Source organism: Nocardia sp. NPDC127606, assembly GCF_042671725.1.
Classification (GTDB): domain Bacteria; phylum Actinomycetota; class Actinomycetes; order Mycobacteriales; family Mycobacteriaceae; genus Nocardia.
Genome location: NZ_JBHXWQ010000004.1, coordinates 1 through 115,343, shown reverse-complemented (window position 1 = coordinate 115,343; position 115,343 = coordinate 1). Strand labels below are relative to the sequence as shown.

Annotated in this window: 97 protein-coding genes and 2 tRNA genes (1 of these 99 running past the window's edge); 47 read left to right on the top strand and 52 right to left on the bottom strand. The window is 67.3% G+C overall.

Features of this window, described 5'->3' with window-relative positions; all coding sequences use genetic code 11:
* From ACFVJ5_RS20205 to ACFVJ5_RS20185, 5 genes are all read left to right on the top strand, one after another.
* Positions 1-948: the end of a protein kinase gene (locus ACFVJ5_RS20205; RefSeq protein ID WP_379222109.1), read on the top strand. The gene continues 948 nt to the left of window position 1, outside the view; only the last 948 of its 1,896 coding nucleotides appear in the window; its start codon lies off the left edge, out of view; the stop codon is at positions 946-948.
* A gap of 80 nt (positions 949-1,028) precedes the next feature.
* Complete coding sequence (locus ACFVJ5_RS20200; protein WP_379222107.1) at positions 1,029-2,195, top strand: hypothetical protein; 1,167 nt, start codon at positions 1,029-1,031, stop codon at positions 2,193-2,195.
* On the top strand, positions 2,189-4,078 hold the full coding sequence (locus ACFVJ5_RS20195) for a serine/threonine-protein kinase (protein ID WP_379222105.1): 1,890 nt from the start codon (positions 2,189-2,191) through the stop codon (positions 4,076-4,078). Before ACFVJ5_RS20200 ends, ACFVJ5_RS20195 begins: the two co-directional genes overlap by 7 nt.
* Positions 4,075-5,991 carry a protein kinase gene (locus tag ACFVJ5_RS20190; protein ID WP_379222104.1) on the top strand — a complete coding sequence of 639 codons (1,917 nt, stop codon included), beginning with the start codon at positions 4,075-4,077 and terminating at the stop codon, positions 5,989-5,991. The genes ACFVJ5_RS20195 and ACFVJ5_RS20190 overlap by 4 nt, the downstream gene beginning before the upstream one ends.
* A 56-nt stretch (positions 5,992-6,047) precedes the next feature.
* Positions 6,048-7,097, top strand: coding sequence for a Gfo/Idh/MocA family oxidoreductase (locus ACFVJ5_RS20185; RefSeq protein ID WP_379222102.1), 1,050 nt, complete (start codon positions 6,048-6,050; stop codon positions 7,095-7,097).
* A gap of 99 nt (positions 7,098-7,196) precedes the next feature.
* On the opposite strand, the gene ACFVJ5_RS20180 is transcribed toward ACFVJ5_RS20185, so the two are convergent.
* From ACFVJ5_RS20180 to ACFVJ5_RS20170, 3 genes are all read right to left on the bottom strand, one after another.
* Positions 7,197-8,573, bottom strand: a complete 1,377-nt coding sequence (locus tag ACFVJ5_RS20180; protein WP_379222100.1) for an FAD-binding oxidoreductase — start codon at positions 8,571-8,573, stop codon at positions 7,197-7,199.
* 134 nt (positions 8,574-8,707) lie between these two features.
* Positions 8,708-10,243 carry a Rieske 2Fe-2S domain-containing protein gene (locus ACFVJ5_RS20175; RefSeq protein ID WP_379222098.1) on the bottom strand — a complete coding sequence of 512 codons (1,536 nt, stop codon included), beginning with the start codon at positions 10,241-10,243 and terminating at the stop codon, positions 8,708-8,710.
* A 102-nt stretch (positions 10,244-10,345) separates the two neighbouring features.
* The gene (locus tag ACFVJ5_RS20170) at positions 10,346-11,239 is read right to left on the bottom strand and encodes a hypothetical protein (protein WP_379222096.1); all 894 of its coding nucleotides are present in this window, start codon (positions 11,237-11,239) and stop codon (positions 10,346-10,348) included.
* Between the two features lie 205 nt (positions 11,240-11,444).
* Here ACFVJ5_RS20170 and ACFVJ5_RS20165 point away from each other — a divergent pair, with 205 nt between their 5' ends.
* Genes ACFVJ5_RS20165 through ACFVJ5_RS20155 form a run of 3 tightly spaced genes read left to right on the top strand, consistent with a single transcriptional unit; the run spans position 11,445 to position 12,760 of the window.
* Positions 11,445-12,206 (top strand): lysophospholipid acyltransferase family protein, encoded by a 762-nt coding sequence (locus tag ACFVJ5_RS20165; protein WP_379222095.1) that lies wholly within the window; start codon positions 11,445-11,447, stop codon positions 12,204-12,206.
* A 33-nt stretch (positions 12,207-12,239) separates the two neighbouring features.
* On the top strand, positions 12,240-12,620 hold the full coding sequence (locus ACFVJ5_RS20160; protein ID WP_379222707.1) for a hypothetical protein: 381 nt from the start codon (positions 12,240-12,242) through the stop codon (positions 12,618-12,620).
* Positions 12,509-12,760, top strand: coding sequence for an OsmC family protein (locus tag ACFVJ5_RS20155; protein ID WP_379222093.1), 252 nt, complete (start codon positions 12,509-12,511; stop codon positions 12,758-12,760). Before ACFVJ5_RS20160 ends, ACFVJ5_RS20155 begins: the two co-directional genes overlap by 112 nt.
* Before the next feature lie 50 nt (positions 12,761-12,810).
* On the opposite strand, the gene ACFVJ5_RS20150 is transcribed toward ACFVJ5_RS20155, so the two are convergent.
* Positions 12,811-13,602 (bottom strand): helix-turn-helix domain-containing protein, encoded by a 792-nt coding sequence (locus ACFVJ5_RS20150; protein ID WP_379222091.1) that lies wholly within the window; start codon positions 13,600-13,602, stop codon positions 12,811-12,813.
* An 85-nt stretch (positions 13,603-13,687) separates the two neighbouring features.
* On the opposite strand from ACFVJ5_RS20150, the gene ACFVJ5_RS20145 reads away from it, so the two are divergent.
* Positions 13,688-14,569 (top strand): SDR family oxidoreductase, encoded by an 882-nt coding sequence (locus tag ACFVJ5_RS20145; protein WP_379222089.1) that lies wholly within the window; start codon positions 13,688-13,690, stop codon positions 14,567-14,569.
* 43 nt (positions 14,570-14,612) lie between these two features.
* Here the strand turns inward: ACFVJ5_RS20145 and ACFVJ5_RS20140 are convergent, their stop codons facing one another.
* Positions 14,613-15,035: a hypothetical protein gene (locus ACFVJ5_RS20140; RefSeq protein ID WP_379222087.1), complete on the bottom strand. Its 423-nt coding sequence runs from the start codon at positions 15,033-15,035 to the stop codon at positions 14,613-14,615.
* A gap of 227 nt (positions 15,036-15,262) precedes the next feature.
* Here ACFVJ5_RS20140 and ACFVJ5_RS20135 point away from each other — a divergent pair.
* Positions 15,263-15,334: transfer RNA gene (locus ACFVJ5_RS20135), tRNA-Gly, on the top strand.
* Positions 15,335-15,368: 34 nt separating this feature from the next.
* On the opposite strand, the gene ACFVJ5_RS20130 is transcribed toward ACFVJ5_RS20135, so the two are convergent.
* Genes ACFVJ5_RS20130 through ACFVJ5_RS20115 form a run of 4 tightly spaced genes read right to left on the bottom strand, consistent with a single transcriptional unit; the run spans position 15,369 to position 19,454 of the window.
* Positions 15,369-16,799: a lipase maturation factor family protein gene (locus ACFVJ5_RS20130; protein WP_379222085.1), complete on the bottom strand. Its 1,431-nt coding sequence runs from the start codon at positions 16,797-16,799 to the stop codon at positions 15,369-15,371.
* A 53-nt stretch (positions 16,800-16,852) separates the two neighbouring features.
* Positions 16,853-17,530: a histone deacetylase gene (locus ACFVJ5_RS20125; RefSeq protein ID WP_379222084.1), complete on the bottom strand. Its 678-nt coding sequence runs from the start codon at positions 17,528-17,530 to the stop codon at positions 16,853-16,855.
* A 21-nt stretch (positions 17,531-17,551) separates the two neighbouring features.
* Positions 17,552-18,331, bottom strand: a complete 780-nt coding sequence (locus ACFVJ5_RS20120) for a MerR family transcriptional regulator (RefSeq protein WP_379222082.1) — start codon at positions 18,329-18,331, stop codon at positions 17,552-17,554.
* Between the two features lie 31 nt (positions 18,332-18,362).
* Positions 18,363-19,454 carry a serine hydrolase domain-containing protein gene (locus ACFVJ5_RS20115; protein WP_379222080.1) on the bottom strand — a complete coding sequence of 364 codons (1,092 nt, stop codon included), beginning with the start codon at positions 19,452-19,454 and terminating at the stop codon, positions 18,363-18,365.
* A 243-nt stretch (positions 19,455-19,697) separates the two neighbouring features.
* Here ACFVJ5_RS20115 and ACFVJ5_RS20110 point away from each other — a divergent pair, with 243 nt between their 5' ends.
* Positions 19,698-20,312, top strand: coding sequence for a DUF6636 domain-containing protein (locus ACFVJ5_RS20110; RefSeq protein WP_379222664.1), 615 nt, complete (start codon positions 19,698-19,700; stop codon positions 20,310-20,312).
* Between the two features lie 57 nt (positions 20,313-20,369).
* On the opposite strand, the gene ACFVJ5_RS20105 is transcribed toward ACFVJ5_RS20110, so the two are convergent.
* The 13 genes from ACFVJ5_RS20105 to ACFVJ5_RS20045 form a co-directional block, all read right to left on the bottom strand.
* The gene (locus ACFVJ5_RS20105; RefSeq protein WP_379222078.1) at positions 20,370-22,625 is read right to left on the bottom strand and encodes a heavy metal translocating P-type ATPase; all 2,256 of its coding nucleotides are present in this window, start codon (positions 22,623-22,625) and stop codon (positions 20,370-20,372) included.
* Positions 22,626-22,687: 62 nt separating this feature from the next.
* Positions 22,688-23,626, bottom strand: coding sequence for a hypothetical protein (locus tag ACFVJ5_RS20100; RefSeq protein ID WP_379222076.1), 939 nt, complete (start codon positions 23,624-23,626; stop codon positions 22,688-22,690).
* 19 nt (positions 23,627-23,645) lie between these two features.
* Entirely contained in the window at positions 23,646-23,849 is a 204-nt protein-coding gene (locus ACFVJ5_RS20095) for a heavy-metal-associated domain-containing protein (RefSeq protein ID WP_379222074.1), read from the bottom strand.
* Positions 23,850-23,903: 54 nt separating this feature from the next.
* The gene (locus ACFVJ5_RS20090; RefSeq protein WP_379222072.1) at positions 23,904-25,319 is read right to left on the bottom strand and encodes an MFS transporter; all 1,416 of its coding nucleotides are present in this window, start codon (positions 25,317-25,319) and stop codon (positions 23,904-23,906) included.
* Between the two features lie 138 nt (positions 25,320-25,457).
* On the bottom strand, positions 25,458-26,084 hold the full coding sequence (locus ACFVJ5_RS20085) for a sterol desaturase family protein (protein ID WP_379222662.1): 627 nt from the start codon (positions 26,082-26,084) through the stop codon (positions 25,458-25,460).
* 125 nt (positions 26,085-26,209) lie between these two features.
* Positions 26,210-26,947, bottom strand: coding sequence for a FadR/GntR family transcriptional regulator (locus tag ACFVJ5_RS20080; RefSeq protein ID WP_379222070.1), 738 nt, complete (start codon positions 26,945-26,947; stop codon positions 26,210-26,212).
* Between the two features lie 87 nt (positions 26,948-27,034).
* Positions 27,035-27,676, bottom strand: a complete 642-nt coding sequence (locus tag ACFVJ5_RS20075; protein WP_379222068.1) for a hypothetical protein — start codon at positions 27,674-27,676, stop codon at positions 27,035-27,037.
* Positions 27,673-29,343: an ABC transporter family substrate-binding protein gene (locus tag ACFVJ5_RS20070; protein ID WP_379222066.1), complete on the bottom strand. Its 1,671-nt coding sequence runs from the start codon at positions 29,341-29,343 to the stop codon at positions 27,673-27,675. The genes ACFVJ5_RS20075 and ACFVJ5_RS20070 overlap by 4 nt, the downstream gene beginning before the upstream one ends.
* A 32-nt stretch (positions 29,344-29,375) precedes the next feature.
* Positions 29,376-31,064, bottom strand: a complete 1,689-nt coding sequence (locus ACFVJ5_RS20065) for an ABC transporter family substrate-binding protein (RefSeq protein WP_379222064.1) — start codon at positions 31,062-31,064, stop codon at positions 29,376-29,378.
* On the bottom strand, positions 31,061-32,755 hold the full coding sequence (locus tag ACFVJ5_RS20060; protein WP_379222062.1) for an ABC transporter family substrate-binding protein: 1,695 nt from the start codon (positions 32,753-32,755) through the stop codon (positions 31,061-31,063). The genes ACFVJ5_RS20065 and ACFVJ5_RS20060 overlap by 4 nt, the downstream gene beginning before the upstream one ends.
* A gap of 31 nt (positions 32,756-32,786) precedes the next feature.
* A complete protein-coding gene (locus ACFVJ5_RS20055; protein WP_379222061.1) occupies positions 32,787-34,631 on the bottom strand; it encodes an ABC transporter ATP-binding protein in 1,845 nt (614 codons plus the stop codon).
* Positions 34,628-35,596, bottom strand: a complete 969-nt coding sequence (locus ACFVJ5_RS20050) for an ABC transporter permease (RefSeq protein ID WP_379222059.1) — start codon at positions 35,594-35,596, stop codon at positions 34,628-34,630. The genes ACFVJ5_RS20055 and ACFVJ5_RS20050 overlap by 4 nt, the downstream gene beginning before the upstream one ends.
* Positions 35,593-36,570 carry an ABC transporter permease gene (locus ACFVJ5_RS20045; RefSeq protein WP_379222057.1) on the bottom strand — a complete coding sequence of 326 codons (978 nt, stop codon included), beginning with the start codon at positions 36,568-36,570 and terminating at the stop codon, positions 35,593-35,595. Before ACFVJ5_RS20045 ends, ACFVJ5_RS20050 begins: the two co-directional genes overlap by 4 nt.
* 86 nt (positions 36,571-36,656) lie before the next feature.
* Here ACFVJ5_RS20045 and ACFVJ5_RS20040 point away from each other — a divergent pair, with 86 nt between their 5' ends.
* On the top strand, positions 36,657-37,484 hold the full coding sequence (locus tag ACFVJ5_RS20040) for an HAD family hydrolase (RefSeq protein ID WP_379222055.1): 828 nt from the start codon (positions 36,657-36,659) through the stop codon (positions 37,482-37,484).
* A gap of 124 nt (positions 37,485-37,608) precedes the next feature.
* Here the strand turns inward: ACFVJ5_RS20040 and ACFVJ5_RS20035 are convergent, their stop codons facing one another.
* Positions 37,609-39,945, bottom strand: coding sequence for an N-acetylmuramoyl-L-alanine amidase (locus ACFVJ5_RS20035; RefSeq protein ID WP_379222053.1), 2,337 nt, complete (start codon positions 39,943-39,945; stop codon positions 37,609-37,611).
* Positions 39,946-40,161: 216 nt separating this feature from the next.
* Between ACFVJ5_RS20035 and ACFVJ5_RS20030 the strand changes: the two genes are divergently transcribed.
* Complete coding sequence (locus tag ACFVJ5_RS20030; RefSeq protein ID WP_379222051.1) at positions 40,162-41,625, top strand: SpoIID/LytB domain-containing protein; 1,464 nt, start codon at positions 40,162-40,164, stop codon at positions 41,623-41,625.
* A 26-nt stretch (positions 41,626-41,651) separates the two neighbouring features.
* Here the strand turns inward: ACFVJ5_RS20030 and ACFVJ5_RS20025 are convergent, their stop codons facing one another.
* On the bottom strand, positions 41,652-42,152 hold the full coding sequence (locus tag ACFVJ5_RS20025; RefSeq protein WP_379222049.1) for a MarR family winged helix-turn-helix transcriptional regulator: 501 nt from the start codon (positions 42,150-42,152) through the stop codon (positions 41,652-41,654).
* A 104-nt stretch (positions 42,153-42,256) separates the two neighbouring features.
* On the opposite strand from ACFVJ5_RS20025, the gene ACFVJ5_RS20020 reads away from it, so the two are divergent.
* Positions 42,257-43,264, top strand: a complete 1,008-nt coding sequence (locus tag ACFVJ5_RS20020) for an EamA family transporter (protein ID WP_379222047.1) — start codon at positions 42,257-42,259, stop codon at positions 43,262-43,264.
* 12 nt (positions 43,265-43,276) lie between these two features.
* Here ACFVJ5_RS20020 and ACFVJ5_RS20015 read toward each other — a convergent pair whose 3' ends face one another.
* Complete coding sequence (locus ACFVJ5_RS20015; protein ID WP_379222045.1) at positions 43,277-43,903, bottom strand: TetR/AcrR family transcriptional regulator; 627 nt, start codon at positions 43,901-43,903, stop codon at positions 43,277-43,279.
* Positions 43,904-44,006: 103 nt separating this feature from the next.
* Between ACFVJ5_RS20015 and ACFVJ5_RS20010 the strand changes: the two genes are divergently transcribed.
* The 20 genes from ACFVJ5_RS20010 (at position 44,007) to ACFVJ5_RS19915 (ending at position 71,908) form a co-directional block, all read left to right on the top strand.
* A complete protein-coding gene (locus ACFVJ5_RS20010; RefSeq protein ID WP_379222043.1) occupies positions 44,007-44,717 on the top strand; it encodes an SDR family oxidoreductase in 711 nt (236 codons plus the stop codon).
* Between the two features lie 55 nt (positions 44,718-44,772).
* Positions 44,773-45,531: a MerR family transcriptional regulator gene (locus ACFVJ5_RS20005; RefSeq protein ID WP_379222041.1), complete on the top strand. Its 759-nt coding sequence runs from the start codon at positions 44,773-44,775 to the stop codon at positions 45,529-45,531.
* Between the two features lie 111 nt (positions 45,532-45,642).
* Positions 45,643-46,053 carry a hypothetical protein gene (locus tag ACFVJ5_RS20000; protein WP_379222040.1) on the top strand — a complete coding sequence of 137 codons (411 nt, stop codon included), beginning with the start codon at positions 45,643-45,645 and terminating at the stop codon, positions 46,051-46,053.
* Between the two features lie 79 nt (positions 46,054-46,132).
* Positions 46,133-46,678 carry a hypothetical protein gene (locus ACFVJ5_RS19995; RefSeq protein ID WP_379222038.1) on the top strand — a complete coding sequence of 182 codons (546 nt, stop codon included), beginning with the start codon at positions 46,133-46,135 and terminating at the stop codon, positions 46,676-46,678.
* 91 nt (positions 46,679-46,769) lie between these two features.
* Positions 46,770-47,420, top strand: coding sequence for a hypothetical protein (locus ACFVJ5_RS19990; RefSeq protein WP_379222036.1), 651 nt, complete (start codon positions 46,770-46,772; stop codon positions 47,418-47,420).
* A gap of 108 nt (positions 47,421-47,528) precedes the next feature.
* Complete coding sequence (glf, locus tag ACFVJ5_RS19985; RefSeq protein WP_379222034.1) at positions 47,529-48,767, top strand: UDP-galactopyranose mutase; 1,239 nt, start codon at positions 47,529-47,531, stop codon at positions 48,765-48,767.
* Positions 48,764-50,686: a glycosyltransferase gene (locus ACFVJ5_RS19980; protein ID WP_379222032.1), complete on the top strand. Its 1,923-nt coding sequence runs from the start codon at positions 48,764-48,766 to the stop codon at positions 50,684-50,686. Before glf ends, ACFVJ5_RS19980 begins: the two co-directional genes overlap by 4 nt.
* 98 nt (positions 50,687-50,784) lie before the next feature.
* Entirely contained in the window at positions 50,785-51,273 is a 489-nt protein-coding gene (locus ACFVJ5_RS19975; protein ID WP_101468312.1) for a phosphatase PAP2 family protein, read from the top strand.
* Positions 51,274-51,299: 26 nt separating this feature from the next.
* Positions 51,300-52,232 (top strand): decaprenyl-phosphate phosphoribosyltransferase, encoded by a 933-nt coding sequence (locus ACFVJ5_RS19970; protein WP_378989492.1) that lies wholly within the window; start codon positions 51,300-51,302, stop codon positions 52,230-52,232.
* A gap of 4 nt (positions 52,233-52,236) precedes the next feature.
* Positions 52,237-54,132 carry a flagellar motor control protein ZomB gene (gene zomB, locus ACFVJ5_RS19965; RefSeq protein ID WP_379222030.1) on the top strand — a complete coding sequence of 632 codons (1,896 nt, stop codon included), beginning with the start codon at positions 52,237-52,239 and terminating at the stop codon, positions 54,130-54,132.
* Between the two features lie 233 nt (positions 54,133-54,365).
* Complete coding sequence (locus tag ACFVJ5_RS19960) at positions 54,366-55,436, top strand: alpha/beta hydrolase (RefSeq protein WP_378637999.1); 1,071 nt, start codon at positions 54,366-54,368, stop codon at positions 55,434-55,436.
* A gap of 301 nt (positions 55,437-55,737) precedes the next feature.
* Positions 55,738-56,799: an alpha/beta hydrolase gene (locus ACFVJ5_RS19955; protein WP_379222028.1), complete on the top strand. Its 1,062-nt coding sequence runs from the start codon at positions 55,738-55,740 to the stop codon at positions 56,797-56,799.
* A 303-nt stretch (positions 56,800-57,102) separates the two neighbouring features.
* Positions 57,103-58,107, top strand: coding sequence for an alpha/beta hydrolase (locus tag ACFVJ5_RS19950; RefSeq protein ID WP_379222026.1), 1,005 nt, complete (start codon positions 57,103-57,105; stop codon positions 58,105-58,107).
* Between the two features lie 203 nt (positions 58,108-58,310).
* Positions 58,311-60,110: an alpha/beta hydrolase-fold protein gene (locus ACFVJ5_RS19945; RefSeq protein ID WP_379222025.1), complete on the top strand. Its 1,800-nt coding sequence runs from the start codon at positions 58,311-58,313 to the stop codon at positions 60,108-60,110.
* A gap of 113 nt (positions 60,111-60,223) precedes the next feature.
* Complete coding sequence (locus ACFVJ5_RS19940) at positions 60,224-60,727, top strand: DUF732 domain-containing protein (RefSeq protein ID WP_379222023.1); 504 nt, start codon at positions 60,224-60,226, stop codon at positions 60,725-60,727.
* Positions 60,721-61,713, top strand: coding sequence for a cutinase family protein (locus ACFVJ5_RS19935; protein WP_379222660.1), 993 nt, complete (start codon positions 60,721-60,723; stop codon positions 61,711-61,713). Before ACFVJ5_RS19940 ends, ACFVJ5_RS19935 begins: the two co-directional genes overlap by 7 nt.
* 140 nt (positions 61,714-61,853) lie before the next feature.
* A complete protein-coding gene (locus ACFVJ5_RS19930; protein WP_378638012.1) occupies positions 61,854-62,873 on the top strand; it encodes an LLM class F420-dependent oxidoreductase in 1,020 nt (339 codons plus the stop codon).
* Between the two features lie 181 nt (positions 62,874-63,054).
* Entirely contained in the window at positions 63,055-64,965 is a 1,911-nt protein-coding gene (fadD32, locus tag ACFVJ5_RS19925; protein ID WP_379222021.1) for a long-chain-fatty-acid--AMP ligase FadD32, read from the top strand.
* 186 nt (positions 64,966-65,151) lie between these two features.
* Complete coding sequence (gene pks13 / locus ACFVJ5_RS19920; RefSeq protein ID WP_379222019.1) at positions 65,152-70,359, top strand: polyketide synthase Pks13; 5,208 nt, start codon at positions 65,152-65,154, stop codon at positions 70,357-70,359.
* A gap of 4 nt (positions 70,360-70,363) precedes the next feature.
* Positions 70,364-71,908, top strand: coding sequence for an acyl-CoA carboxylase subunit beta (locus tag ACFVJ5_RS19915; protein WP_379222017.1), 1,545 nt, complete (start codon positions 70,364-70,366; stop codon positions 71,906-71,908).
* A 61-nt stretch (positions 71,909-71,969) separates the two neighbouring features.
* Here ACFVJ5_RS19915 and ACFVJ5_RS19910 read toward each other — a convergent pair whose 3' ends face one another.
* From ACFVJ5_RS19910 to ACFVJ5_RS19900, 3 genes are all read right to left on the bottom strand, one after another.
* A complete protein-coding gene (locus ACFVJ5_RS19910) occupies positions 71,970-72,527 on the bottom strand; it encodes a Uma2 family endonuclease (protein ID WP_379222015.1) in 558 nt (185 codons plus the stop codon).
* Positions 72,528-72,594: 67 nt separating this feature from the next.
* Entirely contained in the window at positions 72,595-72,927 is a 333-nt protein-coding gene (locus ACFVJ5_RS19905) for a hypothetical protein (protein WP_379222014.1), read from the bottom strand.
* Between the two features lie 87 nt (positions 72,928-73,014).
* Complete coding sequence (locus tag ACFVJ5_RS19900; RefSeq protein WP_379222012.1) at positions 73,015-73,512, bottom strand: peptidylprolyl isomerase; 498 nt, start codon at positions 73,510-73,512, stop codon at positions 73,015-73,017.
* Positions 73,513-73,590: 78 nt separating this feature from the next.
* Between ACFVJ5_RS19900 and ACFVJ5_RS19895 the strand changes: the two genes are divergently transcribed.
* The gene (locus ACFVJ5_RS19895) at positions 73,591-76,923 is read left to right on the top strand and encodes an arabinosyltransferase domain-containing protein (RefSeq protein WP_379222010.1); all 3,333 of its coding nucleotides are present in this window, start codon (positions 73,591-73,593) and stop codon (positions 76,921-76,923) included.
* A 72-nt stretch (positions 76,924-76,995) separates the two neighbouring features.
* On the opposite strand, the gene ACFVJ5_RS19890 is transcribed toward ACFVJ5_RS19895, so the two are convergent.
* From ACFVJ5_RS19890 to ACFVJ5_RS19870, 5 genes are all read right to left on the bottom strand, one after another.
* On the bottom strand, positions 76,996-77,157 hold the full coding sequence (locus tag ACFVJ5_RS19890) for a hypothetical protein (RefSeq protein ID WP_156677619.1): 162 nt from the start codon (positions 77,155-77,157) through the stop codon (positions 76,996-76,998).
* Positions 77,158-77,319: 162 nt separating this feature from the next.
* Positions 77,320-80,718, bottom strand: a complete 3,399-nt coding sequence (locus tag ACFVJ5_RS19885; RefSeq protein ID WP_379222008.1) for an arabinosyltransferase domain-containing protein — start codon at positions 80,716-80,718, stop codon at positions 77,320-77,322.
* A gap of 82 nt (positions 80,719-80,800) precedes the next feature.
* Positions 80,801-81,313: a hypothetical protein gene (locus tag ACFVJ5_RS19880; RefSeq protein WP_379222006.1), complete on the bottom strand. Its 513-nt coding sequence runs from the start codon at positions 81,311-81,313 to the stop codon at positions 80,801-80,803.
* Between the two features lie 213 nt (positions 81,314-81,526).
* A complete protein-coding gene (locus ACFVJ5_RS19875; protein WP_379222004.1) occupies positions 81,527-82,069 on the bottom strand; it encodes a hypothetical protein in 543 nt (180 codons plus the stop codon).
* 176 nt (positions 82,070-82,245) lie between these two features.
* The gene (locus ACFVJ5_RS19870; RefSeq protein WP_379222002.1) at positions 82,246-83,208 is read right to left on the bottom strand and encodes a helix-turn-helix transcriptional regulator; all 963 of its coding nucleotides are present in this window, start codon (positions 83,206-83,208) and stop codon (positions 82,246-82,248) included.
* An 83-nt stretch (positions 83,209-83,291) separates the two neighbouring features.
* Here ACFVJ5_RS19870 and ACFVJ5_RS19865 point away from each other — a divergent pair, with 83 nt between their 5' ends.
* Positions 83,292-83,921, top strand: coding sequence for a TIGR03086 family metal-binding protein (locus tag ACFVJ5_RS19865; RefSeq protein WP_379222000.1), 630 nt, complete (start codon positions 83,292-83,294; stop codon positions 83,919-83,921).
* Positions 83,922-83,972: 51 nt separating this feature from the next.
* Here ACFVJ5_RS19865 and ACFVJ5_RS19860 read toward each other — a convergent pair whose 3' ends face one another.
* From ACFVJ5_RS19860 to ACFVJ5_RS19850, 3 genes are all read right to left on the bottom strand, one after another.
* Positions 83,973-85,943, bottom strand: a complete 1,971-nt coding sequence (locus ACFVJ5_RS19860) for an arabinofuranosyltransferase (RefSeq protein ID WP_379221998.1) — start codon at positions 85,941-85,943, stop codon at positions 83,973-83,975.
* A gap of 115 nt (positions 85,944-86,058) precedes the next feature.
* Entirely contained in the window at positions 86,059-86,838 is a 780-nt protein-coding gene (locus ACFVJ5_RS19855; protein ID WP_379221996.1) for a decaprenylphospho-beta-D-erythro-pentofuranosid-2-ulose 2-reductase, read from the bottom strand.
* Entirely contained in the window at positions 86,835-88,250 is a 1,416-nt protein-coding gene (locus tag ACFVJ5_RS19850; RefSeq protein ID WP_379222659.1) for an FAD-binding protein, read from the bottom strand. The genes ACFVJ5_RS19855 and ACFVJ5_RS19850 overlap by 4 nt, the downstream gene beginning before the upstream one ends.
* 27 nt (positions 88,251-88,277) lie before the next feature.
* Between ACFVJ5_RS19850 and ACFVJ5_RS19845 the strand changes: the two genes are divergently transcribed.
* Positions 88,278-88,775 carry a GtrA family protein gene (locus tag ACFVJ5_RS19845; RefSeq protein WP_379221994.1) on the top strand — a complete coding sequence of 166 codons (498 nt, stop codon included), beginning with the start codon at positions 88,278-88,280 and terminating at the stop codon, positions 88,773-88,775.
* Positions 88,776-88,779: 4 nt separating this feature from the next.
* Here the strand turns inward: ACFVJ5_RS19845 and ACFVJ5_RS19840 are convergent, their stop codons facing one another.
* The 3 genes from ACFVJ5_RS19840 to ACFVJ5_RS19830 form a co-directional block, all read right to left on the bottom strand.
* Positions 88,780-89,406, bottom strand: a complete 627-nt coding sequence (locus ACFVJ5_RS19840; RefSeq protein WP_379221992.1) for a pyridoxamine 5'-phosphate oxidase family protein — start codon at positions 89,404-89,406, stop codon at positions 88,780-88,782.
* 168 nt (positions 89,407-89,574) lie between these two features.
* Positions 89,575-91,734 (bottom strand): molybdopterin oxidoreductase family protein, encoded by a 2,160-nt coding sequence (locus tag ACFVJ5_RS19835; protein ID WP_379221990.1) that lies wholly within the window; start codon positions 91,732-91,734, stop codon positions 89,575-89,577.
* 107 nt (positions 91,735-91,841) lie between these two features.
* Entirely contained in the window at positions 91,842-92,345 is a 504-nt protein-coding gene (locus ACFVJ5_RS19830; protein WP_379221988.1) for a hypothetical protein, read from the bottom strand.
* A 192-nt stretch (positions 92,346-92,537) separates the two neighbouring features.
* Between ACFVJ5_RS19830 and ACFVJ5_RS19825 the strand changes: the two genes are divergently transcribed.
* Both ACFVJ5_RS19825 and ACFVJ5_RS19820 read left to right on the top strand, forming a co-directional pair.
* Positions 92,538-93,122, top strand: a complete 585-nt coding sequence (locus ACFVJ5_RS19825; protein ID WP_378638068.1) for a DUF4282 domain-containing protein — start codon at positions 92,538-92,540, stop codon at positions 93,120-93,122.
* A 121-nt stretch (positions 93,123-93,243) separates the two neighbouring features.
* A complete protein-coding gene (locus ACFVJ5_RS19820) occupies positions 93,244-94,089 on the top strand; it encodes a helix-turn-helix domain-containing protein (protein ID WP_379221986.1) in 846 nt (281 codons plus the stop codon).
* Here ACFVJ5_RS19820 and ACFVJ5_RS19815 read toward each other — a convergent pair.
* Positions 94,073-94,492, bottom strand: coding sequence for a MarR family winged helix-turn-helix transcriptional regulator (locus ACFVJ5_RS19815; protein ID WP_379221984.1), 420 nt, complete (start codon positions 94,490-94,492; stop codon positions 94,073-94,075). The two genes, ACFVJ5_RS19820 and ACFVJ5_RS19815, sit on opposite strands and share 17 nt — an antisense overlap.
* Before the next feature lie 85 nt (positions 94,493-94,577).
* On the opposite strand from ACFVJ5_RS19815, the gene ACFVJ5_RS19810 reads away from it, so the two are divergent.
* On the top strand, positions 94,578-96,056 hold the full coding sequence (locus tag ACFVJ5_RS19810) for an MFS transporter (protein WP_379221982.1): 1,479 nt from the start codon (positions 94,578-94,580) through the stop codon (positions 96,054-96,056).
* A gap of 60 nt (positions 96,057-96,116) precedes the next feature.
* Here the strand turns inward: ACFVJ5_RS19810 and ACFVJ5_RS19805 are convergent, their stop codons facing one another.
* A complete protein-coding gene (locus tag ACFVJ5_RS19805) occupies positions 96,117-96,668 on the bottom strand; it encodes a dTDP-4-dehydrorhamnose 3,5-epimerase family protein (RefSeq protein WP_379221980.1) in 552 nt (183 codons plus the stop codon).
* A gap of 3 nt (positions 96,669-96,671) precedes the next feature.
* The gene (rfbA, locus tag ACFVJ5_RS19800; RefSeq protein WP_378638078.1) at positions 96,672-97,544 is read right to left on the bottom strand and encodes a glucose-1-phosphate thymidylyltransferase RfbA; all 873 of its coding nucleotides are present in this window, start codon (positions 97,542-97,544) and stop codon (positions 96,672-96,674) included.
* A 244-nt stretch (positions 97,545-97,788) separates the two neighbouring features.
* Between rfbA and ACFVJ5_RS19795 the strand changes: the two genes are divergently transcribed.
* A complete protein-coding gene (locus ACFVJ5_RS19795; RefSeq protein ID WP_379221978.1) occupies positions 97,789-98,835 on the top strand; it encodes an alpha/beta hydrolase in 1,047 nt (348 codons plus the stop codon).
* Positions 98,836-98,954: 119 nt separating this feature from the next.
* Here ACFVJ5_RS19795 and ACFVJ5_RS19790 read toward each other — a convergent pair whose 3' ends face one another.
* Positions 98,955-99,653, bottom strand: coding sequence for a hypothetical protein (locus ACFVJ5_RS19790; protein WP_379221976.1), 699 nt, complete (start codon positions 99,651-99,653; stop codon positions 98,955-98,957).
* A 326-nt stretch (positions 99,654-99,979) separates the two neighbouring features.
* On the opposite strand from ACFVJ5_RS19790, the gene rfbB reads away from it, so the two are divergent.
* Entirely contained in the window at positions 99,980-100,981 is a 1,002-nt protein-coding gene (gene rfbB, locus ACFVJ5_RS19785; RefSeq protein ID WP_379221974.1) for a dTDP-glucose 4,6-dehydratase, read from the top strand.
* Positions 100,982-101,002: 21 nt separating this feature from the next.
* Here the strand turns inward: rfbB and ACFVJ5_RS19780 are convergent, their stop codons facing one another.
* Positions 101,003-102,526, bottom strand: coding sequence for a DUF2142 domain-containing protein (locus ACFVJ5_RS19780; protein ID WP_379221972.1), 1,524 nt, complete (start codon positions 102,524-102,526; stop codon positions 101,003-101,005).
* Positions 102,523-103,491 (bottom strand): glycosyltransferase family 2 protein, encoded by a 969-nt coding sequence (locus ACFVJ5_RS19775; RefSeq protein ID WP_378638091.1) that lies wholly within the window; start codon positions 103,489-103,491, stop codon positions 102,523-102,525. The genes ACFVJ5_RS19780 and ACFVJ5_RS19775 overlap by 4 nt, the downstream gene beginning before the upstream one ends.
* Before the next feature lie 204 nt (positions 103,492-103,695).
* Between ACFVJ5_RS19775 and ACFVJ5_RS19770 the strand changes: the two genes are divergently transcribed.
* From ACFVJ5_RS19770 to ACFVJ5_RS19760, 3 genes are all read left to right on the top strand, one after another.
* Positions 103,696-104,244 (top strand): GtrA family protein, encoded by a 549-nt coding sequence (locus tag ACFVJ5_RS19770; protein ID WP_379221970.1) that lies wholly within the window; start codon positions 103,696-103,698, stop codon positions 104,242-104,244.
* A 109-nt stretch (positions 104,245-104,353) separates the two neighbouring features.
* The gene (locus ACFVJ5_RS19765) at positions 104,354-106,252 is read left to right on the top strand and encodes a glycosyltransferase (protein WP_379221968.1); all 1,899 of its coding nucleotides are present in this window, start codon (positions 104,354-104,356) and stop codon (positions 106,250-106,252) included.
* Between the two features lie 3 nt (positions 106,253-106,255).
* On the top strand, positions 106,256-107,170 hold the full coding sequence (locus ACFVJ5_RS19760) for a hypothetical protein (protein WP_379221967.1): 915 nt from the start codon (positions 106,256-106,258) through the stop codon (positions 107,168-107,170).
* Positions 107,171-107,246: 76 nt separating this feature from the next.
* On the opposite strand, the gene rsgA is transcribed toward ACFVJ5_RS19760, so the two are convergent.
* The 6 genes from rsgA to ACFVJ5_RS19730 all read right to left on the bottom strand — a co-directional run bounded on the left by rsgA (position 107,247) and on the right by ACFVJ5_RS19730 (position 112,792).
* Complete coding sequence (rsgA, locus tag ACFVJ5_RS19755; RefSeq protein ID WP_379221965.1) at positions 107,247-108,278, bottom strand: ribosome small subunit-dependent GTPase A; 1,032 nt, start codon at positions 108,276-108,278, stop codon at positions 107,247-107,249.
* A gap of 254 nt (positions 108,279-108,532) precedes the next feature.
* Positions 108,533-109,069: a hypothetical protein gene (locus tag ACFVJ5_RS19750; protein ID WP_379221963.1), complete on the bottom strand. Its 537-nt coding sequence runs from the start codon at positions 109,067-109,069 to the stop codon at positions 108,533-108,535.
* 65 nt (positions 109,070-109,134) lie between these two features.
* On the bottom strand, positions 109,135-110,223 hold the full coding sequence (locus tag ACFVJ5_RS19745) for a glycosyltransferase (protein ID WP_379221961.1): 1,089 nt from the start codon (positions 110,221-110,223) through the stop codon (positions 109,135-109,137).
* Complete coding sequence (locus ACFVJ5_RS19740) at positions 110,220-111,062, bottom strand: ABC transporter ATP-binding protein (protein ID WP_378638478.1); 843 nt, start codon at positions 111,060-111,062, stop codon at positions 110,220-110,222. The genes ACFVJ5_RS19745 and ACFVJ5_RS19740 overlap by 4 nt, the downstream gene beginning before the upstream one ends.
* A gap of 12 nt (positions 111,063-111,074) precedes the next feature.
* Positions 111,075-111,902, bottom strand: coding sequence for an ABC transporter permease (locus ACFVJ5_RS19735; protein WP_379222657.1), 828 nt, complete (start codon positions 111,900-111,902; stop codon positions 111,075-111,077).
* A gap of 311 nt (positions 111,903-112,213) precedes the next feature.
* Entirely contained in the window at positions 112,214-112,792 is a 579-nt protein-coding gene (locus ACFVJ5_RS19730) for a bacterial proteasome activator family protein (protein WP_379221959.1), read from the bottom strand.
* An 86-nt stretch (positions 112,793-112,878) separates the two neighbouring features.
* Here ACFVJ5_RS19730 and ACFVJ5_RS19725 point away from each other — a divergent pair, with 86 nt between their 5' ends.
* Positions 112,879-114,081, top strand: a complete 1,203-nt coding sequence (locus ACFVJ5_RS19725) for a cysteine desulfurase-like protein (RefSeq protein WP_101468303.1) — start codon at positions 112,879-112,881, stop codon at positions 114,079-114,081.
* Positions 114,082-114,087: 6 nt separating this feature from the next.
* On the opposite strand, the gene ACFVJ5_RS19720 is transcribed toward ACFVJ5_RS19725, so the two are convergent.
* Complete coding sequence (locus ACFVJ5_RS19720; RefSeq protein WP_379221957.1) at positions 114,088-115,071, bottom strand: NAD(P)H-quinone oxidoreductase; 984 nt, start codon at positions 115,069-115,071, stop codon at positions 114,088-114,090.
* A gap of 145 nt (positions 115,072-115,216) precedes the next feature.
* On the opposite strand from ACFVJ5_RS19720, the gene ACFVJ5_RS19715 reads away from it, so the two are divergent.
* Positions 115,217-115,304: transfer RNA gene (locus ACFVJ5_RS19715), tRNA-Ser, on the top strand.
* Positions 115,305-115,343 lie beyond the last annotated feature (39 nt).

The following is a 115,343-nucleotide window of genomic DNA, read 5'->3' as shown; positions in this document are numbered from 1 at the left end:
CCTGCCGAGAAGCGCCGGACCGCACTTCGGCTGGGAATCGTCGCGGCGACCGCGGTGGTGATCGCCGGTGCGATCACCGCTGTTGTGCTGCGCGGCAACGAGTCCGCGCCAACGCCTCAGGACACACCGCAGGCGATACCGACCGCTACTCTGCCCGGCTTGGACCAGCTGCGTGGCACCGATGCGTGCACCTGGGTGCCGCAGGCTCTCGGAAAGACCCTGCCCACCGAGGTCGCCGCGAAGGCATCGCCGGATGTCTCGTCCTGGCGCTGGCAGGCGACATCGAGTTGGGGATGTGACGGCAACTCGGGTGGCGCGCGCATCGCCGTCGAGATCGGTGCCGCGCTGGACGGATTCGAAGCCGGCGAGCAGGTGGTCAACGGTTACGCGATTGCCCGCCGCGGCGACGACTGCGCGTTCGCCATCGAGGGCGGCGGGCAAGCCGCGCGCTGGGGGATCATCGTCGACACCTTCGCGCGCAGCGAATGCCGCCTCGCCGACCACGTCCTCGAGCGGCTCACCGCCTCGCTCGGTGAACTGCGGCCCGACACCGCCGCGCAGAAATCGCTGTCATCGGTAGACCCCTGTGCCCTGGTGGACAACTCGGCCTTCGCTGCCCTCGGCCCCGCCGTCGCGAAATCCGCGCACTCCTGCGAGTGGTCGGGTGACTCCACCGTGCGGATCACGTTGTCGCAGCCACGGCGGCGAGCGACCTCCATGGAGGAGAAGGTGATCGATATCGGCGACGGTGTGCTGGTCGAGGATCTCGGCAGCGTCATGCTGGGGTTGAACGAATGCCGCCGGGTGTATCAGTTCCGCAAGGTCGGCGAGACCTTTCGTGAGGATGTCGAAGTGTCTGTCAGCAACCCGAACCAGCGTGAAGGGCAACTCTGCGCGATCGCCGATCCGCTCGTGAAGCAGGCGGTCGGCCGGTTACCCGCGCGGTAGCGGCGCCGAACTCGCAGGTGATAGTTTCACGGCAGAGTTCGGGAGGGGCCTGGCGTTTCGACGCTGCGGTCGGAGGGGAAATGTACGTGCGTAATCGGTTGCGTTGGCTGGCGCCGTTGTTGTCGCTCACCCTGCTCGCCGCGGCATGCGGTGACAACGCCGCACCCGATCACGGTGACTATGCCCTCGAACCGGTGGCGGGCGACTACGACGACGCGCCGAACACGGTGCGCGGAACGCTGGTGGAATCCGTGCGCATCGGCGAGCGGTTGCTGTTCGCCGACCGTGTCGACCCGCAGCTGACCTACGGCAACGGTGGCGGCCTGATCGTCGGGGTACACGGCGTCGACAATCTGCTCTCGGGCGTACAGCGAACCGCACTCGGGCCGTTCGACGTGCTGGCCGGCTACGGCGCGATCGCGAGCAACGGCCAGTCCGACAACGAGTCGAAGCACAAGCTGCTGTCGATCGCGATCCTGTCCCTCCCCGATGAGGCCCAGGCGATGGCGGCCGCGCAGGCGATGGCGGCCGCGGATTTCACCGCGAACACCGAGAACGCTCCGCTGCCTCTCCCGGAATATCCTGCCGCACTGTCACATTGGCGACCCGGTGTGCCGACGGTCGGGAGCTGGCTGGTGTGGAAGAACCTGGTGATCAGGGTGTACGCCAAGATCATCGAGCCCAGCCCCGAACTGTTGACCGATCTGCTCTCGCGGACTTACCGCGCACAGCTGGCCGAGCTCGGCACCTTCGTTCCGACGCCTGCCGCCGACGTGCCGAAGCTGAAACTCGACAGCGACAAGTTGCTCACCCATGTGGTGAAGACCGGCGACTACTGGCCCGACAAGTGGGATTTCATGGTCTACGGGCCTCGTTCCTATGCCCTGTTGCGCGACGATCCGTCGGTCAACCTGCGTGAGTTCGAACAGAGCTCGATCGACGCGATCGCGGTGTCGTACAACAAATTCCTGTACCGCACCCGCGACAGCGAAGCCGCGAAGACCTACGCCGACACCGAGGAAAAGCATTCGCTGGCAGCCGATTACACGCCGATTGCGGGGCCGCCGGGACTCTCGGGTGTTTCCTGCTACCGCGCGGCGAGGCCGGACAACAGGTCGGTTCCCGCCCGGCGGTTCTCCTGCCTGGTGCGCCACAACCAGTTCGTGGTCCGCCTCTACAGCAACCAGGAAACCGATATTCGACAGCAGGCGGTGGCGCAGCACGCGCTACTGAGCGGGTCGTGGTGAACACGGGAGGCGCGGCGATGAAACCGCTGGGTTCGCAGGATCCCGAACAGCTGGGCCGCTATCGCCTGCTGGCCGTGATCGGCCGGGGCGGCATGGGACAGGTGCTGCTCGGCCAGGGCCAGGACGGCCGGTTGGTCGCGGTGAAGCAGATCCACCGCCAGTTCACCGGCAATCCGGAGTTCCGTGCCAGGTTCCGGCGGGAGGTGCTGGCGTCGCAGCAGGTCACCGGTGCCTATACCGCCGGCGTGGTCGACCACGACGCGGAATCCGAAACGCCATGGCTGGCTTCGGAATACATCGCGGGTCCCGGCTTGCAGGACATGATCGGCGAGTTCGGCCGCCTCAACCTGAACGGGCTGAAACTCCTGGCCACCGGCTTGGCGATGGCACTGCTCGAGATCCACCGCACCGGCCTGGTGCACCGCGATCTCAAGCCGAGCAACATCCTGCTCACCAACGACGGTCCACGCGTGATCGACTTCGGCATCGCCAGGGCGCTCGAGGACGACGTCAACCTCACCGCCACCGGTGCGGTGATCGGCTCGCCCGCGTACATGTCACCCGAGCAGGCCGAGTGTCGGCCGCTCACACCGGCTTCCGATGTCTTCGCCGTCGGTGCGGTCCTCGCGATGGCGGCCACCGGCGCGAGCCCGTTCGACGCGGCCTCCACCCCGCAGGTCCTCTACAACGTGCTCTACAGCTCCCCGGACACCACCGGAATTCCGGAACCGATCCGCGCGCTGGTCGATGCCTGCCTCGCCAAGGACCCGTCGGCGCGACCTACTCCCGAGCAGTTGCTCGACGCGGCGAGCCGGATCGACGCCGAACCCGTCTGGCCGGTCCGGATTCGCCGACGCATCGCCGACTGCCAGGCCGAGGCGGGTCGCTGGGCTGACGGAACCGCTGCTGCCGCGGCGTCGATCGCGCCCGAACAGCCGAAACCGAAGTGGGCGCGACTGGTTCCCGCCGCTGCGACGGTATCGGCACTGGTACTGGCCGCCATCGCGTTCTGGGGCGTCGGCGTCGAGGGCAACGCGGTGGCGATGGACGATCCGCCACTGGCGCTGACCCACGACGAATCCCGCCGGCTCGACATCTGCGCGCTGCTGGATCCGTCGGTGCTCGGTGAACTGGGCACGGCGACAAGTGAGGTAGTCCCGAACACCTTCGGCGGCTGCACTGTCGGGTATCGCGATCAGGCCGGTCGCAAGATGTCCTTCGGCCTGGATACCAGCGAGAGTGTCGCCGACGTGCGTGATGACGAAGAGCCGATGGGTAGCACCATCAATTGGATGCCGGTGCTCGGACGCTACAAGGAGTCCGCCTCCTGTGACCGCATGGTGGTGACGCAGAGCGGTTTGCCGATGGTGCTGAAGATGAGTGCGAGCACCTATCCGCCCGCGGGCGACCTCTGCCCGGAGTCCGAACGCGCACTCGCGGCGGTGGTCCGGCGACTGTCGGTCAATCCGCCGCTGCGGACCTACCCGCAGGGCTCGCTGCTGCCGCTCGACCCGTGCTCGCTGGTCGACCTCGCGGCAACTCGTTCGTCGCTCGGTGACCTCGTTCGCTCATCGACTTCCCACGGCTGCGCGTTGACCGGCGCAAACGGCCTTTTCACGGTCGACGTCGTCGAGAGCGTCCGGCCGGACAATGTCACGGGCGGAAGGGTCCGGCCAACACGCACGATCGGGAAGCACACCGTCTATCTCGACGGCAGCGGTCCCACATACTGCACTTTCATCTTCATGGTGATGCCGACCAAGGACGATCAGGCCGAGCAACTGCGGGCCTCGTACTACCCGAACACCCTGCAGGCCGATGGTAACTGCGAGACCGTCGCCGATCTGTTCGAACCCGTACTCGAGAAGTTGCCCCCATCATGACGATCCATCCGCCCGGTCCCAGCGATCCACCCACCATCGGCCGCTACCGAGTGCTCGGCACGCTCGAGTCCGCGGCCGGATTCCGGTCCGTGCTCGCCACCGGCCCCGATGACTCGTTGGTCGTCGTGCGCCAGGCGCTACCGGAACTTCTCGACGAGCCGGAGTTCCGGATCAGAATGCGGCACAGCGCGATTGCCGCGATGCGTGTCTCCGGATCCGCCAACACCACGGTGATCGATGTCGACGCCGACGCTGAGAAGCCCTGGGTGGCCACGGTATTCGTACCGGGCATGCGTCTCGACACGGCCGTAGCCGAGCACGGACCACTGCCGGTGGCCGCCGTCCGTATCCTTGCCGCCGCCCTCGCCTCGGCGCTGCGGACCGTGCATTCCGCAGGCCTCGTCCATCAGCGCATCCGTGCCGACACGGTGCTGTTGGCAAGGGACAGTGGTCGTCTCGGTGAAGTCGGTATCGCCCCGGCCGCCGGGACCGCCACCGCGACGGCCATGGGCACGCCGGACTTCCTGTCACCGGAACAGTCGCTCGGGTATGAGCTGACGCCGGCTTCGGACGTGTTCTCCCTCGGTTCCGTCCTAGCTTTCGCCGCCTCCGGCATCGCACCGTTCGCCGCACCATCGGTGCCGTACACGCTGTTCAACATCGCCCAGCGTGAACCCGATCTGAGCCGCGTGCCAGAGCCGCTGTTCGAGATGCTGGCCGCGTGCCTGCGCAAGGATCCGGCAGCCCGCCCCACTCCGGGGCAGATCCTCGACTATCTCGGTGCCCAGCCGAGCGGTCCGCCACCATGGCCCCCCGCTGTGCTCGATGACATCGGCCGCCAGCAGCACGAGATCTCGGCGCTGCTCGCCGCTCTGCCCGCGATCGCCGCGCCGGAACCCGTACCTGGACGGCCCTTTTCGGTGGTCCTGGCCGAGTCGGGTCGTGCGAGCGTCGAATACGCCAGGCGTGCACTGGAATCCGGGCGTCGTCGCTGGGGTTCGGCGAGTCCGAGGGTCCGGAGCGGCCTGGCAGGTGGACTGGCAGCACTGCTCGTGGCGCTCGTCGGGATCACCTACTTCGCGACCCGCGAAGAGAGTGAGCCGGGGCCGGTGACCGGTCTGACCCTGGCGCAGTTGCGGCAGATCGATGCCTGCCCCTGGCTGACCTCGGCCCTCGGCGACTCGGTGCCGGTCGCGCCGACGCCACTGGCCGCGGAAACATGGGAGCTGAGTCCGTCGCCGAGCTGGGGGTGTACCGCCAGTTCCAACCGCTACTCCCTCTACCTGTATCTGGGGCGGGAGGACGAATACCTGACGCCCAATAAGACGGTGGTAGAAGGTGTTCCGATCATCGACGGCAGCGCGGCAGCCTGTACGCGGGCGATCGCGAGCCCCGGCGCCGAGAGCGATTCCGGCATCGTCATCTTCCTCAACAACCCGTCCGGGGTGAAGGAATGCGCGGGTCTGGACTACATCGCGGCCAACCTCGCCCGTTCACTGACGACCGCGCCGCGCGCCGAGGGCCGGGAGGCCTCGCTGGCCCTGCTGGAACCGTGCGCGCTGCTCGACCGCGACGCTGTCGCCGAGAAGATCGGCGTCCTGCCGCCCGAGCCCACGATCGCCGACGCGCACACCTGCCGGTGGGACGGGCGCGTGCGAGTCACCCTGGAGCTCGTCAGCACCAGTACGAGCACTACGGGCAAGGACCTGGAGCTCGTCACGGTCGACGGGGTCCAGATCCATCTCGGCAAGGGCGGTTCGAAGGCCATCTGCTCCCGCGCCTACCTGATGCCGGATGCCGGGGAGGAGACCATCGAGGTCTCGGTACACGGGACCGAGGGATTCCGCGACGACTATTGCGCGATCGCCTCGTCTCTCCTGCGACAGGCGGTCGGGAAACTGCCCGAGCGCTGAGGCAGGCCCGGCTACGGTGAATACTCGATTCCGTCGACCACCACGAAAGGGCAACGATGGACCAGCTCGGAGTAGCGGTAGTCGGATACGGCCTGGCCGGGTCGGTGTTCCACGCGCCGCTCATCGCCGCCGATCCGCGGATGCGAGTGGCCGCGGTGGTGACCTCATCGCAGGAGCGCGCCGCGCAGGCGCGGGCCGAGCATCCGGGGGTGCGGGTGTGGGCGTCGGCGCAGGAGATGTTCGTCGAGGACGAGGATGTCGATCTCGCGGTGATCGCCACGCCGAATCGCTCGCACGCGCCGCTGGCGTTGCAGGCGCTGGCCGCCGGGTTGCCCGTGGTGGTGGACAAGCCGTTCGCGGTGACGGCGGCCGATGCCGAGGAAGTGGTCGAGGCTGCCGCGCGGGCCGATCTGCCGTTGAGTGTTTTCCAGAATCGTCGCTGGGACAACGACTTTCTGACCGTACGTGCGTTGATGGATGCGGGTGAGCTGGGTGAGGTCCGGCGGTTCGAGTCCAGGTTCGAGCGGTGGCGGCCGGTTCCCAAGGGCGGTTGGCGCGAAGTGGGCGATGCCGAGGACGGTGCCGGCATCCTGTTCGATCTGGGCAGTCACCTGGTCGACCAGGCGCTGACGCTGTTCGGCCCGGTCACCGAGGTGTACGCCGAACTCGACCGCCGCCGCCCTGATGTCAAAGCCGACGACGACGCCTTCATCGCCCTCACCCACGCCAACGGCACCCGGTCGCAGTTGTGGATGAGTGCCGTTGCGCCGCAACTGGGTCCGCGTCTGCGCGTGCTCGGATCCGCCAACGGCTACACCGTGTCCGGCCTCGACCCCCAGGAAAACGAACTGCGCGCAGGCCGCCGCCCGGACGACGGGAAACCTTGGGGCACAGTCCCACCCGAAAAGTGGGGCACCTTCGGCGCAGGCGAGGATCTACGCCCGATCCCCACCCTCCCCGGCGACTACCCCGCCTTCTACGCGGGAATGGCTGCCGCCCTGCTCGACGGAGCTCCGGTCCCGGTCGACCCCCGCGATGCCGTGGAAACCCTGCGAATCCTCGAATACGCCCGCCACGTAGCCGAACCCGCCGATCTCACTTCTTGACCACCGGCACCGAGTCGAGCCGAAGGTGTGATCCGACGGCTCCGTCGAGCGCATCCGTGCACAGACGCAGCACGATGGTGCGGAACGGCCGCTAGCCGACTACTGCGCCGGTGCGATGTTCTGGTTGAAGTGGAACAGGTTGGCCGGGTCGTAGGTCTTCTTGACGGCGGCCAGGCGGTCGAAGTTCGGGCCGTAGTTGGCGCGGATGCGGCCCTGGTCGTCGGAGGCCATGAAGTTGATGTAGCCGCCGTCGGCGGTGTGCGGCTCCAGCGCGGCGTGGTAGTCGCGCACCCACTTGATGTTGGCGTCGTTGTCGCTCGCGTCGGGCCACATCCCGGCGATCACGGGGGCGAAATTCGCGGTGCGGTAGGCGAACGCGGTGTCGTCCACCGCGACGTCCTGCACGGCGCCGTCGATCGGGTAGAGGTGCATGGTGGACTGCACGGCGGGCACTCGCGGGCCGAACTCGAGGTGGGCGGCGAGGGCGCCGTCGGTGAGTTCGGGTTGGAACGCGGCCTTCCAGTAGTGCTGCAGACCGGGCGGCAGGAGACCGTCGAATGCGCTGTTGAGGGCCGGGTAGGGCATTCGGCCGACATGCTCGGCCACCGGTGTCGCGACCGCCCGCAGGTCCGCGAGCAGTGCTTCGGCCTCCTGGTCGGTGCCGTTGAAGCAGGACACCAGGAGTACGAACGGTTCGCCGACGCGTTCGGAGGGGATGAACGGCAGCGGCGGCGCGATCTGGAAGCCGGGGAAGGCGCCCATCGCGCGCGGTGCCGCGGCGATCCAGTCGCGGTAGGTCCGCAACAGCTCGTCGGCGACGTCGAGCTCGAAGAACATGGGTCCGCCGTAGATCGTGTCCACCGGGTGCAGGTCGAACTCCATTTCGGTGACCACACCGAAGTTGCCGCCGCCGCCGCGCAGCGCCCAGTACAGGTCGGGGTGCTCGGTCGCGTTCGCGGTCACGAAGGTGCCGTCGGCCAGCACCACATCGGCGGACCGGAGGTTGTCGATGGACAGACCGTAGGCGCGGGCGAGGTAGCCGATGCCGCCGCCGAGGGTCAGGCCGGTGACGCCGGTGGTCGAGATGATGCCGCCGGTGGTGGCGAGCCCGAAGGAGTGCGCGGCATGGTCGAAGTCGCCCCAGTCGCAGCCGCCCTGGACGCGGGCGGTCCGCTGTTCGGGATCGATACGGATGCCCTTCATGGCACTCAGATCCAAGACGATGCCGTCGTCGACGGTGCCGAAACCCGGCACGCTGTGGGCGCCGGCGCGGATGGCGAGGTCGAGTCCGCTCTCGCGGGCGGCGGCGACGGTGGTCCGCACGTCGGCGACGTCGACCGCGCGGACGATCGCGAGGGGACGGCGGTCGATCATCGCGTTGTAGACCGAGCGCGCCTGGTCGTAGCCGGGCGAGTCCGCGGTGATCACCTCACCGCGGATCGCTTCGAGCATGGTCGATACGTGTGTGCCGGTCATCGTCGCTCCCTGGTCGGGTAGGGAATGAGCCGAACAAGCGCAGTGCGTGATCGTGGAGACGCGGCGGGGTGGATCGGACGATCTCGACGGTCCCCGAACTCAAGCTACCTCGGTCGCCGTCCCCGGTTCAAGGTTCAGAGCTTGCGCGAGCGCAGCTCGTGACCCTTCGAGGTCTTGCAGCGACCCGATTCCAGGTCCCACTGCCAACCGTGCAGGTTGCAGGTGAGGTTGTTGCCTTCCACCACACCGAATTTGGAGAGGTCGGCCTTGAGGTGGGGGCAGCGGCGCTGGACTTCCCAGCCGTCGAGTTCGGTAACGGCGGAGTCGTCGTGCGCCTCGGAGAACCAGCCGTCGGCGTAGGCGATCCGCTCGTCGGTGAGGCACTTGAAGAAGGTGTAGAGGAACTCGTTGTAGCCGCCGATGCGCCACGCCTGGAAGCGGGTGGACAGGAAGATCGTGTTCACCCAGTCCGGCTCGTTGTCGCGCAGCACGGTGCGTACCAATTCGGGGGCGATGCGGAAGCCGTAGCGGTAGCGGCCTTCGCCTTCGAGCGGCGCGCGCACGGTGCGGTGCGGGAAGTCCAGGACGATGGTCTCCTCGCCGATCACCAGGCCCACGGGGTAACCGATGCCGTCGCTGATCAGCGCGCTCTGCTTCATGATCGGTTCGAAGAGCTCACGCAGCGGCTCGAGCAGCGAACCCTCGCCGGTCTCCCACGACGCCTTCTCCGCGGCCAGCACCGGCGCGAAACGCTGCGCCATCTCCTCGATGTAGGCGGCCTTGTCGCCGTAGATCCGATCCGGGTCGAACGGGTGCGCGAGGTCGAGTTCCTTGCCACGCACATCGGCGACCGAACCGGGGATCATCAGGATCCCGCCCGCGTTGCCGTGGATGTTCATCTGGTCGAGGAACACGATCTGATCGGGGAAGATGTTGCCTTCGTCGCCGCGATCGTCGTTGAGATAGCGCAGCTCGGCGTCGAGGAACACCGGCGGACCGGCCGAGGGCACCACCCAGGTCGCGCCGACCTGCTCGATGTAGGAGCGCGCGCGATCCATCCCGCGCTGACGCTTCTGCTTGCCGAAGTTGGCCTTGGTCCGCGCCGGGATGTCGTACACCGCCGGGTACCAGATCGCGCCCGAGTACTGCAGCAGGTGGATGTCGATATCGCCGAACGCGTCGTGGATGACGTCCATATCCACCGGTCGGGCGTCGTTCATGTTGAAACAGGTGGTCTCACCGTCGGAGATGAGAATGCCGGAGTCACCGATCGGGCCGTCGGCGGGCGCGCGCAACGCGACGATCATGATGTCGACGGACCCCTTGGGCCCGGTGATCGTGTGCTTGACCGAGTCCTCGGTCTCGAAGAACTTGGTGAAACCCAGCGCCTCGAGCTCGCGGCGCAGGTCGAGCACCGGGTAGTCGGGCAGCAGGATCGTGGCGTCCTTGTTCACGTACTTCGCCAGGTGGGCGGCGTCGAAGTGATCGCGGTGCAGGTGCGAGACGTACAGGTAGTCGACATCGCCGAGGGACTCCCAGTCGAGCTGGGAATTGTCGGGGAAGGGGAACCACGACGCGAAGTACGCGGGGTTCACCCAGGGATCGCACAGGATCGTGCCGGCCTCGGTTCGGATATGGAAGCCGGCGTGTCCGACGCTGGTGATCTGCACGAGCTGTTTCCTCCTACCAGGATCTGATTCGCCGGATCAATGGCGAGCTACCGCCTCAGGGCCCCCTGACTGCTTCGGCGTACCAGCCAACCAGGGTAGTGGCTAAATCGTTACGTCACCGATGCAATAGCCCTCAGCGGTCGCGACAACCGTGAAAGTGCGCGTCCGCGTGCCCCCGGGTGAGGTGGTCACAGGGACGTGAACTGCCAGGTAGTCGCCACGAACCTGCTCGGATCGTAGCTCCTCGGCGGTGTAGGAGGTGACATTGCCTACTTTGCCCGAGTCGCCTGTCAAGGGGGCTGCTACGGGGTTGCCGGTGCCCTCGGGATCCCAGCTCGCGGGTGAGGCCTTGCAGGTCAGCGGATGGTCTGCTTCGATGTCGGCCGCGTCGAGCGGTTTGCCGGCGGCGCGGGCGAGGTAGCGGCGGACGGCGTGGCGCGCGTCGGCGTCGTCGTAACCGGGCTCGACGCCCGCGGCGGACACCCGTCCGCAGGCGTATCCGGACGCCACGGACTCGCGGTCGACGGTGACGGTGACGGTTCGGTTACGCCAGGTCACGGTGTCGGCGGTCGCGGTGCCCGGGGTGGCGAGGGCGGCCAGCACCGACTGAGGGTCGGCGTACATCTCGGCGACGGTGGCAGGCGGGATGGTCCAGCAATTGTCCTGGAGTTCTTTCACCGTGCCGGTCTGTAGGTCGGCGGCCCAGCGGCGCACGGCGGTGACGGCGTCGGCGTGGCCCGCGACCGCGCCGACCTGGGGTGCGTCGGCGGGGAGTGGGCTGTTCGGCACCGGTTCACCGGGTGCGATGGCCTGCGTCGGCGTGGTCGTCGGCGCCGCGGTGGTCGTGGTCGACGCGGTGGTGGTCGCCTCGACCGGATCGCCCGGGATCCCCGACACCGAATCGCACCCGGCGACCAGGGCCGCGGCGACGGTCAGTCCCGTGACCAGCGCGTAGGCGCGGTGCGGGCGGGTCAGGGCAAGCTGGGCGCGTTCCACTACGACGTTCCTCGATTCCTAGGTCGTGGCACCCGCTGCGACGACGGCGGGGGAGTGACTGTCGGGGCGAGCGGACTCGCCGGGGTGTAGACCGGTGTGCGCGAAGCGGATTCGCTGCGCGGGCGAACGCCGCGATTCTACGGTGGCGGCCCGCGCCGATGGCACCCCTGCCGATGCGGACATCTACGACTACGCTTGCGTACTTGTGGAACCCCTCTACTTCTCGATCATCGGCGTGGCCCGAACCCTGTTCTTCCTCGAAGGTCTGAAGTTCACTGTCAAGGGGGCGGAAAACATCCCCGCCACCGGCGGCGCCGTGCTGGCGGTCAACCACACCGGCTACATGGACTTCACCTACGCGGGTCTGCCTGTGCGTACTCCCCGTCGCTACATCAGGTTCATGGCAAAGCAGGAAGTGTTCGACAACAACATCTCCGGCCCGATCATGCGCACCCTCAAGCACATCCCGGTCGACCGCACCGCGGGCGCCGACTCCTACCAATCGGCCGTGCAGTACCTGCGCGACGGCGAGCTCGTCGGCGTGTACCCCGAGGCCACGATCAGCCGCAGCTTCGAGATCAAGGAATTCAAGTCCGGCGCGGCCCGTATGGCGCTGGAGGCGGGTGTCCCGATCATCCCGATCACCATCTGGGGCGCCCAGCGCGTCTGGACCAAGGGCTTCCCCAAGCGGCTCGGCCGCACCAACACCCCCATCTCGATCGCCGTCGGCACCCCCATCCAGCCCTACGAACCCGCCGCCGATCTCACCGCACAGCTCCGCTCCACCATGCAGGAAATGCTCGCCGACCTGCAAGAATCCTATGAGCACGAGCCCGGCGCCTACTGGGTTCCGAAACGGCTCGGCGGCAGTGCCCCTTCCCTCGAAGAGGCCACCGCCCTCGACGAAGCCGAAGCGGCCGAACGTTTCGCCCGTAAGGCCGAGAAAACGCAGGAGACCGAGGGCTGACATTTCGCTCTCGTGCGGGCATACGCTCGAGAGATGACCACCGCGGCGGAGTTGAAGGCCCTGCAAGCTCCGGTCAAACAGCGCTACCGGGACGACCCGGCCGCCGCGGTCACCGCCCTGCGCGGCACCGCTTCGTTCGCCGACCCCGGCATCACCTGCACGGTGCGGACCTTCGCGGGCCCGGTCCGTGCCGGGCTGCACCGCGCCACCGGCGGTGACGGCGCCGACGCCTGCTCGGGCGACATGCTGCTCGAGGCGGTGGCGGCCTGCGCCGGGGTGACCTGCCGAGCGTCGCCACCGCGATGGGCCTGCCGCTCATCGGCGCCGACGTCGAGGCGGCAGCTTCCTTCGACGCCACCGGCACGTTGGGCATCGATCGGACCGCGGAGGTCGGGGTTTCACCGATCGCCGTGACGATCACCGTCACCACCTCGGATGCCGTCGACGAGGCCGCCTTGGTCAAGCTCGGCGAACTCACCGAGCGTTATTGCGTGGTCGGTCAGAGCCTGCGGCATCCACCGACGATCAGGGTGGTGACCGCACCCGCGTCGTGATCGCTGCCGTGCCCGTTCGGCCGTGTGGTGGATGCCCGCCGAGGGCAGACTCAGCGCGGCATCTGGCAGCGGCTCGGTGCCGGGAGCTTGCCCCGAAGGTACGCGGCGGGTGGGACGCCCATGAGGGTGCGGAAGTCGGCGGTGAGGTGGGACTGGTCGTAGTAGCCGGTGCTCGCCGCGAGGTGTGACCAGGGGGTGTCGCCCGCGTAGGCGAGGACCCGGCGCAGGCGCTGAATGCGCGCGAAATGCTTGGGGGACAGTCCGATTCCCGTGGTGAACAGGTTGCGCAGCTGGCGCTCGCTGACAGCGAGGCGCGCGGTGAGTTCGGAGAGTGCGGGGGCGTTGTCGGCGGTGAGCGCCGAGATCGCCTCGCGCAGCACGATCCGGTGCGCCCGATCGGTATCCGACTCCGAGATCCTTTGCGGCAGTAAATCTTCCAGATGCGTGATCGCGTGTGCGGTGGGCACGCCCGTCAGCTCCTTCGCGAAACCGCCCAGCGGACCCGGCAATTCGTCGAGGCGAACGACGCGGTCGGTGAGTTCGCCCGCGGTGACGCCGAGGAGCTGGCGGGTCACGCCCGGTTCCAGGCGCAGCCGCACGCACCCGGCAGGCTCCTCGGGTTTCGAGTAGGACGCCTTCGTCTGCGCGCCGACGACGAACGCGCTACCGCGACCGGACTTTTCGGTGCGCAGGACGACCATGGTCGTCGCGACGGGCGGATGCGCGAACGGCTGAGCGAGGTCGTCGAACAGTGGCGTGCTGGTGAGTTCGGTGAGCCACGGGCGCAACGATTCCGGTGTCGTCACGGGTGTCTCGATGTGCGCCGGGGTCAGATACTCCACCCGGTCGACTGTAGGCGGCGCGGGCCGGGATGTCCGTGCCGATTTCTCCTATCTTCGCAGGCAGCCCGGCGGCCATGCTCGTTCCATGATCCTGATCACCGGTGCGACAGGCACCATCGGAAGCGACATCGTCCGACAGTTGGCAGCCGAGGGCGTCGCCGTCCGGGCGGTGACCCGCGACCCGGAGCGGGCCGGGTTCCCCGCCGGGGTCGAGGTGGTGCGGGTGGACTACCGCGACCCGGCAACGTTCGGGCCCGCCATGACGGGCGTCGAGGCCGCGTTCCTCGTCGGGATCCCCGGGCCGGACGGCACCGGCACCGACGCCGAACTGGTGGCTGCCGCGCGAAAGGCCGGTGTGCGGCGAGTGGTGAAGCTGTCCGCCGTCGGCACCGGCGACCCACGTCTCGGCGTGCCGGGTTCCTGGCATGTGCCAGGGGAGCGGGCCGTGCGCGACTCCGGCTTGGAGTGGACGATCCTGCGCCCCAACACTTTCGCGTCGAACACGTTCAGCTGGATCGAACCGCTCGGCAACGGTCACCCCGTCCCGAACCTCACCGGCGACGGCAGGCAGGCCGTAGTCGACCCGCGCGATGTCTCGGCGGTCGCCGCGGCGGCGCTGCGCTCGAACGACCACCACGGCCGCATCTACACCCTGACCGGCCCCGACCTGCACACCGGCCGCGACCAGGCCGCCGTTCTCGCGCAGGTGCTCGACCGCCCGATCGCCGTCGCCGACATCGCCGAAGCCGACGCCCGCGCGTTCATGGTCGCCGCGGGTCTTCCGCCCGCTTTCGTGGAAGGCTCTCTGACCGGCCAGGCCTTCATCCGCGGCGGCCACAACGAGCTGATCACCGACGACATCGAACGCGTCCTCGGCAGACCGCCCCGCAGCTACGCCGCATGGGCCGCCGACCACCGCGCCGCCTTCGCCCCCGTCGTTGCAGGCGTCACGGCAGGACCGAGCTGACCGGGCGGGTCCGGTGCGTGGCGGCGCACCGGACCCGCCCGGCTCAGTTCATCGTCAGCACCCACGACCCGTTGCAACCCCTGCGGGTGTTCATGTTGCCGTCGTAGACCCAGTTGAACCTGATCGGCGGGTTCGTCCGCACATTCCAATTCCCGGACGGTGAGGTGACCACCTTGCCGTTGCGCATCAGCACGCCGACCTGATCGTGGTCGAACAGCCACTTTCCGCCGCTGGTCGGGTAGTTCAACCGAACCGTCACCCGCCCGCCCGTGTGGTTCTGCACCACCAGGCACGAGTTCGGGTCGGAACGGTTGACCGCGTATTCCCCGAACCCTTCGTCCTCCACGTTCTCCCCGCTGTCGGTGAACTCCACCGGGTCGGTGAAGTCGGCGTGCGCCGGTCCGGCCCCCAACACGGTCAGCGCCGTCATCGCAACGCCCGCCGCGATCATCCCCAGAGACTTCATTGCCGTTCCTCCCATGATTCACGCGGTCACAACCGCTTGCGAAAGACCTTCCCCCGCAGCCTTTTCCGCATCCTTGTGACCTGCTTAACGGTGCCCGCCGACGCGGGTTCTCACCGCCGACCCGGGTGACGAGTGAGCCCGGATTTCGTAGTTCGGGAGTTTCGCGCTAAAGTTCGTACTCGCACGACGAAGTCACCGGCGGTCGCCGGATCGGTTTCGGAAGGCACGCGGATGTGGCGCAGTGGTAGCGCATCACCTTGCCAAGGTGAGGGTCGCGAGTTCGAATCTCGTCATCCGCTCAACGAAAAGCCCGGCCATCGTGCCGGGCTTTTCTCATTCCCGGCGCCGGTCGAGGCGTTCGTGACTCAGCGGCGGCAGGAACTCGCCGATCAGGGTTCGGCGCCACCAGATCCGTTCGCGGAACAGTTCGGCGGGCGTACTGAAGTGGTACTCGTACAGCCGGGCGCGCACGTAGTGCGGCGGTGCGTCGGGGAAGGGGCAGCGCCGCAGCAGGCGCAGGGTGTCGGGGTCGTTGTCGAGCAGCCGGATCACCAGCGCCAGTGCCCACGATCGCGCGTAGGCCGGCGACAGCGCGGCGAACCACATCAACCAGTCCAGCCGCAGGTGATAGGGCGCCCACTGGCGCGGACGGTACCGGGGGTCGCCCGGCTTGCCCTTGAACTCGTATTCGCACCACACCGTGTCCGGCGTGAGCTGGGTGGCGTCGGTGCCCTCGAGCACGATCTCCTGGCGGACCCGGGTGATACTGCCGAACGCGCCATAGGTGTTGACCAGGTGCAACGGGTCGAACGAGGCGTTCATCGCCTGCCGCGTGGAGAGAAGATTCCGCACCGGCCCGAAGCTCAGCACCACCACCATCGCGACGAAGGCGACGACCGCGCCGAGGAACCAGCCGGGCGGCTCGGCCACCGACGGGGCGTCCGGCAGTACCGGGTACGCGCTGACGGCGGTCGTAGCCAGCAGCAGAGTCACCCAGTTCAGCCAGGCGAAATTGCCCGAGAGCACCAGCCACAACTGCGTGACGATGATGATGACCGCGGCCACACTCGCCACCGGTTGCGGCGCGAACAATCCGAACGGCACGATCAGCTGCGCGACATGATTGGCGGCGACCTCCACCCGGTGCAGTGGCCGGGGCAGATGGTGGAAGAACCAGCTCAGCGGCCCGGGCATCGGCTGGGTCTCGTGGTGGTAGTACAGGCAGGTCAGATCGCGCCAGCACCGATCGCCGCGCATCTTGATCAGCCCCGCCCCGAACTCCACCCGGAACAGCAGCCAGCGCGCGGCCAGCAGGACGAGCAGCGGCGGCGCGACGGTGTCGTTGCCGAGGAAGATCGCCAGAAAACCGGCTTCGAGCAGCAACGATTCCCAACCGAACGAGTACCACGCCTGCCCGACATTGACGATCGACAGATACAGCATCCACAGCGCGAACCACAGCGCCATCGACGCCCACAGCGGCACCAGATCGGCCGCGCCCAGCGCGACAGCCACCGCGAGCACCACACCGAACCAGGCGATACCGGCGTAGAACCGATCGGTGTAGCGCAGGTGGAACAGGCTGGGTGACCGGCGGAACGGCGTCCGAGCCAGGTACCGCGGGATCGGCAGCATCCCGCGCTCACCGAGCAGAGCGCGAAATTGCAGCGCCGCGGCGAGGAACGCCAGGGCGTAGATCACCGCCAAGCCACGCTGGAAAACCAGCCTGCCCTGCCAGTATTCCGGTGCCGTGAACCACTCCATGCGTGTGCTCCCGTCCCCGCAACCAGGGAGTACCCGCGATCGTCCGGCGAAACCTAGGCCGGCTCCAGTCCGGTACCGCCGAGCAGCGCACCCCGCAGGTCGGCCTCGTTCCACTGCCCGGCGATTCCGGGCCGCACGCGCAGGTACTCGACGACGCGATCCGTGCTCCAGCCGTGTGATTCGCGCAGACCGGCGCTGATCATCGTCAGATATCGCGCCGAGGGACGCTGCAGGGCAACGGTTTCCGGGTCCCAAGGTGAGGTGAAGGTGAGGACGGGAATTCCGTCGGTGGTACCCGCGTGCACCACTGTCTCGTACCGCCCCGGCCCGAGCCGCACCGAACCTCCGGCGAGGACCGGCGCCGGATCGAAGTCGGCCGCCGGTGTTCGGTACATCTCCTGAGCGAGCAGATCACCGAACTGACCTACGGTCAGCAGATACCCCCGCGCCGCCGCACCGGTCGGCCAGCCCGCAGGTGGCCGCGCGGTATAGAACCCGACCCCACCCGTCCAGACCGGGCTCTGCCAGGCGAAATACAGGCTCCCCGGCAGGTCGATCGCCGTCACCGCAGCCGGTGCGGACGGGTCACGGAAGCCGGGATAGGTGTGGTCGGTGCCGGGCGGGGTGCCGCCTTCACGGTAGTAGTCGAACCGCTCCGCGTGCATGTTGGAGCCGTACGCGGCGTACCAGACGTGCTGAGTTGCGGTGACTGGCTCACCTCGGGTGGTCACGGAGTCGATTGTTCCCCTGTGTCAGCTCGGCCTGGGGATGTAGACGCCGGCGGCCCGCAGTTTCGCCTCGATCAGCGCGGCCAGCCTGCCGGGCGCCGAGGTCTCGTCCTGGTTGTGATGGGCGATCATCTCGTAGCGGGTGGCGGCCTCGGTGCGCGCCTGCAGACCGGTCACGATCCGCAGCTGCGCGGGGTTGGCGAGGAGTTGTTCGACCAGGGCCGTGGCGAGTTCGTCGATCCGGGGATCGTCGGGCTCCCAGTCCCTGGCCGCCACGCCCCGCAGGAACAGCGCGAGGTACACAGGGTCCTCGACGGCGTTCTCGACGTCGGCGAGGTAGTCGTCGAAACCCTCCGGCACCAGTGCCCTCGCCAGCACCCACCCCTCCCTGGTCGCGGCCACTTCGGCCGGCGGAAAGCCGAGCTCGGGCATCCGTTCGAGCAGCGCCACCGCGCGGTCGGGTAGCAGTGCCCGGTTACCGTCGGCCAGCCGGTGCAGGGTGTCGTGCCGGGCGGTCAGCTCATCGATCCGTTCGCTGAGCTGACGCCCGACCTCGGTGAGCGCGGCGGCGAACCGGTCGGTGTCGGCGTCGAGCAGTGGCTCGACCTCGGCCAGCGGCACCCCGGCCTCGGCCAGCGTTCTGACCTTGACCAGCCGCAACAGCTCCGTGGACCCGTAGCGCCGGTACCCGGAGCTGTCCCGGTCGGGCTCGGCGACCAGGCCGAGCTTGTGATAGTGCCGCACCGTCTTCACCGTGACACCGACGAACGCCGCCGCCTGCCCGATCGTGACCCCGTTCCGCATCCGCTCAGCTTGCCTTGTCCGCGAACGGTTCTCAGCCGAACACCGCGTCGAGCAGTGCCTTCTGCGCGACCTGGAACGCGGGCGCGATCGTTATCTCGGCATCGTCGACGCAGGTCAGGTACGCGGTCATGGTCCGGCTGCCGTCGGGCGTGCTGAACATCAGCGCCGCGAAGCCGGCCATGCCGCCGTTGTGGGTGATGACGGTGGTGCCGCCTTCGGTCTGCAGCACGAACACTCCGAGTCCGTACTCCATGTTCGGGATGCCGGTGGCGTGGGTGGAGTACATCTCGGCCAGCAACGCCTCGGGCACGAGCTTGCCGCCCACCAGTGCGGTGATGAAGGTCCGCAGGTCGGCGGTGGTCGAGATCATGTCACCGCCGGTGGCCACCCAGGAGGGGTTGTGCTCGGTGACGTCGACCGTGCGCTGCTCGTCGCCGTCGGCGTACCGGTAGTAGGCGTGCGGATGTGGCTCGGGCAGTTCGGTCGACGCGCCGGGCATGCTGGTGCCCGTGAGTCCGAGCGGGCCCAGGATCAGGCGGTCCATCTCCGCGGCGAGCGAGTTGCCGGTCACCTTCTCCACGAGCAGCCTGGCGATGACGTAGTTCGTGTTGGAGTAGCTCCACCCCGTGCCGGGCTCGAACCGTGCGGGCTTCGACAGCGCCAGCGTGACCAGGTCCTCGGGCAGGTAGGTCTCGAACCGCTTGTCCACCCACTCCTTCCCCGCGATGGTGGAGGTGATCCCGGGTACGACGGTCCCGTTCTCGTAGAACTCGCCGGTGAAGTTGAAGACTCCGCTGGTGTGCTGCAACAACATTCGCACGGTGATCCGCTCGTCCAGCGCGAACTCGGGCAGGTAGTGCAGCGCCGGGGTGTCCAGGTCGATGCGGCCCTCGGCGACCAGCTGCAGGACCACGGTCGCGGTGAAAGTCTTGGTGTTGCTGCCGATCCGGACGTGTCCGTCGACCGGAGGCAGTGCTGTCCCGCCGAGCTCGCTCAGCCCGGCGCTGCCGACCCACTCGCCCTGCTCGTCGTTCACGCGAAGCGTTACCGCGAGGAATCCGGCCTCGACGGTCTCGTCGATGATCTGCTGCAGGTCCTGTCGCGCAATGCTTTTCGTGCTCATGATGCTTCTCCTCGAATCAGCTGTTCCGGCTCTGTGCCGCTGAAATGAGGCTCCACCCTGACCTTAGGTCAACCGCAAGAGTGAACTGGATCACATGGTGAAGGTACGGGCGTAGGTCACGGTTCCGTCGCGTTCCATGACCTGAGGAAACGACTTCGCATCCGCCGTCGATCTTTCCTCGACGGGTCGGGAGCAAAGAGCGGAGCAATCGTGAAATCAGTTGTCGCAGCAGCGGCGTTGGTAGTGCTGACCGGGGTGCTCACCGCCTGCACCGGGGCCGCCGACCAGGGGGCAGGCACGGTTACCGTTGGCCGGCCGTCCGGTGCACCTGGCCAGTCTTCGGGCGCGCCGAGCACGGCCGTGCCGGATGCCGGTACGCCCGATAGCGAGGCGCCGGGCGGCTCGGCTCCGACGGTCGCGCCGGGCACTGGTTCGGTGCCGGCCAGTGCCGGCTTCGCCACCGTCGATGCGAGCAGATATCAGATCGACGGCAGCTACTACTTCCAGTCGCCCACCGGGAACATCATGTGCGGCGTCCTCGCCACGGCGCCGTACGGTGTCGGCTGCCAGCTGCGCAAGGCCAACATCATCACGCCGAAACTGCCGAATTGCACCGACGCGCCCAACCGTAAGGTCGCCGCGCATCTCTATGAAGGCAAGTCGGAGTTCCTGTGCACCAGCCAGGGCATCTTCGTCGGCATTCCGCAGGACGGCTCAGCCGCCGGTGGCGCGGTGCTGAACTACGGCGAATCCCTGACCGTCAACGGCTACACCTGCGACTCGTCCTCGCAGGGTGTCCGCTGTCGCGCGGGCGGTCACGGCTTCGCCATCTCCGCAGACGACCAGCACATCTTCTGAGCGTGAAAAGGGCGGGGCGGCAGAAGAATCCGCCGCCCCGCCCTTTGTCTTGGTGAGCTACCGCGCGGTCGAGGAGAACCGGCGCAGGCGCAGGCTGTTGCTCACCACGAAGACCGAGCTGAACGCCATCGCGGCGCCGGCCAGCATCGGGTTGAGCAGGCCCGCCATGGCCAGCGGGATCGCGGCAACGTTGTAGGCGAAGGCCCAGAACAGGTTGCCCTTGATCGTGGCCAGGGTGCGCCGCGACAGGCGGATCGCGTCGGCGGCGGCGCGGAGGTCGCCGCGGACGAGGGTCAGGTCGCTGGCCTCGATGGCGACGTCGGTGCCGGTGCCCATCGACAGGCCGAGGTCGGCCTGGGCCAGGGCGGCCGCGTCGTTGACGCCGTCACCGACCATGGCGACCACCTTGCCCTCGGCCTGCAGCCGCTTGACGGTGTCGACCTTGTCCTGCGGCAACACCTCGGCGATGACCTCGTCGATGCCGACTTCGTCGCCGATGGTGCGGGCCGCGCGGGCATTGTCACCGGTGAGCAGGATCGGCGTCAGCCCGAGCTCGCGGAACTGCGCGATGGCCTGCGCCGAGCTCGGCTTCACCGCGTCGGCGACCACCAGCACGCCGCGCGCTCTGCCGTCCCAGCCGATCGCGACCGCGGTCTTGCCCGCCGATTCCGCCTCCGCCAGTGCGGTTTCCAGTGTCTCGTCGAGGGGCTGTGACCAGTCGGCCAGCAGTCGCGCCCGGCCGACGATCACCGCGTGACCGTCGACCACGCCCTGCACACCGAGACCTTCGACATTGGCGAAGCCCTCCACCGGCAGCAGCGTGCCGAACTCGTCGCGTGCGCCCTTGGCGATGGCCTGCGCGATCGGGTGCTCCGACGAATCCTCCAGCGCACCAGCGAGTTCCAGTACCTTGCTGGACAGTTCGCCCTCGGCGGGGATCACGTCGAGCAGCGTCATCTTGCCGGTGGTGACGGTGCCGGTTTTGTCCAGCACGATCGTGTCGACCTTGCGGGTCGATTCGAGCACCTCGGGTCCCTTGATCAGGATGCCCAGTTGCGCGCCGCGTCCGGTGCCGACCATCAGCGCGGTCGGGGTGGCCAGGCCGAGGGCGCAGGGGCAGGCGATGATCAGCACCGCCACGCCCGCCGTGAAGGCGGCGGCGATGGAACCGCCGGTGCCGAGCCAGAATCCGAGGGTGGCCACGGCGAGCGCGATGACGATCGGCACGAATATGCCGGAGATCCGGTCGGCCAGCCGCTGTGCCTGCGCCTTGCCGGTCTGCGCGTCCTCGACGAGCTGTGCCATCTGGGCGAGCTGGGTGTCGGCGCCGATCCTGGTGGCGCGCACGACGAGTCGGCCGCCGACATTCACGGTGGCACCGGTGACGCCGTCGTCGACGCCGACCTCCACCGGCACCGACTCGCCGGTGAGCATGGACGCGTCGACTGCCGACGTCCCCTCGGTGATCACCCCGTCGGTGGCGATCTTCTCGCCCGGCCGCACGATGAACTCGTCACCGACGGCCAACTGCTCCACCGGAATTCGCGTCTCGACGCCGCCGCGAAGAACCGCGACATCCTTCGCGCCGAGCTCGAGCAGGGCCTTCAGCGCCGCGCCCGCCCGTCGCTTCGACCGTGCCTCGAAGTACCGCCCGGCCAGGATGAACGTGGTCACGCCCGCCGCGGCTTCGAGGTAGATGCTGCCGGTGCCGTCCATCCGCGCGATGGTGAACTCGAACGGGTGCTTCATCCCCGGCGTGCCCGCCGTGCCCCAGAACAGCGCGTACAGCGACCAGCCGAACGCGGCGAGCGTGCCCATCGACACCAGGGTGTCCATGGTGGCGGTGCCGTGCTTCAGGTTGGTCCACGCCGCCTTGTGGAAGGGCAGCGCACCCCAGATCACGACCGGTGCGGCCAGCGTGAGCGAGAGCCACTGCCAGTTGGTGAACTGCAGCGCCGGGATCATCGCCATCGCGATCACCGGCACGGTGAGCAGGGCCGACACGATCAGCCGGGTGCGTAGCGAGGCCGCCGGGTCCGCGTCGGCGATCGGCGTCTCGTCGGTCTCGGGCTTCTTCGGCGCGGGGAGTGCCGCGGTGTAACCGGCCTGCTCGACGGTGGCGATCAGCGCCTCGGGGGAGACGTCACCGGTGAAGTCGACGCGCGCCTTCTCGGTCGCGTAGTTGACCGTGGCGGTGACCCCGTCGAGCTTGTTGAGCTTCTTCTCGATCCGGTTCGCGCAGGAAGCGCAGGTCATGCCACCGATCACCAGTTCTACCTGGCCGGTGCCCGGTGGGTGTGTCACGGCGGTCATGGGGTGCTCCTTCGTTCCTGATAGCAATTCTCGCTGAGCGATCACGGGTGAAACAGGTGGGGTCAGTGGCCGTGGCCGGGGGTGCCGTGGTCGGCGGGTGCGCTGGTCGGGGCGGGGTTGCTCGCACCGGTGGCGTTCGGCGTGGCGACCCGCACCGTGAACTCGGCGGTGCGCACCACGCCCTGGTGCTGGAAGTCGAGGAACAGGCGATAGTCGCCTGCGCTCGGTGCGTTCACGATGAAGTCGATGCCGGGTCCGGCGGGGGTGACTCCGTCGCCGGGCGTGCCCTCGGGATGAACGTGCAGGTAGGCGAGGTCGGCGGCGCGCAGGGCTACCAGGTGACCGTAGGCGCCGAGGTAGGGCTGCAGGTCGGTGACCGGGGCGCCGTTGCGGCTGACCGAGAGCGTCACCTTCGACGCGGTGCCCGGGGCGACTGTGCCGTTCAGCGCGACCGTGTACTCGCCGACCTGCGCGGTGGCGGCCGGGGCGGGCAGCGCCTGCACGTCGTAGTTGCCCGCGACCCGCAGATCGGCGCCGAGCGTCAGGTTCGACCCGCCCTCGGGGGTGAAGTCGGCGTAGACGCGATAGTCGCCGCCCCGGCTGAGGTTCAGCGGAACGGTCCAGGTTCCGGCCGGATCGAGGACCGGGTGTACGTGCTGGAAGCCCGCCATGTCGCGTCGGACCACGATCAGGTGCAGGTCCTTGTCGTGGCTGTTCACGTACTTCGTCACCGGTGCGCCGTTCGCGTCGAGGATGCGAAAACTTGTCGGCGACTGCGGCGCGGTGGCGGTGTTCGGCTTGTCCAAGGCGAGCGTGTAGCCCTGGTCGGTGGCGAGCAGCCCGCCGGGAAGATCGGCGGACGGTGCCGCCCCGGCGGAGTGCTCGCCGTGCCCGGCCGGCTCGGAAGGTTGCGGACCGACCAGGGCGCCTGCGGCCAGAGCGATCCCGAAGACCGCCGCGAGGCCGAGGGTGAATCCGGCGAACTTGCCTGTTGCGTTCATCGGGATGCTCCGTATCCGTTCAGTCTGCGAGGTGGAAGCCGGCCGCGGCGACGGCGTCGGCGAGGGCGGTGCGTTCGGGCTCGGTGCCGTCGATGGTTACCGAGCCCGCGGCCAGGTCGACATCGACGCCGGTGACGCCGGGTAGGGCGCCGACCTTGTCGCGGACCTTGTTGACGCAGCAGCCGCAGGTCATGCCGGTGACGGTGACGGTGGTGGTGCTCATGGAACTCTCCTCGTTTCGCTCTCGATCATTACCATACCCCCCTAGGGTACTTTGTCAAACGGTCGCGTCGGCCTTGTCGGTGGCCGAGGTCCGCATGGTCGCCGCGGTGATGCCCGCGCCTGCCAGGGCGAGCACGCCCGCCCCCAGGAAAGCCGCGGAATAACCGTCGGTCAGCGCCGACGTGTCGCCGAGCTCGCTCGCGCCGAACGCGGCGGCCACCGCCGTCATCGCGGCCAGGCCGAGCGCGGAACCCACCTGGTAGCTGACGTTGACGATGCCCGAGGCCAGGCCGCCTTCCTCGGGTCGTGCCGCCGAGATGGCGGTGCCGAGCGAGGGAATGAAGGCCAGCGACATACCCCCCGCGGCTATCAGCGAGGCGGGCAGCACGTCGATCCAGAAGTTGCCGGTCGGCCGCACCAGCGACATCACCCCGAGGCCGAGACCGAGCACGATCAGCCCGGTGACGATCATCGGCTTCGCGCCGAAACGCTGCATCGCCTTCGGGGCGAGCACCACCATGCCGAGCATGATCAGCGTGGTCATCGGCAGCAGAGCCGCACCCGACGGGAACGCGCTGTACCCGAGCACCTGCTGTAGGTACAGGTTGAGGAAGAACCACATCGGCACCCACGCGGCGGCCAGCGCGAACTGGGCGAAGTTGGCGGCGGCCAGGTTCGGTGCGCGGAAGATGCTCAGCCGCATGAGCGGCTCGCCACGCCGGGACTGAATGGCGACGAACCCGGCCAGCAGCGCGGCGGCCGGCGCCAGCACGCCCCAGGTCTCACCCGAAGTCCAACCGACCTCCGGTGCCTGCACGATCGCATACACCGCGGCTGCCAAACCGGCTGTCACAGTGACAGATCCGGCGATGTCGATGGATCCCTTCCGTGCCGGGGCGCCGGGCATCAGCAGCGGCACGGCGATCAGCGCGAGCACGGCGATCGGAACATTGATGTAGAAAACCCAAGGCCAGCTGATGTATTCGGTGATCACACCACCGAGGAACACGCCCGCGGTACCACCGGCGGGCGCGGCCGCGCCATACACGGCGAGCGCCTTGGTGAGCTCCTGAGGCGAGCCGCCGAACAGCATCATCAGCAGCGTGAGCGCGGAAGGCGCGATCAGCGCCGCACCACCACCTTGGATCGCCCGACCCGCCAGCTCGACGCCGACGTTGCCCGCGGCGCCGGCGATGACGGAGCCGACGCCGAGCACCACCCAGCCGGCGGCGAATACCCGGCGAGCGCCGAGCAGGTCGGAGAGTCTGCCACCGAGCAGCAGCAGACCGCCGAACGCGACCACGTAGGCGTTGAACACCCACGTCAGATTGCCCGGCGTGAATCCGAGCTCGGCCTGCATCTTGGGCAGCGCGATCCCGATGATCGAGGTGTCCATGATGACCATGAACTGCGCGGCGGCGATCACCGCCAGCGCCCACCACTTCCGGGTGGATTGCGATTGCGTAGTCACGACTTTCGTCCTTTCGAGCGGAGTGCGTCCTGCGCTCGGTACCATACCCCCCTAGGGTATTAACCTGTCAAGCAAAAACCCGGCTCGCGTGATGGTGCGAGCCGGGTCTGAGTGCTGCCCCGAGGTGGTACCTCGGATCTAGTCGGCGTGGAGGTTGCGCGCCGTGGGGGAGGTCGGTGTCGTGGCCGGGTCGGGGGCGGTGCCGAGGAGGCGGTCGGCGGTGCCGGAGGTGGTCACGGTGAACCAGTAGTGCTCGTTCTTGTAGTGGTGGTGGCGGTGGTTGCGCCAAATGGCCCGGTAGAGGGCATGTTTCGGCTTGTAGTCGGTATGGATCAGGTAATGGGTCCACTCGTAGAGCAGGCCGAGTGTGGTGATGGTGAGCAGGAAGGTGAGGCCGAGGCCGGTGCGGGGGAAAGCGAGTAGGGCGATCGCGACCAGGGCGACGATCGTGAGCAGCAGCGACTTCGGCGGGATGAAGATCAGCGGGATGTCGCGCGGGTCGACGTGGTGCTCGCGGTGTTTGCGGGCCAGCTCGCTGTCGAGGGTCAGCGGGCCGAGATGCCGTGGACGCCAGTGCAGCACGGTGACGTGGATGATCCACTCGACGAGCGGGAACGCGGCCAGAATCACCACGGGGACAAGGGCATCGGTGAGCTGCCAGCCGCCGATGACGAAGCGGGTACTCGCCGCGACCACGAAGACCGCGGCGATCATCCAGGGTGACGGATGTCGGAGGAATTCCCGCGCCGCCTCGCTCAGGGGCATGCTGCGCCGGATCGCCCGCGGCGAGCCGCGGTCGGGGGTTCGGCGGGTTTCGGTCGCACGGGATTCTTCGGAGTCGTGCGACGTCGTCGTCGGACGGTGATCGGTCATGTCATTCCTCGGGTGGATCATGCCCCGTCGAGGGCATGGATCAGGGCGGTGGTCGCCGGCCCGAGCAGTGCTCGGGCGGTGTCGGCGGCCCGTTCCGGCTCGCCCGCGGCGATCGCGGCGGCCAGGTCTCGATAGGCGACGTCATTGCCCACCTCGGCGGACATGATCGGCGCCAGCGCGGCCAAGGCGGGTTCGTAGGCGGCGCGCAGCATGGAATACATCAGCCGGAAGGCGATCGAATCGGCGAGGTCGAGGATGTGGTCCCAGAATTCGAGGGCGATCCGCTGCTGAGTGAGTGGATCCGATTCGGCGACAAGGGAATCGACGGATTCGCCCAACAGCGCCAGTTCGCCCGCGACGCGCGGATCGTCCGCACCTCGCGATCGAACCCGCGCGGAGGCCAACTCGGCGATCTTCGGCCCGTTGTGCAGCCGCGCCTCGAGAATGCTGCGAGCGACCGCGGGATCGATCGAATCACCCCGGATCAACAGTCGCGGAAGCACTTCCAGCCCGGCGCTGCGCCGATAGTCGAGCACAGTCGTCGCCTCACCTTGCCGAACGGCCACCAGCCCCGCCGCGGCCAACCGCTGCAACGCCTCCCGCACCGCGGGCCGCGACACCCCCAACGCCTCGGCCAACTGCCGCTCACTCGGCAACGTGCTCCCCGCCGCCAGCTCCCCGCCCAGCACTTCGGCGGCGATCTGCTCGAACACATCACCGGAAACCGAGCGCTTCACCACGGGGGTCCATGCCATACCCCGATCCTGCGCCATCAGCGGTAAGAGGTCAAGTGGTCAGACCAGTTGTATTGGAAAAGAAGGGTGGCGAAGCTGCCTGGTGGTTTAGCTGGGGTCGGAGCCCCGGATGGCGGAAAGCCAGGTGAAGGTGGCGGCGGCGACCGTCGTGGTGGCCACGAACGCGCCCAGTCCGCCGTTCATGACGTACACCCAGAGCAGGCCGACGAGGGGGGCGCCGACCGCCTGCTGAATGTCGAGGATCAGGCGGCGGGCGATCCCGAACGTGGGTGGATCGATGGCGCGGGAGGGATTGTCCACGAGCTTGCCCACCGGCTCGGTGGTGCGCACACGCCCCGAGGGGTAGAAGCGCGTGTCCCCCTCGTGGATGGATCGGCCGGTCAGCTCCAGCTCGGCCGGAGTGAGCGTCGACAGCGCCGGCTCATAGAACACCGGCTGCCACACCATCCGATCACCACTGCTGATCTCCAGCCACGACCGGCTGACCAGCCGATACTGCTGCCGAACCCGCCTACCGCGCACGGTCCCTGTCGCAACCAGCCCCGTCGGGAAAACCCCGAAGGCAAGTCCGAGTTGATACGCGGTGTAGGCGAGTACGGCGAGAGCGACCACGGCGAGCGCACTCAGCTGATCGATATCCGCGAACGGCACCCACGCGGCGATCACCGCGAGGGTGCCGCTCGTGACGAGCAGCGGGTAGGTGAGTGCGCGCGCCGGGCCGTTGCTCACTTCAGGAAGCCGACCTTGGTGTAATCGGCGGTGGCGAGCCCGAACGCGCCGTAGTTGGCGAGGTTCTCCCGCACCGCGTAGGTACCCGAAGCCTGGTTCAGCGGAATCGAATAGCCTTCGGCGAAGATCATCTGATCGCACTGATTGGCGAGTTCACGCGCCTTGTCGGGGTCGAGTTCGGCGATGGTCCGCTCGATCAAGGCATTGAGCTCTGGCGAACCGATCCGTGCCTTGTTGGACTGCAAGTTGTTCGGATCATAAGCGTAGATCTGTGGCAACGCCCCGAGCGGGAGATAGCTACCGCCCCAGCTGAATTGCGCCAGCTCGAAATTGCCCGGATCGATCACATCCTTGAAAAGTCCACTACCCGGCACAGTTTGGATGTTCAGCTTCACCCCGATCTGCGCCAGATTCTGCTGGACGATCTGTGCGGTCTGGACCCAACCGTCCTGCTGGTACATCACATCGCGGATCTCCAGACGGCGGCCGTTCTTCTCACGCACGTCGCCGTTGAGCTTCCAACCCAGGTCGTCGAGCATTTTCGCGGCCGCGGTCGGGTCGAAGGAGATGGGTGCCGAATTGTCCTGGTACCCCTTCTGCCCATTCATGAAGATGTGGTTGTTGAGCGGCTTCGGATCGTCCACTACGCCATTCTGGGATGCGTTGACGATGCCCTGCCGGTCGATCGCCTTGGAGATAGCGATCCGCACCTGTGGATCTTCGAGCAGTGAACCCGGCGCGCCATTGAACGTGATGTGCGACCAGCTGGGCTCCGGCGTGCGCCGCAGCACTACGCCGGCGGCCTGCTTCGCGCCGGTGACATTCTCGATGCCCGACATGTAGGCGATGTCTAGTTCGTTGTTCTGAATCGCGGGCAGCCACGCCGAACTGTCGAGCACGCTGAAAGTGATGGTGTCGAGCCTAGGGGTGGCGCCCCACCATGCCGGATTGCGGGTCAACGTGATTCGGTTCTGTCCACGATCGATCGCGCTGATCTGGAACGGGCCCGCGCTCACTGCGAGCCCGTTGCGATCACGGTCGTTGAACGCGGCGGCGGACTCGGTGGTGGCCTTCGGATACAGCGGACTGAACTGACCCTGCCATTCGGCATAGGGCTGGGAGAAGGTGACGATCGCCTGCCGGTCGTCGACACCACGCTCGACCTTCTCCACCCGCTCGAAGCCGCTGGTGGCTGTCATCAGATACGACGTGTCCCGTCCACTCAGCGCCGCCGCCTGCGAACGCATGTCCTCCCAAGTGATCGGCGTCCCGTCGGTCCACACCGCCTTGGGATTTATCGTGTAGGTGACCTGCTGCGGGTTGTTGCCGGTGAGCTGGATATCGGTGAAGTAGTCGTGGTTGATCGCCAGTTCCCCGGCCGCATTGCTGGTGTATGCCACTGGCAACGTCGGTTCGATCACGTCACCGGTGCTCTCGGTGCCGCCGTCGACCTGCAGATAGTTGAACGACTCCGGGAAGGAACTCAACACCAGCCGCAGATTGCCGCCATCACGCAGGTCCGCCACATCATGAGGGTTGATGTCGTTGGTGCTGCCGATTGTGGCGGTGCCCGGTGTTACGGCGTTGTCAGAGGAACAGCCTGACAGGATCAGGCCGACCGCCACGCACGGAATGGCGAACTTGGTACCCAGCGAGCGAATTCGCATGGTGATCCTTCCTTTCCGCGCGTGGCGGAGGGTTACTTGACGAAGCCGACCTTGGTCGCATCTGTCGATGCAAGACCGAAGGCGCCGTAGTTGGCTACCGTGGAACGCACCGCAATCGCGCCGGGAGACTGCACGATGGGGAGCGAGAAACCGATATCGAAGATCATCCGGTCCGCCTTGTTGGCAAGCTCGATGGCCTTTTCCGGGTCGAGCTCGGCGATGGTCTCTTCGATCAACGCATTGAGTTCCGGGGTTCCGATTCGGCCCTTGTTGCTCAGCCGGTTGTTCGGATCGTAGGCGTAGATCTGCGGCAGTACGCCGAGCGGCAGAATGCCACCGGACCAGCTGAACTGGACGATATCGAAGTTGCCCGGGTCGACGACATCTTTGAACAGGCCGTTGCCCGGCACGGTGCGAATATTCAGCTTCACACCCACTGCGGCCAGATTCTGCTGAGCGATCGTGGCGATCTGCACCCAGGCGTCCTGCTGGTACATGACGTCGGTCAGCTCGAGCTTTCGCCCGTCCTTCTCCCGGACCTCACCATTGAGTTTCCAGCCCAGGTCGTCCAGCATCTTGGCGGCCGCCGCAGGGTCATAGGACAATGGGGCGGAGTTGTCCTGGTAGCCCTTCTGGCCCTTCATGAAGATGTGGTTGTTCAGCGGCTCCGGCTTCTCGACCAGGCCGTTTTGGCGTGCGTTCGCGATCGTCTGTCGGTCGATTGCCTTCGAGATCGCGACGCGCAATTGCGGATCCTCGAGAATCGCACCCGGGGCGCCATTGAAGGTGAAGTGCGAGTAGGTCGTCGACGGCGCGCGCCGCACAACCAGCCCCGGCGAACCGGCCGCAGTCTTCACTTCTTCGATGCCGGAAACGGAAGCCGCATCGAGTTCGTTGTTCTGCAGAGCCGCCATGCGCGCGGAGTAGTCGAGCACGGCGAAGGTGATCGTGTCGAGCTTGGGCGTATTGCCCCACCACTTGGGGTTGCGGTTCAGCGTGATGCGCTGTTGTGCGCGGTCGATCGCGCCGACCAAGAAGGGACCTGCGGATACGGGCAGACTATTGCGTGCCCAATTTTCGAACGTGGCAGGTGATTCGGTGGATGCCTTCGGATAGAGCGGATTGAACATGCCTTTCCACTCGGCGTAATGCTTGGCGAAGGTGACCACGGCCTGGCGATCGTCGACGCCACGCTCGACCTTCTCCACTCGATCGAATCCGTCGGTGCCGCGAACCTGGAACGCGACGTCCTTGCCGCTCAGCGCCTGCGCCTGGGAGCGCATGTCCTCCCAGGTGATGGGAGTGCCGTCAGACCATACTGCTTCCGGATTGATCGTGTAGGTCACCTGTTGCGGCGCGGTGCCGGTGAGCTGGATATCGGTGAAGTAATCGTGGTCAATCGACAGTTCACCCGCCGCGTTAGACGTGACCGTGCCCGGCAGCGTCCATCCGACAACTGCGGAGACATCAGCACTCGCGTCAACGTGGTCCGAATTGAAGGTTTCAGGGAAGGCAGTCAGCGCCAGACGGAAATTGCCACCGTCCTGGACTTCACTGACATCCTTGGGATTGATGTCGTTCACGGCACCGATGGAGTCTGCGCCGATCTGCGAACTGTCATCGGACGCACAACCACCAATCGCCAACGTCATAGCGAAAACGGGCACCGCGATGCGGAAACCTGCCTGGCGGAGCCGCCTGGCGTACGTAGCTGTGGTCATTTCGTGAATCCGATCTTCGTGTAGTCGTACGTTGCCAACCCGGGGGAGCCGATGTTGGCGAGGGTGGTGCGGGCGCCGAAGCTGCCGTCGGACTGCATCAGGGGGAGGGAGTGGCCTTCTTCGAATACCTTGCGGTCGACCTGGTTTGCGAGGTCGGTGGACTTTTGCGGATCCAGTTCGGTGAGTGTGCGTTCGATGAGGGCGTTGAGTTCGGGGGATCCGATGCGACCGAAGTTGCCTTGGAGGTCGTTCGGGTCGTAGTAGTAGATCTGGCGCAGGCTGGCGAGGGGGAAAGGGTCGCCCTGGAAGGTGAACTGCGCGGCATCGAAATCGCCGGGCTGGATGACGTCGGTGAAATAGCCTGTGGCGGGCTTGGTGTCGATGGTGAGTTCGACGCCGATGGCGGCCAGGTTCTGCTGGATGATCTGCGCGATCTGGACCCAGGTCGGGTCGTTGTACATGACGTCGCGGATAACGAGCTTGCGACCGTCCTTGGTGCGGCTGTCGCCGGTGCGGACCCAGCCGAGGGCATCGAGTTCGCGGGACGCCGCATCCGGGTCGTAGCCGAGGCTGTTGTCCTGGTAGCCCTTTTGGCCCTGGAGGAAAACGTGGTTGTTCAGCGGCCGAGGGCTCTCGACGAGCCCGTTCTGGATGGCCGAAACGATGCCCTGTCGGTCGATCGCCTTCGAGATCGCCACGCGGACAGCTGGATCGGCCAGGATCGAACCGGGCGCGCCGTTGAAGGTGATGTGGCGCCAGCGATTACCGGGGGCCCGGCGGATGACCAGGTTCTCCGTGCCGCCGACTGTCTTCACGTCGTCGATGGTGGAGAGCTGGGCAAGGTCGAGTTCGTTGTTCTGCAAAGCCTGTACCCAAGAGGTGCGGTCGAGCACGCTGTAGGTGATGGTGTCGAGGACCGGCTTGTCGCCCCACCATTTCGGGTTGCGGCCCAGGACGATTCGGCCTTGCGATCGGTCGGTGTTCGTGACGACGAACGGACCAGCCGTGAGGCTGATCGCATCGACGAGGCTGGTGTTGAAGGCTTCTGGTGTGCTGGTCACCGATTTGGGGTACAGAGTGCTGTTACCCGCGAACTGGCCGCGCCAGTCGGCGAAGGGGGTGCTGAAGGTGAGGACCGCCTGGCGGTCATCGATGCCGCGCTCCACCTTCTCGACGAATTCGAAGCCGTTGGTGATCGCGATCAGGTAGCGCTTGTCCCGGCCGCTGAGCGCGTTCGCTTGGGCGGCGATATCTTCCCAGGTGATGGGCGAACCATCCGACCACACCGCACTCGGGTTGATCGAGTACGTCACTCGCATCGGGTCGGTGCTGGTCAGTGCCACATCGGTGAAATAGTCCGTGTCGACGCTGAGCTGGCCCGCCGCATCGATCTCGAAAGAGCGCGGCATCATCGGGCGCACGATCTCGGCGATCTCGGCTTCGTTTCCGTCGTTGGACAGCGTGTTCCAATTCGCCGGGTACGAGGTGGTCGCCAAGCGCAGGTTGCCGCCTTCGCGCAGCTCGTCGACACCCTTGGGATTGATGTCGCTGGTGGACCCGATCGCATCACTCAACCCGGCCGCCGACTCGTCGCCACCCCCACAACCCGCCACGATCATCCCGGCAGCCACCACCACGGCAGCACATCGCAATCGAGCACTACGCCCTGCTTGCATTCGACGGGTTCTCATGGCGCCTCCTCTTTCGGCTGGACCGACGTTCTCAGCCGCTGACGACGGGTTCCGGTACGGCCGAGATGAGCGAGCGCGTGTATTCGTGCTGAGGATCGGCGAAGATCTGCTCGGCCGGACCGGATTCGACGATCTTGCCCTGCAGCATCACCGCGATGTCGTGGGCGAGGTTGCGCACCACCGACAGGTCGTGGGAGACGAACAGGTAGGACAGTCCGTGCTCGGCCTGTAGGTCGCGCAGCAGGTTGAGGACGCCGGCCTGGATCGACACGTCCAGCGAGGAGACGGGTTCGTCGAGGACCAGCAGTTGGGTGTCGAGGGCCAGTGCGCGGGCGATGCTGATGCGCTGCTTCTGGCCGCCGGAGAAATCCGAGGGGTAGCGATCGGCGTGCTCGGGCCGCAACCCGACCTGCCGCAACAACTCCGGCACCCGCCGGTTGACTTCTTCGCGGGACCGGCCGTCGATGCGCAGTGGCTCGGCGAGGACGTCGAAGATCGGCAGGCGCGGGTCGAGGGAGGAACTCGGGTCCTGGAAGACGATCTGCATCTTGCGCCGGATCTCGCGGGTGCGCGCCTTGGTGAGGGTGGCGACGTCGTTGCCGAGCACTTCGATGCTGCCCGACTGCGGAGGCGCCAGATCCATGATCTGCGACAGGGTGGTCGACTTGCCCGAACCGGATTCGCCGACCAGCGCCAGGGTGCGGCCGGCGCGCACGGAGAAGCTGATGCCGTCGACCGCGCGGACCTCGCCGGTGCGGCGGCGCAGCAGCACGCCGGAGGTGAGGGGGAAGGTTTTCACCAGGTCGGTGACGCGCAGGACCACGTCGTCGTCGGTGCGGTCGGGGTGCGCCGGGGCCGGGATCTCCTTGCGGTAGGCCTCGAAGAGCTGATGCGTGCCGACCTCGGCGGTGCGGATGCAGGCGACCGAGTGACCGGGGCTCACCTTCTCCAGCGGGGGTTCGGCGGCGGTGCAGTCGCCGATCGAGACCGGGCAGCGTGGCGCGAACGAGCAACCGGGCGGCAGGGCGTGCATGGCAGGCGGGGCGCCGAGGATCGGGATCAGCGGCGTGCGCGGCGGGCCGTCCATGCGCGGGATGGAACCGAGCAAGCCGACGGTGTACGGCATCCGCGGGGCTGCGAAAAGCTCTGTGACCGGCGCGGTTTCGACAACCTTGCCCGCGTACATCACGGCGACCCGGTCGGCGACGGTGGCCGCGATGCCCATGTCGTGGGTGATCATGATGACGCCCGCGCCGGTGATATCGCGCGCCTTGCGCAGCAGCGCGAGGATCTGGGCCTGCACCGTCACGTCGAGCGCGGTGGTCGGTTCGTCGCAGATGATCAGCGCGGGATCGTTGGCGATGGCCATCGCGATCACCACGCGCTGGCGCATACCGCCGGAGAACTCGTGCGGGAACGCCCTGGACCGGGCCCTGGCATCGGCGATGCCGACGAGTTCGAGCAGCTCGATGGCCCGCTCGCCCGCTTCCTTGCGGCTCATCTCGCCGTGTGCGAGCAGGGCTTCCGCGATCTGATCACCGACGCGGTACACCGGGGTCAGCGCGGAGAGCGGATCCTGGAAGACCATGCTGATCGAGGAACCGCGCAGCTTCGACATCTGCTTGTCGCCGAGGCCGAGCAGTTCGCGGCCGCGCAGGCGCACCGATCCCTGCACCCGTGCCTGGTCGGGCAGCAGCCCGATCACCGCGAGCGAGGACACCGACTTGCCCGAGCCGGACTCGCCGACGATGGCGAGCACCTCGCCGTCGGCGACGGTGTAGTTCACCCCGCGCACCGCCTCGACGCGGCCTTCCTCACCGGGGAAGGAGACCCGCAGGTCGGTGACCTCGAGCAGGGGTGCGGTCGACGCGGTCATCGCTTCTCGGCTTTCTTCAACTCCACCTGCGCCTGCTCCTTGTGCTCGGCGACCTCCTTGCGCGACTTGCGCGCGCCGCGGGCGCCGGGGTCGAACGCGTCACGCAAGCCGTCACCGACCAGGTTGGCGGACAACACGATCGTGATCAGCAGGCCACCGGCGAACAGGAACAGCCACGGATAGGTGAGCGCCGATTTGGTGCCCGCCGCGATGAGCGATCCCAGCGAGACGTCCGGCGGCTGCACACCGAAACCGAGGAAGCTCAAACCGGTTTCGGCGCTGATCGCGGCACCGACCGCGAGGGTGGTGTCGATGATCAGGATCGAGGCGATGTTCGGGATGATGTGACTGAGGATCACGGTGCGGGTCGGCGCGCCCATATACCGGGCAGCGCGGACGAATTCACGGTCGCGCAAGCTCAGGGTGAGGCCGCGGATGATGCGCGCGGCGATCATCCAGCCGAACACGCTCAGCAGCACGATCAGGATCGCGATCGACCCCGAACCCTTGGTGCGCGGTGCGAACAGCGCGATGATGATGAAACTGGGGACCACCAGCAACAGGTCGACGAACCACATGATCGCGCGGTCGGGCCAGCCGCCGAGCAGTCCGGCCACCGCGCCCGCTGTCGCCGCGATGACGCTGGAGCAGATCGCCACGCAGAAACCGATGATCAGGGACTTCTGTAGGCCGCGCATGGTCTGGGCGAGCACGTCCTGACCGATCTGGGTGGTGCCGAACGGGTGCTCGAGACTCGGCGGTTTCAGCAGCGCCTTGTAGTCCATCTGCTGGTAGTCCCACGGCAGCAGTGGCGGCAGCACGAAACTGGCCACGAACATCAGCACCAGGATCACCGCGCCGACCACGGCGGGCTTGTTGCGCAGAAAGCGCCGCCAGACCAGTTTGCGGCGACCGGCCGCCGCGACCTCGGGGGCGCCGACGGCGATGAGTTCGGTTTCGGTCATGAGACACGCACCCTCGGGTCGAGCAGGGCAAGGACGACGTCGGAGAGCAACCCCGACACCAGCACCACCAGGCCGGCGAATGCTGTCACCGTCACCACCACGTAGAGGTCCTGGGAATTGATCGAATCGATCAGCCATTCGCCGACACCGTGCCAGCCGAAGATCTTCTCGACGAAGGTGGCGCCGGTGATCAAGGCGCCGAGGCTGTAGGCGAACAGAGTCGCCATCGGGATCAGCGCGGTGCGCAGGCCGTGTTTATAGAGCGCGTGATTGCGGGTCAGGCCTTTGGCTCTCGCTGTTCGGATGAAGTCGCTGCCGAGCACATCGAGCATGGCGTTGCGCTGGTAGCGGCTGTAGCCGGCCATGGATCCGAGCGCCAGCGCCAAGGTGGGCAGCACCAGATGCTGTGCGCGGTCGAGCATTTGGTTCCAGAAACCGTTGACCTGCGTGGCGGAGGTCTCGCCGGTGTACAGGAAGATCTGCGTTCCGGTCATCGTATTGATCTGTAGCGCGCCGTATTTCAACAGCGTCGCCAGCAAGAAGATCGGTGTCGAGATGATCAGCAGCGACAGCACCGTCGAGAAATAGTCGCTGAACTTGTACTGCCGGATCGCCCCCGCCGCGCCGATCAGCACGCCGAGCACGGTGCCGATGACCGAACCGAGGATCAGCAGCCGCAGACTCACCGCCACCCGTCTGCCCAGTTCCTCGCTCACCGGCTGCCCGGCCAGGGTGGTCCCGAAATCGCCTTGCACGACGCCGCCGAGCCAGGTGAGATAGCGCTGTGGGATCGGCTCGTCGAGATGCAACTGGTCGGCCTTCGCGTCGATCACCGACTGCGGCGGGCGCGGGTTGCGCTGCTCGAGGCTCTCGAGCGGGTTGAACGTGAGTGATGCGAGGCTGAACGTCAGAAATGATGCCAGCAGAAGGAGCACAACGTAGTTGAGTGTGCGCCGCAACAAGAAGCCGGTCATCAGTCCCCTCTGGATCGGGTAATCAGGCCCTGATCATAGGGACAGTCCGGCATCCCCGCGTGGCGACGTGCGGCAGGATAGATGGGATGACGCACCTGCACCCGAAACCGCGGCTGGTGGCCAGCGACGTCGACGGCACCCTGATCGACGACTCCGACAAGATCTCGGCGCGCACCAAGGCGGCCGTCGGGGCCCTCGTCGCCGACGGCGCCACCTTCGTGCTGGCCACCGGCCGCCCGCCGCGCTGGATCGACCCGGTCGTCAGCGAACTCGGGTACGCACCGCTCGCCATCTGCGGAAACGGCGCGGTCATCTACGACAGCGCCACCGATCGGGTGCTGTCGAGCCACACCCTCGACGTCGAGACCCTGAGCTGGTTGGCCGACATCGCCGAGCACGCGCTCCCTGGTTGCGGCCTGGCGACCGAACGGGTCGGGGCCAGCGCGCACGACGCCGTGACCCAGCAGTTCGTCAGTTCGCCGACCTACGAACACGCCTGGCTCAACCCCGACGACACCGTCGTCTCACACGCCGAGGTGATCGACTCACCCGCGATCAAAATGCTCATCCGGCTCAGTTCGGCCCGCAGTTCCGACATGCGCGCGGTGCTGGCTCCGCTCATCGGCGACCGCGCCGAGATCACCTACTCCACCGAGAGCGGGCTGATCGAGCTGGCGGTGCCGCAGGTGACCAAGGCGTCCGGGCTGGCCGAGGTCGCGCGCCGGATCGGCGCCGAACACTCGTCGATCGTGGCCTTCGGCGACATGCCCAACGATGTCCCGATGCTGGCGATGGCCGGGCACGGCGTCGCGATGGGCAACGCCCATCCCGAGGCCCGGGCGGCGGCCGACGAGGTGACCGGCAGCAATATCGACCACGGTGTCGCGATGGTCCTCGAACGCTGGTGGAGGTAACCCAGCGGCGCACCTCGTATGTCTCTACCCGAAGGGCCCCGCTCGAGCACGCCAGCGCTCCAATAAAACGGCCGGTGCCCCTCGCTCGGAGGGTGCACCGGCCGTTCTTCGCCGTGACCGGGGGTTAGCCGGTCGGGGCGGGTTCGGGAGCCGGCGGGTCTGCCGGAACCTGCTCGAGGGGGATCTGTTCAGCGAGTGCCGGTTCGGCGGGCGGGGCCTGCGGTTCGGCGGGTGCCTGCGGGTCAGCCGGAGCCGGCGCCGGAACCGCCAGTCCGAGGGTCGGGGCGGTGTGGGCCTGACCCGGCTTCGGCTGACCGTTCATTTCCTGCTTGTAGGTCTCGTCGTAGGTCTTCCAGAACGTCGTGACGATGCCCGTTAGCTCGTTGAGCACCAGCGAACCGTGCTGGAAATCGGTGCGGAGACCGTTCGGGACGAGGTACGAACTCGCGGTCGGCAGACCGAGTACGCCCGAATCGGCGCCCAGGCTCAGATACCGGTCGAGAATCGCGCCGACCACCTCGAACACCTGACCGCCCTCGCCCGAATAGACGAAACCGTTGGCGAACTTCGCGTACTGACGGCCCTGCGCGCCTGAGATCAGGTCCGACTGCGGTGCGCCGAGCGGACCGTCGACCCCGCCTTTGGCCACCCAGTGCTTGGCGATCGCGTTGTCGACGGACAGGCCGAGGAACTTGTCCACCATCGCGCCCAGTTCGGCCATGTTGCCCTGCGGTGCGCGGGCTTGCTGGCTCGGCGGACGATACGCGGTCGGGGGCGAGGTGTAGGTGCCGGAATTGCCCGCCGCGATCCCGCGGATGCGATCCATCAGCGCGTAGGCGGCGTCACCGGGGCAGTCGGTGTTGCCGACATCGCGGTGCGCGAACACCACCGGCAGGTCGACCGCTTCGTCGTACGCGTACGGGGTGAACTCGGTGCCCTCGGAGTACATCGTGGTCGTGCCCTTGGGATTGATCCCGGCGAGCTTGGCCCGCCAGCCGATGAACTTGCCGATCGCGTTGATCGACTCGTTGCTCGGATCCTCGGTCTCGTAGTTGCCCATCAGCGCCACACCCGCGGTGTTCTCGTTGAAACCGCCCGCGTGCGCGCCCTGGACCGCGCGGTCGAGGCCACCGTAGCGGCCTTCGAAGATCTGGCCGTACTGGTCGACCAAGGCGTTGTAGCCGATGTCGCACCAGCCGAGCGTTTCGGCGTGATAGGCGTAGATCGCGCGGACGATGCCCGCGGATTCGGAGCGGCTGTAGTCGTTGCGACCGGCCGTGTGGTGCACGGTGATGCCGCCGACGCCGTCGTCGTAGGTGGGTTCCTGGCAGCGGATCGACTCGTCGGCGCCCCACTGCGCGCGGGTGATGACCTTCGGTCCGCCACCGGGCAGCGCCGCGGCGACGTCGTTGAGCGCGGCATCGATCGCGGCCCGGCCCGGATTGATCAGGACGGCCTTGAGCGCGGCCTCGGTGAGGTGGGCCGGATCGTGGTCCGGGCCCGCGGTGGGCTTGCGGGTGACCAGCATCTGCACCGCGGTGGTCTCGCCGACGTAGATCGGTTCGGTGCCGGTGGGTGCGTCGGCCGGGGTCTGATCGGTGGCCCTGGTATCGACCGGATCGGCGTTGTACCAGGGGCCCCAGTTGCCGTCGAGCTGGCGAGCCCGCAGCTTGGTGGTGGTGTTCGCCATGTCGCGGGCGGTGACGGCGACCATGCTGAACGGGGTGTCCTGGGTGAGTTCCTTGACCTGCGCGCCCACCTGGTCGATGACGTCGGCGCCGACCGCGCCCGGTGAGAGGGCGGGGGTGTCGGGGGTCGTGCCGGGTTCGAGGTTCTCCGGGTCGGCGATGAATTTGGCTCCGCCGGAATGGCTTTGGGAGACCGGGGCGCCGGTGGCGGGTGCGGCCGGAGCCGCTGGAGGCTGGGTGGTTGTGCCTCCTGGCGCCGGAGCGGGCGCGCCCGGAGCGGGGGGTTGGGCTTGGGGTGTCGCGGCCGGTGGAGCCGGGGGCGCGGTCGGGACCGATGTGCTCGGGACCGGTGGGCGCGCGGGCGGCGTAGCGGCCCCGGGCGCCGCGGCACCCGGTGTGGCCTGCTGCGTCGGGGTCGGCTGCGGCTTCGTCGGCAGCTGCGGCAGCGGGATCTCGGCGGGCAGCGCCACGCCCGGGGGCACCGGTAATCCCGGGGGGATCGGGATCGAGCTCGGCAGCTGCAACATGCGCAGGTCCGAGAGATGCAGGTCGGGGAGGTCGAGGCCGGTCAGGTCACGCAGCGGGACCGTGATGTCGGGAGCCGCGGTCAGCGCGACCTCGGCCAGCTGCGTCGGCACGGCCGCGACCTGGGAATCGTTCGCGCTGCGGTAGTCGGTCGAGTCGCTGAGGGCGAACGCGCCGATCGGTGCGGCGACAACAAGGGTCGTGACCACCGGGAGCACGTAGGAACGTTTCGGCTTTCGGTATCGCACGTGCGACTCCTATCGGGTCGAGCTCGTGTTTTTTCGCGCATGTGATGCTTGCTTCCTCTAACCTCACGCATCACACTAGTTAACATACGTCACACATCTCAACCTCAACTCGAGACTTATGTGATTGCTCGAATGTAGCCCTCGGATCCCGCTAGGCGACGACGACATGCCGACGCGAGCTCCGCCGGTCGAACCGTGAAACCGTGGGAGCGCAGTATGAGAGCGGACACCAAGATCACCCGCAGTACCGGCCGTGGCGCCCGTCGCCGGGCCGTGCCGATGATCCGGACCGTGCCACTGCCGGTGCTGGTCAGCGGAACTGTCCTGGCGATGACCGGGGCGATCGGCCTGTGGCAGATCCTGCCGGGGCAGATCACGCCAACCGTCGGCGCCGGACACGGTCGCGGTATGAGTCAGGTCGGGGCGTTCGACAACGCGCGGGCGGGCTGGACGGCCGAGGAAATTCTCGGCCACTACTACCCCGGGGCTGATCTCGGGCAAATCGGACCGACAACGATCGGTGTCCGGCTCCAGGCGCAGGACGACGCCACCCTCGACACCTTCGCCGCCGCCGGTGCGCAGGTCGCCGGTCGCACGATCGGACCCGGCGACGCGGCCCATCTCACGCCCCTGCCCGACGGCGGGGCGAACGTGGTGGTGACCGCGGGCTGCGACGGTGAAGTGTTGTGGCAGGCCGCGACCGACGATCCCTTCGTCTATCCGGTCGGCGCCGGTGCGGGCAGACCCGCCGACGAACATCTGACCCTGTGCGGCGGCACCGCCTATCGCGGCGCGCTCGGGGTGGCGCTCGAAGGCGAGTCCTTCCGCACCGTCAACCAGGTGGACCTCGACGACTATTTAGCCGGCGTACTACCCGCGGAAATGCAGGCCAACTGGGCAGACCAGGGCGCCTTCGAAGCCTTGCGCGCACAAGCGATCGCGGCCCGCTCCTACGCGCTCGCCGAGAGTCGCTACGCCTACGCGCAGACCTGCGACACCACCGACTGCCAGGCGTATCCCGGTACGGTGAAAGAGGATTCGCGCAGTACCGAGGCCGTCGCCGCCACCACGGGCACGGTGTTGTTGCGTGACGGGCAGATCCTGCGTTCGGAATACTCGGCGGCGCCGGACGGCGGTAGGCCGGCCGATATCCAGACCTTCGAGGTCGGACCGGCGCCCAGCGAACTCGTCGAATCCGCCCCCGCCCCAGCGGTTCCCGCGACACCGGCACAGCCCGATCTGACCATCGAGGCGCTGGCGGGAGAGTCGGTGATCGACACCGAGTACCGGCGGATCGGCGGTGCGAACAGTTCGGTGGGCGAGCCGATCGGTCCGGAAATGCTGCTGCCGCAACGGGCAGGCACGTATCGGCTGTACACGAACGGTGTGATCGTCGCGACGAAGACGCTCGGCGCGCAGGTCGTCGACTTCTCCACGCTGCTCCAGCTCGTTCCGGACGTGGGCGACCAGTTGCCCACGACAGCATCGGGTCGGCCCAGGCTGAAGATGCCGGAAGGCAATGTCCCCCAGGCCGTTTCACCGGGCAATCCGCAGGGAGTGCAGTTCCCTTCGGATGCCGAGGTCAGAGGCGAGCCGGTACACGGTCCGGTGAATCCCGCTGCGCCCGGCGCGCACAACGGAGGGTCGCACGGCGTACCCGGCGTGCACGACGGGGAGTAGCCGGACGAAACCGCTGGGCCGCTGCGTCAGTCGAGCGTGGTGTCGTCCAGTGCGACGGCCAGGGTGCGCAACAGGTCGGCGAGCTGCTCGCGGTCCGTGGCGCCGAGGGCGGAGAGCAGGCGCTGCTCGTTGGCCACGTGCAGCGGCAGTAGCCGGTCGACGAGTTCGCGGCCCTCGGCGGTGAGCTGCACGAAGACCGAGCGGCGATCGTCGGGGGAGGGGACGCGCCGGACCAGGTTCTTCGCGGCCAGGCGGTCGATGCGGTTGGTGATGGCCCCCGAGGTGACCATGGCGGCGCGGTTGAGCGCACCGGCGGTGAGGCCGGTCTCGCCGCCGGAGCGACGCAGCGTGGCCAGCACGTCGAACTCCCAGAATTCCAGGCCGTGACCTGCGAAGAAGCGCTTCAGATCCTGTTCGAGGATGCGCGAGAGCCGGGTGATCCGGCCGACGATCGCCATCGGTGACACGTCGACATCCGGGCGCTCGATGTTCCAGTGCTCGGTGATCAGGTCGACCGCGTCGCGCATCATTTTTTTCCTCTCGATTGAAACTCTCAATGTTCATCTACTTGACGCAGAGATACCTGGGCGAGTAGATATTTCAATGTTGAGATTATCAATCAGGAGTGAACATGACGACCGCAACCCGCTCCACCGGCTACGCGGGCACCCTCGCGCTCACGGCTCTCACCCCGATCGTGTGGGGCTCCACCTACGCGGTGACCACGGAATTCCTGCCCCCGGACCGGCCGCTGTTCACCGCGCTCATGCGCGCGCTTCCCGCCGGATTGGTGCTGCTCGCGCTCACCAGGGTGCTGCCGCACGGCAAGTGGCTGGGTCGGGCCGCGGTGCTGGGCGTGCTCAATATCGGCGCGTTCTTCCCGCTGCTGTTCCTGGCCGCGTACCGGCTGCCGGGTGGTGTCGCCGGGGTACTCGGCGCGGTCGCGCCGATGTTCGCGCTCGGATTCGCCGCGGTGCTGCTGGCCGAAGCGCCGACTCGGCGCAAGGTGATCGCGGGCGTCGTCGGGGTGCTCGGTGTCTCGCTGGTCGTGCTCCGCGGCAATGCTGAACTCGATCTCCTCGGCGTGCTCGCCGGTCTCGCCGGTGCGGCCTCGATGGCCGCGGGAACCGTGCTCACCAAGAAGTGGGGGCGTCCCGACGGTGTCGGCCCGCTGGCGATGACCGGTTGGCAGCTCACCGCGGGCGGGCTGTTCATCGTGCCGCCGGCCCTGCTGATCGAAGGCGCGCCGCCCGCGCTCGACGGAGAGGCCGTCGGCGGTTACCTGTACCTCGGCATCATCGGCACCGCGCTGGCCTACTGGCTGTGGGTTCGTGGAATCTCGCGGGTGGCGGCGACGTCGGTGTCCTTCCTCGGTCTGCTGAGTCCGGTGTCGGCCGCGGTGATCGGCTGGATCGCGCTGGGTCAGGCGCTGACCGCCCTGCAGATCCTCGGCCTCGGTGTCGCGCTCGCGGCTACCGTCTTCGGGCAGATGCCGCCGAAGTCTGTCGTCGGAGGTGTCGCGGGAGAGCAGGTGTCGCCGGTGGGTGCGGTGCCGGATCCGGCCGAGCGGCGCAGTGACGCCGAGCCGACCGTGAAGTCTGGTGCACCGGAACTGGTTTCGGCGACTGCTCGGGTCTGAGCGCTGAACAGGTCAGCCGCGCATCGCCTGCATCAACTGGTCCTCGGTGAGGGCCGGAACCGGCAGGGGGTGCGCGGCTTTCGCGCGTAGGCCGTCGAAGATGAGGGCGAGATTGCGCCGCCAGAGGTCGGGGGCGACGGTGCTGGTGGCGGCGAGAACGCTGATGTGGGACCAGGTGATGAAGGCGATGTCTTCGAGGGTCCAGTCCGGGCGAAGGGCGCCGGCTTCCTGGGCGCGGACGATGATGCGGCGCATGAGGTCGTGGCCGTATTCGCGGGCGCGCTCGACGGCGGCGCTGGGGGGATTTCGCAGGGCGAGGTCGCCGAGAATGCGGTCCGATGCCTGGAGTTCGCAGATCTTTTCGACCAGAAAGACGAACGACTCCCACGGGTCGGTGAGTTCGAGTGCCTGTTCGGCGACCCGGCCGCCCGCTTCCAGCCGGTCGGCGACGGCGGCGGCGATGAGTGCGTCGCGGGTGGGGAAGCGGTTGTAGAGGGTGCCGATCGCGACGCCCGCGCGGGCGGCGATGTCTTTGAGCGGGGCGTCGAGGCCGCGTTCTTCGAAGACCTCGCGGGCTGCCGTCACCAGCGCGACGCGGTTGCGTTCGGCGTCACTGCGCAACGGCTTGTCCTCGGGCATCCGCTGATCCTACAAATCCGGTGGTCGAAATATCTTGAGCATGGGTTCAACTTAGTGCTACGTTCGGCATAACTTGAACCACCACTCAACTTAGGGGTATCTGATGAGTACGCTCGCGATCTTCGGCTACGGACCAGGACTCGGTGCCGGGACGGCACAACACTTCGGCCGCAACGGTTTTCGGATCGCGGTGATCGGGCGCCACCCGGTAGAACGCGCCGCGGCCCTGCGCGCAGAGGGCATCGACGCCGAACCGTTCATCGCCGACGTCACCGATCCCGCGCAGGTGCTCGACGTGATCGGCCGGGTCGAGGAGAACCTGGGGCCGATCGATGTCGCGCTGCATTCGGCGGCCGCCGATATGTCGGTCCGCAGCGCCACGACCATCGACGTCGACCTGCCTTCCCTCGCGCTGCCGATCGCGCTCAAGGTGCACTCGCCGATCCTCCTCACCCGCGCCCTGCTGCCCGCGATGATCGCCCGCGGCAGTGGCACGCTGCTGTTCACCTCGGGCGCCTCCGAGGAGTATTTGCAGCCCTACCTGGCAAATGTCGGGGTCGCGCTGGGGGCGCAGCGCGCCTACGTACGGCAGCTGGCTCGCGAAGTGGAAGGCACCGGCGTCTACGTCGGACTCTTCGCCATCGGCTCGCTCATCGAGAACAGTGCGGTCCAGGCGGTCATCGACGCCGACCCCGACCTCGTGCCCGCCGGGCTGGTGCTGCCGCGGATCGGCAATGCCGAGCTCGGCGCGCGGCTGTGGCAGATGTACACCGAGCGCGACACGGTGGAGGTCGAAGTCGGTTTCGCCTCTTGACCTTGACGTAGCGTCAACTTGCAGAGTGGAGGTACCGACGAGAAAGGAGCAGGTCATGGTGGGTGAATGGTCCATTCAGGACCTCGCGAAGGCCGCGGGAACCACCAGTCGTACGTTGCGCCACTACGGGCAGCTCGGGCTGTTGGAGCCGAGCCGGATCGGGGCCAACGGCTATCGCTATTACGACCAGACCTCTCTTGTTCGGCTACAGCGAATTCTGCTGCTGCGCGAACTCGGCCTCGGCCTTCCCGTGATCGCCGAGGTCCTCGCCGGGGAACAGGACACCGCCGGTGCGCTGCGCACCCATCTGGAACTGCTTCGGCAACAACAGGATCGGGTGGCGCGACAGATCGAATCGGTGTCGACCACTTTGCACAAGACGGAAAGAGGTGAACCACTCATGGCCGCAGAGGTTTTCGATGGTTTCGACCACACTCAGTACAAGGACGAAGTCACCGAGCGCTGGGGCAGGGAGGCATACGAGAGCGGTGATCGCTGGTGGCGTTCGCTGACCGACGCCGAGAAGAAGGACTTCCAGCAGACCCAGCTCGACATCGCCACCGACTTCGGAAAGGCCTGCACCGCAGGACTTCCCGTGGAAGGCGACGTCGTCCAGTCGATCGTCGCCCGGCATCGCGCCTTCCTCGGCGTCGGTACGCAGGGCAAGACGGTGTCGAACGAATATCTGCTCGGCCTCGGCGAGATGTACGTCGCCGACCCCCGCTTCCGGGTCAACTACGACGTGCACGGTCACGGCGTGGCCGAGTACATCCTCGAAGCCTTCCGGGCTTACGTCGCAGCTCATCCCGCCTGAGCGGTTGGCGGGCGCCCGATCGGGTAGTGAGGTGACCATCGCCCACACAGTGCTCGATCGGGCGTTCCGCCGTATAACTGACGGCGACGTCGACAAACAGCGGGGGCAGTGGTGGAACAGGTGCGGCCGGAGCGGCCTTCGCGTGCGGTGACCGCGCTGATCGCGGGCCGGCTCGGAGTGCTGGTCGGCGCGGCGGGAATCTTCGTCGGCACGGCGACCGCCGTACTCCGCTCGCTCGGGCGCGAGATCGACCTCGACTACGTGGGCGCGGGGATCGTCGGCGGGCTCGGGGTGGTGTACCTGCTCGGGGCGGTGCTGCTGTTGCGGCGGCGGATGCTCGGCAGGCGAATCCTGCTCACCATGGCCGCGGTGATGGCGGCGGCGACGTTGCTGGTCATCGTGCTCAACGGGGCCAGTCACGGCTGGCGGTTCGGGCCGCTGGACGCTTGGCTGGCGCTCAATGTGGTGATCCTCGCGCTCAGTTTGAGCGAGCCGACGCGACGCTGGACCATCACGCGATAGGTCGCGGCGGTGGCGGACGGTTCGACGCGCGTGGTTCTCGAACTCGGTACGCCGCGGCTGATGGCGCTACGGTCGGGGGATGGTCGTGCTGGAGACGAAGTCGAAGAGCGGTGAGGTGGCGGCGATCGTCGCCGTGTGCCTCGCGGGGGTCGCCGCCGCGGCGAATCTGGTGGGTGCTGTGGTTCTCGTGCGGTCGTTCCTGAGCGACCCCGGCGAACTCGACGACTCGCTCACGCTGTTCGCCACGCTCGGCGCGCTGGTGTCGATGTTCGCGTTCGCCTACGGCGGCCTGCTTCTGGCGCGCAGGGACGACACCGGGCGCTGGGTGATCGTGGTCGCCGCCGGAGCGCAGCTCGCCCTCGGGGTGCTCGGCCTGCTCGCCACGCTGGTGAACTACGACTCCGGGTACGGAATCCACTGGTTCGCCGACGAACCCGTTGTCCGCTCGATTCCGACCGGTCTCGGCGGGGTACCCGGCGCGGTGACGGCGATCGTGAATCACAGTTGGGCGGCGGCACTTTCGGGCGCGCTGTTCGGTGGGCTCGTGCTGTTGTCCGCGGCGCTGCCGTTGACCGCGGCCTACACACTCGCTCGCCCGGACGATGTTGTCGGACCGAACGTATAGTTTCAGCAGGTCAGCATTGCCGCGGAGGGTGCTGCGGGGCCGGGGAACGAGATAGCGGCTACAGGTACAGCTCGCCAGGAGGGGGAACACCATGGGGTATCCGTACGGCCCACAGCAGGGCCATGACCCGTACGCGGGGCAGGGGTATGCGCAACCCGGCTACGGACCCGACCCGTACGGTGGTCAGCCGGGCTATCCGCAGCCCTATGGCGCACCCGTCCAAAACAGTTATGGCGCACCGGTTTACGGCGCCGCGCCCTATCCGTACGCGCCGGGCTACGGTGAGCCGCGAGCGGGCGGCGGCACGGCGATCACCGCCGCGGTCATCTCACTGCTGCTGTCACTGCTCGCACTGGCCGGCCTCGGTATCGCCGCGGCGATCCTGTTCGGCGAGAACACCGGGAGCGCCGCCGGGGACGCGGTTCGATCCGCGGCGACCGTCAGCCTGCTGGTCGGGGCCGCGGTGGGCCTGCTGTGGTTGCTCGGCGCGATTCTGCTGTTCCGCCGCAAGACCGCGGGCCGGGTGATCCTCATCCTGCTGTCCACGCTCGCCCTGATCCTCAGCGCGATATCGATCGTGGCGGCGGTCTCGAGCGGGTCGGAAGAGCCGGCGGTCACCCTGGTCGGCGGCATCATCACCAGCATCATCCCCCTCCTGATCCTGGTCCTTGCGGCCGCGCCGTCCACGGGCCGCTGGATCCGAGCCGGGCGGCCCGGCGGATACCCGTTTCAGGGGTACTGACCGTGTCTGCTGGGCCTGCGCTTTCCTGAGGGATGGATCGGCCCTGGTCAAGGCGTGGTCGGAGACTCCGCCGGGACAAACTGTGGTCTTCCGATACGCTGGGCACCCGTGACCGCCGCATCGTCCTCGGGTAACTCCGTCAACGCAGATTCCAATGCCCCGGCAAACCAGTACGACCTGATCGTGGTCGGCTCCGGCTTCTTCGGGCTGACCGTCGCCGAGCGTGCAGCGAACGTGCTGGGCAAGCGGGTATTGGTGATCGACCGCCGCTACCACCTGGGTGGCAACGCCTACTCGGAACCCGAACCGGAAACCGGTATCGAGATCCACAAGTACGGCGCGCACCTGTTCCACACGTCCAACAAGAAAGTCTGGGACTACGTCACCCAGTTCACCGAGTTCACCGGGTACCAGCACCGGGTGTTCGGGCTGCACAAGGGGCAGGCGTACCCGCTGCCGATGGGCCTCGGCATGATCTCGCAGTTCTTCGGCCGCTACTTCACCCCGGAAGAGGCCCGCAAGCTCATCGCCGAGCAGGCCGCCGAGGTCGAATCCGCCGATGCGCAGAACCTCGAGGAGAAGGCGATCTCGCTGATCGGGCGCCCGCTCTACGAGGCGTTCATCCGCGATTACACCGCCAAGCAGTGGCAGACCGACCCGAAGGAACTGCCCGCGGGCAACATCACCCGCCTGCCGGTGCGCTACACCTTCGACAACCGCTACTTCAACGACACCTACGAGGGTCTGCCCAAGAACGGCTACACGAAGTGGCTGGAGAACATGGCCGCCTCCGACCTCATCGAGGTCAGGGTGAACACCGACTGGTTCGACGTGCGTGACGAGATCGTCGCGGCCAACCCGGAGGCGCCCGTCGTCTACACCGGCCCGCTCGACCACTACTTCGACTACGCCGAGGGCGAATTGGGCTGGCGCACCATCGACTTCGAGACCGAAGTCCTCGAGACCGGTGACTACCAGGGCACGTCGGTGATGAACTACAACGACGCCGACGTCCCGTTCACCCGCATCATCGAGCCGCGCCACTTCCACCCCGAGCGCGACTACCCGACCGACAAGACCGTCATCATGCGCGAGTTCTCCCGCTTCGCGCAGACCGGCGACGAGCCGTACTACCCGATCAACACCCCCGAGGACCGCGCCAAGCTGCTGGCCTACCGCGAGCGGGCCAAGCAGGAGACCGCCGAGAAGAAGGTGCTGTTCGGCGGCCGTCTGGGCACCTACCAGTACCTGGACATGCACATGGCGATCGGTTCGGCGCTGAGCATGTTCGAGAACGTGCTGCGTCCGCATCTGGAATCCGGTGCGCCGCTGGTGGACGAGGCATGACCAAAGCCATGCTCGAAGACGTGACCACCGAAACTCGCGCCATCTCGCTGCTGCAGCGGGTCATCCTGCCGCGGCCGGGTGAGCCCCTCGACGTGCGGACCCTCTACCTGGAGGAGTCCACCACCAACGCCCGTCGCGCGCACGCCACCAGCCGCACCGCGCTGTCGATCGGCGCGGAGTCGGAGGTGTCGTTCTGCACCTACTTCAACGCGCTGCCCGCCAGCTACTGGCGTCGCTGGAGCGTGCTGAAGTCGGTGGTCCTTCGCCTGGAACTGGCCGGGCACGGCCGCGCCGACGTCTACCGGTCCAAGGCAGACGGCTCGCGAATTCACGTGCAGGGCAAGGAGTTCGCCGTCGCGAAGGGCGCGGACTCGGTGGTCGTGGAGTTCGAAACCGATCTCGGCCCGTTCGAAGACGGTGGCTGGATCTGGTTCGACATCACCACCGACACGGCCGTCACGCTGCTGTCCGGCGGTTGGTACGCACCGCAGGAAGCGGCAGGCACCGGCTCGATCGCGGTCGGCATGCCCACGTTCAACCGGCCGACCGACCTGGTCAAGACGCTCGGCGCGCTCGGCTCGGATCCGTTGGTGCTCGACAACATCGCCGCGGTGATCGTCGCGGACCAGGGCAACCGCAAGGTGGTCGACGAGCCCGGTTTCACCGAAGCCGCCGCGACCCTCGGTGACCGGCTCTCGATCTGCGATCAGCCCAACCTCGGTGGTTCCGGCGGGTACAGCCGGGTCATGTACGAGGCGCTCAAGACCGACGCCGAGTACATCGTCTACATGGACGACGACATCGAGATCGAGCCCGACTCCATCCTGCGTGCCCTCGCGTTCTCCCGGTTCGCGAAGTCGCCGCTGCTGGTCGGCGGGCAGATGCTGAACCTGCAGGAGCGTTCGCACCTGCACAGCATGGGCGAGGTCGTCGACCGCGGGATCTTCATGTGGTCCTCGGCGCCGAATGTCGAATACGACCACGACTTCTCGAAGTACCCGCTCAAGGACCGCGACAACTCCAAGTTGCTGCACCGGCGCATCGACGTCGACTTCAACGGCTGGTGGACCTGTGTGATCCCGCGTCAGGTCGCCGAGGAGATCGGTCAGCCGCTGCCGCTGTTCCTCAAGTGGGACGACGTCGAGTACGGCCTGCGCGCCCGCGAGGCCGGCTACCCGACCATCACCCTGCCGGGTGCGGCTGTCTGGCACATGGCCTGGTCCGACAAGGACGACGCCATCGACTGGCAGGCGTACTTCCACCTGCGCAACCGCCTCGTGGTCGCGTCCCTGCACCTGCCCGGCGACGGCAAGCCGATGATCGTGAACACGATCAAGGCCACCCTCAAGCACCTGCTGTGCCTGGAGTACTCCACGGTCGCCATCCAGAACGAGGCGATCCGCGACTTCCTGGCAGGCCCCGAGGGCCTGTTCGACCTGCTCCCCACCGCGCTGGGCAAGATCCACGGCATGCGCAAGGAGTTCCCGGACGCGGTCGTCGTGCCCTCGTCCACCGAACTGCCGCTGGCCAACCGCCACGGCGTCGGCGCGGTCGGCGAACCGGGCAACCCGCTCGCGAAGGTCGCGCGCCTGGCCAAGGGCGTGGTGCACAACTTCCGCAAGGCCGATCCGGCCGCCTACGAGACACCGCAGCTCAACGTGCCGACCCTGGACGCGCGCTGGTACCTGCTCTCGCAGGTCGACGGAGTCACCGTGACCACCGCTGACGGCCGTGGCGTCGTCTACCGCAAACGTGACCCGCGCCAGGCCCGCGACCTGCTCAAGGAAGCCATGCGCCTGCGCAAGGAACTCACCGCCCGCTTCCCGGAGATGCAGCAGCGTTACCGGGCCGCGCACGCCGAGCTCACCAGCACGGCGGCGTGGGAGAAGACCTTCGGCCTGAACGGAACCGAGAAGTGACCGACACCGAACTGCCCGAGCTCGAACTGGCCGAGGAAGGCTGCTGCGGCAGCTGCGATTGCGACGGCGACTACGTAGAGGTCCCGGTCGAGGTCGCGATCCTCAACGCCGTGCAGGGCACCATCGGCAGCAACCCGGCCGTCGTCTCCGCCGCGCGCGGCATGTCGCACTTCGGCGAGCACGCGCTCGGCTGGGTCGGCATCGCCGCCGCGGGCTGGCTGGTCGACAAGCCGCGCCGCCGCCAGTGGGCCGGTGTCGCGGTGGGCGCGGTGGGCGCGCACGCCGCGTCCATCGTGATCAAGCGGATCGTCCGGCGCCCGCGCCCCAACGATCCGTCGGTGCAGGTCAACGTGTCGACGCCGAGCAAGTTGAGCTTCCCGTCCTCGCACGCCACGTCCACCACGGCCGCGGCGGTGTTGCTCGGCCGACTGACCGGGCTACCCTTGCCAGCGGTGATCGTCCCACCGATGCTGCTGTCCCGAGTTGTGCTCGGGGTGCATTACCCTTCCGACGTGATCGCCGGTTCCGCTTTGGGGGCCGCGTCGGCTGCTGCCGTGCTAGCCGCCGAAAAGAGACTCCGACAGTGACCGCAACTGAAAGAACTTTGGCCCAGATGAGCGAAGAACCGTCCGCCGCCGTCCTTGACGAGGGTGCTGTGAAGGGCCCGCCGAAGACTCTGCTCGGTGGTGTCATCAAGGCCATGCGCCCACGTCAGTGGGTCAAGAACGTCCTGGTGCTCGCCGCGCCGCTCGCCGTCGGACCGGAAGCGGTCGGCGACGCGGGCGTGCTCGTGCATGTCGCGATCGCGTTCATCGTGTTCTGCATGGCGGCCTCCGGCATCTACCTGGTCAACGACTCGCTCGACGTCGACGCCGACCGGGCGCACCCGACCAAGCGGTTCCGGCCGATCGCGGCGGGCGTCGTTCCCGTCAACCTGGCTTACGCGCTGTCGGCGGTGCTGCTGATCGGTTCGATCGCCGGTTCGTTCCTGGCTTCGTGGCACCTGGCCGTGGTGATGGCGATCTACATCGGCATCCAGCTGGCCTACTGCCTCGGGCTCAAGCACCAGGCCGTGCTCGACATCTGCATCGTGTCCTCGGGCTTCCTGCTGCGCGCCGTCGCCGGTGGCGCGGCGGCCGGAATCGCGCTGTCGCAGTGGTTCCTGCTGATCATGGCGTTCGGCTCGCTGTTCATGGCCGCGGGCAAGCGCTACGCCGAACTGGCGATCGCGCTCGACACCGGCGCCAAGATCCGCAAGTCGCTCGAGTACTACACCCCGACCTACCTGCGCTTCATCTGGACGCTCGCGGCCACCGCGGTCGTGGTCTTCTACGGCCTCTGGGCTTTCCAGCAGGACTCGGCTCGAGACACCCAGTGGTACTCGATCTCGATGATCCCGTTTACCATCGCAATCCTGCGTTACGCGGTCGACGTCGATGGTGGCGAGGCCGGTGAACCCGAAGAGATCGCGTTGGGGGACCGCATCCTGCAGTTCCTCGCTATTGCCTGGATCGGAGCGGTAGGTGTCGCTGTCTATCTCACCTGACGAGATGTTGGTAGCGGAGCAGGATTCAACCGAAGACGAGCAGCTACGCGACGACGAGTCGCCGCGTACCGACGCGCGTTCCTCGGTTCTGTCCCGCGCCATCTTCGTCGGTGGGGTGGTCATCACCGCCGTGCTGTTCACGGTCGGTGCGTGGCAGCGGCGCTGGATCGCCGATGACGGCCTGATCGTGCTGCGCACGGTCCGCAACCTGCTCGCGGGCAACGGCCCGGTCTTCAATGTCGACGAGCGGGTCGAGGCGAACACCAGCACCGCGTGGACCTACCTGGTCTGGTTCTTCTCCTGGCTCACCCAGGCCCGCCTCGAGTACGTGGTGCTCGGGGTGGCGCTGGTGGTCTCGGTGCTCGCGGTGGTGTTCGCGATGCTCGGCACCGCGCGGCTGTGGGGCGGAACCAGCGGTCAGCTGCTGATTCCGGCCGGTGTGCTGGTCTACATCGCGCTGCCGCCCGCGCGTGACTACGCGACCTCCGGGCTGGAGAGCGGTCTGGTGATCTGCTGGGTCGGGCTGCTGTGGTGGCTGATGATCCGCTGGAGTCAGGCCGCCGTCGTTCGCGTGCCGAGCCTGTTGGGCCTGGTGTTCCTGGCCGGGCTCGCCCCGCTCGTTCGCCCCGAGGCCACGCTGATCGGCGTGCTCGCGCTCGGGATGATCTTCCTGGCACCGATGCCCGCGTTCCGGTTCGGGCCGATCGCGCTGCGCGCGCTGATCGTGTTCGTCGCCGGGATCGTGCCAGTGGGGTACCAGATCTGGCGGATGGGCTACTACGGTCTGCCCTACCCGAACACCGCGGTCGCCAAGGACGCGGGCGGTGCCAAGTGGGGTCAGGGCGCCATCTACCTGTGGGATCTGGTCGGCCCGTACTACCTGTGGATTCCGCTGCTCGTGCTGCTGATCGCCGGTGTGGTCGCGGGGATCGCGCGGGGCTTCGCGCTGCCGCAGTTCTCGGTGGCGGGCCTGCGTGCGTGGTTGCGTTCGCCGAGCGCGGTCGTGGTGATGGTGCTCGGCAGCGGTCTGCTGCTCACCGTGTACGCGGTGCGCGTCGGCGGCGACTTCATGCACGGGCGGATGCTGCTCACCCAGCTGTTCCTGCTGCTGTTGCCGGTGGCCGTGGTCCCGATTCCGATGCGATTCCGGAAGAGCGACTGGTCTGTCGCACTGCTGTTGATCGCGCTGCTCGGCACCGCGGGCTGGTCGCTGTACGCGTCGAACACGACGGCGATCACGACCGGCACCAAGATCCGCTCGTCGGGCATCGTCGACGAGCGCATCTACTACGTCCTCAACACCGGCCACGACCACCCGATCCTGGCCGAGGACTACCTCGACTACCCGCGCATGCGGGCCATGGTCAACGACATCGCCGCCAACCCCAAGGGCGGCCTGTTGCTGAACTCGCCCGCGTTCACGTTCTGGTACCTCGACCCGCCGCCGGAGCCGATCCCCGAGGAGGGTTCCGGGCACACGGTCTACTTCCTGAACCTGGGTATGACGAGCATGAACGTGCCGCTGGACGTCCGCGTGATCGACCCGATGGGCCTGGCTTACCCGCTGGCCGCACACTCGGACCGGCTCGCCGACGGCCGCATCGGCCACGACAAGAGCCTGCTGCCGGACTGGGTCGTGGCGGACTCGGGCATGGTCGACATCCACCCGTGGATGCCCTGGTACATGGACGAGAAATGGGTCACCCAGGCGCGCACGGCGATGTCGTGCCCGCAGACCCAGGCGCTGATGATCTCTGTTCGCGAACCGCTCACCCTGGACCGGTTCACACACAACTTCCGCAACGCCCTCGCCTTCTCGAAATACCGGATCGACCGGGTCCCCAAGTACGAGATCCAGCGCTGTGGGCTGGTGAATCCTTTCCCGGAGCCCCCACGCTGAATCGGCCCGGCCGGTCGGTGCCGATACCCGTCGACCTATGACTCACACCGGCTGGCCAGGCCTTATTTAGTGGTGTTCGCCGCTAAATCACTTTTCGGTAACGCCAAGCCAGGTATGTAGCGATATGGTCACTGGAGGAACGGCCCGTCGGCGCACTGGTGTGCCGGTAACTAGTCGGCGGTCATTGCAACCGCGGTTCCGCGCGAACCGCATGAGGAAAGGCCCATAACAGAATGCGTGGCGGACGTCTCAGAGCCCGGGGAGCCGGCTGGCTCAAACGATCGGTGCTTCTCTCCCTGGCTGTAGTGCTGCCGATCGGTGCTGCTGTGGCCGGTCCCACCGGCACCGCGACGGCGGCCTTCGATCCCACAGGTTTCGACTTCTGGGTCGACTCGGAGATGGGCCCGATCAAGTCGCGGATCTTCCGCGCGGCCGACGGCAACACCAATCGGGTCGTGTACGCGCTCGACGGTATGCGCGCCGGCGACGACCTCAGCGGCTGGGAGAAAGACACCAATGTCGCCCGCGCGCTGATGGACGCCAACATCAACGTCGTGATGCCGGTCGGCGGCCAGTCCAGCTTCTACGCCGACTGGAACGCGCCGAGCAGCTTCTTCGGCCTCGACGCCGGTTCGGGTGGTAGCTCCACCGGTTCGGCGGCGACCGGTTCGGCGATGACCGGTTCGTCGGTCGCGCCCACCCAGGTGGCAGGCAAGAAGAACACCTACAAGTGGGAAACCTTCCTCACGAGCCACCTGCGCAACGCGCTGTCGGCGCGTCTGGGCTTCAACCCCAACAACAACGGCGTGTTCGGTCTGTCGATGGGTGGCTCCGCCGCGCTGACGCTGGCCGCCTACCACCCCGACCAGTTCAGCTTCGCGGGCTCGTTCTCCGGGTACCTGAACATCTCGGCCCCCGGTATGCGTGAAGCGATGCGCGTGGCGATGGTCTCGGCCGGTGCCTTCAACATCGACGCGATGGCGCCGCCGTGGGGCCAGCAGTGGTTCCACATGGACCCGTTCGTCTTCGCCCCGCGCCTGGTCGGCAACGGCACCCGCATCTGGGTCTCCGCGGCCAGTGGTATCCCCGGCGCCGGTGACGTGTCCAACCCGATGGAGATCGTCCAGGGTGTCCCGCTGGAGCTGCTCGCGATGGTGAACAGCCGCGCGTTCCAGGTCCGTATGGCCACCCTCGGCGGCGGCAACGCCCACTTCGACTTCCCGATCACCGGCGTGCACAACTGGCGCAACTGGGAGACCGAAGTCAACCGCATGATCCCGGACCTGTCCGCGAACATCGGCTAGTCACTCCAGCTCGACCCGAAAACCGCCCGGTGCCTCGTCAGCGCCGGGCGGTTTTCTTCGTTTTCGTCACGATCCGAGCCACAGGCGGTGACGAATCATGTGCGACAGATCACCGGGAGTTGTGCTCTGGGTCACTTTCCAGCAACATGTAGACCATTCGTCACCGATTTATACACAGTGAGCATGCGTCGAGGTTGAATCGTCCGTTTTGCCCTGGATTGGTTTCTCTCGACGTCCGATGAGGGATCCGACTGCGTAGCTCGGGATTTGCGCGTTCGGTCTGCGAGAAAGGTCTAGTCGAATGCGAACACTGCGCCGCGAGCGTAGGCCCGTGAAGACCGCCGCCCCTGGTTCGTGGGCTCGGCGTTGGGCCGCGGGCGTATCCATGGCTCTGCTCGTTCCGATCGCGACAGCCGTCACCGGAGGGATCGCCCCCGCCTCGGCAGGCTTCAACGGCAATGCCTTCGATTTCTGGGTCGATTCCGGAATGGGTCCGATCAAGTCGCGCGTGCTGCGCGCCGCCGATGGCAACACCAACCGGGTCGTCTACGTCCTCGACGGCATGCGCGCACCGGAGAACCTCAACGGCTGGGAGATCGAAACCGATATCCCCAACGCGCTCGCCGCCGCGAATATCAATGTGGTGATGCCCGTCGGCGGCATGTCGAGCTTCTACGCCGACTGGAACGCGCCGAGCGATTTCTTCGGTATCGCGGGCAACGGCGCGCCGTCGTCGGGTTCCGGCGCGGGCAACGCGCTGTCCGGTGGACCGGGCAAGAGCTACCGCTACCAGTGGGAATCGTTCCTCACCGGCGAACTGCGCAACGCGCTCGCCGACCGCCTCGGCTTCAACCGCTTCCGCAACGGCGTGTTCGGCCTGTCGATGGGCGGTTCGGCCGCGCTGACGCTGGCCGCCTACCACCCGGACCAGTTCTCCTTCGCCGGTGCGTATTCGGGGTACCTGAACATCTCGGCCCCCGGCATGCGCGAGGCCATCCGGCTCGCGATGCTCGACGCGGGCGGCTACAACGTGGACTCCATGGCACCGCCGTGGGGCCCACAGTGGCTGCGGATGGACCCGTTCGTGTTCGCCCCCAACCTGGTAGGCAACAACACCCGGCTGTGGATAGCGGCGGGCTCAGGCCTGCCGACCAGTACCGACGGCCCGAACATGGGCACCGTCAACGGAATGGCGCTGGAAGCCTTGGCGCTGGCCAACACCAAGGCTTTCGAAGTCAGGATGGCGACTCTGGGCGCCCGTAACGTCACCTACTCTTTCCCGGCCTTCGGCATCCACGCCTGGAACAACTGGAATGACGAAGCACTGCGGATGATCCCGGATTTGTCGAACAACATCGGCTAGCCGATCTGATCTTCACAAACGCCCGGCGCATAACTGCGCCGGGCGTTTAATTTCTCCCGTCGGCCCCTCGCCGCCCAGGTCTACCTGGGTTGACCAACCCTGCCCGACACGCCGCCCATACGGGCATTTCACAGCTGAGTTCTGTTGGCCTTGCGGTTAATTGGCGGGTCGAATATCCTCCAGCGAGCGTAAGTGTGACCAGATCGTTGTTTCATCCGTCTGATCGACCGGGCTGTCGGGGCCGCGTCGAGGACGGCAGACGAGGCTGGCATGCCATAACAGCAGAAAGAGAGCGGAATTCACATGCGTTTCGGCAAGGCCGTCGCGCCGGCATCTCGTGGTTGGCGTAATCGAATTCTAGCTGTCGGCGCTGCAGCCCTTGTGCTGCCGATCGCCGCGGGAGCGGCCCCGACCGCGCTTGCCGCACCGTCGGTGTCGGCACCCGTGTTGCGCGCACCGGCCGGTGGCTACGAAGAACTCATGGTGCCCTCGAAGATGGGCCCGGTGAAGGTCCAGGTGCAGTGGGCGCGCAACGGCGGCAACGCCGCGCTCTACCTGCTCGACGGCCTTCGCGCCCGGGACGACCGCAACGCCTGGTCGTTCGAGACCAACGCGATGCAGCAGTTCGCAGGCGACAACGTCACCCTGGTGATGCCGGTCGGTGGCCAGTCCAGCTGGTACGCCGACTGGACCGCCGCCAGCAACACCAACGGCCAGAAGACCACTTACAAGTGGGAGACCTTCCTGACCGAAGAGCTCCCGGCCTTCCTCGAGGGCTACGGCGTGTCCCGCTCGAACAACGCGGTGCTCGGCCTGTCGATGTCGGGTCCGGCCGCGCTGCGCCTCGCCGCGCTGAACCGCGATCAGTTCAAGCACGCGTCCTCGCTCTCGGGCCCGCTGAACTGGGGCGCTCCCGGCATGCGTGAGGCCATCCGCGTGATGATGCTCGACGCGGGCCGTTTCAACGTCGACGCCATGGCCGCGCCGTGGAGCTCGGCGTGGCTGCGGATGGACCCGATGGTGTTCGCGCCCGAGCTGCGCGGCCTGCCGATGTTCATCTCCTCGGCCAACGGCCTGCCCGCCCAGCACGACAAGCCCGCCGGCCTCGGCGGTGCCTACAACACCGCCAACGCGATGGGCATCGAGGCCATCTCGTTCGTGAGCACGCTCGCGTTCCAGCGTCGCCTCAACACCCTCGGCATCAACGCCGTCTACGACGTCGGTGCCGCCGGTACCCACTCGTGGAAGTACTGGGAAGACGAGCTGTGGAAGGCGCGTCCGCACATCCTGAATGCACTGGGCGCCTAGTAGTTTCCGCTCAGCAACAACTCGAAGACCGGCTCACCCCCAGGGTGGGCCGGTCTTTTTGCTGTGCACACGGCTCGCGTGTCCTCCCCAGTTATCGCTCATTACTGCGGTACAACCGACGGTGATGCTGTGTCCCCATTCCGGGATGAGGAGGGTCGCGTGTGATGAAACATCGTGTCTCGGTTCATAGTGTTTCAGCGCCGATGCGACGGATCCTCGGCATCGCGGCCATGGCGGCGGCGCTGCTCGCGCCGACGGTCACCGTTCCGGCGCAGGCACAGGCACAGCCCGCGGTGTCGGCGGTGCAGCGGGTGGACTGGCTCTCGGATCGGCGGGTGGCGCTGTGGGTGTACTCGGCCGCCATGAAGACTCCGATCCAGGTGCAGATGCTGTTGGCGCGGGACTGGAATGTGCGCCCCGACGCGAAGTTCCCGATGATGCTCATGCTCGACGGTCTGCGCGCGCAGGACGACGAGAACGGCTGGACCAAAGACGCCGACGCCGAGGGTTTCTACGCCGACAAGAACGTCAACGTGGTGCTGCCGGTGGGTGGCCAGTCGAGCTGGTACTCCGACTGGCTCGCGCCCGACAACGGCTTCACCTACAAGTGGGAAACCTTCCTGACCAAGGAACTCCCGCCGATCCTGGAACGTGATTGGCGAACCACGGATGTGCGTGGCGTCCAAGGACTTTCGATGGGCGGCACGGCGGCGATGAACCTCGCGGGCCGTAATCCCGGCCTGATGAAATACGTGGCCTCGTACTCGGGCCTGCTCACCACGACGACACTCGGGATGCCGCAGGCGATCACCTTCGCCAACAAGGACGCGGGCGGTTTCGACGCGGGTGCGATGTGGGGCCCGCCCGGCAGCCCCGAATGGGAGGCGCACGACCCGTACCTGCTGGCCGACAAGCTCAAAGGTGTGAGCATGTACGTCTCCAGCGGCAGCGGCCTGGCCGGCTCGCACGATCAGCTCGGCGAAGTGCCGTTGATGAGCGAGAACTGGGCGGGCACCGGCCTGGAGATCCTCTCGCGCCTGTCGACCCAGAATTTCGTCGCCAAGCTCGAGAAGCTGGCGATCCCGGTGCAGGCGAACTACCGGCCCGCGGGCACCCATACCTGGCCGTACTGGGATTTCGAGATGCGTCAGTCGTGGTCGCAGGCCGCCGCGGCGCTCGGGACCGATCCCGGCGGCGCCACCTGCACGCTGGGTGGGGCGATCGCCGGGGTCGCGCAGGCGGCCAACTGGCTGGGTAACTGCCTCACCGCCGAATACCCGGCGGGCACCGGAATGGTGCAGGACTTCCCGAACGGCCGGGTGTTCCATTCCGCGGCGGCGGGCACGCACGCGGTGGCCGGGCGCATCGGCGGTACCTACGCCGGTGTCGGCGGACCGTCCTCGCCGCTCGGCATGCCCACCGGCGGCGAGCACGGCCTGCCCGACGGGCGTGGACGCATGCAGACGTTCGAAGGCGGCTCGATCTACTGGACCCCGCAGACCGGCGCGCAGGTGATGCGTGGCGCGTTCCTCGAGGAGTGGGGCAAGCAGGGTTTCGAGGGTGGTCCCGCCGGCTACCCGGTGGCCGCCGAGGCGCGCACACCCAGCCGTGACGGCTCGGTACAGGCCTTCGAACACGGTCCGATGTTCTACAGCCCGGCCACCGGCGCACACCGGGTGCAGGGCTTCGTCCTGGACAAGTACAGCCAGCTCGGCTTCGAGAACAGCCCGCTCGGTTTCCCGGTCGCCGAAGAGGCGCCGCTGAAGGATCTCGGCCGCTTCAGCCGGTTCGAGGGCGGCAACATCTATTGGAGCCCGCTCTCGGGCGCCTGGTCGGTGCGCAACGGCGCGCTCGCCGACGCTTGGGGCGCGCAGGGGTTCGAGAACGGCAGGCTCGGGTATCCGGTGAGCGACGAGTTCGCGGTTCCCGGCGGAATCCAGCAGAACTTTCAGACCGGGTTCATCGTGGTGCGAGACGGCAAATCCGAAGTCCACGGGGTGTGAGCTCGGGCTGAGAACTCTCTGAGCTTCGCCGCGCAGTGCCCGGCAGTGCCGATCCTCCGGCTAGCCTGGTCTGCGACCGCTTCCCTGACGAACGATCGAGGAAAGACATCTTCATGCATCGGATCCCTGGCACGGTAGCCGGATCGGTCGCGGCCCTGGCTGCCGTCGCCCTGTTGTCCGCCTGTGGCGGCAACGACTCGACCGCGTCGCAGACGCCCACCCTGTCCACCAGCGCGGCCGCGAAGTCGACGACGCCGCCGCCCGTGGTCATCGAACCGCCGGCCGAGGCCCCGTCGAGCACCGCGCCGGAGACCAGTGCGTCCGCCGAGGAGCCGACACCCCTCCCGCAGACCAGCGCCGCCGCGCCCGCGACCGGCAAGGACAAGGCGTTCCTGGACGAGCTGGCCAAGAACGGGATCACCCCGGGCGACCAGACGACCGCGCTCACCACGGCGACCTACATCTGCTCCACCAAGGGCACCGGTGCCAGTGACGCCGACGTGGCCACCTTCGTCGCCGCGATGGCGGGCACCGACCCGTCCTTCGACGCGTCGAAGATGGACGTCAACAAGGCAGCACAGATCTACATCGCTGCCGCGAACTCCACCTACTGCTAGTGACGCCCCGACCGACGCGACGCTCCCGCAGGTTCTGGCCTGCGGGGTGCTTCACCGTGCTGGCGCTGCTCGTGCTGGCGATCATCGTCATCGTGCTGCTCTGGTACCTGCTCGCGGGCCGGCTGAAGGAGCCGGGGCCGACACCGCCCGGCCCGCCGCCGCCGACGTCGCAGTCGGCGGATTGCCCCGATGTGATGCTGCTCTCGATCCCGGGCACCTGGGAGTCGTCGAGCGCCGACGATCCGTACAACCCGCAGGCGAACCCGATCTCGTTGATGCTCAGCGTGTCCGGGCCGCTGCGCGCGCAATTCCCGGACAACCGGCTCGAGGTGTACACGGTTCCGTACGTGGCCCAGTTCTCGAATCCGATCGCGTTCCCGCCCGACGGTCAGGCTTCCTACAACAACAGCCGCACCGAGGGCACCGCGCGCGCCACCGACGTGCTGGCTCAGCGACACAAGGAATGCCCGTTGACGAACTTCGTCATCGCGGGCTTCTCCCAGGGCGCGGTGATCGCCGGTGACGTGGCCGCGCAGATCGGTGCCGGCAATGGTCCGATCCCGGAAGCCAATGTGCTCGGCGTGACGGTGATCGCCGATGGCCGTCGCACCGCGACCGGTCCTGGTCAGCCCACCGAGATCGGTGATCCCCCGCCGCAGGGTGAGGGCGCCGAGGTGGCGCTCAAGGGCGTCAACGTGCCCGGCATCAGCATGACCGGCCCGCGTCCCGGCGGTTTCGGCACGCTGGCGCCGAAGGTGAACTCCGTCTGCGCGCCCGGCGACATGATCTGCGACGCGCCGCGCCAAGCGCTCAACCCAGGCAACGCGCTGGGCAGTCTCGCGGCGCTGATCCGCTCGGCGGGCAACCCGGTGCACGCGCTGTACGCCTCGAACACGGTGGACGGCAACGGCACCACGGCCACGCAATGGACGGTGAATTGGGCCGCGGGGCTCATCGAGAACGCGCCGCATCCGCCCCATTCCTGACGGAGTTGTCACAGTCACAGTGGGGGCGTGATTGCCATGGATCATGCCTCGCTGTGACATCCGCACGCCGGATCGCTCACACGCTGTAAAGTGCGCTGGGAATTGCGCCCGAGTACACACCAGCCAGGAGCGAAGAGTTCATGACCGAAGCTGCCGCACCCGTCGGTGAGTTGACCGCGCTGGGTACGCCGCTGCGTCCGTTCCGCTTCGGAGCGGCCGGAGAGGGCAACAAGCAGGAAGGTGGCGCGCGCAAGTTCGTTCAGACGGCGCAGGAAGCCGAAGAGATGGGTTACGACACCTTCTTCGTTCCTGATCACCTGGGCGATCAGATCGGCCCGATCGCCGCGCTGGGCGCACTCACGCAGGCCACCTCCAAGATCCGCCTCGGCACCTCGGTGCTGGCCAATGGTTTACGTCATCCGGTCGTGGTCGCCAAGGAGCTGGCCACCCTCGACGTCCTGTCCAAGGGACGCCTCGAGGTCGGCGTCGGCGCGGGCTGGATCAAGGAGGAGTTCGACAACGCGGGCATCGCGTTCGAGCGTCCCGGTATCCGGCTGGAGAAGCTCGACGAGTCGCTGACCATCCTGGACACGCTGCTGCGCGGCCAGGAGTGCAATTTCGAGGGCAAGCACTACCAGGTGCGCGGCATCAAGGGCACGCCGCGCCCTCGGCAGGGCCCGCGCCCGCCGCTGTGTACCGGTGGCGGCGGTCCGAAGATGCTGGCACTGGCGGCCAAGCACGCCGATATCGTCTCGGTCGTCCCGCAGACCACCAAGAACGGCAAGGGCCTGCTCTCGGGCATCACGCTCGAGAAGACGATCGAGAAGGTCAACATCGTCAAGGCCGCTGCCGGTGACCGGTTCGCCGATATCGAACTGAACTGGGCCATCACCGCCATCGTCATCACCGACGACCGGGAGAAGACCGCCGAGATGGCGCTGCGCGCGATCGAACGCGGCCTGCATCCCGACCTCGAAGTCGACGTCGAACTGACCGTCGAGGAGATTCTGAGCTCGCCCTACATCGCGATCGGCACGTTCGAGGAAATCGCCGAACAGGTCAAGCGTGTGCGGCAACTCACTTCGATGTCGTATGTGGGCATCTTTCCCACCCAGATGGACGCATTCGCGCCTGTCATTCCGCTGCTGCGGGAGGACTGAGCGGGGGCTCTCTGTAACATGACTCTGGTTTGAGAACATCTAGCCGATAGCGGTCACCGCGCAGACCGCTCGAAAATCCGCAGGCTGTCGACGCACGTTCGTGTGAGCTCGACGGCCGGTGGCGATATAGCGAGTCGAGGCCGCAGAGCTTGTCATCGCGTCCTCGCAAGGAGAAGAAGGAATGGAAGAGACTTTCGACGACTACCTGGACGAAACCGGGAATATCATCATTCCCGAGGGTCGGACCCTGGTCGATCACGTCGAGAAGCACACCCGTAACGATGCGAATACGCTCGCGTACCGCTACATCGACTATTCGCGGGAACGCGACGGCGAGGTGCACGAGCTGACCTGGCAGGAGTTCGGAGTACGGCTGCGCGCGGTGGCCGCTCGCCTGCAACAGGTGACCAACCCGGGCGACCGGGTCGCGATCCTCGCGCCGCAGGGCCTGGATTACGTGATCTCCTTCTTCGCGGCGATCTACGCCGGCACCATCTCGGTGCCGCTGTTCGATCCCGACGAGCCGGGTCACACCGACCGCCTGCACGCCGTCCTCGGTGACTGTGAGCCCTCGGCGATCCTCACCGCGACCTCCTCGGCCGCCGGTGTGCGCCAGTTCTTCCGCTCGCTGCCCGCCGCACAGCGCCCGCGCATCATCGCCGTCGACGCCATCCCGGACACCCTCGGTGACTCCTGGGTGCGCCCCGACACCGCGATCGACGACATCGCCTACCTGCAGTACACCTCAGGTTCCACCCGGGTGCCCGCCGGTGTGGAGATCACCCACCGCGCGGTCGGCACCAACCTGCTGCAGATGATCAACTCGCTGAACATGAACGAGAACTCGCGCGGCGTCACCTGGCTCCCGCTGTTCCACGACATGGGCCTGCTCACGGTGATCCTGCCCGCGGTCGGCGGCAAGTTCATCACGATCATGTCGCCGAGTGCGTTCGTGCGTCGTCCGTCGCGCTGGATCAACGAGCTGGCCGCCGTCTCCGACGGCGCGGGCACGTTCGCGGCCGCGCCGAACTTCGCGTTCGAGCACGCCGCCGCGCGTGGTGTGCCCAAGGCGGGCGAGTCGCTGGACCTGTCGAACGTGATCGGCCTGATCAACGGGTCAGAGCCGGTGACGGTCTCCTCGATGAAGAAGTTCAACGAGGCGTTCGCGCCGTACGGTCTGCCCAAGACCGCGATCAAGCCCTGCTACGGCATGGCGGAGGCCACGCTGTTCGTCTCGGCCACCCGCGCCGAGGACGAGGCCAAGTACGTCTACGTCGATCGCAACGAGCTCAACGCGGGCCGCATGGTGCGCGTCGACCAGTCCGCCGAGACCGCCATCGCGCAGGTGTCGTGTGGTTACGTCGGGCTGTCGCAGTGGGCCGCGATCATCGATCCCGAATCGGCGGACACCGCGCAGGGCCGCGAGCTGCCCGACGGTCAGGTCGGCGAGATCTGGCTGCACGGCAACAACATGGGCATCGGTTACTGGGGTCGACCCGCCGAGTCCACCAAGTCGTTCCGCAACAAGGTCACCGAGCCCGTCGAAGGTGGGCACACCGACGGCACCGATCCCGATGCCGACTGGATGCGCACCGGCGACTTCGGCGTGTACTTCGAGGGCGAGCTCTACATCACCGGTCGCGTCAAGGACCTGGTGATCGTCGACGGGCGCAACCACTACCCGCAGGACCTGGAGTACTCCGCACAGGAGGCCTCCAAGGCGCTGCGTCCCGGTTTCGTCGCGGCCTTCGCGGTGCCCGCCAACCAGCTGCCCGCCGAGGTCTTCACCGCCGACAGCCATTCCGGCCTGAAGTTCGACGTCGACGACGCGTCCGAGCAGCTGGTGGTCGTGGCCGAACGTGGCCCCGGCGCCGGTAAGGCCGACCCCGGCCCGATCGCCGACGCGGTGCGTGCCGCGGTCTCGATGCGTCATGGTGTGACCGCTCGTGACATCCTGCTGGTCCCCGCGGGTTCCATCCCGCGGACGTCCAGCGGCAAGATCGCCCGGCGCGCCTGCAAGGCCGCCTACCTCGAGGGAACGCTGCGCGGTGGTTACACCCAGCAGGCTTTCCCCGATGCACCGGAAGAGTAATTGGCTCGACACGGAGACGACGCCCGGCGTGCCTGTGCACGCCGGGCGTGGAGTTCCACGGCGCGCCCTGCACACAGACAGGTAGCTTGAGGACTGATGGTTCATAACGATGGCTCCCAGAACAGCGATCGTCCCAGGACGACCGCTTCCGGTGACAACGATGGCGCCCAGAATGAAGACCGTGCGATGACCTCCTCCGGTGACAACGACGGCACGCCCGAGACCCCCGCGACCGGCGGTGAGCTCTCGGTAGCCGAGCTGCGCGAATGGCTGCGCCGCTGGGTCGCCGACGCGACCGGACAGTCGGTCGACGCGATCACCGTCGACCGGCCGATGGAGGAGTTCGGGCTCGCCTCGCGCGATGCTCTCGCCCTCGGCGGCGACATCGAGGACCTCACCGGTGTGGTGCTGACCCCGACGGTGGTCTACCAGCACCCGACGATCGCCTCGCTGGCCGAGGTCATCGTGCACGGTGAGCCGGAGCCGCCTGCCGAGGATTCCTCGGAGTACACGGCCGCGTTCGCGCCTTCCGAGGCGCATGATGTCGCGGTGGTCGGTCTGTCCACGCGTCTGCCGGGTGCGGGCACCACGCCCGAGTCGACCTGGGAGTTCATCATCGGGCGCGGTGACGCGATCCGTGAACTGCCCGAAGGTCGCTGGTCCGAGTTCCTCACCGACCCCGCTGTCGCTGCCGCCGTTGCCGCGGGCAAGACTCGCGGTGGCTATCTCGATCAGGACGTTCTCAAGCAGTTCGATGCCGATTTCTTCGCGATGTCGCCCATCGAGGTAGAGCGCGTCGATCCGCAGCAGCGACTGATGATGGAGCTCACCTGGGAGGCGCTGGAACACGCGCGGATTCCGGCGAGCGACCTCAAGGGCGCGCCGGTCGGCATGTTCATCGGTTCCTCGAGCAGCGATTTCCAGTTCATCGCGTCGCTCGCGTTGGGCAACACCGATTCGAACGTGCCCGCAACGGCTGAGGCCTACGCGATCATGGGCAGCTCCAACGGCATCATCGCCAACCGCGTTTCCTACTTCTACGATTTCCGTGGCCCGTCTGTCACCGTGGATACCGCGTGCTCGTCCACGCTGGTCGCGGTGCATCAGGCGGTACGCGCGCTGCGCGACGGCGACGCCGATGTGGCATTGGCCGGTGGCGTGAACGCGCTGCTGATGCCGATGACAACGCTCGGTTTCGCACCGGGCACGTCCGAGGACGGGCGCATCAAGGCTTTCTCGAAGGACGCCGACGGCATGGTCCGTTCCGAGGGTGGCGGTCTTGTCGTCCTCAAGCGCCTCGCCGATGCCGAGCGCGACGGCGACCACATCTACGGCGTCATCAAGGGCACGGCGGTCAACAGCGACGGCCGCTCCAACGGCTTGCTCGCGCCGAACCCGGACGCGCAGGCCGATGTGTTGCGCCGCGCCTACCGTGACGCGGGCATCGTCCCGTCCACGGTCGACTACATCGAGGCCCACGGCACCGGCACCCCCATCGGCGACCCGATCGAGGCCGAAGCGCTCGCCCGTGTGATCGGTCGCGGCCGTGACGGCGACAAGCCCGCTCTGCTCGGTTCGGTCAAGACCAACTTCGGCCACCTCGAGTCCGGCGCAGGCGTGCCGGCTCTCGCGAAGGTGCTGATGTCGTTCCAGCACAACGTGATTCCGCCGAATATCAACTACGCGGGCCCGAGCCCCTACATCCCGTTCGAGCAGGCCAACCTCAAGGTTGTCGACGAGGCGACCGAGTACCCGCGCTACAGCGGCGTCGCGACCGTCGGCATCTCCGGCTTCGGTTTCGGTGGCACCAACGCGCACGTGGTGCTGCAGGAGTACGTGCCGACGGCCCCGGTCGTCGAGGACGTCACCGCGGAGCAGGTCGCCGCCGAGGAGATCGAGGGCGAGGAGACCACCGATGTGGTCGCCGAGGCCGTCGCGATCACCGAGGCCGCTGTCGAGCCGGTGCCGCCGTTCGTCGAATGGGACGGCGAGCGCGACGAGCCGCTGCCCGTGGTCCTGGCCGTTTCCGCCTACCTGCCGTCGCGTCGTAAGCGCGCCGCCGCCGAGCTGGCCGACTGGCTGGAAGGCGCGGGCGCCGATGTTCCGCTGACCGATGTCGCCCGCTCGCTGGCCAAGCGCAGCCACCAGCGCTCGCGCGGTGTGGTGGTGGCCAAGACCCGCGAAGAGGCCGTCGCGGGCCTGCGCGCCATCGCCGAGGGCAAGCCGGGCGCCGGTGTGTTCACCGCCGATTCGCCCGCGTCCAACGGTCCGATCTGGGTGTTCTCCGGTTTCGGTTCCCAGCACCGCAAGATGGCCAAGCAGCTCTACGGCGAGAACGCGATCTTCCGCAAGACCGTCGACGAGGTCGACGAGCTCGTGCAGGACGAGGCGGGTTACTCGATCCGTGAGATGTTCCTCGACGACGAGCAGGACTACGACGTCGGCACCTGCCAGGTCGGCATCTTCACCATCCAGCTCGGCCTCGCCGCGTTGTTGCGTGCCCACGGCGCGGAACCGGCTGCGGTGGTCGGGCATTCGATGGGTGAGGTGGCCGGCTCCTACATCGCCGGTGGCCTGACGATCGAAGACGCGGTGCGCGTGATCTGCGCCCGCTCGCGCCTGATGGGCGAGGGCGAGCAGATGCTCACCGACGACGAAGTGCGCAATATGGCACTGGTCGAACTCAGCGCCCACGACGTGGCGTTGCTGCTGCCGAAGTACCCCGATGTGGAGTGCGCGGTGTACGCCGCGCCGACCAACACCGTCATCGGCGGTCCGCGCGAGCAGGTGGAGCAGATCGTCGCCGAGGTCGAGGCGATGGGCAAGTTCGCCCGCATCCTGCCGACCCGCGGCGCGGGCCACACCTCCCAGATGGACCCGCTGCTCGGCGAACTCGCCGCGGAACTGGCAGGCATCGAGCCGACCTCGCTGAAGACCGGTCTGTACTCCACCGTGCACGAGGGCCTGTACTTCAAGCCCGGTTCCGACCCGATCCACGACGAGCCCTACTGGGTGAAGAACCTGCGCCACAGCGTGTGGTTCACCAACGCGGTGAAGGCCGCCGTCGACTCCGGGCACACCACCTTCCTCGAACTGGCACCCAATTCCGTTGCGCTGATGCAGGTTCTGGGCACCACCTTCGCGGCGGGCGTGCACGACGCGCAGCTCATCCCGACACTCAAGCGCAAGGAAGACGAGTCCGCCGGTGTGATCGGCGCGCTCGCCCAGCTCTACGTGCACGGCCATGCCGTGAACCTGAGTTCGCTGCTGCCCGAAGGTGATTACGCCGATGTGCCGCGAACCGCGTTCGTGCGCAAGGAGTACTGGCCCAAGGTGTCGATGTCCTCGGGCGGCGGAAACACTCGTGTGCCCGGCGCGCACGTGGCGATGCCGGACGGCCGTCACGCCTGGGAGATCCAGGCCTCCTCGGTGAGCGACCTGGCCGCGCTGGTGCAAGCCGCTGCCGCACAGGTACTTTCCGATGTCGCGGTCTCGGTCTCACATCCGCACGCCGCGCTGCCCACCGCGGGCACACTGACCACCACGCTGACTCCCCACCTCGGTGGCGCGTCGGTCCAGGTGCACGCCAAGTCCGGCGCCGGGTTCTCCCTGCTGTTCGACGCGGTCGTCACCTCCGGTGCGGCACTGCCCGAACCGGTTGCCGCCGTCGCGGTTCCGGCCGCGGCAGCAGAGCCCACCGCCGCCGAGATCGCCATCGCCACCGGCGACCGCTGGAGCGCCGACAGCGGCGAGACCATCGAGCAGCGGCTGTGCGTCATCGTCGCCGAATCCATGGGTTACGCCGTCGAGGACCTCCCGATGGAGATCCCGCTGATGGAACTCGGCCTCGATTCGCTGATGGCCATGCGCATCAAGAACCGCGTCGAATACGAATTCGACATCCCGCAGCTGCAGATCTCCGCGGTGCGCGACGCCAGCCTCAACGAGGTGTCGAAGGTGCTGCGCTACGCGATCGAGCATCGCGACGAGGTCGCGGCGATGGCGGAGAAGCAGGCTGCCGCCAAGGCCGCCGGTGAAGACGTCGAGCTGGGTGTCGACGCCAACTTCGTCGAGGCGGCTCGGGCCGCGATCGCCGCGGGTGAGGATCCGTTGGCGGTGGCGAAGAAGGCCGAAGCCGAGCTGTCGTCGGAAGCTGCTGCCGCCGAACCGGTTTCGGATGCTTCAGCCGAAGGATCGGGCTCGTCCGTCGCCGACAACAATGGCTCGGCAACAGCTGATGCGGCCCCGAATGTCGTTGCGGCGCAGCCGATCGTTCCTGATGTCGACTACTCCGCCCCTACGGGCGACGAGGACAACGTTCCTCCGCGCGACGCGGCCGAGCGTCTCGCGTACGCCACCTGGGCCGTCGTCACCGGCGCTTCGCCCGGCGGTGTCTTCAACACGCTGCCGATCCTCGAAGAGGAACTAGCCGAGAAGATGGCCGCCCGCCTCACTGAGCGGGTGGGCGCCGAGATCACCGTCGACGACGTGCTGGACTGCGAGACCATCGAGCAGCTCTCGGAGATCGTGCGCAACCTGCAGGACAGCGGCGCCGACGTGGACGGATTCATCCGCCCACTGCGTGCCCGCGTCGATGGTTCGGATGCCACCCCGGTGTTCGTGTTCCATCCCGCCGGTGGCAACACCCTGGTCTACGAGCCGCTGCTGAAGCGTCTGCCCGCCGACACCCCGATGTACGGCATCGAGCGGGTCGACGGTTCCATCGAGGAACGAGCTCGTCAGTACCTGCCGGAGCTGCGCAAGCTCCAGGGTGACGGCCCGTACGTGCTGTACGGCTGGTCGCTGGGCGCGGTGCTGGCGATGCAGGTGGGTCAGCTGCTGCGCGAAGAAGGCGCCGATGTGCGCTATGTCGGCCTGATCGACCTGGCGATGACAGTGGAGGACGAGGACAACAGCCCCAAGGAGCGCGTGCGTCGCCTCGAGCGCTACCAGGCCTTCGCCAAGAAGACCTACAACGTCCCCGCCGAGCTCGACCGTGACCAGATCGAGGAACTGGCAGCGGCTTCCGATGCCGAGCAGTTCTCGATGATCAGCGATCTGATCAAGCTTTCCGGTGCGAAGATCCCCGGCGGCGTGCTCGAACACCAGCGCACCTCCTGGATCGAGAACCGCGCGTTGCAGCAGGTGCAGCCGCGCAAGTACGAGGGCGATGTCGTCCTTTACCTTGCCGACCGCTACCACGACGGCGCGATCGAACTCGAGCCTCGATTCGCTGACCGCAAGCCCAACGGCGGTTGGGACGAGTACGTTCCGAACCTGGAGATCGTCCATATTCCGGGCGACCACCTGCAGATTGTCGACGAACCGCGGATCGGCCAGATCGGTGCCGACCTCGCTGCCAAACTGGCCGCGATTTCCGCTAAGGGAGAATAAGTAAGTGAGCACGACCGCCGAAAAGCTTGCCGATCTACACGAGCGGCTCGAGCTCGCCAAAGAGCCCGCTGGTGCGAAGGGCATCGCGAAGCGGGCGCACAAGGGCATTCCCAGTGCCCGCGACCGGATCAACCAGCTGCTCGATCCCGGCACCTTCGTCGAGATCGGCGCGCTGGTGCGCAAGCCCGGTGACCCGACCGCCCTCTACGGCGACGGCGTCGTGGTCGGCCACGGCAAGGTCGAGGGTCGCCCGGTGGCGGTGTTCTCCCATGATCAGACCGTGTACGGCGGTTCGGTCGGTGAGGCGTTCGGGCGCAAGCTGTGCGGCCTGATGCAGTACGCGTCGAAGGTCGGCATCCCGCTGGTCGGCATCAACGATTCCGGCGGCGCGCGCGTGCAGGAAGCGATCAGCTCGCTGGCCTGGTACGCCTGGATGGCGACCAATCTCGAGCCGCTGTCGGGCATGGTTCCGCTGGTGTCGGTGATCCTCGGTAACTGCGCCGGTGGCGCGGTGTACGAGCCGATCTGCACCGATGTGGTGGTCGCGACCGAGTCCGCGCACATGTTCGTCACCGGCCCGAAGATCATCAAAGAGGTCACCGGCGAGGACGTGAGCCTCGAGGAGCTCGGCGGTGCGCGCACGCAGGCCCAGTACGGCAACATCCACCACGTCGCCAAGGACGAGGAAGCGGCCTTCACCTGGGTGCGCGAGTACCTGGGCTACATGCCGAGCAGCTGCCAGGAACTGCCGCCGGTGGTGAACCCCGGTCTGGAACCGGAGATCACCGACTCCGACCGCGAGTTGAACACGTTCATGCCGGACTCCGACAACGCCGGCTACGACATGTACGACATCCTGCTGCGCATCTTCGACGACGGTGAGTTCAAGGAGATCAGCGCCGACACCGGCCAGAACATCATCACCGGCTACGCCCGCATCGACGGCCGCACCGTCGGCGTCGTCGCCAACCAGCCGATGGCCGCGGCAGGCGCCCTCGACGCCCGCGCCTCCGACAAGGCCTCGCACTTCGTCCGCCTGTGCGACGCCTTCGAGATCCCGCTGGTCTTCGTCGTCGACACCCCCGGCTTCCTGCCCGGCGTCGAACAGGAGAAGGTCGGCGTCATCAAGCGCGGCGGCCGCTTCCTGTTCTCCTATGTCGAGGCCTCGGTCCCCAAGATCACCCTGGTGGTCCGCAAGTCCTACGGCGGCGGCTACGCGGTGATGGGCTCCAAGCAGCTCGGCGCCGACATCAACCTCGCCTGGCCCACCGCCCGCATCGCCGTGATGGGTGCCGAGGGCGCCGTCAGCCTCCTGGGCGCCGCCCAGATCGCCGCCGCCCCCGAAGACCAGCGCGCCGCGATCCGCCAGAACCTGATCAACTTCTACAACGAGAACGTAGCCACCCCCTGGGTAGCCGCCGAACGAGGCTTCATCGACGCCATCATCGAACCGGCCACCACCCGCCTCGAACTCCGCCGAGCCCTGAAGCTGCTCCAGGACAAGAAGATCCAGCGCAACCCGCGCAAACACCACGTCCTGCCGCTGTAGCCAGAACCCCGAACGGGCCGCCCCGGAAGTCTCCGAGGCGGCCCGTTCGGGTATGCGGAGATCAAATCTTGCCGAGGTCGATCTCCACGGGAAAAGGAGCCGACACCTCGACCGTCCCGGTGAACATGTCGCCGGTCCGGTACGACCCGGTCGCCGGGTCGAGGATGTAGGTATAGATCAGCGGGACACCGTTTGCCGCCTGCTCGATCCGCCAATAGAAGGCGATGCCAGCCTTGGCGTGTTGGTCCACCTTGACGATCCGGTCGGTGGTCTCCGAACCGGGCGAGACGACCTCGACGACCAGCAGTACGTGTTCGGGGCGCGTGGGTGTGAGGTCGATCGTATCGGCGCGATACACAACGACATCGGGTCGCCGATTGGTGAGTGGAACATCCTGAAGTCGGACGTCGAAGTCGGTGTCGGCATTCCAGTCCGGTCCGGCCGCTGCGTCCAGCGCGTTGGCCAGGATCCGAGCCAACCGGTTGCGCCGCTTGGACGCACTGGGGCTCACAACGACCATCCCGTCCACGATCTCGATGCCCGCGCACTGCTCCTCGGACCAGGTGTCGTATTCCGCAGCCGTGATCTGCTCGTGCATCCCGGGGGCGGTGGCAGTCATGGCGCTCCTTCCGGACATCTTCGAGCGGTCGGAGAACCCGCTGGACCGAGTCTAATCGTGCGACCCGTTACCGCCGGTAGTTCGGGTGTGGGTTGTATCCGGCGCGTGGTTGCGGTGCCTGCGGCTGATTCTGGGGATGCGGCGCGTACGCGGGTGCGCCGTATCCGGGTGCTCCCTGTGGCCAGTGGCCCTGCGCCGGTGGCATCCCGTTGGGGGCGGGCGGCGGCCCTCCGACGGGCGGGTAGCCCTGGGGTGCGGTAGCGGCGCGGCGGGCCCGGCGCGACCGGAGATTGCTTCGCAGCCAGAACGCGGAGCCGATGCTCATCACCGCGCCGCCGCCGATCAGCATCCACCCGGTGCGCTTGTTCTGGGCTTGTTGCCCGGCGGCGTCCCGCTCCACCGACGAGCCCTTGCTGTCTCGGAGCCGATCGAAAAAAGGGCCGCCACCGATGAATTCGGTGGCGGCCCGGCACGCTGCGTCGAAGAATCAGGCGACGGTGGCGGATTCGATGATGACGTCGTCGACGGGGACGTCCTGGTGGGGGCCGGCGCTGCCGGTGGTGACGGCGGCGATCTTGTCGACTACCTCGGTGCCGTCGGTGACCTTGCCGAAGACGGCGTAGCCCCAACCCTGACCCTGGGGGGCGGTGTGGTTGAGGAAGGCGTTGTCGGAGATGTTGATGAAGAACTGGGCGGTGGCCGAGTGCGGGTCGTTGGTGCGGGCCATCGCCACGGTGTACTTGTTGTTCTTCAGGCCGTTGGTGGCCTCGTTCTGGATCGGCGCCTGCGTCGGCTTCTGCTTCAGGCCGGGCTCGAAGCCGCCGCCCTGCACCATGAAACCGGGGATGACGCGATGGAACACGGTGCCGGCGTAATGGCCCGAGTTCACGTAGTTCACGAAGTTGGCGACCGTGTTCGGCGCGGCCTGGTCGTCCAACTCGAGCACGATCGGTCCGTAATTGGTTTCGAGATTCACCTTGGTCATGGAGTCGAGTCTAGGGAAGTGCACTACTAAGGCGTGCGACCCCTCACAAGTACCGAGGGACCGATAGCATGTCGAACCGTGCCAGACGCCGCAACAGCTGTTCTCTCCAAGCCTCCTGCCGAACCGGTGGCCTCCGCGAAGGACTTCCGGACCGCGCGATGGATCGCGATGGTCGCCGGGATTCTCGGCGCCCTGTTCGCGGTGGCGACGCCGTTCCTGCCGGTCACTCAGACGACCGCGCAGCTGAACTGGCCGCAGAACGGTTCGCTCGGCAATGTGCAGGCGCCGCTGATGTCGCAGGTGCCGATCGATCTGACTGTGTCGATTCCGTGCAGTGCCGTGTCGACGCTGCCCGAGCAGGGCGGGATGCTGCTGGCGACCGCGCCCCCGCAGGGCGATCGGGCGGCCTTGGAGGCGCTGTTCGTGCGCGTCTCCGATACCGCGGTCGATGTGGTGGACCGCAATGCGGTGGTCGCGTCGGCGGACCGGTCGGCGATGGACGGGTGCTCGGCGATCCTGATCAAGTCCGATCAGGACCGCACGACCGCGGAGTTCGTGGGGCTGACCAAGCAGGTCGAGCGGCCGGTCGCCGGTCAGCCGGGTGCGGTGGAAACCGTGCAGGTGCCCGTGCAGGGGCAGCTCGCCGGTGACCTGCGGCCGCAGATCGTGGGCGTGTTCACCGATCTGAAGGGCGAGGTGCCGCAGGGTCTTTCGCTCACCTCGACGATCGACACCCGTTTCTCGTCGAGCCCGTCGCTGATCAAGCTGGTCGCGATCATCGCGGCCGTGCTGTGCACCCTGCTGGCGCTGGCCGCGCTGGGCCGCCTCGACGGCAGTGACGGGCGTGGGCACCGCCGCTTCCTGCCGCGCAACTGGCTCAAGCCCACCTGGGCCGACGGCGCGGTGATCGGCACCCTGCTGGTCTGGCATTTCGTCGGCGCCAACACCTCCGACGACGGCTACATCCTGTCGATGGTGCGCGTGGCCCCCGACGCGGGCTATACGGCCAACTACTTCCGCTGGTACGGCGTCCCCGAGGCCCCGTTCGGCTGGTACTACTACGTCATCCAGGTGTTCGCGGAGATCTCCACGGCCAGCCCGTGGGTGCGCGTGCCCGCGCTGATCTGCGCGATCCTGTGCTGGATGGTGATCAGCCGCGAGGTGGTGCCGCGCCTCGGCAATGCCGTGAAGCGCTCTCAGGTGGCGCTGTGGACCGGCGGACTGGTGTTCCTGGCGTTCTGGCTGCCGTTCGACAACGGCCTGCGCTCGGAGCCGATCGTCGCCCTGGGCGCACTGCTCACCTGGGTTTCCATCGAACGCGCCATCGCCACCGGTCGCCTGCTGCCCGCGGGCATCGCGGTGCTGATCGCGGCGTTCACCCTCGCCGCCGCGCCTACCGGCTTGATGTGTGTGGCCGCGCTGCTGGCCGGTATCCGGCCGCTGGTGCGGATCATCGTGCGCCGTCATCGCCAGTTCGGCACGCTCCCGCTGCTGGCTCCGATCGCCTCGGCGGGCGTGCTCGTGCTCACGGTGGTCTACGGCGACCAGACCTTCGCCGGCATCCAGGAAGCCAACCGGGTTCGTCAGGCCACCGGCCCGAACCTGGCCTGGTACGAGGACTACCTGCGCTACTACTACATGTTCGTCGAGACCGTCGACGGCTCGCTGGCCCGCCGTTTCGCCTTCCTGGTGATGCTGCTGTGCCTGTTCACGACGCTGCTGGTGCTGCTGCGCCGCCGTCAGGTGCCGGGGATCGCGTCGGGTCCGACGTGGCGCCTGATGGGGATCGTCTTCGGCACGATCTTCTTCATGATGTTCAACCCCACCAAGTGGACCCACCACTTCGGCGCCTACGCGGGTATCGCGGGTGGGCTCGCGGCAGTGACCGCGGTGGCGGTGTCGCAGAGCGCGCTGCGCTCACGCAAGAACCGGGCGATCTTCCTGGCCGGCTTGCTGTTCGTGCTCGCGCTGTCGTTCTCGGGCATCAACGGCTACTGGTACGTGTCCAGCTACGGCGTGCCGTGGTTCGACAAGACCATCTCGCTGCGCGGCGTCCACTCGAACACGGTGATGCTCATCCTGTTCGGCGTGGCCCTGGCCCTGGTCGGCTGGTACGCGCTGCGCGAAGACTATGTGAAGCCGGTGCCGTCGGCGAAGACCAAGCGCGGCAACAGGATCCGCAAGTTCGCCGCTATTCCGCTGACCATCGTGGTGGGTCTGATGGTGCTGTTCGAAGTGCTCTCGCTGGTCAAGGGCGCGACCCAGCAGTACCCCGGCTACTCGCTCGGCCGCTCCAACATCGACGCGCTGAGCGACAACTCGTGTGGCCTGGCCAACGACGTGCTGGTCGAATCCGACCCGAACGGCGGCAGGCTCGACCCCATCGTCGACCCGGCCCGGCCGTTCACCGATCCCAACGACCCGCTCGCGGGCACCGGCTCGGTCGGGTTCACCCCCAACGGCGTGCCGGGCGACCTGTCGGCCGACGCGGTCGAGGTGAAGCCGGGCACCGGCAACACCAGCAACCAGTCGGTCGGCGCGGCCTTCGCCGAAGGCGAGAGCGCGGGCACCGGCGGTGGTGAGGGCGCACTCGGCGTCAACGGCTCCACCGTGGCGCTGCCGTTCGGCCTCGACCCCGCGCAGACCCCGATTCTCGGCTCCTACCAGGAGGGCATGCAGCAGCCCGCCCACCTGGAATCGGCCTGGTACGGTCTGCCCGCCCGCTCCGACGACTCGCCGCTGGTCGTGATCAGCGCGGCCGGTCGCATCGCCTCCAAGGACGACTCCGGCTCCGACAAGTACGGTCAGGCGCTGTTCGTCGAATACGGCACCCGCAACCCCGACGGCAGCGTCACCACGCTCGGCGCCTACCAGCCGCGCGATATCGGCCCGGCGCCGTCGTGGCGCAACCTGCGCGTGCCGCTGGCCGACCTTCCGGCCGAGGTGAACGCGGTGCGCGTGATGGTGAACGACCCGATCCTGATCGGCGACCAGTGGCTGGCGTTCACCCCGCCGCGGGTTCCCGAGCTGCAGACTCTGGACACCTTCATCGGCCGGGACCAGCCGGTGCTGCTGGACTGGGCCGTCGGCCTGCAGTTCCCGTGCCAGCGCCCGTTCGCGCACAAGAACGGCGTGGCCGAGGTGCCGAACTACCGGATCCTGCCGGACCGCCCGCTGGCGATCTCGTCGACCGACACCTGGCAGGCGCAGGAGTTCGGTGGTCCGCTCGGCATGACGCAGATGCTGGCGGCCCGGGTCACCATCCCGACCTACCTGAAGGACGACTGGGCCCGCGACTGGGGCTCGCTGGAGCGCTACGACCAGTACGCGCAGGCCACGCCCGCACGGCTCGAGACCGGCACGGCGGCGCGTAGCGGGCTGTGGAGCCCGGGGCCGCTGCGGGTGTTCTGACCTCGGGCGAACAGTAAAAGGCGCGGATCACCTCGGGTGGTCCGCGCCTTTTGGTTGACGGGGGAACAGGAGTCAGACGTTGAGCATGCGACGGTTCAGGTCGCGGCGTAATACCTCTTGTGAAGGCAGTCTTTCCAGTACCCGCATTACGGCCGGTCGTAGTTCTTGCTTCTCGTCGTTGCTGAGCAACTCGACGAGATCTCGTAGATCCATGTCATCGAAGGCTCCTGTCATACCCACCAGGGTACGTGCTCAAACGTGCAGGCACAGGACCTTTACGCTGTCATTTACAGGTGTTTCATCAAACCGAAACCCTAACGGACACTGAAGATTTCGTTAGCAACATGGGCAAGTGCCCGGTCACTGCCCTTGCGCTGCCATAGTCTCTACGCCGTTCTACTGCGCCCGAATTGCCGGTTCTTTCGCTCGTCCTGTCTGATCGATCACAGTCACCCCGATCTTCGCGGGCGGCGCGGGCTGATACGGCGTGAACCGCTCGAGCGAGCCCCAGTCCCGGCCGAGATCATGATCGAGATAGGTGGGCACAGTCTCGGCCTTCAGGAGCAGATTTGTCCACCCGAGCGGGCCGCCGCCGATGTCGTCCTGCCAGGCGTTGGACGCGTCCGAACCGACCCGGTCGGGCAGAATCCGCCACTGCGGAGCCTCCGCGACGCCGTCGTGGTGCTCGAACGGGCGCTGGCATGGGAACGCGAGGCCGACGTGCCAGTCGAGCAGCACCGGCGCGGTCCGGCCGACCACCGAGTCCAGCGTGGCCAGTTTCGGCAGCCGCGGCGGCGTCACCGCGAGCCACTGCTTGCCGGTGATGTCGTTGTCGGCGGCGACCAGGCGCACCGCGTTCACGCCGACGGGCAGCTGATCGATCGGCACGCGCAGGTTGCGCCACGACGGGGCCGGGCCGATATCCATCGGCGCGACCGAGCCCGTCACCTCGACGGAACCGTCCGCGGCGCGGGTGCCGTATTCCAGGCGCAGCTCCTGGCCGTAGTGCACGACGCCGTCGGTGTCGACGTAGCGGATCCGCCCGGCCGCGGTGACCACGAGGGCCTGATAGGCGGGATCGTCGCGCACGCTGTCGTCGAGGTCGACGCGATACCACTGTGAGGTCAGCTTCGCCTGCTGCTGCACGCCGTCTTGGAAGGAGCCGAGGACCGGCGTGCGGGCGGGGTCGAGGCCGAACGGCAGGGCGACGGTGCTGCCGTTGATGCCGGGTTCGGCGCTGGTGCCGCCGCCGGTGCCCGCGCCGGTGGTCTTGGTGGTCTTGTTGGCGGAATCGGTATCGACCGAGTTGGCGCCGCCGACCACGGTCTCGTCGGCGTCGGCGGTGAGGTCGTCGGCCACGCCGTCCGGGGTGAAGCCGGTGGATTCGGCGTTCAGGCCGTCGGCGGGGGCGCCGGTGTAGGGGGTGAGCAGGGAATCGGCCGTATTCGATTCCACCAGAACGTCATTGGCCAGGCCGCAGGTATTGCCTTGCAGCGAATTGAAATTCGACTTCGCGATGGAGTAGGCGGGGTACTGGGTGATGGCGCCCTTGGCCATCGACGCCACCTCGAACAGCACGAGCAACGCCGCCGCGATGGTGAGCGGCATGGTCGCGAATCGGTCGAAACGTCCGGTGTCGCTGGGTGTTCGGTACGGGGCACGCAGATGGAAGTACAGGGCGACCAGCAGCGCGAGGATGCTGAGACCGAGGAACAGCGTCGAAACGCCCTTGCCCGCCACCATCGGCGCCTTGTCCCAGAACGGCACGCCGTAGCTGGAGACGTACCACCAGCCGTTGGAGCCGGTGAAGGTCATCGCGAGCAGGAACAACACCGCCGCGGTGAACAGCGCTCGATTGCGTGGGGCCTTGATTCCGTTGGTGCCCACCGCAACCGCCGCCAGTGCCGCCAGCGAACCCGCCAGGCCCGCGTAGACACCGAAGTGGTGGGTCCACTTGGTGGGCGTCCACATCATCAGCAGGAGCGCGGCGAAGACGATGCCGAGGATGCGCACCGAGGGACCGCGTGAGGTGCCGGGGATGCGGCCCTTGCGCAGCACCTGCAGGATGCAGACGAGCAGGCACAGCAGCATCACCAGGACGCCGAAACGGCGGGCGAGCGAGCCGTCGGGGGACAGCATGAACAGCGAGTCCCAGCGGGTGCGTTCGTCGAACCAGGCGACGTTCGGGCCGACGAGCGTGCGGACTCGGGTGGCCTCCATGACCGTGGCCAGCGTCTGGTCGGCGAAGACGATGATGAGCACCAGCGTGCCCGCCGCGACACCGGGGGCCAGCAGCGCGGCGTAGCGGAAGATCTTGGCGACCGATGAGAGCTGCTCCGACGAGCCTGCCGCCTTGTCCGGGCTCGCCGAGCTGCTGGAGTCGGTGGCGTCGTCCGTCGTCGCGGCACCGCGGGCCTCGGTCGACGGTTGGTCGTCCGCGTTGTCGGCGGCGATCCGACACGGGCGCAGACCCTGCGCGCGTTTGATGATGACCTGCATGACCGGCCCGGTACCGGCGATCAGGGCGGCGATGCAGATCAGGCCGGTCGGGCCCGCCGCCAGTGAGAACGCGGCGATGAGGATCGCCAAGGCGGCAGGCAGCAGTCGCGCGGTGGCGATGGCGCGTTCGATGAGGCACCAGGTGAGCAGCGCGCCCGCCGCGATCAGCGGTTCGGGGCGAAGGCCGTTGTCGTAGGGGAGCCAGAAGGCGAGGAACACCAGGCCCGCTGTCCACAGCGCCACCTTGTCGCGGCGCACACGAGCACCGAGGCGGGGCAGCACTTCCCGGCTGATCACCGCCCAGCAGAGGAGTCCGGCGGCGAGCGCGGGCAGGCGCATCCACGGGCTGGCGTCGGAGATCTTCGTCATCCAGGCGAGCAGTTCGTAGGACCAGCCGAACGGCGCCTCCGGCACGCCGAACCAGCGGTAGTAGTTCGCCATGTAGCCCGACGGGCCCGACGCGCGCGCCATATTGAGGATGTAGCCGTCGTCGGAGGTGTTGGCGCCGATCACATGCCAGCCGAGCAGCGTCACGACCACCACCACGTCGGTGGGGGTGATCCGCCACCAGTGCCTGGGCAGGAAGCGGCGGGCGCGGCGGCCGTCGGCGGTGTCGAGCAGGTGCAGTGCGATCAGCGCGAGCAGGGTGAAGACGCCCGCGCCGATCATCGCCGCCAGTTTCAGCGTCGTCGGCGTCGAGGTGAAGCGGGAGTCGATATCGGCGTGCAGCCGGGCGCCGGTGAGGGCGGCCGAGTCGAGGTCGGTGTAGACGCCGACGATCTGCGGGCGCTTGTCCACGGTGACGGTGTTGCGGAACGGGGTGCCGTCCTGGCGCGCGGCCCCGACGAACTCGACGGTCGTGGCCTCGATGGTCGAGACGATGCTGATCCGCTCACACCCGGCGATCTCGGCGATCGGCGCCGACAGCATCGGCACATCGCGCGCCTGCACTCCCAGCACGCCGTCGCGCACGGTGACGCTCAGCCCGCGGTCGGCTTTGCCGGAGGCGACCGGAATCGTTGTCAGCAGGGTGGTCGCGGTGGGGTCCTCCGCCCCGGGACCCGGCAACCCGCTCAGCATCGTGCACGGCAGCTGCGCGTCGAGCCGCTGCGGCACATACGACACCAGCGGTGCCTCGACGCTGGTCGCGCCCGCTTGCGGCCAGTCCAGGCTCGCGCGGTCCTGGCGCACCGGTAACAGCGGTGTGAGCAGGGCAAGCACGAACCCGAGCAGCCCACAGACAAGGGCGATCAGGCGGTATCGGGTGAACGCTCGTTCAGATCGGTCCGGTCGCACGGGGTCTGATGCTAGCCATCGAACCTGTGCGCGGGTCGGCGCCGCTCCTAACCGGCCGCCGCGGCGAAGCCGGCGGTAGGTCTCAACCCGTGCGGCGGTCGGCCCAGTCGAGCTGGGTTCGGGCCCAGTCGGGGATCTCGGTGTCGGGGCGCGGGAAGGCGGCGAATTCGGCGCGCAGGTCGTCGGCCGAGACCTCGGGCATCCAATCGGCGACCGAGCCGGTGGAGTAGTTGGTCTTGTACCGGGTGGGACCGGCGATGAAGATCTCGGCGCTGAGCCAGGCCCCGGCGTCCGGGTTGTAGGACATGCGCTTGTGATCGGTGAGGTATTCGAGCACCTCGGTGGGCGGCATCAGGTTGGTGACCGTTCCGTTGCGCTCTTTGATCTGCACGCCGGCGACGGTCTGCTCGCCGACCTGCAGCGACCACAGCAGGGCGAATTTCTGGCCGGGTGCGAGCAGGGCGATGGTGGCGTCGATGACGACCCGTTCGATCGCGGCGAGCGAGTCGAGCTGCTCGCGCGGTTCCGGTTCACGGCCGAGGCGTTGCGGCCGTGACAACAAAAGATCGATCCGCTCCGGTCGGTTGAGCGTCATAGCTATACCTCTGCATCCGTACCGATCAGCGCTACCAAAACCTGATTTCGGTCGGCCGAACTTCCAACATTTCGCAGCGTACCCGCCCCGCGACACCGACCGCGCGGTTTGTTGACACTGACCGGACATATTGTGGTCTATCGAGCTCCCGCACACCAGTAGCTATCGGGTGTCGATAGACACAGGGTCGACGCCGTCACACCAGGGATCGGCTCACGCCGCCGATGCGCGCAGCGCGAACCAGCCATCGCGCGGGTCGGCGAAGCCGTGATAGACCAGGGGAATGCGCTGGTCGATCGCGAAATACCGGTAGACGGCCTCCATCGCCTGGCGGACCGAATGCGCCTGGAAATCATCGATACGGCGCACGCCGATGCGCCGTTCGGGCAGCATCGCCAGCCGGGTGAGCTCGGCCGGATCGTCCACATCGAGCCCCCACGGCGCGGGTTCCTCGATGAGATGGTCGTGCAGAACCTCCCGCGCGACCGGCGGATCGTGGCGCGGGCCGGAGAACGCGACCTGCTGCGCGCGGGCGAGCCCACGGGTGTCCAGCGGCGTGCGCACGGCCTGGATCAGGTCGATCAATTCGGTGTCGGGGGTGGGTTGGAGTATTCGCCCGGCGACCGGGGCCTGTTCGAGCAGGTGCATCATCTGCCCGCCCAGAACCAGCGGTTCGGGCACCAGGAAAACGCTGATGCTCGGGCAGGAACAGTTCAGGCCGGTGAGGCACACCCTCGTGTGCAACGGATCGGACATACGTCCTCCTCCGGTAGCGGGTCGCCGGGACCCGTGACGTGCAGGATCTGATTCCAACGCCAGCCGCCGGGGGAGTTCGAATCCGCCGGCGACGACCGTGCCGCACCAGTCAGTGTAGTGCCGTCGAGCGGGATGAACACCGGGTTCCGGCACGGAAGGGACACGATCCGCGGCGGCTACCCGGCGACCGATTCGGTGTAGCGGCGGGCCAGGGTGCGCAGGTGCGCGACCAGCTCGGGCGGGCCGTCGACGCGGAAGTCCATCATCAACATGCTGAGGTAGATCGCGATCGTCTCCATCGCGTCGGCGCCGGTGAGCAGCACACAACTGTGCTCGTCGATCGGCTCGACCACGCCGACCGCCGGGTTGATCCTGGCGATCACGGTCTCCGCGGATTCGAGGACGGTGACGCGGGCATGGACGCGCCAGCCGGTGGAGGCGATGTGACGCATGACGAAGACGACCAGGTCGTCGTGCGGGAGGGCGCGCGGGGCGAACACCCGCGCGCCGGTCTCGGCCCGGGTGATCCCGGCGGCAGGCAGCGCCGTCCAGTCATGGGTGCGCATGCTGTAGGCCACCAGGTACCAGCGGCGTTGCCAGTTGATCAGCCGGTAGGGCTCGAGTTCCGAGGTACCGGCGGATGTTTCGACAAGGACGGCGGTGGTGCGGCGGACCGCGTCGGCGAGGGTGGTGAGGATGCCCGCGGCGACCGGCGCGTCCGGTTCGCGGGAGCCGGTGGTGGCGGGGCCGATCTCGGTGGCGTCGCGCAACGCGGAGACCTTGCGCTGCAAGCGTTTCGGGAGGATCTGTTCGATCTTGCGCAGTGCTCTGGTGAGCTGGTCGCCGATGTCGGAGACGGCGAGCGAACCGTCGTGGGCCACGGCGATGGACAGCGCGACCGCCACCGCTTCCTCGTCATCGAGGAGCAGCGGCGGCATCGTCGCGCCGCGGCCGAGGCGGTAGCCGCCGATCGCGCCCCGTTCCGCGTGGACGGGATAGCCGAGTTCACGCAGCCGTGAAATGTCGTTGCGCACGGTGCGTTCGGTGATCTCGAGGCGGTCGGCGAGCTCGCGCCCGGTGTAGGCGCGGTCCTGCAGCAGGGCGAGCAGACGCAGGACGCGCGGGGTTGTCGCAGCCATTTTCCACCTCATCGAAAATTAGGAAAGAAACGAGCCTAATAGGTTTCTAGGCTGGAGTCATCACCGAAACGAAAGGCACCATCATGAACAGCACCGCAGCCCTCGAAACCGTCTGGCGCGACGTGGTCGCCACCTCCTACCGGGCCCTCGGCGACGTCGTGGCCGGGATCGCCGACGACCAGTGGAACCTGCCCACTCCCTGCTCGGAGTGGACCGTCACCCAGGTCATCCAGCACGCCGCGGGCGACCAACTCGCCTACGCCGCTGCCCTGGGAGTCGGCCCCGGCCCGTCCTCCAACCCCTTCGACCCCTCCGGCGAGATCGACGGCTCCGCCGCCGTCCTGGTCCGCGACGCCGTCGAGCAGACCGCCGCGGCCTGGGCCACGGTCTCCGACGAAACCGCCACCGTCCCGACCCCGCTCCCGCACGGCGACCTCCCCACCCCCGTAGCCGCCACCCTTGCCGCCCTCGACGCGGCAGTCCACGCCTGGGACATCGCGATCGCCACCGGCCAGCCGTCCCCGCTCACCGACGACCTGTCGGCCCACCTCCTGACAGCCGCCCGCACCATCCACCCGGCCCCGGGCTCCGGCGCCGCCGCCGAGATCACCGAACCCCTTCGTCAATGGGGCGCCTACGCCCCCATCGTCGAAGGAGCCACCAACGGCGCCACCGGCGAACTCCTCCACTACCTCGGCCGGACCTCGGCGTGAGTCAGGATCGGTGTCGAGCGGGCGACGGCACAGCGTCGCCCGCGTGGGGTATCAGCGGCGCACTGTGATCAGGGTGAAGGGGCCGATGTCGGTGGCGGTGAAGGCGGGGTCGGTGAAGAGGGACTTGGGGAAAGACACTGTGTAGCGCTTGACGTTCGGGTCGTTGGGGTAGACGTCCTCGGCCAGGCGCAGGGTGTAGTTGTCGCCGTCGTTGCGGAAGAGGAAGGCGTCGGGAGCGCGCCATGGGGACTTCGCGAGGGCTTCGACCAGGGCGGGGGAGTCGGGGAGCTTGCTCCACTCGGCGATGGTGGCGGCGCGAGCCTTGAAGTCGGCCAAGGGGTTCGCGTAGTGGGAGGTGAGGGCCTGGAAGCCCCAGTAGGGATAGAACGCCAGGAAGGTGGTGTCCGCGGTGAGGACGACGGATTCGTCTCGGGGGCGGCCGGTTTGCGCCAGGAGGGCCGCGTCGATCTCGCGGTAGTGGGAGACGGCGGAGGGTTTGCGCTGGTCGGCCCGTTCGCCGTTGCCATCGGTGTCGGTGTAGGCGGTGTCGATCTCGTGGGTGAGCACGGTGGGGATCGTCTGGGCGAAGGCCAAGGCGCCGAGAACGGCGATCGCGGCAGCCGCGGTCCGCATCGGGGCGGGCTCGTTCAACGCCTGGTAGATAGCGGTCGCACCTTCGACGAAGCCGAAAACGCCTGCGGCGGCCAGCAATGCGAGCAGGACCGGCTCCAGCCGGAAGGACAGCAGGGTCGTGCCTGCCGCGGTCGCCATCATCGAGAGCAGGGTCCACAGGTAGATCGATACGACGCCGATGCCCAGTGCTTGTGCGCGCCTGGATGACCCGGCGCGAACGACGAGCCACAGCACGCCGATCATGCACAGGGCGCCCCGCAGGGAGAACTCCAGCATCGGGAACGCCAGCTGTGCGCCGGACTCCGGCAGATAGTGGAAAGCACTGCCGGAGGGCAGTTTCGCACCGGACAGCATCTTCAGCAGATACGGCGTCCACACCACAAGGGCGAGCACGATGGCGATACCGCCGATTGCCGCCAGTCTGGTCAGCGGCGCGATCGCGGCACGCCAGGCGGGCGACGCACTCGCCGAGGGAGCGCCGGCCGGTGCCGAGGCAGCGCCGCCCACCCGGCTTGCCCGCCGCTGGTCTGCCCGCGTCGCGTAGACCGCGAACCCGGCCGCCACCACCGCCATGATCACCACGGTGAACGCCGCGATCGCCAGGTACAACGTGTAGAAACACGCCGCCACCCCGAGGAACAGCCCCGTGCCGAGCACCGCGCCCCACCCGCCGGACCGCCGATGCAGCGCCCCCCACGCCAGCACCAGCACCGGCGGAACGAACACCACGAGCACCGCGCCGTAAGCCTCGGGCGAGGCGTACGCCAACGTCATCGCCGTCACCGCGGCGGCCGCGCCCACCGCCATGTCGGCCCGCACCAACTGCATCCACAACACCAGCGCCACCGCGGCGGCGATGGCGAGCAGCCCGATCGCGTACGGCTTGAACACTTCCCAGCCGTCCATCCCGAGCACGTTGCCCACGCGCCCGCCGATCCAGAACCACCCGGCCGGATAGAACGGCGGCAGATCCACATACGTCATATCGCGCAGCGCGGCACTGTCGGTGAGCCGGGTCAGGTACTCGGTCCGGAACTCCTGATCCACCGAGACACCGAACAGGTACAGCTTCGTCGCGGCCAGCGGCATCCCCAGCGTGACCGTGACAAAGCTCGAGATTCCCACCCAGGAAAGCAGTTTCGCCACCACCGGCCACTTGCGCAGCCGGATCAACAGCACCGAGACCACCAGCAGCGCGACCGCGACCACCTGTCCCACCGTGGTCAGCGCACGAGTCACATTGGAGGAGTTGAACGCCGGCCACTGCACCGCGGAGAAGGCGAACAGTCCCACCACGGCTACCACCAGCGCCACACCCGCGGCGGCAGCACCCTCGCCGACCCCGCTCCAGATCTTGCGCCCCGCCCGCACCTCGTCATTGGTCGTCATCGGCGCGCAATCCTCCGGCTCCACTGTGCTCCACGGTCCGGGCCAGCCTAGTGGAGCCGCAAAGCAGAACTGCCGCACCATCCGGGGATGATGCGGCAGTCCGAAACGCAGTCGATCAGATCGGGAGCTTGCGGAAGATCGGGCGCGGCACGTGGCGCAGGGCCGACATCAGGAAGCGGGCCTCGCCCGGCGCCCAGACGATCTCGGTGCCCTTCTCCGACGCGGCGACGGCGAGCTTGGCGACGTCTTCCGGGTCGACGGTGAGCGGGGCTTCCTTGGAGCCGGTGGCTTCCCAGTGGGCCTTGGTCGCCGAGGTGCGCACCTGCATCGGCCGGATGACGGTGACGCGCGGCCCGAAGGGACGCAGCGCCTCGCCGAGGCCGAGGTAGAAGCCGTCGAGGCCGGCCTTGGTGGAGCCGTAGACGAAGTTGGAGCGGCGAACGCGCTCACCGGCCACCGAGGACATCACGATGATCCGGCCGTGGCCCTGGGCCTTGAACTTGTCGCCGACCAGCACACCCACCGACACACCGGCGGTGTAGTTGATGCCGACGGTCATGACCGCCTTGCGCTGGTTCTGCCACAGCTCCTCGGCATCGCCGAGCACACCGAACGCCACGATCGCGACGTCGACGTCACCCGCGGCGAACGCGGAGTCGATGACCTTGGGGTGCGACTCGGTGTCGAGCGCGTCGAAGTCGATGACGTCGACCTGGGTCGCGCCCGCGGCCTTCACCTGGGTGACGGCGTTCTCGAGCAGCGGATCGCCGGGCAGGTTCGCCAGGATGACCCGGGCCGGGCTCTTGGCCAGGTACTCGGCCACGATCGCGAGACCGATCTCGGAGGTGCCGCCGAAGAGCAGGATGGTCTGCGGGTTGCCAACTGCGTTGATCACTGGAGCTCCAGCCTCCTGGCCATATCGGACATGAACACGCCGTTCGGGTCGACGCTGCGGCGGACCTTGATCCACTCGTCGATCCGCGGGTACATCTTGTGGAAGGTGTCGGCCGAGGTGCGCGAATCCTTCGCGGTGTAGAGCCGCCCGCCGAACTCGAGCACGCGCCGGTCGAGTTCGGTGACGAACTCGTTGAGTCCACGCGAGATCGGGAAGTCGACGCAGATGTTCCAGCCGGCCATCGGGAAGCTCAGCGGCGCCTGGTTGCCCTCGCCGAACAGCTTGAACACGTTGAGGAACGAGTAGAAACCCGAGCTCTGGATGTCGATGATGATGCGCTTGAACTCTTCGACCGACTCCGGCGGAACCACGAACTGGTACTGCAGGAAGCCGTTGGAGCCGTAGCCGCGGTTCCACTCGCCCATCATGTCGAGCGGGTGATAGAAGGCGGTCAGGCTCTGCGCCTTGCCCCGGTAGGTGCCCGACTTGCGGTACCAGATCTCACCGATCGGCCCGAAGGTGTACTTGTTGGCCAGCCCGTTGGGGAACACATCGGGCAGCGTGAAGAAGGTCTTGCCGTTGAAGCGCAGCGGGTCTTTCTGCAGCTTCTTCGGCAGCTGGTCGACCTTGGCCAGGTTGCCGCGTGAGATGGCCGCGCGTCCCAGGTTGGGCAGCGGGCTGATGGCGTCGAACCAGGCCGAGCTGTATTCGTACTTGTCCTCGGACCCGTCGCTGTGGAAGGCGATGGTCTCGTCGAGGGTGCTGGTCACGTCGCCGTCGGCGATGAAGTACGCCGTCTCGGTGGGGGTCATCTCGACGGTGGCCCGCAGGATGATGCCGGTCAGGCCACAGCCGCCGATGGTCGCCCAGAACAGTTCCGGATCGGACGCGGCGGTGATCGTGCGGACGACACCGTCGGCGGTGAGCAGATCCATCGAGCGCACGTGGTTGCCGAAGCTACCGGCGCTGTGGTGGTTCTTGCCGTGGATATCGGAGCCGATGGCGCCGCCGACGGTGACTTGTCGGGTGCCGGGTAGGACCGGAACCCATAGGCCGAACGGCAGTGCTGCCTTCATCAGCTGGTCGAGGTCGACGCCGCCGTCCACGTCGACGAGGCGGGTGGCCGCGTCGATGCTGTGGATCTTGTTCAGCGCGGGCATGTCGATGACGAGGCCGCCCGCGTTCTGCGAGTTGTCGCCGTACGAGCGGCCCAGGCCACGCGCGATCACGCCGCGTCGCAGATGCGCCGGCTTCGAGTCGTTGTCCTGCGCCACCATGCTCACGGCCTTGGCGATCAGTTCCGGATCGCTGGTCGAGAGCACTTCGGCGGAGGTGGGTGCGGTGCGACCCCAACCGGTGAGCTTGCGGGTGCGCGTAGGGAGCGCGAACGCCTCATCGTTGGTGGTCGAAATGTTCTCAGACATCGGCTAAGAGGCTACATGCATGGCGCGAGGAGCGACCGGTCTCGTAGTCTTCCTCACGTGCAAGCCCAACCGCATCTGCCGCTTCCCGCCGAAATTCCCCTGGTCGACGAGCCCGGCGGGACCGATGTCGACCTCAAGACGCAGATCGTGCGGTTCACGCTGACGGGTGGTTTGTCGGCGATCGTCGACTACGGCATCTACAGCCTGCTGCTGAATCTGCTCGGGTTGCCGGTGAGCCTGGCGAAGGCGATCAGTTTCGTCGCGGGCACCACCACGGCGTACCTGATCAACCGGCGCTGGACGTTCAAGGCCGAGCCGAGCAGGGCCAGGTTCTTCGCGGTGGTCGCGCTCTACGCGGTGACGTTCGCGGTGCAGGTGGGGATCAACGCGGCGCTGTACTTCGCGCTGCCCGACGAGTGGTGGCGCCAGCCCCTCGCGTTCGTGATCGCGCAGGGCACCGCAACCGTCATCAACTTCGTCGTGCAGCGTGTGGTGATCTTCAAGATCAAGTAGATAGCTAGCTGGCCTCGGCGATGGCCGGTGCCCGTTTGCCCGCCTTGACGCCGAAGTAGTCGCCGCCCTTGGCGCGCACATTGTCGGTGCCCCATTCGCGCTGGTCCCGCGAGACCGGCACCATCTGCGGGATGTGCTTGCGGCAGTGGATGTAGGCCTCTTCGACATCGACCACCACCCACACCTGCGAGGTCTTTCCTCGCTCGGCGGGTGGCAGGTCGGTGACGTCGTCGCGCAGCTCGCTGTCGGCGACCATGCGGGCTTTTCCGTTGATGTGCAGGCCGATGAGGTCGCGAACGAAGTCGATCATCAGGATTCCCACGTGCGGGTTCTCGAGGATATTGCCCAGGCTGGCCATCACCCCGTTACCTCGATATTCGGGGTATGCAATCGTGCGATCGTCGATCACGTGCAGGAATCCGGGGGTCCCCGCCCGAAAGCTGGAGTCACATTCGCCGTGTGCGTCGGAGGTGGCGATGAAGGCCATGTCCATCCGGGCGACGAAATCGACCATCGTGGGGTTCAGATAGTCGATCACCTGGTCGTCGTAGAAGCGCTCGGCTCTGTCCGAGGTGCCCAACGTGTCCTGTAGCTCGTGTTCTCCGTCGCTGCCGACGAATCTTTCGGGCATCGGGCCCCCTCTGCTAGCCGTACCGGTTGATGCGGGCTTCTAGACGAAACCCCCGCTGTGACCGCAATCTCACCCAGTCTAGGGGACTCTCACTGCCGGTGGGGCGTGTCCATTGTTGCGAATGGGATGAAAGCCGAGTTTGCGCAACGGTTTCCGGATCAGGACTGATCAGGCCGGACCTACCGTCACCGGTACCCCGTTGAACACGGCGGTTCCCGACACCACGTCGACCACCGAATCATCGGTCAGCACATTGGCGTTCACCCCGGCGTGCGCCAGCGCGACCGACTGGGTGGTGCTCGCGCCGTGGCCCCAGCCGTGCGGCAGGCTCACCACGCCGCGCATGATCGTCGGCGTGAGCTCGACCTGCACCGTCAACGAGCCCGCCGCCGAGGTGATCTCGGCCTGTTCGCCGAGGCCGAGGCGGGTCGCGTCGTCGGGGTGGACCTGGAGAGTGCAGCGGTTGGAGCCGCCGACCAGGCCCGCGATGTTGTGCATCCAGCTGTTGTTGGAGCGCAGCTGACGTCGTCCGATCAGCACCATCGCGGGCGCGGTGCTCGCCAGTCCGGCGCGCAGACGCTCCACGTCCGCGAGCAGTTGCGGCGGTGCCAGCTCGACCATCTTCGACGCGGTGCGCAGGACACCGGGCAGGCGCGGGCGCAGTGGGCCGAGGTCGATGCCGTGCGGGTTGTCCAGGAGGGTCTTCAGGCTCAGCTCGCCTCCGTTCCACGCGCCGTACGGGCCGAGCTTGAGCATCAGGTCGAGGCGCTGTTCGGTGGTGTCCGCGCCGGTCAGCTCGTCACGGCGCTCGCTCATCTCGGCCTTGTGCAGGGTGCCCGCGATCACGAGTTCGTCGACCATCGCGATCGGACTGGCCGCGCCCGTTCCGGCATGCGGCTGACCACTCACCGCGGCCGCGAGCCGGGCCACCACGGCCGATTCCGAGGGTCGATCGCCCAGCGGAACCAGCGGCGGCGAGTAGCGCGCGTAATTGCGCACCGCGAACTGCAGCAGCGCGAAATCGAAGTGCGGTGACTGCACCGAACGCGGCGGCGGCAGGATCACGTTCGCGTGTCTCGTCGTCTCGTTGACGTAGCGATCCACGCTGACCATGAAGTCCAGCCCGGCCAGGCCACGATCGAGTCGCGCACCGCTCGGCGCGGACAGCACGGGGTTGCCCGCCACCGTCACCAGCGCCTTGATCTGCCCCTCACCCGGCGTCTCGATCTCGTCGGCGAGGGTGGCCACGGGCAGTTCGCCCATGGCCTCCGGCAGCTCGCGGACCCGGCTGGTCCAGCGGCCGAGCCGGAACGGCCTGCTGCGCTGCACCCCGCCCGCCGCGGCATCGGCGAACATCGCGCCGCCGGGGGAGTCCAGGTTGCCGGTGAGGGTGTTGACGGCGTCGACCAGCCATTGGGTGAGCGTGCCGAACTCGGCGGTACACGTACCGATCCGCGCGTAGACGGCCGAGGTGGGCGCGGCCGCGAGTTCGCGGGCCAGCGCGCGGATGGTGTCGGCGGGGATGCCGGTGCGCTCGGCCACCGCTTCCGGTGGGAAGTCGAGGGCGGCCGCGCGCAGTTCGTCGAGCCCGGCCACCTCGACGCGCACATCGGTCAAACCCTCGTCGAACAGTGTGTGCACGACCCCGAACAGCAGATACGCGTCCGAACCCGGCCGGATGAACAGGTGCTGATCGGCGAGTGCCGCGGTTCTGGTCTCGCGCGGATCGACCACCACCAGCTTGCCCCCGCGGGCCCGCAACGCCTTCAACCGGCCGGGGAAGTCGGGCGCGGTGCACAGCGACCCGTTGGATTCGAGCGGATTGGCGCCGAGCATCAGCAGGAAGTCGGTGCGGTCGAGGTCGGGGACCGGCACCGTCAGCGGGTCGCCGAACATGAGTCCGGCCGCGACCTGTTTGGGCATCTGATCGGCCGAGCTCGCGGTGTAGATGTGGCGGGTGCTCAGCGCGCGGATCAGCACGGGCAGATAGAGCGCGCCCGCGACGGTGTGCGCGTTGGGATTGCCCAGGTACACCGCGGACGAGCCCTGGGGGATCTCGGCGAACGCGGCAGCGATCAGGTCGAACGCCTCGTCCCAGCCGGCGGCGCGGAACCCGTCACCGTCGCGGATCAGCGGGGTGGTGACGAGATCGGGATCGCTGTCGAGTTTGCCGAAGCTGGCGCCCTTCGGGCACAGGAAGCCCTTGCTGAACGGGTCGTCGCGGTCGCCGCGTACTGACAGCACCTGGTCGGCGTCGTCGAGGGTGACCGTGAGACCGCACACGGCCTCACACAGCGGACAGGTACGCAGTAGCGAACGTGGAGCCATATCTCATGCTTACGCCCACCGGGGCAGGCGATGGCCGGAAACGCCGAAAACCCGCGAGCTGCGACGTCGGGGAGGCGTCGCGGATCGCGGGTTCGGGCTGGTTCAGGTCAGCTGGCCAGGGTCAGCGCCGTGCGCTTGCCGGTCTGCTTGCCGGACTGCCTGCGCGCCATCGCCGAGCGCACGGCCGCACCGAGGGCGACGACCGGCGGGATCCAGCGAGCCTCGGTGGGGGCGACGCCCCAGGAGGCGCTGCCCGCGGCGAGCTGGGTGGGCGGCAGCGGGATGCTGGCACCGTCGGTGTGCACGATGACGCCGGCTTCACGCATGGCCTCGATCGCCATGGCGGCCTTGCGGACACCGGTGACCAGGTGGATCTCGCGACGCTCCTGGCCCGGGATCTCGATCACGGGGCCGGACAGGTTGTTGGCCCGCAGGAATCGGCGAACGTCGCCCGCGATCTCACCGGTGATCTCGATGGCCGAGACCTCGTCGTCGGTGATCAAGCAGAGGCCGTTGGTTGTTTCGGCAACCGTCCATCCACGCGCGGCGTACTCCTGCGCGGCGGCACCTTTGTCGGCGGCCGTAGTGGTGGTCGGAAACGTCGTGCGCACTGTGTTCTCCATTCCCCGAAGAGCTCTGTTCCTGCGTTCATGGGCGTATCGGCGGGAGGTGGCCGACTCGTTACGCCGTTACCGAAAAATATTCGTGAGTGTCTGCTTCGTCTCAGTCCGGTAACCTTCGCTATCGCAGGTAACGTGCCGCACAGGTTGGCGTGGGGGTCGAAAGCGGGCAGGATTCGGTGTATGACCGAAGCGCCTGGCACTCCCGAGTCGAACGACGAGGATGTCGAGGAGTTCGACGCCGAATCCCGTTGGCTCTCTTGGAAAGAGGCCGGTGGCAAGCGGCCCGATCGTGCCGGTGAAGTCTCCTACGAAGCCGATCTGGCGCGTGACGCGGGGTTCGAAGAACCGTTCCGCAGTACCGGTTCCGCCAAACAGTGGGCCGCCGAAGCCGCCCGTTCCCTGCTGGATGTGCAGTTCCGCAGGCCCGCGACCAGGACATTGCTGCCGCTGGCCTATGTGTTGGGCGTCGCGTCCTTCGGCATCGGTCTGCCGATCGCCTTCACCGTGCTGATGTGGAAGGCCTCCGCGGTGCTGGGGGTGCTGGCCGCGCTGGTGTCGATCCCGTTGGGGCTCACCATCGCGGCCTCGGTCCGCCTGATGCTCGAATTCGCCGACAACGCCGCCCGGCTGGCAGGCCGCGTCGAGCACATCAGTGACCTGGCCGATGGCCTGTTCCAGGCGCTGTCCGATGTCGCCGAGCCGGTGAGTCAGCTCTCCGAAGATGTTCGTGCGGTGCAGTTCTGGCGGTTCCGCAAGAAAAAATAGGTCTTGCGCGGTGTCCGATTCATTGTGAAACAATCCGTACGCAGATCCGAATATGTCGGCTGCGTAGGGCGGTCTCCGAAGGTTCTGTCCGGAGGCCGGAGTTCGGATACAGGGGGGAAGTATGGCTTCACCACAGGGCGTCACCGGTTCCACGATGCCGCGCAGGCAGTTGGGCAGGCACTTACGTGACCTGCGCAATCGTGCGCGGATGACTACGAGAACCGCGGCGGCGCAACTGGAGTGGTCGGAAGCGAAGATCTGGCGGATCGAAACGGGGCAGACATCGTTGCGCAGCCTCGACGTCGAGGCCATGTGCAAGGTGTACGGCGCGCCGGCCGATCTGGTCGAACCGCTGGCCGCCTTGGCTCGCGAAACCAAAGCCAGGGGTTGGTGGACGAGCTATGGCGACGTGATCGCGGAGGGATTCGAGGTCTACATCGGCCTCGAGGAAGCCGCGTCGGGGCTCGCGCTCTACGAGGACGGCTTGGTCCCTGCCCTGTTGCAGACCGAGGACTACGCGAAAGCGCTGCTCGAGCAGACGATTCCCGGGCTCACCGAGGCGGAGCTCGAGCGCAGGCTGCGGGTCTTGGCGGCCAGGCAGGCGCTGGTCACCAGGGCCGACGCCCCGTTGCGACTGGACGTGGTGCTGGCCGAGTCGGTGCTCACCCGTGTCATCGGCGACGACCGCGTCCGCGCGGGCCAGCTCGCGCGATTACGGGAGCTGGCCGAGCGCGAAACGGTGCGTATCCAGGTGGTTCCCGGCGATTCCGGCTACCACGCCGGTCTCGAATCGGGCCGGTTCGTGATCCTGGACTTCGGGGTCGACGATTCGGTGGATCGACCGGAGCCGCCGGTGGTCTACGTGGAGACCTTCGCCGGCAGCACCTATCTGGACAAGCCGGCCGAATGCGACCGCTACCGGCGTGCTTTCACCGATATCACCGCGGCGGCTACGGGCACGCTGTAGGGCTGTCCCACGAACCGGCGAGCACCGAACGGTGGGTGGGCAGGGCGCGGTCGTAGACCTCCCTGCCCTTGTCGGTGAGTTGGACGAAGATGGCGCGACGGTCGAGATCGCACATGCTCCGTTCGACCAGGCCGTCGCGTTCCAGCCTGGCCACGGCGCGCGACAGCGCGCTCTGGCTCAGGTAGATGTCCTGCGCCAGCTCCGTCATGCGGTACTTCTGACACGCCGCGTCGACCAGTCGGTCCAGCGTTTCGAATTCGCTGAGGCCGATCTCGTGGTCCCTTTGGAGCGCCTTCTCCAGGGCGCAACTCACGGCGGCATGCCTGCCGAGTAGTTCACGCCACTGACCGACCAGCTCGGTGGGCGCTTCAGGGCGCCGAGCTGACGTTACGGCCGGATTCATGGCCCCATCTTAGTGGTTGGCGCATGTTCATGCAACGGCATTTTATGTGTTGGCAATTAATGCACACGCATGTAATGTCCTCCGCATGACTTCGCCAGCAACGCTCTCGGCCGCAGATCAGGCGACCGATCCCACCAGGTGGCCCCTCCGCCTCTGGGGAATGCTGATCACTCTGTGCATCGTCCTTTTCCTCGACGGGCTCGACGTCTCGATGATCGGCGTCGCGCTGCCGTCCATCGGCGCGGAACTCGATCTGTCCACCTCCACCCTGCAGTGGCTCGTCAGCGGCTACATCCTCGGCTACGGCGGCCTGCTGCTGCTGGGCGGACGCACCGCCGACCTGCTCGGCCGCCGCAAGGTCTTCCTCATCGCCCTCGCGGTGTTCGCTGTCGCATCGCTCGTCGGTGGTCTGGTGAGCGACCCCGCGCTGCTGATCGCCACCCGCTTCATCAAGGGCCTGGCCGCCGCGTTCACCGCGCCGACCGGTCTGTCGATCATCACCACCACGTTCGCCGAAGGAAAAGCGCGCAACAAGGCGCTGTCGATCTACACCGTCTTCGGTGCGGGCGGCTACTCCATGGGTCTGCTGTTCGGCGGCCTGATGACCGGCGTCGGCTGGCGCTGGACCTTCCTGCTGCCCGTCCCGATCGCCGTCGCCGCCCTGGCCGCCGCGTTCGTGCTGGTGCCCAAGGACGGTAAGGCCGAAGAAGGCGGACACGATCTACTCGGTGCGCTCTTGTCGACGGCAGGCATGTTGTTGCTGGTCTACACCGTGGTCACCGCGCCGGAAGTCGGTTGGGCCTCGGCCCGCACCATCGGTTCGTTCCTCGCCGTGATCGCCCTGTTCGCCGCGTTCGTCGTCACCGAACAGCGCGTGAAGCACCCGCTGGTCCGCCTCGGCATCCTGCGCAAGGCCTCGCTCGTGCGGGCCAGCCTGGCCATCATCGCGGTCGCCGGTTCCTACTTCTCCTGGCAGTTCATCGTGACCCTGTACATGCAGGACACCCTGGAATGGTCGGCGCTGAAGCTGGCGATGGCCCTGTTGCCGGTGGGCATCCTGGTCGTCGGGTCGGCGTTCTTCTCCGAGAAGCTGATCGACCGTTTCGGCACCGGACCGGTCATCGCGGTCACCATGAGCGTGATGGCGATCGGCTACCTGCTGTTCCTGCGGATCGACACGGCACCGGGCTACTTCACCGTGCTGCTGCCCGCGATCCTGCTGATCGGCATCGGCTGGGTCGGTTTCCCGGCGATCAATGTGCAGGCCACCAGCGGCATCGACGACGACGAGCAGGGTCTGGCCGCAGGCGTGCTGCAGACCTCCATGCAGGTCGGCGCCGCCATCGTGCTCGCGGTGACCACCGCCATCGTCACCTCCGGCGGGCACGGAACGAGTGCCACTCCGCAGCAGATGCTCGACACCTACCGGCCGGGCCTCGAGTTCGCGGCGGGCGTCACCATCGTCGGCGCGCTGGTCGCACTGACGGTCTTCCTGCCCAGGTTCCGCAAGCCTGCCCAGGACGCACCGGTCGTCGAGGCGAAGGTTCTCGAACCGGTCGCCTGATCGGAGAACGCCGAACGGCACCACCTCTGACAGGTGGTGCCGTTCGTGGTTTCACGTGAATCAGGCGGAAAACTTCGGCGCTGCTTCGTCTTTCGCCGAGCGAACGTAGGTCAGCGGGCGACCGTCGCGGCCCTCGGTCGGCCATTCGATGCCGAGGCGCGGATCGAAAGCGTCCAGGTCCCTGTCGAATTCGGGGGAGTACTCGAGCGAGCACAGGTAGGTCACCGTCGAGCGGTTCTCCAGTGAGAGGATGGCGTGGCCGAGACCCTCGGACAGGAACACCGAGCGCCGCGATACGTCATCGAGCAGCACACTGTCCCACCGGCCATAGGTCGGCGAGCCCGGCCGCAGGTCGACCACCACGTCCAGGAACGCGCCGCGCACACAGGTCACATACTTGGCCTGACCGGGCGGATTATCGGTGTAGTGGATGCCACGCAGCACCCCGGCCGCCGAGACCGAGGTGTTCACCTGGTGCAGCTCGAACGGGCGCCCGGTGGCCTTCTCGAACTCCGAGGCCTTGAACGACTCGCAGAACATGCCCCGGTCGTCGCCGAGCAGACGCGGCGTCACCACCCAGGCGCCGGGGATCGCCAGTTCACGAAATTCCATGCGCTACCAGTCTTTTCCGCGGTCGATCAGATCCAGCAGGTAGCGGCCGTAGCCGGAACGCACCATCGGTTCGGCGAGCTTGCACAGCTGCTCGTCGGAGATCAGGCCGCGTCGCCAGGCCACTTCCTCCGGCACGCCGATCTTGAGGCCCTGCCGCTCCTCGATCGTGCGCACGTAATTGGCCGCGTCGAGCAGGGAATCGAAGGTGCCGGTGTCGAGCCAGGCGGTGCCCCGGGCGAGCACGTCGACACTGAGCCGGTTCTGCTCGAGGTAGGCGCGGTTGATGTCGGTGATCTCGTACTCCCCGCGCGCCGAGGGCTTCAGCTCGCGGGCGATCTCGACCACGTCGTTGTCGTAGAAGTAGAGGCCGGGGATGGCGTAGTTCGAGCGCGGGACCTTCGGCTTCTCCTCGATGGAGACCGCGCGGCCCTGATCGAACTCCACCACGCCGTAGGCGGTCGGGTCCTTCACCCAGTAGGCGAACACCGCGCCGCCGTCGATGTCGTGGAAGCGTTCCAGGCTGGCGCCGAGGCCGGGCCCGTGGAAGATGTTGTCGCCGAGGACCAGCGCCGCCGGTTCGTTGCCGATGTGATCGGCCCCGAGGACGAAGGCGCTCGCGAGGCCGTCGGGTTCGGGCTGCACCACATAGCTGATCGCGACGCCGAACTGACTGCCGTCGCCCAGCAGCCGGGAAAACGCGTCGGCGTCCTCCGGCGTGGTGATCACCAGAATGTCGTCGATCCCTGCCAGCATGAGGGTGGACAGCGGGTAGTAGACCATGGGTTTGTCGTAGACCGGGACGAGTTGCTTGCTCACCCCGCGCGTGATCGGGTGCAACCGTGAACCGGTGCCGCCCGCCAAGATGATTCCGCGCATAGGTGGCAAGTCTGCCAGTCCCGTCCGCCCCGGAGTCGGGGAGGTTCCGACACGTCGACGAATTGGTCACGAACGTTTCGTGACCGGGTGTGTCGGGCGATAACTGAGACAGACAAGACGTTCATCTGATTATGTGAGCGTCGATGTGTGAAACATCACTGTGTTAGATGTCAGCGCCGACATCCGTTCCGGGGGGTTACGCCTGGTCAGGGGTCGACGCGCCAGCTGTAGAGGTAGGTGCGCGATGGTAGCCACAAAGATCACCGGCGTAATGGGCGGGCTCGCGCCCGTGGCCCCGATCAGCACCGCCGAGAGGCCGGAGTCGGGCATCATCGTCAACTCCGGCCGGACCAGTACCTCCTCGCGAGTCCTGATGGGCGCCTGCCTCGGTCTCATCGGACCGCTGCTGCGCACTGTGCCCATCAACCGGGCCACCATTCCGGTCGGCGCCGTCGCGGTCGACCTGCTGTCGCGGCTGCGGCCCGAACCGCACGGCATCGAGCGTGAGCAGATCCAGCTCGAGGGCTTCAAGATGGAGATGGTGCGGCCCGCGGGCGGCTCCCGCGCGCTGCGCCACGGTGCGGTGCTGTACATGCACGGCGGCGGATTCGCGGTCTGCGGATTGCAGACGCACCGCGCGATCGTGGCCGGACTGGCCAGGCGCACCGGGCTGCCCGTGCTCAATGTCGAATACCGGCAGCTGCCCGGTGAGTCGATCGACACCTCGATCGACGACTGTGTGCTCGCCTACCGCTGGCTGCTGCGCCACGGCGCCGATCCGGCGCGCATCGTGTTCGCCGGTGACTCGGCGGGTGGGTTCCTGACCTTCGCGACCGCCATCCGCTCGCGCGAGATCGGCCTGCCGCTGCCCGCCGCCCTTGTCGGCCTCAGCCCGCTGCTCGATCTGGACTACCGGGCCAAAGAGGGCTACGTCAATGTGAACCGGGACGCCTACATTCCGCTGAAGGGCCTGGAAGCGGTCGTCCACCTCGGCGCCGAGCAAGAAGGTCCGCTCGATCCCACGCTGTCGCCGGTCAACGCCGATCTGGCCGGAATGCCGCCGGTGCTGCTCATCGCCGCCGAGGACGAGTTGCTGCGCTACGACTGTGAGCTGATGGCCCACCGGCTCACCGCCGCGGGCGTGCCCAACACCCTGGAGCTGTGGCGCGGGCAGGTGCACGCGTTCATGAGCATCCTGCCGAGCATGCCGGAGAGCCGTTCGGCGCTGGGCCGGGTGGCGAAGTTCGTTCGCGGCGCGGTGGAACCGGCCCAGCGGGCGCGAACGGCCTGAGAACGGCTCGGGCGGTCATGATCACGGTCGGCCGGCCGAGCCACCCTCCGACACGAAGAAGCGGCCCCCGCCCGGATTTCTCCGGGCGGGGGCCGCTTTCCTTCTGTTCTACGGCGAAATTACTTGGCCGGAGCGACGAAGGGCTGGTTGATCGTGGTGAAGTACTGGATCGCAGCAGCGATCGCGACCGGAGCGGTCACGAAGATCTGGCCCAGGATGACGCCGAGGGCGCCGATGGTGGTGGCACCGACAACGCAACCCGCGATCGGGCCGGCGCCGAACAGGGCGAGAAGCACACCGGTGGCGACCAGGCCGGCCGCGGCACCCGCGATGCAGCCGATGGTCGCGCCACCGAGGCCGCCGGCCAGGGTGCCGATGGTGGCGCCCATGGAGATGGTGGAGGTCAGACGGCTCCAGGCAGCCTGCTCACGCTCGTACTCGGTCTTCCAGGGAGCCTTGTCCTCGTAGGGCAGGGCCACCGGCTTGTAGACGGCCTGGGCCGGGTCGAGCTGGGGGGTCAGGACGGCCGTGTTGCCCGAGATCTCGGCGGCGATCGGCAGCTCGAAGTCATCGAGGCGGAACGACAGCGGGGTGCCGGCGACGGTGGTGCCGTTGGCAGCCTTGATCTTGAAGGCGCCGTCTTCGACGACCAGCGAGCCGGCATCGGTGGTGATGACGGACTTGGAACCGTCGACGACCTCGGCGGAGTAGTTGATCGGGGCGGCTTCTTCGGCCGGCGCGGCGTTGACAGTGCCGGCGGTGACGCCCATGGCAGCGATCAGCAGCGCCGACGTGGCGGCGAATTTCCTCATCAGCATTTTTGTTGAACCTCAAGTTTGGAGCGTGCGGAGGGGACTGGTAGATCAAAAGCCCCCGCAGCTAACCAGAGGTGAACCTGCTGTGACTGTTAGTTCAAGTTTTGTTCACCGTGGATACCCCGATGCTGGTGCGGTGCTAGAAACCTGAGCGTTGACCGGGCTTTTTCTCAGGAAAACCAACTCTGAGTCTTAACCTACTTGCAGGTAATGTGACATAGATCACGGTGTAAATATATACCGGGTCACAGGTCAGAGACGATCCAGCAACACATAACAGTGACACCTTTCGTCACGAGCGTCCGCGGAATGCACGTATCGTTGACCGAGTGCGAGTGCTCGTAACCGGCGGGGCCGGGTTCATCGGTGCGAATTTCGTCCAGCAGACCGTGGCCACGCGCCCGGATGTCCAAGTGACCGTGCTCGACGCACTCACTTACGCGGGCAACCGGGCATCGCTGGATCCGGTCGCGGATCGGATCGAATTCGTGCACGGCGATATCGCCGATCTCGATCTGGTCGACAACCTGGTCAGCGGGGTGGACGCGGTCGTTCATTTCGCGGCCGAATCCCACAACGACAACTCCCTGGCCGAGCCGTGGCCGTTCGTGCAGACCAATATCGTCGGCACCTACTCGCTGCTGCAGGCGGTGCGCCGCCACGAGGTGCGCTACCACCACGTCTCCACCGACGAGGTGTACGGCGACCTCACCCCCGACGAGCCGGGTTTCACCGAATCCACCGCCTACAACCCGTCGAGCCCGTATTCGGCGACCAAAGCGGGCAGCGACATGCTGGTACGCGCCTGGACCAGGTCTTTCGGCGTCCGTGCGACCCTGTCGAACTGCTCCAACAATTACGGCCCGTACCAGCACGTGGAGAAATTCATCCCGCGCCAGATCACCAACCTGATCGACGGCGTGCGCCCACGGCTGTACGGCGCGGGCCATCAGGTGCGCGACTGGATCCACGTCGACGACCACAATCGCGCGGTCTGGGACATTCTCGAGCGCGGCCGCACCGGTCAGACCTATCTCATCGGCGCCGAGGGCGAACTCGACAACCTCACGGTCGTCCAGCTCATTCTGCAGGCGTTCGATCGAGAGCCCACCGACTTCGACCACGTGACCGACCGCCCCGGCCACGACCAGCGCTACGCCATCGACGCGAGTCTGCTGCGCGAGGAACTGGGCTGGTCACCGCGCTACGCGGACTTCCGCGCAGGCCTGGCCGACACCGTCGCCTGGTACCGCGACAACGAGAACTGGTGGCGACCGAAAAAGGCCGATACCGAACGCGCCTACGCGGCAGCGGGCGAAAGAACTCTGTAATCCCCACCGTCGTCTGGGGAATTATCCCCAGACGACGGTGTAATACGTTGCGGCGGTAGCGACAAGCGCGAAAGTCGACGCACAGGCGACGGTGATCGCGGTCCCACGGGTCGGAATCACGCCGTCGGAATTCGTGAGTCGCAGCGGCACCACACGCGCCAGTACCGCCAGTCCCATGATTGCCAACGGCACGAAATACCGGCCCTGCACACCGTCGATGAGATAGAAATCGACCGGCGTGAACGACATGTACAGCGTCACGTAGATCATCGCCACACTCGCGAGCACCGTGAGCGCCACGATCAGCGTGCGACGGAAAGTGGCTGTGGTGGTACTCATCCGGTCGACGATGCCGAAACTCACCGCGAAGGCGAGCAGGCACGCCAGCATCGAAATCGCGGGCACGTCCACATACGCGAAACCGAGTTCGCCGAAGAACTGATTGAACCAGCGATGGTCGCGCAGCGCGATGCTCTCGCCGAAGGTGTGCACGAATTGCACCGGGTCGCTGAGGATTCCCTTCAGCTGATCGCCCGGTCGCACCTGTCCCCACTGATGGGGCGGGCGCATCAGGCCCATGCCGTCGCCGGTGGGCGCCGCGATCTTGGTCCAGGCGAGGAAAAGGACTCCGCCCGTCACCGCGAATACCCACGGGACGAATTTCAGTTTTCCGGTGAAACCGAGCCGGTCGGCGGGCACCACCACAACGAGCATCGCCAGCAGCACATAGGTCGGTTTGCTCAGCGGCAGCGCGATCGTCGCGGCGAGCAACGCGGCGGTTTCCGCCCGATGCAGTCGATCGCCGACGAACAGCGCTTTCAGCAGCAGCGCCGACACCATGATGGCGAGCGCGTTGGTGAGCGTGTCCGCGGTGACGGTGCCCGCCTGGAAAAGCGCGATCGGCAGCACCGCGACGGTGAATACCAGCCACTGGCTACGCCGCTCGCGCAGCGCGTAGAGCCCGAATCCGACAACCGCGAGATAGGCGACCAGCCCAGCGAAGCGGGTCAGCAAATACATGCCGCCCACGTTGAGGCCGAGCGCCTCGCCCAGCCGAATGCCAACGGCGGCGGGCACATACGGCACCGGCGAGTAGGCCGCGGTGTTGGTGAACCACATCTGGCGCGTCGTCGAGGAGACCTCGGCCGCGCCGAGCCGGTCGTAGGCGCCGGGGTCGGCCACCATCGCGTCGGGCTCTTCGGGGTTGTCGTTGTAGTCCTCGAAGGCGTAGCCCATCAGCGCGTCGACGCTGACCGGGATCTGCCCGCCGTAGGCCACACCGCGATCGTCGACGATGCGCTGAGGGAACACTCCGCCGTGGGCGACCTGGTAGGCGCGGCCGAACTGGGTGATCTCGTCGTGGCCCCAGAACGCGGGCGTGAGCACCGCGAACACGGCGCCGAACACGGTCGCGATCATCGCGAACGCCACCGTCGCGGCGCCGAACCGCTGGGTCACAGTCCGGATCGGCGCCAACGCCCGATCTTTACGCGCGGGGGTCTTGCTGGGTTCTACAGTCGTCTCGGGCGCGGTGGAGGTGGTCACCGACGGTCTCCGGCCGCGACGTCCTCGCTCACCCCGGCGGCCGAATAACGCAGGTAGACCAGCCGCGCCGTCTCGTGGCGGGAGCGCCGGATGCCGTCCAGGATCAGGCCCGCGGTCCAGGCGAGGCTGCCGAGCAGCAGCAGCGTGAACGCGAGGAACAGCGTCGGGAACCGCGCCACCTGGTGAGTGTTGTAGAAGTCGATCACGATCGGCACGGTCAGGATGACCGAGACCAGCCAGGCGATGGTGCCGAACAGGCCGTAGAACGCGACGGGGCGTTCGTGGCGGGCCAGGCCCAGGATCAGCGCGAGGATCTTGGTGCCGTCGCGGTAGGTGCGCAGCTTGGATTCGCTGCCCGCGGGGCGGTCACGGAAACCGACCGGCACCGAGGTCTGCGGCACGCGCAGGTGCAGCGAATGCACGGTCAGCTCGGTCTCGATCTCGAATTCGCGCGACACGGCCGGGAAGCTCTTCACGAACCGGCGCGAGAACACCCGGAAGCCGCTCAGCATGTCTTCGACGTTCTCGCCGAACACCTTGCCGACCACGCCGTTGAGCACCTTGTTGCCGGTCTCGTGACCGCTGCGGTAGGCGCTGGCGTCGGCGTCGTCCTGCTTGCGCACACCGAGGATGTGGTCGTAGGGACCCTCGAGCAGCGTCTTGATCATCAGCGGAGCGGCCGACGCCTCGTAGGTGTCGTCGCCGTCGATCATCAGATATACGTCGGCGTCGATATCGGCGAAGGCGCGGCGCACCACATTGCCCTTGCCCTTGGTGTTCTCGAAGCGCACGATCGCCCCGGCCTCACGGGCGCATTCGGCGGTACGGTCGGTGCTCAGGTTGTCGTAGACGTAGACGACGATCCCCGGCACAGCGGCTTTGAGGTCGGTGACGACCTTGGCCACCGCGGCCTCTTCATTGTGGCAGGGGACCACGGCGGCAATGCGAAGCTCGGTGGAGTCCACCCGGGTCAATCCTCGGAGTTAGGCAGCAGTGGGACACCGGGAGGCTACAGCATTATTGGCGGGCTGGCGCCCGCGTGTCCGCGGCCCTGAGGGGCCGCCGGTCAGGCACCGTTGCTTGCTCCTTCGTCGCCTACGCAACGGCGCCTGACCGGCGACCCGGCCGCGAACCGGCCACTGCGTGGCCGACCCTCCCTAGGGGTCGGGGTGGTGGTTGGCTACCGTCAGGGCGTGTCGCAATCAGTTGAACCGCCTGCTGTTCCCTTCGTGTCGAAGGTGATAGCGGGTTTGCGGCAGGGTGCGGCGTTCCTTGTTGTGGGGGCGATCGGGTTTCTCGTCGATGCGGGGACCTACAACCTGTTGGTGTTCTGGGGTGGGGGTTTCTCCTTCTCCGAAGGTGTGCTCTATCACTCGCCGCTGGTCGCCAAGATCATCGCGATCGTGGTGGCCACGGTGGTCACCTACTTCGGGAACAAGTGGTGGACCTACTCGCACCGCAAGTCCGACAGCCCTGTTCGGGAATATCTTCTGTACGCGATCGTCAATGTCGTAGCGATCCTCCTGCAACTCGGCTGCCTCGGCTTTTCCCGATATGTGCTCGATCTGTCGTCACCGCTGGCGGACAACATTTCCGCCACTGTGATCGGGCAGACCATGGCGGTCGTATTCCGCTATTGGGCCTACAGCAAATTCGTTTTCACCGGCTCATCGGCAAGCGATGAGCAACACGCGCGGAGTACGGCAACTCCTCACTGACGACGCGAGGGCGGCGTGTGATTGATATCCTCGCCCCGCCCGCCGCGACGCCCTTCTTTACGTGACTGCCTGCGCCGGCGCAGTCGATACCGAGAATTTCGAGGACTTCATGGAGCAGTCGGCTACCAAAGCCGTGACCGAATCGAACGATCGGCGCGAGGCCGCGCCCGCATCGTTGCGCGGTGAACATTCAGCGCCCGAGCGGCTCGTGCTGGCTCGAGGCATCTTCACCGGGCCCTCGGCACGGGTGAGCGACGACCTCTACGCCGTCGTCAAGGGGGGTGCCGCCGTCCGCGAACGGCATTCGCTGCACCTGCCCAAGGGCGCGACCGCGCACACCAACACCTACTTCGGCCGGTTCGCGGCCAGCTACTGGCAGCGCTGGACCACCGTCACCGAGGTGTCGGTGGGTGCGCAGCTGGTGGTCGGCAACAAGGCGAACGTCCGGCTGGTCGCCTCCGATATCGCCGGGCACCGCCGGATCATCGCCTCGCTGGTGGCGACCAGCAGCGGGGTCGTCTCGCTGACGGCACCGCTGGATCAGTACGTCGACGGTGGCGCGTTGTGGCTCGAGTTCGACGCCGTCGGGGGCGAACTCGAGATCACCGAACTCGCCTGGACCGCGCAGGCGCCCGAGAAGGTGCGCCCGGTCGCCATCGCGATCTGCACCTTCAACCGAGCCGAGGACTGCGCGCACACCGTCGCCGCGCTGGCCTCGGACGCGACCGTGCTGGCCGCGATCGACGCGGTGTACGTCGTCGACCAGGGCACCGACCTGGTCGAGGATCGCCCGCTGTTCCAGCAGGTCCGCCCTGATTTCGGCGACAAGCTGCGCTACATCCGCCAGCCCAACCTCGGCGGCGCGGGCGGCTTCACCCGCGGCCTCTACGAGGTGTCGGCGGCCAACGAGCACGCCGACGTCATCCTGATGGACGACGACATCCTCTGCGAGCCCGAGACCGTGCTGCGCCTGCAGGCGTTCGCCAACCTCACCGTCGAACCGACCCTGGTCGGCGCGCAGATGCTGTTCCTGCTCAACCCCGACTACCTCAATGTCGGCGCGGAGGAGGTGCATCTGCACGAGCTCAAGCACGGCCAGAAGGTGCCCAAGGCGCTGCGCAACACCTCCATGCTCAAGAAGAACCAGGAGCGCCGGGTCGACGCGGGCTACAACGCCTGGTGGACCTGCCTGATCCCGGCCGAGGTGGTGTCCAAGATCGGGCTGCCGGTGCCGATCTTCTTCCAGTGGGACGACGTCGAGTACGGCATCCGCGCGCGCGAGCACGGTTTCGTCACCGTCACGCTCCCCAACGCGGCCGTGTGGCATGCCGACTTCTACTGGAAGGACTACGACGACTGGGCGCGGTACTTCTCCACCCGTAACTCGCTGATCGTCGGCGCCCTGCACACCGATCTCGACGGCAAGGCGATCACGCGCGAGTTCTTCCGCTACATCGCCGAGCACCTCGTCGGGATGCAGTACGGCTTGGTGCACACCACCTTGCAGGGCATCGAGGACTTCATGAAGGGCCCGAAGGCGTTGCGCGACGGCGGTATCGACGCGCTGGCCGCCGCCCGCAGCACTCGCAACGACTACCCCGAGACGATCAAGCACCCCGCGGCCACCCCGCCGGTGAACTCCGCCGACATCTCCGTGCGCCGGGCCAGCGGCGAACCGAGCCGCGTCACCCTGGTGCTGATCAAGCGCGCCATCACCCAGTGGACCGGCCGCACGCAGCCCGGCCTCATCGGGGTCACCCGTGAGGACGCGCATTGGTGGCACGTCGGCCTGTTCGACCACGTGGTCGTCACCGATGCCTCACAGTCCGGCGTGCGGGTGCGTCGCCGCGACAAGGCGCGTGCGCGCGCGCTGCTTGTTCGCGCCTACCGCACCCTGCGCAAGCTCCGTAAGGAACTCCCGGCGTTGCAGGCCGAATACCGCGGGGCCGTACCGGAACTCACGAGCCGGGAGAACTGGGCGCGGCTGTACGGCATCGACCCGAACTGACCCGTGACCCGTTTCGTCCGGGCCGCCTCCGCTGCTGACGCGGAGGCGGCCGCCGGGCTGCACGCCGAATTGCACGCGCATTTCGAGGTGCACCGTCCGGCCGACATCGCGCGCCGCACACGGCGGCTCACCCACAACGACTACTCCGCGTGGCGACCGGCACCACTGCTGATCGTCGAGGACGAAACACCGCTCGGTTTCGCGAGCTACGAGTTGTCCCGACCGAGCAAGTGGTCGGCGGGCGATCTCCGTATCTCGGAATTCCTGATCACCGAGCCGGCGCGCGGCACCGGCGCGGGCGCGGTCCTGCTCGCCGCCGTCCACGCGGTAGCGAGCGCCGCCGGAGTAGCGGTGAGCGAGCCGAACCAGGCCGACCCGGATGTGTTCACGACCGTGGAGCGCTACATCGGCTCCCATGTCATCAACTTCGCCTACGAGCGGGTTCGCGCCGGGCACTGGTTGTCGCTGCGTGCCGAGGCCGAGGAAAAAGGCTGGCCCGCACCGCGACTCGACGACCTGTGGCACACCGAACTCCACGACGATCCCGAGCCCGGCCACCTCTACGCCGAGGGTGAGGTGCCGTTCATCCTGCTGCCCGACGGCCGGGTGGTCACCGCGCGATTCCGGACGATCCATGTCGAGGAATACCTCGGTCACGGCCCGGAGAACCGCTGGACGCTGGCCCTGTCCGGTCGCGAGTTGCGCACGATAGGCGGGCTGGAGATCGACCACAGCTGGTCACGAGCGGAGAACCGGCCCGCGCTCGCGGTGGCCGTGGACGACGGCCGACTCATGGTGAACTACTCCTACTACGCCGGCAATCACTTCGGCTCCGACTCGGGCACCATCGACTACTTGATCGACTTGGCCGAGGGCACCGCGTCTCAACGCGCCCACGTCACCTTCGAACAGGACTAGCGAGATCATCAGGCACTGACGCGGTTCGGCTCTCGGCCGTAGTTCGCGCGAGTGCCTGATGATCAACGGCTCGGACTCAGCGGCGGCCGCGTTCGCGGTAGTTCTTCCGCTGCTGTTTGCTGATGTCGCGCCAGACTCGTTCGCGTTCGGCGGCCAGACGCTTGTCGGTGCGGGCGGCCATCCACTCGTTCTCCTTGGCCAGCTTGCGATAGCTGGTCAGCCTGCGTTCGGCGATGGTGCCATCGGCGAGGGCGGCCTGGACCGCGCAGCCGGGTTCGGTCTCATGGGCGCAGTCGGCGAAACGGCAATCGGCAGCGAGGGATTCGATGTCGCTGAAGGTCTTGCCGATGCCGTCGGCGGCGTCATAGAGGCCGATACCGCGCAGTCCCGGGGTATCGATGAGCGTCCCGCCGCCGGGGAGCGGCCGCAGTTCGCGATGCACGGTGGTGTGGCGGCCTTTACCGTCCACGGCACGAACCGCGTTGGTGGCGAACACTTCCGCGCCGAGCAGTGCGTTGGCGAGAGTGGACTTGCCCGCACCGGACGGCCCGATCAGGGCGACGGTGCCGCTGAGCACCGCGGTGAGCACATCGAGACCGACCGCCACAGCGGCACTCACCGCGACCACGGTGGCGCCGGGCGCTACCGCACGCACCTCATCGAGCGGAAGATATTCCGCGGCATCAGCTTTGGTGAGCACGACAACCGGCTGGGCATTGCTCTCCCAGGCCAGCGCGAGCATCCGTTCGATCCGCCCCAGGTCGACATCACCGTCGGCGGCAGAACAGATCAGCACGGTATCCACATTGGTGGCCAGCACCTGGGCCACCGAGCGCCCGGACACCGACGACCGCATGATCGCCGAGCGTCGTGGGAGCAGTTGTCGCACAGTGCCTTCGGCATCGAGTCCCACCCAGTCACCGGTGCACAGTCCGGTGATGTCGCGCGGGCAGGCGGCTCGCGCAGGGCCGCGCGGGGTCACCACATCGCATTCGCTGCGGTCCATCCGCACGATGCGAGCGGGTGCGAGATCGCCGAGCAGCGGCAGATATTCAGAAGCTACGGCTTCGGTCCAGCCGTAAGGGACGAGCAGGTCGTAGTCGACCATCGTAAGGAATCCTTCGTCGGGTGCCGAACCCGAACGACGGGTTCAGCGAGTAGAGGTGATGTCCGGAGCAACCTGGGCAGGCGCACAATCGCGCCGCCCGGCCACGGCAATCCACAGGTGTGTACTCACGGACATCCACCTCCTCTCCAACGTTCGAACACCACTTTGCCCGACCACGCCGACACCCGGCAACTCATTTTCCGTGCGCGGCCCGATGACGGCACGCCTGCTGTCCCGCAGGTAGGCGTTCGGGTCTACGGCACGAAGACTTCGGTCGACTGGGGGATGTTGGGCTTGTCGGTGCGGACCGTGACCTGGATTCGACCGGGGCCGGTGTTCGCGATCAGGTCCTGGACCGGGTAGGTGCTGGTGCTGGTGGCCGGGACAAAGCGGGTCACCGAGCCGGTGGCGCCGCTGTCCACGTTCCTCCAGTCGACGACAACGTTCACATCGCACGCCAGCACGGTGGGCGCCCAGTTACCGAGTGGTGAGAAGCCCTGCGAGACGCGCAGGGCGATGCTGTGGGTGGCGCCGGGCGCCACGCTCGGGGAATTGAGCGGTCCGTCGAACGCGGTGCCCGCCACGTTCAGGATGCCGACGCAGACGCCGTTGCCCAGGGTCGCTACCGGCGCGGTCCTGACTTCGTTCATCACGCAGGAGCGCGGGCCGACATTGGACCAGCCGAGCTGGCACGTGTCGTCCGCCTGGGCGGTGCCGGGTGCGGCGAGACAGAGCGCGGCGCCGGCGAGCACGGTCGCCGCGGCGGAGGCGAAACTCTTTGCGAAGGTCACGGTTCGCATCGTATGACCGATCGGCCGATTGTTGCCAGAGCGAACTACCCCCTAGTTTCAGGGGCTTAGTCGGGTTTACCGAAGTGCTCGTTGCGGCCCAGCGACCGCAGCCGGAACCATTCCTTGAGCCCGGCCGGGTCGCGGCGGGTCACCAGGAAGAACCAGGAGAAGCGGATCCACTCCTGCGGCAGCAGCTTGCGCATACCGGGCTGCGACATCAGGTAGCCGCGATTGCGGTAGGTGAAGTAGCGCTTCACCGGGTCGTCCGGGTACTGGGTGTGCATCCGCCCGCCCAGGATCGGCTTGAATTCCTCGGCGCCGTTGGGATGCAGGTAGGCGGTCTGCAAGCAGGTGCCGAACGGCAGCCCGGAGCGGACCAGGCGGCGGTGCACCTCCACCTCGTCGCCACGCACGAACAGCCGCAGGTCGGGCACGCCGATCAGGTCCACGGCCTTCGCCGAGATCAGCGCGCCGTTGAACAGCGACGCGATGCCGGGCAGGAAGTCCTCGTCGCCGAGCTCCGAACGCAGCCGCCGCCACACCACGCCGCGGCGCAGCGGGAAGGCGAGACGATCCGGCTCGTCGATATCGCAGACCACGGGCGACACCTCGACCAGGTTGTGCCTGCGCGCGCAATCGATCAGTGTCGCGAGCACTTCGGGCCCGTCGGGGCGGCCGTCGTCATCGGCCAGCCACACCCAGTCCGCGCCCTGGGTGAGTGCGTGCAGCATGCCGAGCGCGAAACCGCCCGCGCCGCCGAGGTTGTGGCGTGAACCCAGGTAGGTGGCTTCGATCGGCTGCTGCGCGACCAGCTCGGCCACCGCGTCCTCGTTGGCGTTGTCGACGACGATCAGATGGTCGACCGGACGGGTCTGCGAGGCGAGCACTTTCAACGACTCGGCGAGCAGTTCGCGACGCTTGTGCGTGACGACCACCGCGATGATCCGCGCGGTCGGGCCCGTCTCGGTCGTGATGTCGGCAGGTTCGGCGCCGGGGGGCAGTTCCGCGTCATCGGGCAGCACGACCGCGGGCAGCGCGTCGTCGGGCAGCACGGCGGCAGGCTCGACGGGTGCCGGAGTCGCCTCGAGACGGTCGGTCATGCTGAACCCACCCGGCACGGCAGCCGGGGCAGCCTCGTCACGTTGACCGCTCATACCTGATTCTGCTCCAGCTTCTTCTCGCCCGCCGCGCCGAGTGCGCCCTCGGTTTCCAGATCACGCAGCACCTGTGCCACGTGATTACCCGCCTCGGGCCCCTCATACGCTCGCACAACGTCCTCGATCCCGCCCTGTTCGCGGATCTGACCGTGGTCGATCCACATCGCGGTATCGCAGAGCTGGGCGAGGAATTCGTTGGAATGGCTGGCGAACACCAGGATGCCCGACCGTGCGACCAGCGACTGCAGCCGCGTGCGGGCCTTCTTCATGAACTCCGCGTCGACCGCGCCGATGCCCTCGTCGAGCAGCAAGATCTCGGGGTCGATCGAGGTGACCACACCCATCGCCAGCCGCACCCGCATACCGGTGGAGTAGGTGCGCAGCGGCATCGACAGGTACTCACCGAGTTCGGTGAAGTCGGCGATCTCGTCGATCTTGGCCATCATCTGCTTGCGCGTCTGCCCGAGGAACAGGCCGCGGATGATGATGTTCTCGTAGCCGGAGATCTCCGGATCCATGCCGACGCCGAGGTCGAACACCGGAGCCACCCGACCGCGGATGCGCGCACTGCCGCGCGAGGGTTCGTAGATGCCCGAGAGCAGGCGCAGCAGTGTCGACTTGCCCGCGCCGTTGTGGCCGACCAGGCCGACCCGGTCGCCTTCCTTGAGCGAGAGGTTGATGTCGCGCAGCGCCTCGACCACCACCACATCGGAGCTGTTGCGCCCGATCGCGCCGCCCGCCTTGCCGAGGAACGCCTTCTTCAGCGACCGTGACTTGGCGTCGAAGATCGGGAACTCGACCCACGCGTCATGGGTTTCGATACTCACACGGCTCATCGAGAACTGCTCCTAAACCCAGTACGGGACGCGGGCACGATACTGCTTGAGCGCCAGGATCGCGACAGCCCAGCCGACGACGGTGATCGCACCGACGATCGCCCAGTGATGCCATTCCGACGGCTCACCGAGCAGGGGAGCGCGCACGATCTCCAGGTAGTGATAGGTGGGGATGATCTCGAGGAGCTTGGCACGGTCGCCCGCTCCGCCGACCGAGTTCTCCAGCGCCTTCGTCGACCACATCACCGGGGTCAGCACGAACAGCATCAGCGTCATCGAGCCGAGGATCGGGGCGATATCGCGGTAGCGGGTGGAGAAGATGCCGAAGACGATCGTCACCCACATGGCGTTGAGGAACAGCAGCAGGATCGCGGGGAACACCAGCAGGAACGACAGATCCAGATCACGCCAGATCGAGAACGCCACCACCAGCACCGCATAGATCGCCGCATTGTGGATGAAGAACAGGAATTGCCGCCACACCAGGCGATACACGTGCACGCTCAGCGCCGAGGGCAACTGTTTGATCAGTCCCTCGTTGGCGATGAACACATCGGAGCCCTCGAGAATCGAGGCACTGATGACGTTCCACACGATCAGGCCGACGGTGACATACGGCAGGTACTCACTGATCGGCTGGTCCAGCAGCGTCGAATACAGCAGACCCATCGCCAGCGCCTGCAAACCGGTCGCGATGGTGATCCAGAACGGACCGAGCACCGAACGGCGGTAGCGCTGCTTGATGTCCTGCCAGCCCAGCGACAACCACAGCTCGCGCTGGTGCAGACCGTCGCGCATGTCCTTGAACGCACGCCCGAAGGTCTGCGAATCCGACACCATCGGCGTCCTCACCAGCAGCGCGGCGTCGGTGGTGTGCTCGGCAGCGGCGGCTTCGGCCACCTCTGCGTCGGTGGGGGTGTCTTCGGAATGCACGGGGCTCTCTTCGGTACGCGCGTCACTGCGATCGGAGACCGAATCAGGACGGGCGGCAGCGGCGGGCACGGTCCCCGACCTTACAGTGTTGTTTTCCGGCTGGCGCCGGGTGTCGCGGCCCCGGGGGGCCTCGATCTTCCCTCCCCTCCGGGTACTCCTTCGTCGCACCCTCCGCTCAGTCCAGATCGAGGCGGGCCGCGAACAAGAGATTCGGGGGTTTACAGGTACTGACCGCCGCCCACATGGCCGCCTGCCTTGGCGTCCCCCGCGTGCATGCCGGGCGGCAGCGCACCCTGGCGCATCTGCTCCAGCTGGGCGCGGGCGGCCATCTGCTGGGCGAACAGCGCGGTCTGGATGCCGTGGAACAGGCCCTCCAGCCAGCCGACGAGCTGAGCCTGGGCGATGCGAAGTTCCGCGTCCGAGGGCACCGAGTCGTCGGTGAAGGGGAGGGTGAGGCGTTCGAGTTCCTCGCGGAGTTCCGGGGCGAGGCCCTGTTCGAGCTCGCGGACCGAGGACTTGTGGATCTCCTTGAGGCGCGAGCGGCTGGCGTCGTCCAGCGGTGCGGCGCGAACCTCTTCGAGAAGCTGCTTGATCATCGTGCCGATGCGCATCACCTTGGCGGGCTGCTCGACCATGTCGGTCAGCGACTCTGCCGACTCGCTCGCGGCCTTCTCGTCGTCGGGCACGACCTGTGCGGTGAACGCGGACGCGCTGTCGGCGTCGGCGGGCACAGTCAGTGGACGGCCGTCGGGACCGATCACGACGATGGATTCGGGGACATCCTCCGAGTGCGTCATATCCCCATCATTGCGTGTGTGCCGGCTTCGCGCTAAAACCCCTACGCGGTTACACCGGGAGGCCCCCTGCCCTTAAAGTGGCCACCATGACTTATGACGTCGCGAGGGTTCGGGGCCTGATACCGTCCCTGGGCGACGGCTGGATCCATCTGGACCCGCAGGCGGGGATGCTGGTTCCCGATTCGGTATCGCGTGCCGTCTCAACGGGTTTCCGTACCTCCTCGTTTTCCCACATCGGCCGCCACGGTGCGGCATCGCGCAGCGGCGCGATCCTCGACGCCGCCAGGGAAGCGGTCGCCGATCTGGTCGGCGGAGATCCGGCCGGCGTCGTCCTCGGTCCCGATCGCGCTGTACTGCTGGCCTGGTTGGCCGAATCGCTGAGCTCGCGTCTGGGCCTCGGTACCGGCATCGTGCTCTCCCGTTTGGACGACGAGGCCAACGTCGCCCCGTGGCTGCGCATCGCCAACCGCTACGGCGCGCACGTGCGCTGGGCCGAGGTGGAGATCGAGACCTGTGAGATGCCGTCGTGGCAGTTCGAGGAGCTGATCGGGCCGACCGCGCGCCTGGTCGCGCTCACCGCCGCATCGCCGATCGTGGGTTCGGCGCCCGGCGTCCGGGTGGCGGCGGATCGGGTGCACGACGTGGGCGGTCTGCTGGTGGCCGACGCGTTCGGCGCCGCGCCCTACGCGCTGATCGACATCGACGACCTCAATGCCGACGTGGTCGCGCTGAGCGCACCGTCGTGGGGCGGGCCGCAGGTGGGTGCGCTGGTTTTCCGCGACCCCGCGTTCCTCGACCGCATCCCCTCGATGTCGCTCAACCCCTATGCCAAGGGTGCTGAACGCCTCGAAGTGGGCGGCCATCAGTACGCCCTGCTGGCCGGGCTCACCGAATCGATCGACTTCCTCGCCGGACTCGACGAACGCGCCACCGGCACTCGCCGCGAACGCCTCGAGATGTCGATCACCTCGCTGCAGGACTATCACGACCAGCTCTTCGATCACCTCATGCAGGTGCTGGAGAAGGTCGACAACCTCACCGTGATCGGCCGGGCCTCCACCCGCATCCCGACGGTCAGTTTCACGATGGCCGGGATGCAGGCGGAGAAGGTGGCGGCCAAGCTGGCCGACGCCAGGATCGGCACGGTCAGCGGTGTGCACGGCGGCAGTCGACTACTCGACGCGCTGGGTGTGAACGACGAGGGCGGTGCGGTGACGATCGGGCTCGCGCCCTACACGACCCGCTACGAGATCGACCAGCTCGGCCGCGCCCTCAGCGCCCTCGAATAGCGTGCGCTAGTCGCGAACCCGCAGGATCACCTTGCCGAAGGTCTGCGCATCATCGAGCAGCTCGTGCGCGCGGGCGGCCTCGGTGATCGGCAGCTCGGTGGAGATCACGGGCACGATCTCGCCCGCGGCTATCTGCGGCCACAGTTGTGCGTGGACCGCCGCGATGATCTCGGCTTTGCTCCCCGGCCCCGATCGTGGTCGGCTGCGCACGTTGGTCGCCGCGACGGTGCCCCATTTACGCAGCAGTGCGGCGAGGTTCAGCGTGCCGCTGACGCCGCCCTGCATCCCGATCACCACCAGCTGCCCATAGGGTGCGAGCGCCTCCACGTTCCGTTCCAGATACTTGGCACCCATGTTGTCGAGAATCACGTCGGCCCCACCCTGATCCGCGACCGCCGCGACGAAATCGTCGGTCCGGTAGTTGATCAGGATCTCCGCCCCCAGCTCGGCGCACTTGGTCAGCTTCGCGTCCGACCCGGCCGTCACCGCGACCCGCGCCCCGAGCCCGCGCGCCACCTGGATCGCGTGCGTCCCGATCCCGCCACCGCCGCCGTGGATCAACACCAGCTGCCCTGATCGCAGCCCCGCCGTCATCACCAGGTTCGACCACACGGTCGCCGCCACCTCTGGCAACCCCGCGGCCGCGACAGCGTCCATCCCCTCCGGAATCGGCAGCAGCTGCGTCACCGGCACCGCCACGAACTGCGCGTACCCACCCCCCGCCAGCAACGCGCACACCCGATCCCCGACCTGCCAGTCCGTCACCCCCGCCCCCAACCGCGCAATCGTCCCCGAACACTCCAACCCGAGGATCGAACTCGCATCCGCGGGCGGCGGATAGAACCCCTTCCGCTGCATCACATCGGCCCTATTGACCCCCGCCGCAACAACTTCCACCAGCACTTCGCCGGGCCCCGGCTCCGGATCGACCGCCACGGTCCACTCCATGACCTCCGGCCCGCCGAACCCGTTCAGCTCAATCGCGTACATGACACCAATCCTCTCCCCACACCCCGCCGGTAGCCAGAACCCCGCGCGCCCATGTCGCCCACACTTCCCGCCGACGCGAGGCAACCCGGCCCGGTCCGGCCAGACTTGCGGAAGGCCGGATCAGGTCAGCTACCATCCTTCCCAGGGAGACGTGGCAGAGCGGCCGAATGCACTCGCCTTGAAAGCGAGCATGGGTAAAACCATCGGGGGTTCAAATCCCTCCGTCTCCGCCAAAGACCCGCAGGTCAGCCAGCGGACTTGCGGCGTGGCCG

Bases quoted from the DNA above. Each gene is read 5' to 3' on its own strand.
- ACFVJ5_RS19995 (WP_379222038.1), top strand. From the start codon at position 46,133: ATGGTCGTGCTGGAGACGAAGTCGAAGAGCGGTGAGGTGGCGGCGATC.
- ACFVJ5_RS20050 (WP_379222059.1), bottom strand. From the start codon at position 35,596: ATGACCGAAACCGAACTCATCGCCGTCGGCGCCCCCGAGGTCGCGGCG.
- ACFVJ5_RS20080 (WP_379222070.1), bottom strand. From the start codon at position 26,947: ATGGCATGGACCCCCGTGGTGAAGCGCTCGGTTTCCGGTGATGTGTTC.
- ACFVJ5_RS19740 (WP_378638478.1), bottom strand. From the start codon at position 111,062: ATGAGCCGTGTGAGTATCGAAACCCATGACGCGTGGGTCGAGTTCCCG.
- ACFVJ5_RS19815 (WP_379221984.1), bottom strand. From the start codon at position 94,492: ATGAATCCGGCCGTAACGTCAGCTCGGCGCCCTGAAGCGCCCACCGAG.
- ACFVJ5_RS19720 (WP_379221957.1), bottom strand. From the start codon at position 115,071: ATGTACGCGATTGAGCTGAACGGGTTCGGCGGGCCGGAGGTCATGGAG.
- ACFVJ5_RS19860 (WP_379221998.1), bottom strand. From the start codon at position 85,943: ATGACGACCAATGACGAGGTGCGGGCGGGGCGCAAGATCTGGAGCGGG.
- ACFVJ5_RS20005 (WP_379222041.1), top strand. From the start codon at position 44,773: ATGGTGGGTGAATGGTCCATTCAGGACCTCGCGAAGGCCGCGGGAACC.
- ACFVJ5_RS20085 (WP_379222662.1), bottom strand. From the start codon at position 26,084: ATGCCCCTGAGCGAGGCGGCGCGGGAATTCCTCCGACATCCGTCACCC.
- ACFVJ5_RS20060 (WP_379222062.1), bottom strand. From the start codon at position 32,755: ATGAGAACCCGTCGAATGCAAGCAGGGCGTAGTGCTCGATTGCGATGT.
- zomB (WP_379222030.1), top strand. From the start codon at position 52,237: ATGTTGGTAGCGGAGCAGGATTCAACCGAAGACGAGCAGCTACGCGAC.
- ACFVJ5_RS19910 (WP_379222015.1), bottom strand. From the start codon at position 72,527: ATGACTGCCACCGCCCCCGGGATGCACGAGCAGATCACGGCTGCGGAA.
- ACFVJ5_RS20180 (WP_379222100.1), bottom strand. From the start codon at position 8,573: ATGACCGGCACACACGTATCGACCATGCTCGAAGCGATCCGCGGTGAG.
- ACFVJ5_RS19930 (WP_378638012.1), top strand. From the start codon at position 61,854: ATGACCGAAGCTGCCGCACCCGTCGGTGAGTTGACCGCGCTGGGTACG.
- ACFVJ5_RS19835 (WP_379221990.1), bottom strand. From the start codon at position 91,734: ATGGCTCCACGTTCGCTACTGCGTACCTGTCCGCTGTGTGAGGCCGTG.
- ACFVJ5_RS20160 (WP_379222707.1), top strand. From the start codon at position 12,240: ATGACCACCGCGGCGGAGTTGAAGGCCCTGCAAGCTCCGGTCAAACAG.
- ACFVJ5_RS19880 (WP_379222006.1), bottom strand. From the start codon at position 81,313: ATGACGCTCAACCGACCGGAGCGGATCGATCTTTTGTTGTCACGGCCG.
- ACFVJ5_RS19960 (WP_378637999.1), top strand. From the start codon at position 54,366: ATGCGTGGCGGACGTCTCAGAGCCCGGGGAGCCGGCTGGCTCAAACGA.
- ACFVJ5_RS19900 (WP_379222012.1), bottom strand. From the start codon at position 73,512: ATGACCAAGGTGAATCTCGAAACCAATTACGGACCGATCGTGCTCGAG.
- ACFVJ5_RS19845 (WP_379221994.1), top strand. From the start codon at position 88,278: ATGCATGGCGCGAGGAGCGACCGGTCTCGTAGTCTTCCTCACGTGCAA.
- ACFVJ5_RS19945 (WP_379222025.1), top strand. From the start codon at position 58,311: ATGCGACGGATCCTCGGCATCGCGGCCATGGCGGCGGCGCTGCTCGCG.
- ACFVJ5_RS19810 (WP_379221982.1), top strand. From the start codon at position 94,578: ATGACTTCGCCAGCAACGCTCTCGGCCGCAGATCAGGCGACCGATCCC.
- rsgA (WP_379221965.1), bottom strand. From the start codon at position 108,278: ATGGTCGACTACGACCTGCTCGTCCCTTACGGCTGGACCGAAGCCGTA.
- ACFVJ5_RS19890 (WP_156677619.1), bottom strand. From the start codon at position 77,157: ATGACAGGAGCCTTCGATGACATGGATCTACGAGATCTCGTCGAGTTG.
- ACFVJ5_RS19725 (WP_101468303.1), top strand. From the start codon at position 112,879: ATGACTTATGACGTCGCGAGGGTTCGGGGCCTGATACCGTCCCTGGGC.
- ACFVJ5_RS20025 (WP_379222049.1), bottom strand. From the start codon at position 42,152: ATGCGCGACGCGGTCGACCTGATCACCGAGCACTGGAACATCGAGCGC.
- ACFVJ5_RS19730 (WP_379221959.1), bottom strand. From the start codon at position 112,792: ATGACGCACTCGGAGGATGTCCCCGAATCCATCGTCGTGATCGGTCCC.
- ACFVJ5_RS20200 (WP_379222107.1), top strand. From the start codon at position 1,029: ATGTACGTGCGTAATCGGTTGCGTTGGCTGGCGCCGTTGTTGTCGCTC.
- ACFVJ5_RS19795 (WP_379221978.1), top strand. From the start codon at position 97,789: ATGGTAGCCACAAAGATCACCGGCGTAATGGGCGGGCTCGCGCCCGTG.
- ACFVJ5_RS20190 (WP_379222104.1), top strand. From the start codon at position 4,075: ATGACGATCCATCCGCCCGGTCCCAGCGATCCACCCACCATCGGCCGC.
- ACFVJ5_RS19990 (WP_379222036.1), top strand. From the start codon at position 46,770: ATGGGGTATCCGTACGGCCCACAGCAGGGCCATGACCCGTACGCGGGG.
- ACFVJ5_RS19865 (WP_379222000.1), top strand. From the start codon at position 83,292: ATGAACAGCACCGCAGCCCTCGAAACCGTCTGGCGCGACGTGGTCGCC.
- ACFVJ5_RS19805 (WP_379221980.1), bottom strand. From the start codon at position 96,668: ATGGAATTTCGTGAACTGGCGATCCCCGGCGCCTGGGTGGTGACGCCG.
- ACFVJ5_RS20030 (WP_379222051.1), top strand. From the start codon at position 40,162: ATGAGAGCGGACACCAAGATCACCCGCAGTACCGGCCGTGGCGCCCGT.
- ACFVJ5_RS19955 (WP_379222028.1), top strand. From the start codon at position 55,738: ATGCGAACACTGCGCCGCGAGCGTAGGCCCGTGAAGACCGCCGCCCCT.
- ACFVJ5_RS19970 (WP_378989492.1), top strand. From the start codon at position 51,300: ATGAGCGAAGAACCGTCCGCCGCCGTCCTTGACGAGGGTGCTGTGAAG.
- pks13 (WP_379222019.1), top strand. From the start codon at position 65,152: ATGACCTCCTCCGGTGACAACGACGGCACGCCCGAGACCCCCGCGACC.
- ACFVJ5_RS20040 (WP_379222055.1), top strand. From the start codon at position 36,657: ATGACGCACCTGCACCCGAAACCGCGGCTGGTGGCCAGCGACGTCGAC.
- ACFVJ5_RS20020 (WP_379222047.1), top strand. From the start codon at position 42,257: ATGACGACCGCAACCCGCTCCACCGGCTACGCGGGCACCCTCGCGCTC.
- ACFVJ5_RS20185 (WP_379222102.1), top strand. From the start codon at position 6,048: ATGGACCAGCTCGGAGTAGCGGTAGTCGGATACGGCCTGGCCGGGTCG.
- ACFVJ5_RS19765 (WP_379221968.1), top strand. From the start codon at position 104,354: ATGGAGCAGTCGGCTACCAAAGCCGTGACCGAATCGAACGATCGGCGC.
- ACFVJ5_RS20015 (WP_379222045.1), bottom strand. From the start codon at position 43,903: ATGCCCGAGGACAAGCCGTTGCGCAGTGACGCCGAACGCAACCGCGTC.
- ACFVJ5_RS19875 (WP_379222004.1), bottom strand. From the start codon at position 82,069: ATGTCCGATCCGTTGCACACGAGGGTGTGCCTCACCGGCCTGAACTGT.
- ACFVJ5_RS19940 (WP_379222023.1), top strand. From the start codon at position 60,224: ATGCATCGGATCCCTGGCACGGTAGCCGGATCGGTCGCGGCCCTGGCT.
- ACFVJ5_RS19840 (WP_379221992.1), bottom strand. From the start codon at position 89,406: ATGCCCGAAAGATTCGTCGGCAGCGACGGAGAACACGAGCTACAGGAC.
- ACFVJ5_RS20155 (WP_379222093.1), top strand. From the start codon at position 12,509: ATGGGCCTGCCGCTCATCGGCGCCGACGTCGAGGCGGCAGCTTCCTTC.
- ACFVJ5_RS20115 (WP_379222080.1), bottom strand. From the start codon at position 19,454: ATGAGCACGAAAAGCATTGCGCGACAGGACCTGCAGCAGATCATCGAC.
- ACFVJ5_RS19825 (WP_378638068.1), top strand. From the start codon at position 92,538: ATGACCGAAGCGCCTGGCACTCCCGAGTCGAACGACGAGGATGTCGAG.
- ACFVJ5_RS20095 (WP_379222074.1), bottom strand. From the start codon at position 23,849: ATGAGCACCACCACCGTCACCGTCACCGGCATGACCTGCGGCTGCTGC.
- ACFVJ5_RS20070 (WP_379222066.1), bottom strand. From the start codon at position 29,343: ATGCGAATTCGCTCGCTGGGTACCAAGTTCGCCATTCCGTGCGTGGCG.
- ACFVJ5_RS20130 (WP_379222085.1), bottom strand. From the start codon at position 16,799: ATGGAGTGGTTCACGGCACCGGAATACTGGCAGGGCAGGCTGGTTTTC.
- ACFVJ5_RS20055 (WP_379222061.1), bottom strand. From the start codon at position 34,631: ATGACCGCGTCGACCGCACCCCTGCTCGAGGTCACCGACCTGCGGGTC.
- rfbA (WP_378638078.1), bottom strand. From the start codon at position 97,544: ATGCGCGGAATCATCTTGGCGGGCGGCACCGGTTCACGGTTGCACCCG.
- ACFVJ5_RS19790 (WP_379221976.1), bottom strand. From the start codon at position 99,653: ATGCTGATGAGGAAATTCGCCGCCACGTCGGCGCTGCTGATCGCTGCC.
- ACFVJ5_RS20120 (WP_379222082.1), bottom strand. From the start codon at position 18,331: ATGCGGAACGGGGTCACGATCGGGCAGGCGGCGGCGTTCGTCGGTGTC.
- ACFVJ5_RS19870 (WP_379222002.1), bottom strand. From the start codon at position 83,208: ATGGCTGCGACAACCCCGCGCGTCCTGCGTCTGCTCGCCCTGCTGCAG.
- ACFVJ5_RS20065 (WP_379222064.1), bottom strand. From the start codon at position 31,064: ATGACCACAGCTACGTACGCCAGGCGGCTCCGCCAGGCAGGTTTCCGC.
- ACFVJ5_RS19980 (WP_379222032.1), top strand. From the start codon at position 48,764: ATGACCAAAGCCATGCTCGAAGACGTGACCACCGAAACTCGCGCCATC.
- ACFVJ5_RS19950 (WP_379222026.1), top strand. From the start codon at position 57,103: ATGCGTTTCGGCAAGGCCGTCGCGCCGGCATCTCGTGGTTGGCGTAAT.
- ACFVJ5_RS20010 (WP_379222043.1), top strand. From the start codon at position 44,007: ATGAGTACGCTCGCGATCTTCGGCTACGGACCAGGACTCGGTGCCGGG.
- ACFVJ5_RS20145 (WP_379222089.1), top strand. From the start codon at position 13,688: ATGATCCTGATCACCGGTGCGACAGGCACCATCGGAAGCGACATCGTC.
- ACFVJ5_RS20105 (WP_379222078.1), bottom strand. From the start codon at position 22,625: ATGACCGCCGTGACACACCCACCGGGCACCGGCCAGGTAGAACTGGTG.
- ACFVJ5_RS19820 (WP_379221986.1), top strand. From the start codon at position 93,244: ATGGCTTCACCACAGGGCGTCACCGGTTCCACGATGCCGCGCAGGCAG.
- ACFVJ5_RS19735 (WP_379222657.1), bottom strand. From the start codon at position 111,902: ATGGTGTCGGATTCGCAGACCTTCGGGCGTGCGTTCAAGGACATGCGC.
- ACFVJ5_RS20140 (WP_379222087.1), bottom strand. From the start codon at position 15,035: ATGAAGTCTCTGGGGATGATCGCGGCGGGCGTTGCGATGACGGCGCTG.
- ACFVJ5_RS19745 (WP_379221961.1), bottom strand. From the start codon at position 110,223: ATGAGCGGTCAACGTGACGAGGCTGCCCCGGCTGCCGTGCCGGGTGGG.
- ACFVJ5_RS20100 (WP_379222076.1), bottom strand. From the start codon at position 23,626: ATGAACGCAACAGGCAAGTTCGCCGGATTCACCCTCGGCCTCGCGGCG.
- ACFVJ5_RS20045 (WP_379222057.1), bottom strand. From the start codon at position 36,570: ATGACCGGCTTCTTGTTGCGGCGCACACTCAACTACGTTGTGCTCCTT.
- fadD32 (WP_379222021.1), top strand. From the start codon at position 63,055: ATGGAAGAGACTTTCGACGACTACCTGGACGAAACCGGGAATATCATC.